Here is a 115343-nt window from a genome sequence, read left to right on the forward strand (position 1 = left end):
GCCGTGGCCCAGGAGCAGCGGCACGGTGGCGATGTTGTCGAGGACCGTGCGGTGCGGGAAGAGCCCCGACTGCTGGATGACGTATCCGATGGAACGGCGCAGTTCGGCGGCGTCCTGCTGGGTGACGTCCTTGCCGCCGACCTTGATGACGCCCGAGGTCGGGTCGATCATCCGGTTGATCATCCGAAGGGTGGTCGTCTTGCCGCAACCGGAGGAACCGACCAGTACGGTGACCCCGCCTTCCGGCATCTCCAGGGTGAGGTCGTGAACTGCTGTCGTGCCGTTGGGGAAGCGCTTGTGGACCGCGTCGAACTGGATCATGAGTTGTCCCTTGCCCGGCTGTATAACGTCATGCAGAGTTCTCGGTGTCTGAATAGTTTGTCAATGTCTCTGCGTTAATCCGAGGTAACGGATGCTCGGCAGGCAAGATCGAGTGTCCTGATTGAGGGGAGTTTGGGGCCTTATGTCGTCTCGGATCGTGGACGCCGCCGATGCGATGGTGTCCGGGAGCTCCGATCTCGTCGTCCTCGACGGGGTCGGCTTCGGGGTCGCCGATGTCGTCCGGCTCGCCGACGGGGACGCCCGGCCGGTCCCCGGCACCGACGCGATGAAGCGCGCGACCGAGTCCTGGGACGCGGCCCGCCAGATCGCCGCGACCGGCCGCGTCTACGGCCGCTCCACCGGCGTCGGCGCCAACCGGAACGAGGACGTGCCGACGGAGGCGGCGGCCGAGCACGGGTTGCGTCTGCTGCGCAGCCACGCCGGCGCGATCGGCGACGAGCTTCCGGCCCGGGAAGTGCGGGCGATGCTCGCCGTCCGCGCCAACCAGCTGCTCGCGGGCGGCGCGGGCCTGCGGCCGACGGTCGTCACCGCGCTGTGCGAGGCGCTGGAGAGCGGGCTGCATCCGGCCGTCAACGAGTTCGGCTCGGTGGGGACCGGGGACATCGCGGCGCTGGCCCAGGTGGGGTTGGCGCTGGTGGGGGAGCGGCCCTGGCGAGGTGCCGAGAACGGTCTTTCCGGTGTTCCCGAACCCCAACCCCTCGACAACAACGACGCGTTGGCCCTCATCAGCAGCAACGCGCTCACCCTGGGCCAATCCGCGCTGGCTCTCCACGAGTTGCGGGGGCTCATCGGAGCCACGCAGGTCGTGGGCGCGCTCTCACTGCTCGCCGTGGACGGGTCGCACGAGCCGTTCGCCGCGCCCGTGCACGCCGCCCGTCCGCACCGGGGGTCGGTCGAAGTCGCGCGCCGGATGCGGGAGTTGATCGGTGCCGCCGACCGGCCCACCCCTCCGCTCGGGCGGATCCAGGACCCGTACGGCTTCCGGTGTCTGCCGCAGATCCACGGGCCCGCGCACGACGCGGCGGACGCGCTGGAGGAGGTCCTCGCGATCGAGATCAACGCGGCCGCCGAGAACCCCTTCATCTCCGCCGAGGACATGACCGCCTACCACCACGGCGGCTTCTACCAGGCCCAACTCGTCCTCGCCCTGGACCACTTCAGGCTCGCGCTCACCCAGGTCGCCCGGCTGTCGACGTCCCGGCTCTCCTCCCTCAACGAGCCCGCGTTCACCCGCCTCAAGCCCTTCCTCGCCGACAACGAACCCGCCTCCTCCGGCGTGATGATCCTGGAGTACGCCGCCGCTGCCGCCCTCGGCGACCTGCGCGCGTTCTCGGCTCCCGCCTCGCTCGGGCACGCTGTACTCTCCCGGGGCGTCGAGGAACAGGCCAGCTTCGCCTCGCTCGCCGCCCGTCAGACACTGCGCGCCTGCCGCGCGTACCGTCTCGTCGTCGGCTGCGAACTCGTCGCCGCCGTACGGGCGTTGCGCCAGCGCGACCTGCGGCCCGACCCGGAACTCCCGGTCGGCCGCGCACTGGAGCTGGCCGAGGCGGTGCTCGACGACGACCCGGCGGACCGGCCGCTCACGGATGATGTGACGGCGGCGGCCGGACTGCTGGACCGGTTCACCGAGATCTGGAGGGGGAACACGTGATGACCGTGGATGGGAGCCTGGAAGAGACGGTGGACGGAAGCCTGGAGGGGACCTTGGACAGGAGTACGGGTGTGACCGACAGCCCGGCCGCACGGCTACAGACGCTCTTCGAGGGGCACCGGCTCACGCCGACCCAGCGGCGCATCGCGCACAGCATGGTGCGGCGCGCCGCCGAGGTGCCGTTCCTGTCCAGCGTGGAACTCGCCGAACTCGCCGGGGTCAGCCAGCCGTCCGTGACCCGCTTCGCGGTCGCCCTCGGCTTCGACGGCTACCCGGCGCTGCGCAAACACCTCCGCGAGGTCGCGCCCGCCGAGTCCGTCACCGACACGGCGTCGTACAACGAGTACCAGCAGGCCGTAGAGGCCGAGATCGAGAACCTCAAGCACCTCGCCGAGATACTGGCCGACCCCCGCCCGGTCGCCAAGGCCGGCCGCCTGCTCGCCAACTCCCGCCCGCTGCCCGTCCTCGGCCTGCGCGCGGCGGCCTCCCAGGCGTACGGCTTCGCGTACTTCGCCGCCAAGGTCCATCCGGACGTACGGCTGCTCAACGAGGGCGGCACGATGATCCACGACCGGATCGACGCGGCCGTCCGGGCCGGAGCCACCGCCCTGCTCTGCTTCGCGCTGCCCCGGCATCCGCGCGAGGTCGTGGACACGCTGGCCTACGCACGGGAGGCGGGCCTGACCGTCGTCACCGTCGCGGACTCGGCGTTCGCGCCCGTCGCCAAGGTGTCCGACCTGCTGATCCCGGCCGCCGTCGGCACCGGCCTCGCCTTCGACACGGCGTGCGCGCCGATGCTGCTGGGCCGGGTGCTCCTTGAGGCGATGTGCGACGACCTGCCGGACGCGCAGGCCCGGCTGGAGGAGTTCGACGCGCGGGCGTCGGCGCGGGGGCTGTTCGTGGAGTGACGGGCCGTCAAGTGCCGTATGGGCGCGGGTGGTTCGGCGTCGGGGCCGCCCGGTTCGTGGTGGCCGGGCGGCCCCTTCCCGTCAGGTGACGCGGCGCAGGATCTTCTGTGCCAACGGCAGCAGCGCCCAGCACAGGGACGCCCAGTGCGTGACCAGCGCGACGGGGATCGAGACGGCGAACGTCACGATCGTCGCGTCCACCCACGCCAGGGTCTCCGCGATCACCTCGCGCGGGGCGTCCGGGCGCAGCAGCCCGGACCTGCGCAGATCCGCGACGGTCAGCCGGAAGGACAGGCTGGTCAGGGCCTGGCCCGCCGCGTACACGATGAACTGGATCCGGAACGCGTCCGCCTCGCTGGTCAGCAGTTTCGTCGTGAACGGTGTGACGACGATCAGCAGCAGCCACAGCAGGTTCCAGCGGATCGCCCCGCCGGACAGACCGCTCACGTACCGGAACACGCGCTGGTGCAGCATCCACTGCATGGCGATGGCGGCGAAGCTGACGAGGAACGCGAAGTACTCCGTCAGGTGCTCGCGCAGGAAGTGCTGCACACCCGCGTCGCCGTGCGCTTCCGCGCCCGGGACCGGCAGTTCGAGGGCCAGCAGGGTGATGGCGATGGCCACCACCGCGTCCGAGAAGTAGATCAGCCGCTCCGGACTCGCCGGTGCGATCCGCTCGGCGGGTTCGGCGGGTTCGGCGGGTTCGGCGGGCTGGGCGGGCTCGGTCGGTTCGGTCGTGGTGTCGTGCGTGCTCATGCGATCGCCTGTCCGGCCGCGGTGGCGGCCTTGGCCTTGGCTCGGGCGGCGTACTGGCCGGAGAGGACGAACGGGACGACGAACGCGAGCACTTGGGCGGTGACCAGTGGCGCGGTCGCGGAGTGGTCGTAGCCGACCACGAGGGCGCAGGCGAGCGCGCCGAGGGTGAACGCGGCTGCCCATATCGACGTCAGGACCATGTTGACCCGGATGAACCGGGGTGAGTGCCAGAACTCCCGCGGCACCTCGGCCCGGGCGAAGGTCAGCGTGAAGGGGCGGCGCACGGCGAGCGAGGTCAGGGCCGTGGCCGCCAGGGTGGCGTTCGCCAGCGCGCAGATCCAGTTCCGCAGCCCCGATGACGGGTCCGCCAGCGCGACGACGGCCATGACCACGAAGAAGGCACAGGTGGCGGTGCCCAGCAGGTCGATGCTCCGGGCGCGGAGCTGCCCGGCGAGTAACCAGAGCGCGGCCAGTGCGGCGGCGCCCGTGCCCAGTCGCCAGTCGACCGGGCTCAGGGCCGCGTAACACAGCCAGGGTGCGAAACCGCGGACGTAGTTCACCGGTGTCTTCCTCCACGAGTCAAAGAGCCAAACCGAGAGTCCAATATTGGACGGTAGGATTATGACCGTCCAACTCTCGACCGTCCAGTCAGGATTGGCTAAATACCGGAAAGGTAGGGTGAGGTCATGAGCCTGCCCCACGCCCTCCTCGGGCTCCTCTCCGAACAGCCCGCCAGCGGCTACGACTTGCTCAAGCGGTTCGACGAGGGGATGTCGGCGGTGTGGCCCGCGCAGAAGAGCCAGGTCTACAGCGAACTGGCCAAGCTCGACGAGAACGGGCTGATCGAGATCACCGGCACCGGCGCCCGCCAGCGCCGCGAGTACGGCATCACCGACGCGGGCCGCGCCGAACTGCGCCGCTGGCTCACCGAACCCGACCTCGACCTCGCCTTCCGCAGCGCGGCCCTGCTCCGCGTCTTCTTCCTGTGGACCCTCAACAGCGGTGAGGGCGCTGCCTACTTGGAGAAGTTCGCCGACCACAACCACGCGCGGCTCACGGCGCTCCAGGCCATCCACGACAACGCGAAGTGGGTGGGCGACCCCGTCCAGGTCTGCGGCTGGCTCATGCTCGAATACGGGCTGCGGGGCTCCGAGACCGCCGAGCAGTGGGCCCGCTGGGCCGCCGGGGAGCTGACCGAGCGCCTGGACACGCCCTCCTGACCCTGGGCGAGGGCCCCTGACCCGGGGAAAGGGCGAAAAAGCCCGTTCTCAGACTCGTCTCACGTTCGCTCACTAGTCTCACGGCCCGACGGAATGTGCCGGGACGACCAGGAGGCAGGACGTGGCACGCGGAGATCGCAGAGTCCAGGGGCTGGCCCGAGTGGCCGTCGTCGTACGGGCCGGAGCCGCCCCGCTGTGGTGGTTCGGGGTGCTCGCGGCGGGTGTCGGAGTGCTGCCGCCCGGCATCACCGGGCGCCGGATCGGGGTGATGGCGGGCGCCGCCCTGTTCATCATCACGGCGGCCGTCGTGACGTACGCGCGCCGCAGGCGCTACACCGCCCTCGCCCGTGGCGCCGCCCGGGCCGGCAAACACGATGTGCTCCAGGACCGCGCGGTGTCCGTACGCAACTGGCGCCGCGCGCACCGCTGGTGGCTCGTCCTCGCCTTCGCGCTCGCACTGGGCAGCGCGTTCGCGGTGCCGGCGGCGGGCGGCATGCTGCTCGCCGGGGCCGGTACGGGCCTGCGGCTGAAGGCCGCCTGGCTGGGGCGCAGGGAACGGGCCGACGACGTCCTGCTGTGGATCCGCGTGGACTGGCTGGACAAGCGGGGCGGCGCCCCCGCCGGCAAGCCGGTCAAGGGCTACCGCTCCACCGGCATCGCCGCGGGCGACGCCACCCCGGGCGGGGCGCGCCGCCGCGGCGACGTGTACGCGTAGCCGGGCCTACCTACACCTCAAGATCGGCCTCGATCCGCTTCAGCTGGTGGCGGGCCATCGCCAGGTTGCTGCGGTTGGCGTCCAGCACCAGGTAGAGGAACAGGCCGTTGCCGCCGCGGCCCTTGATCAGCCGGATCAGGTGGTACTGGCTCGACAGGGTGATCAGGATGTCCTCGATGTCACCCTTCAGGCCGAGGTGCTCCATGGTGCGCATCTTGGCGCGCACCACGTCGGTGTTGCCCGCGGCGGCGACGCCGAGGTCGAAGGTCTTGCTGCCGCCCATCGTGCCGAGCGCCATACCGCTGGTGTAGTCGACGAGCGCGACCCCGGTCGCGCCCTCGATGGAGGTCAGCGCCTCTTTGAGGGAGGTTTCGGTGTTGGCCATGACAGTGCTCCTTTGGGTCCGTTCAACTTTCCGTGGTGGTGCGCGCGTTGGTCGTTGCGGTGGTGCGTGGTGCGCGCGCTGTTCTCGTTCGTGCGGTGGTGGCTTTGGTGGGCGCCTTGACGGGCGCCGCGTCGGTCCGCTCCTCGGCCTCGGCCGTCGCCGCCGCCTCGGCGTCGACCAGTTCCCCGATCCGGGCCCCCGCGCGGCGGCCCTCCAACAGCAGCCGCCCGAGGTTCACCCGGTCCTGGGCGAGCACGGTCAGCACGGCGCCCCGGCCCGCCGCGTAGGTCGCGACATAGCCGTAGACCCCGCGCACGATCAGCTCGCGAAAGTCGCCCTGCCCGGTCGCGTCCGCCATCCGTACGGCCACGCCCAGCGCCGTCACGGTGAGCGCCGCGACCCGCTCCGGCTCGACGCCCGGGGTGTCCTGCGCCAGTACGAGACCGTCGACGCCCGCCGCGAGCGCCCCCGTCAGCTGTGGCACCCGGGCTCTCAACCGCCGCAGCTCGTCCAGGATTTCGGCCTCGGAGGCCATCGGCTCTCTCCTCTCGGCGCGTGCTCGCTGCCACTCAAAGGGCCTCCAGCGCATCCCTGAGCCTCTTCAGCAATGTGATGTCGGGGTCGGTGACGTCGGGCGGGGGCAGGACGGCGGGCGGTGCGGGCGGCCGGGGCGAGACGAGCCCCGCCGACACCAGCCGCCGGACGTCCAGCAACGTGGGGTACGCCCGTCGGCCCAGCAGCCGCGCGATCTCCGGCGCCGTCCGTACCCCGTCCACCCGTGCCAGTACGGCGGCCTGCCGGGCTGTGATCGGCGGGTGCGCGACGGGTTCGGCCCGCAGCAGCGGGGCGCCGTCCGTCGCCGCGTCCGGCCAGACGCGGTGCAGCAGTTCGCGGCGGCGCTGTGTCTCGCGCTCCAGCGCGGCCACCGGAACCGGCCGCACGGAACCCAGCGGATGCGTGACCCCGTACCGGAAACGCCCCGGGGTGCTGCTCGGCGCGAGCACGAAGTACGCCGCGTCGTACAGCGCCCCGAGCTGGCACAGCTCCAGCGCGCCCGGGCCGATCAGGCCGCCGTCGAGCAGCAGCCGGGTGGTGGCGTGCCGGTCGTCGGTCGCGTTGGCGGCCGCCTCCCAGGCCTCGGCGCGCAGGGTGCCGTGCGCGGTGAGGAGCAGGTCGAGACCGGGCGCGGACGGGCTCTCGGCGTGCACCACATGGCCCGCGACCAGGTGCAGACTGCCGCGCTCGCGGACGAGGACACCGGTGGCCTCCTCGGCCGCGAGCCGGGTCAGCATCGGCGACACCCCGCCCCAGGCCCGGTCGACGGCGGCGGCCTTGTCCCGCACCGGCAGCCGCGGCGGCGGGGTGGTCGGCGTGGTCCTGAGCGCGGTCATCCCAGCACCAGCCGTCCCGCCATCTCGCCGAGCCGGATCCGGGCCAGCGCGAGATTGCCCTCCGTGCGGGCCAGCCACAGATGCAGGAACACACTGCTGTCGAACGACGTCCGCACGAACCGCAGCACGTGATAGCTGTCCCGGTTGCTGACGATCAGATCCTCCAGCGGAGGATCGTCGGCCTCCTCCCCCTCCTGCGCGTCGGACGCGAACGCCCGGTGCTCGGCCGCCAGCCGCGCCAGCTCCGCGGCCTCGGCCGCACTGGCCTCCTGGTCACCCCCGGGCGACTCTCCTACGACGCCCAGGGCCAGGCCGCTGGTCCAGTCGACCAGCGCGGCGCCCCGGGCACCGGGCAGTCGCATGGCCTCCAGTAAGCACTCGTCGATTCCGGGCACCGTGGCTCCCCTCCCGCCTGCGGTTCGGCTGAGTGACGACGAAGCTACGCACCGTGTGGCCGGGGGGTGAGGGATCTGGCATTTTCCAGTGGGACATGCCTGGAGTGACTAAGGTGGGTCAACTGACCCCGTTTTCACACCAGTTGCGTGAGCCAGTTGAACCGCGCGCCCACCGGCGTGCGTCAACGGCGCCCGGGTTCGCGCAGGGTGGTGAGCGCGGAGACGTGCGCCCCTCCGGATTCGGCCACGATCTCCGCCACCGTCTGCGGCTTCCGCACGGTCGCGAACGCCACACCCCCCGAACCGTCCGGCACGAAGCCGTAAATGCCGGGCCTGGCAAGGGAGTTGTAGGCGTAGTGCGCCGCGAAGTAGTACGCCCCGGTGTCCAGCGCCGCCGCGTGATCGCCCTGCTCAAGCAACGGCAACGCCTGCCCCTCCGCCAGCAGATCACCCGCGAAACAGGCCGGACCGGCGACGTCCTGCACCACCGCGGGCCCCGACTTGGGCCGCCCCTTCCCGTCGTAGGCGGCGATCCGCAGCGGCCACGACCGCGGCGCGTACACCGTCCGGGTCGCCACCTGCACCCCCGCGTGCGTGACCGCGATCGGCCGCCCGCCGGCACTCTTGGCGTACTCGACCCGGGCCACCACCGTCCCCTGCTTGGCCAGCAGCGACCGCCCGAACTCGGTCACCAGCCCGTACCGCCCGTCGAACAGCCCCGGCACCGCCTCCTTGAGCAGCCGCGCGTACTCCGCGTACGTCGGACTCGTCGCGTCCGAACCGAAGTTGACCCCAAGCCCGCCGCCGATGTCGAGCGTGTCGATCTGCGGTCGCCCGAGCCGCGCGTTGATCTCCTCCGCGAGCGCGTACGTCTCCGCGACGCCCCGCGCCAGCAGTTCCAGCGGGATGCCCTGCGACCCGGTGTGCGCGTGCAGCCGGGTCAGCCACGGCCGCTCGGCGAACGCCCGCACCACCCACTCGCGCGCCCCCTCGTCCCGCAGCGCCACCCCGAACTTCGAGGTCGCCGTGGCGGTCGACAGCGCGGCGATCGACCCGCCGCCGATCTGCGGATTGACCCGCATCCCGAGCGGCGAACGACTCGTCGCCATGGGGGTACCTCCCATGCCTTTCGGGCTATGGGGGAGCATCAGCCCGTCCACCCGCTCCAGCTCCTGCGGGTTGTCGACGTTCACCGCGATCCCCAGCGCCAGCGCCTCCCGCAGCTCCGCCGGCGTCTTCGCGGGCGCGTCGAGCACGGTCCGCTCCGGCCGTACGCCCGCCGCTCGCGCCAGCGCCAGCTCACCGGCGCTGGCCACCTCGGCCCCGACGCCCTCCTCGCGCAGCAGCCGCAGCACCGGCACGAGGGGGCTCGCCTTGACGGCGAACGCGTGCAGCACCGGTGTCCCGGGCGCCGTCACCGCGTCGAACGCCGCCCGCAGCGCCGCCGCCGACTCCCGGATCCCCGTCACGTCCAGCAGCGCGACGATGGGGGAGTCCGGCCCCAGCAGCCCCTGTTCGACGGCGGCCCGCACCGCCTGGTCCCGGCGCACGGTCCGCTCGGCGCCGTCCGTGTGACCCTGGTCTACGTCGTACACCGCGTCCCCCGTCGTGTCGTTGCCCGTGGTCGTTACATCCAGCCAAACACTCAGAGCCTGCCCACAGAGACGCCCCCATGTATTGACTAGTTCTATTCACAAAGCCAGGATGTGAATAGCTACAGTTAAAAATCCGCTGAACGCAGTCCGCTAGGAGGCAGACCATGTCAGGACCCCGCCCCGTACGAGCACCGCGCGGTACGGAACTGAGCGCCCTGGGATGGCAGCAGGAAGCCGCCCTGCGGATGCTGCAGAACAACCTGGACCCCGAGGTCGCCGAACACCCCGACAAGCTCGTCGTCTACGGCGGCACCGGCAAGGCCGCCCGCGACTGGCGCTCCTTCGACGCCATGGTCCGCACCCTGCGCACCCTCAAGCAGGACGAGACGATGCTCGTCCAGTCCGGCCGCCCCGTCGGCGTCATGCAGACCCACGAGTGGGCGCCGCGCGTCCTCATCGCCAACTCCAACCTCGTCGGCGACTGGGCCAACTGGGAGGAGTTCCGCCGCCTTGAGGCGCTCGGCCTCACCATGTACGGCCAGATGACCGCCGGTTCGTGGATCTACATCGGCACCCAGGGCATCCTCCAGGGCACCTACGAGACCTTCGCCGCCGTCGCCGCGAAGAAGTTCAACGGCACCCTCGCCGGGACGATCACGCTGACGGCCGGCCTCGGCGGCATGGGCGGCGCCCAGCCCCTCGCCGTCACCATGAACGACGGCGTCGCGATCTGCATCGACGTCGACCCCCGCGCCATCGAACGCCGCATCGAGCACCGCTACCTGGACGTCCGCGCCGACTCCCTCGCGCACGCCCTCCAGCTCGCCGTCGAGGCCCGCGACGCCCGCCGCCCGCTCTCCATCGGCCTCCTCGGCAACGCCGCCGAACTGCTCCCGCAGATGCTCGCCGAGGGCGCCCCCATCGACATCGTGACCGACCAGACCTCGGCCCACGACCCCCTCGCCTACCTCCCGGTCGGCATCGCCTTCGAGGACATGGCCGACGCCGCCGCGAAGGACCCGGCGGGCTTCACCGTCCGCGCCCGCGAGTCCATGGCCAAGCACGTCGAGGCGATGGTGGGCTTCATGGATGCCGGCGCCGAGGTCTTCGACTACGGCAACTCGATCCGCGGCGAGGCCCAACTCGCCGGGTACGAGCGGGCGTTCGCCTTCCCCGGCTTCGTCCCCGCCTACATCCGCCCCCTCTTCTCCGAGGGCAAGGGCCCCTTCCGCTGGGCCGCCCTGTCCGGCGAGGCCTCCGACATCCACAAGACGGACAAGGCGATCCTCGACCTCTTCCCGGAGAACGAGTCCCTCCACCGCTGGATCAAGCTGGCCGGTGAGCGCGTCCACTTCCAGGGCCTGCCCGCCCGCATCTGCTGGCTCGGCTACGGCGAGCGCGACAAGGCCGGCGAGCGCTTCAACGACATGGTGGCGAGCGGTGAGTTGGCGGCCCCGCTGGCCATCGGCCGCGACCACCTCGACTGCGGCTCCGTCGCCTCCCCGTACCGCGAGACCGAGGCCATGCTCGACGGCTCCGACGCGATCGCCGACTGGCCGCTGCTGAACGCGATGGTCAACGTCGCGTCCGGCGCGTCCTGGGTCTCCATCCACCACGGCGGCGGCGTCGGCATGGGCCGCTCCATCCACGCGGGCCAGGTCTCCGTCGCCGACGGCACGAAGCTCGCCGGCGAGAAGATCCGCCGCGTGCTGACCAACGACCCCGGCATGGGTGTCATCCGGCACGTCGACGCCGGGTACGACATCGCCGAGCGGGTCGCGGACGAGCGGGGCGTGCGGGTGCCGATGCGCGAGGGTGGAGAGGCGTGACCTTCCAGAGCATGTGGGCGGAGTTGCTGCCGATCGGCCGTAACTCCGCCTCCGGCGGCTACCGCCGCTATGCCTGGACAGGCGCCGACGCCGAGTGCCGGGCCTGGTTCGAGCAGCAGGCCAAGGCGCGCGGCCTGACCTACGAACTCGACCGCAACGGCAACCAGTGGGCCTGGCTCGGCGACCCCGCCGCCGGGGACGCCGTCGTCACGGGGTCGCATCTCGACTCGGTGCCCGACGGTGGCGCCTTCGACGGGCCCCTCGGTGTCGTCTCGTCCTTCGCCGCGCTCGACGAACTGCGGGGCAGGGGCGCGGAGTTCACCAGGCCCCTCGCCATCGTCAACTTCGGTGACGAGGAAGGTGCCCGCTTCGGGCTCGCCTGTGTCGGGTCGCGGCTGGCCGCCGGGCAGCTCACCGTCGAACAGGCGCACCGGCTGACCGACGGGGACGGGGTCACGCTGCCGCAGGCCATGGCGGCGGCCGGTTACGACGCCGACGCCATCGGTCCCGACCCCGAACGGCTCGCCCGTGTCGGCGCGTTCGTCGAACTCCACGTCGAGCAGGGCCGCGAGCTGGACCTGTCCGGCGACCGGGTCGGCATCGCCAGCGCCATCTGGCCGCACGGGCGCTGGCGGTTCGACTTCCGGGGCGAGGCCAACCACGCCGGTACCACCAGGCTGGTGGACCGCCGCGACCCCATGCTGTCGTACGCCGAGACCGTGCTCGCCGCCCGCCGCGAGGCCCAACTCGCCGGTGCCGTCGCCACGTTCGGGAAGATCGCCGTCGAGCCGAACGGCGTCAACGCCATCCCCTCCCTGGTGCGCGGCTGGCTCGACTCCCGCGCCGCCGACCAGGACACCCTGGACATGGTGGTCACCGGCGTCGAGAAGGCGGCCCGCGAGTACGCGGAGGCGCACGGCGTCGACCTCGACGTCGTCCGGGAGTCCTTCACCCCGGTCGTCGAGTTCGACCACGCCCTGCGCGACGAACTCGCCCGCGTCCTGGGCAAGGACACCGACCTCAGGGTCCCCGTCCTCGGTACCGGTGCCGGACACGACGCCGGAATCCTCTCCGGGAGCATCCCGACCGCCATGCTGTTCGTGCGCAACCCCACGGGCGTCTCGCACTCCCCGGCCGAGTTCGCGGCCGAGGGCGACTGCGTGGCCGGGGTGACCGCACTCGCCGACGTACTGGAAGGGCTGGCATGCAGGTGACCCACCCCACCACGCACCCCACCGCGCGGACGTACTGGCTGGAACACGCCTGGCTCGACACCAACGTTGAGCCGGGCGTCGCCCTGGAGGTGACGGACGGTCGTATCACCGCCGTCCGCACCGAGGTCGACACCCCGCCCCCCGGCGCCGAGATCCTGCGCGGACTCACCCTCCCCGGGCTCGCCAACGCCCACAGCCACGCCTTCCACCGCGCCCTGCGGTCCACCGTCCAGGTCGGCTCCGGCACCTTCTGGACCTGGCGGGAGTTCATGTACTCCTTCGCCGACCAGCTCACCCCGGACACGTACCACGCGCTGGCCCGCGCGGTGTACGCCGAGATGGCGCTGGCCGGGATCACGGCGGTCGGCGAGTTCCACTATGTGCACCACGCCCACGGCGGCACCCCCTACGCCGACCCCAACGCCATGGGCGAGGCACTCATCGCCGCCGCCTCCGAAGCCGGTATCCGCATCACCCTCCTCGACACCGCCTATCTCTCCTCCGGCTTCGGACAGCCCCCCAACCACCACCAGCTCCGCTTCTCCGACGGAAGCGCGGACGCCTGGGCGGAACGCTGTTCACTTCTCAAGGAACGGGATCACGCGCGGATCGGTGCCGCCATCCACTCCGTACGGGCCGTGCCCGCCGGTGAGTTGGCGACCGTGGCCCGCTGGGCCGAGGAGCGGCGGGCCCCGCTCCATGTGCATCTGTCCGAGCAGACCGCCGAGAACGACGCCTGCCGTGCCGCCCACGACTGCACGCCGACCCAACTCCTCGCCGATAACGGCGTGTTGGGACCGCGCACCACCGGCGTCCACAACACGCACCTCACGGACGAGGACATCGCGCTGCTGGGGCGCTCGGGCACCGGCACCTGCATGTGCCCGACGACCGAACGCGACCTCGCCGACGGCATCGGCCCCGCCGTGGCCCTCCAGCGGGCAGGCTCACCGCTCTCCCTCGGCTCCGACAGCCACGCCGTCATCGACCTGCTCGAAGAGGCCCGCGCGATGGAGCTGAACGAGCGCCTGCGCACCCGCACCCGGGGCCACTGGACCGCGGCGGCCCTCCTCCGCGCGGCCTCCGCCGACGGCCACGCGGCCCTCGGCTGGGACGAGGCGGGCAGCCTCACGGCAGGCGCCCTCGCCGACTTCACGACGATCGCGCTCGACTCGGTCAGGACAGCGGGGCCGGTGCCCAGGCTCGGCGCCGAGACGGCCGTATTCGCGGCGACGGCAGCGGACGTACGGCACACCGTCGTGGGCGGGCGGCACGTCGTACGCGACGGAGCGCACGTGCTCGTACCGGATGTGCCGCAAGCGCTCGCGCAGGCAGTCGAAGCCCTGCGCGCATAGACACGAACGCCGAACTCCGCACCCACGAGGACACGATGAGCAGCAGCACTGTCATCACCAACATCGCCACGCTGGTCACCAACGACCCCTCCCTCGGTGACGGATCTCCCCTCGGTCTGATCCAGGACGCGGCCGTCGTCATCGACGGCGACCGCGTCGCGTGGACCGGTGAGACAAGCAAAGCACCCGCCACTGACAATTGGGTCGACGCCGGTGGGAGGGCGGTCCTGCCGGGCTTCGTGGACTCCCACTCGCACCTCGTCTTCGCGGGCGACCGCACGCAGGAGTTCAACGCCCGCATGTCCGGGCGGGCCTACAGCGCGGGCGGCATCCGTACGACGGTCGCGGCGACGCGCGCCGCGAGCGACGCGGAGCTGGAGGCGAACCTCACCCGCCACCTCGACGAGGCCCTCCGCCAGGGCACCACCACCTTCGAGACGAAGTCCGGCTACGGCCTGACGGTCGCCGACGAGTCCCGCGCCCTGCGCATCGCCGCCGCGCACACCGACGAGGTGACGTACCTCGGCGCGCACATCGTCTCGCCCGACTACGCCGACGACCCCGCCGCATACGTGGCACTCGTCACCGGCGAGATGCTCGACGCCTGTGCCCCGTACGCCCGTTGGATCGACGTGTTCTGCGAGAAGGGCGCCTTCGACGGCGACCAGGCGCGCGCCATCCTGACCGCGGGCAAGGCGAAGGGCCTGCACCCGCGCATCCACGCCAACCAGCTCTCCTACGGCCCCGGCGTCCAACTCGCCGTCGAACTGGACGCGGCCAGCGCCGACCACTGCACTCACCTGACGGACGCGGACGTCGACGCGCTGGCGAGCGGCCGTACCGTCGCGACCCTGCTGCCCGGCGCCGAGTTCTCGACGCGGGCCCAGTGGCCGGACGCGCGCAGGCTCCTGGACGCCGGAGTCACCGTCGCGCTGTCCACCGACTGCAACCCGGGCTCGTCCTTCACGTCCTCCGTGCCCTTCTGCGTCGCGCTCGCGGTGCGGGACATGGGGATGACGCCGGACGAGGCGGTGTGGTCGGCCACGGCGGGCGGGGCCGCGGCCCTGCGCCGGGACGACTTGGGCCGGATCGCACCAGGCGCCCGCGCCGACCTGATCCTGCTCGACGCGCCCAGCCATGTGCATCTGGCCTACCGGCCGGGCGTGCCGCTGGTCAGCGGGGTGTGGCGGCGGGGTACGCGGACGGTCTGACGGCGATCACGGCAGGACTCACCGCTCCGTCGCGTCAAGACGGTGGTGGAGGAACCCGGTGATGACGCCCATCGTGGCGGCGGAGGTCCACGGCAGTCCGGTGTCCGGGTGGCCGAGGAACCCGACGTCTCCGTGGTTGGCGCCCTCCAGGACGTAGCGGGTGCTGTCGCCCCCGGCGGCACGCAGCGCCTGGTGCACATGCTGCGTCTGGGACGGGGAGACGAGCATGTCCTCGCTGCCGTGCAGGAACAGGAACGGCGGCGCCGAGACGGTCGCGTGGGTCGCCGGGTCCGCGGCACGCACCGCGTCGGGGATCTCCGGGAACGGTGCGCCCGGACTGCCGAGGTACGCCGAGAAGTGCGTGGCCCGGAGTCGGTAGTGCAGCTGGGCCGCCTCGTCGAAGGCGTCGGCGATGGCGGAGAGTTCGGAGCTGCCGTAGGCGTCGATCACGGCCCGCACCTGCCCCTGCGGGGCCGGGTCCGAGGCGCCGGAGAACTCGGGCAGACCGTCCGTGACACCCGTCAGCGCGGCCACATGACCACCCGCCGACTCGCCCCACAGGGCGACCGCACCCGCGTCGATGCCGAAGTCGTCGGCGTGCGACCGCAGATGGGCCAGGGCCGCGCGGACATCGCGGACGGAGTCGTGGAAGGTGGCGCCGTCAGGGGCGACGCGGTACTCGACACTGGCGACGACGAAACCGGACTCGGCGACATGCCGGCGCGCCTCGAACGCCATCGCCTTGTTGCAGCGGAGAAACGCGCCCCCGGGGAGGTAGACGACCAGGGGGAGCCGTTCGTCGCCGACTGGCCGCAGGACGTCGAGCTTCAGCTCGCGCCGAGCCCCGCCGGGCAGTTCGACGCTCGCGTAGACGACGTCGCCACGGCTGTCCACGGCGACGGTGCCGAGGGACATCTGCGCGTCCGGGTCGACGTCCAGGAGCGTGCTGTCGGTGAGGTCGGGCGGCGCGATGGTGGTGGCGACGGGGACGGGCAGGGCAAGAGAAGGCTTGGCGGGTGTGGCGGGCATGGTCTCTCCGATCGTCGTGGAACGTGCGGTGAGAGAAAAGTTCCAGCCCGCGCCGACAAGCGGCCGACAACGGACCGGCACCCCCGACAGGCACCCGACATCGCGGCCTGCGACCCTTCCGTTCAGTCGCTGTTGTCGATGCTCCACGCGCGGAACGCGCCCTTGGTGATGCGTCCCAGAAGGGTGTTGAAGTCGGCCTTGACGGCCTCCGGGGTCTTCTCCGGGGGGAACAGGGGCTTGATGGGCTGCCGTTCCTCGGACAGGGCGTCGGCCAGGCGGGACTTGTAGGCGTTGTAGACGGCCGCGATGTCCTGGCGGATCGCCGGGCCCTCGTTGTTGCCCAGGAGGGGCATTCCGCGCATGCGGTTGTCGTTCGTCGCGGCGATGGAGGCCACGTCCATGAGGAAGCAGTCGAGGAGGTCGGTGACGTCCTGTTCCCGGGCGCCCGGCTCCTTGTTGCGCGCGTCCCGCAGCAGCAGGTCCGCCATCTCCAGGGTAACGTCGCGGTAGATCGTGTACCGCGGGCTCCCGGGGATGACGCCGAGCACGTGGTCGGCCTGTTTGGCGGCGTCGGTGTTCATCGACGCGAACCCGTCGGGATGCGGCTTGTCCTCAAGACCGGGCACCGGGAAGGGCACACTCCGGAAGGCCTCTTCCTCGTCGCGCATACGGGGGGCGGCGGCCGCCATCGGATGGATGCCGAACTCATGGCAGAGCATGCCCATGATGTAGCCGACGTCGTAGTTCTCCAGGTAGTAGGCGGCCATCGTCACGAAGACACCGTCTGCCCCCTTGTCGACGACGTCCGCAGGGGTCTGTGTCGTCCGCTTCTCCAGGGTGATCCGACAGGTCCGGCCGTCGAGGAAGGACGTGATCGCGGTGTTGGCGGACAGGAGTTCCAGCACCCGGGTGGCCTTGCCCTGCGATTCGGGGAACTTGAGGGACACGTTGGTGAACGCGATGTTCCCGCTCGACAGCTTGCTCCGCTGGACGACCGGCGCCGACCGCCCACCGAGCATCCGTACGACGTTGGCGTTGCCCGCCCTCGACTGGAGCGACAGCAACTCGTGCGCGGGCCGGGTGGCGGTGTCGGCTGCGGGGCCGCTCAGCGGGGCACGCCGGGCTACGGCGTCGTCCCGCGCGCGGGCTTCGTCTCGGGCGTGCACGTCCTCACCTCTGGCCTGGAGTCGCGATCTTCGTTGTCTACACGTCGGCCGGACGCCCCGACGAGGTACTACGGGGCAACGAATCCGCGCCGGAAAACCCCTCCACCTGCCCACAAGGGCAGGACCGGTGCCGCCGTAGGGTGCTCGGCATGAGCATCATCGGGGTTGGTATCGACGTGGCCGAGATCGACCGGTTCGCGGCGTCGCTGGCGCGTACGCCCGGGATGGCCCGACGCCTCTTCCTGGACAGCGAGTTGCTGCTGCCGAGCGGTGAGCGCCGGGGACCCGCCTCCCTCGCCGCCCGCTTCGCCGCCAAGGAGGCCCTGGCGAAGGCCCTGGGGGCACCGGCAGGGCTGCACTGGACGGACGCCGAGGTCTACGTCGAGGACAGCGGGCAGCCGAGGCTGCGGGTGACGGGCACGGTCGCCGCGCGGGCGGCCGAACTGGGCGTCCGCTCCTGGCACGTGTCGTTGAGCCACGATGCGGGGGTGGCGTCGGCGGTGGTGATCGCGGAGGGGTGACGGGGAGCCCGGTCCGCCCGGGTGCGGTCCGTGCCTCTCCCGGGGCAGACTCGACCGCATGCGTACTGCGTACAGCGTGGAGACGGTAAGAGCGGCCGAACGGCGGCTGATGGCACGGCTTCCCGAGGGCGCGCTGATGCAGCGCGCGGCGGCCGGACTGGCTGTCGCCTGCGCCCAGTTGACGGGCCGGGTCTACGGCAGCCGGGTCGCGCTGCTGGTCGGCAGCGGGGACAACGGCGGCGACGCGCTCTACGCCGGGGCACGGCTGGCGCGGCGCGGCGCGGCCGTCACGGCGGTGCTGCTCGCGCCCGACCGCACCCACCCGCGCGGGCTCACGGCGCTGCTCCGCGCGGGCGGTCGTACCGTGTCGCCGGACGCCGCCGAGGAACCGGTCCTGCGCGCCGACCTCGTCCTCGACGGGATCGTCGGGATCGGCGGCCGGGGCGGGCTGCGGCCGGACGCCGCGCGGCTCGCGGCCCTCGCCGGGGACTCCCGGGGTGTCGTCGTCGCCGTAGACCTGCCGAGCGGTGTCGAGGCGGACACGGGCGAGGTGCTGGGCGCCGCGGTCCGGGCCGACCTCACCGTCACCTTCGGCACCCACAAGCCGGGGCTGCTGATCGACCCCGCGCGCGAGTACGCCGGTTCCGTACGGTTCGTCGACATCGGACTCGGTGCCGAACTGCCCGTCGAACCCGAGCTGGAGGCCCTCCAGCACGCGGACGTGGCGGCCCTGCTGCCCGTGCCGGACGCCGAGAGCGACAAGTACCGGCGCGGGGTCGTGGGCATCGCCGCCGGGTCCGGGCGCTACCCGGGCGCGGCCGTGCTCGCCGTCGCCGGGGCGCTGCGGGGCGGCGCGGGGGCCGTACGGTACGTCGGTCCGGCCGCGGACGCGGTGATCGCGCGGTTCCCGGAGGCCCTGGTGTCGGACCGGGGGCCCGCCAAGGCGGGGCGGGTGCAGGCGTGGGTCGTCGGGCCCGGGGCGGGCGACGACGCGGCGACGGTGGCGGAGGTGGTGACGGCCGACGTGCCGGTGCTCATCGACGCGGACGGCCTGCGGCTCGCCGACCCCGAGGCCGTACGGGCGCGTACGGCCCCGACGCTGATGACCCCCCACGCGGGGGAGGCCGCCGCGCTCCTGGGGGTCCCGCGCGCGGAGGTCGAGGCGGCGCGGCTGGCCTCCGTGCGGCGGTTGGCGCGGCGGTACGGGGCGACCGTGCTCCTCAAGGGCTCGACGACGCTGGTCGCCGACTCCGGGGGCGGTGCGGTGCGGGTCAATCCGACGGGCACCGGCTGGCTGGCCACGGCGGGCAGCGGTGACGTGCTGTCGGGGCTCGCGGGCTCGTTGCTGGCGGCGGGGCTGCCGGCGTTCGACGCGGGCAGCGTGGGGGCGTATCTGCACGGCCTCGCGGGGCGGCTGGCGGCGGACGGCGCGCCGGTGGGGGCGCACGACGTGGCGGAGGCGGTGCGGACGGCGTGGCGGGACGTGCGGGACTGACGCGTTCCCGCACCTGCGGCACCCCCGCTCGTCAATAAGGGTGACCCCTCCGCGCGGCACCCGCTTCCCGTCGGGGTGCCGCGTTTCTCTGATCGCATGATCAGTACACGAATCGCGCACAGAAGCCTCGCGGTGCTGCTCACCGCGGTGATCGCCCTCCCCATCGGGACCGGGACCGCCTGGGCCGACGGACCGGCACCGGCACCCGGGCCCGGTGAGACCGAACTCGTACCGGGCGTGCCCCCGGGGCCGTATCAGCCCTGGCAGATCGACACGCCCGACCAGGCCCTCGTCCCCAAGGTGTACACGCCGACCGCAGAGGAGGACCGGGTCGAGCCGCGGGACGCGGCTGCGGGGACGTACGCGCTCGTCGAGTACGTGCCGATCGGGGACGCCGTGGCGAAGGTCTCGTGCAGCAAGCAGACCGGGCCCTACCAGCGGGGCGTGGAGCGGTGGTTGAAGCTCAAGGCGGACGGTCGGCAGTCGGCCGCCGACTGCAAGGCGATCAAGGCCTTCCAGAAGAAGCAGGGCATCAAGCCCGCGATCGGCTTCGCCGGACCGGTGACCTGGGCGCGTATGCAGCTCCTCGCCGCCAAGAAGAACCCGAACGCGGCCCGGAAGTGCCCCGTCCGCTCGTACCGCGTCGCCTGTGTCGATCTCGACCGGCAGCTCACCTGGGTGCAGAAGGGCAAGAAGGTCGTCTTCGGGCCGGTGCCGATGCGCAGCGGACGCGGCGGACATGTCACGCGGGGCGGCTGGCACAAGATCTACTGGAAGCACAAGAACCACTGGTCGACCCTCTACAACAGCCCTATGCCGTATGCCCAGTTCTTCGACGGCGGCATCGCCTTCCACGCCGTCTACGGCAGCATCTACACCACCACCGGCTCCTGGGGCTGCGTCAACCTGCGCCTGGCCGACGCCCGCAAGCTGTGGACCGTCCTCAAGAAGGGCGACCGCGTTTATGTGTGGGGCCACCGGCCCGGAAACTAGGCGGGCCTGCGGGCTTGTCAGTCCCCTCTGAGAGACTGGGGGCGTCATGAACGAGACAGCAACTGCGCCGACCGCGCCCCTGCGCGCCCGCGCCGAGATCGACCTCGGTGCCCTGCGGGCCAATGTGCGGACCCTGCGCGCCCTCGCGCCGGGCGCCGCCCTCATGGCCGTCGTCAAGTCCGACGCGTACGGCCACGGCGCCCTGCCGTGCGCCCGCGCGGCCGTCGAGGCGGGCGCGACCTGGCTCGGTACGGCCACCCCCGAGGAGGCCCTCGACCTGCGGGCCCGCGCCGGACTGCCTGCCGGGGTGCGGATCATGTGCTGGCTCTGGACCCCCGGCGGTCCGTGGCGCGAGGCCGTCGAGGCCGACCTCGACATGTCGCTCAGCGACATGTGGGCGCTGCGGGAGGTCGTGGCGGCCGCCCGCGAAACAGGTCTCCCCGCGCGCGTGCAGCTCAAGGCCGACACCGGACTCGGGCGCAACGGCTGCCAGCCCGGCGACGACTGGGCCGAGCTGGTCGGCGAGGCCCTGCGCGCGGAGGCCGAAGGCCTGCTCCGCATCACCGGCCTCTGGTCGCACTTCGCCTGCGCCGACGAACCAGGGCACCCCTCCGTGGACGCCCAACTCGCCCTCTTCCGCGAGATGGTCGCCTACGCGGAGGACCAGGGCGTACGGCCCGAGGTCCGCCACATCGCCAACTCGCCCGCCACCCTCACCCGCCCCGACTCCCACTTCGACCTCGTCCGCACGGGCATCGCCGTCTACGGCGTCTCGCCCATCCCCGAGCAGGGCTCCTCGGCCGACTTCGGACTGCGGCCGGTGATGACCCTGAAGGCGTCCGTCGCCCTGGTGAAGCAGGTGCCCGGCGGGCACGGCGTCAGCTACGGCCACCACTACGTCACCCCGGGCACGACCACCCTCGGCCTCATCCCCGTCGGCTACGCGGACGGCATCCCCCGGCACGCCTCGGGCACCGGCCCGGTCCTGGTCGGCGGCAAGTGGCGCACGGTCGCGGGCCGGGTCGCCATGGACCAGTTCGTCGTAGACCTCGGAGGGGACGAGCCGGAGCCCGGGACGGAGGCGATCCTCTTCGGCCCCGGCGACCGCGGCGAGCCCACCGCCGAGGACTGGGCCCAGGCCGCGGGCACCATCGCCTACGAGATCGTGACCCGCATCGGAACACGCGTTCCCCGCGTCTACGTCGATGAGGGCGTCCCCGACGACGACGTCCTCGTGGATGAGGTCCTCCCCGGGTATGAGGTGGACGACGCGGCGCAGGGCCGGGACGGGAAGAGGAGCGGCACGTGAGCGAGAGCAGCGCGGAGGCGATCGCCGAACTCGCCTCCGCCGCCACGGGGGTGGCCGGCAACTGGCGCAAGGTGACCGGAATCGCGGGCGCCGCGATAGGGGTGATCGCCGCCGGTGCCGCGGCCGGTGTCGCCATAGAGCGGATGACGGTCGGGCGCGGCATGCGCGAGCGGGCGCGGCTGGCGCTCGACTCCACGGGACCGTACGGCTCGCTGCGCGGCATCCCCGGCACGGCCGTCGCGGACGACGGCACCGAGCTGTACTACGAGGTCGACGACATCGAGCCCGAGGTCGCCGTCACCCCGAAGCGCCGCAGGCTCTTCGGACGCAAGGCACCGGCCCCGGTCACCGTCGTCTTCAGTCACGGCTACTGCCTCAACCAGGACTCCTGGCACTTCCAGCGGGCGGCCCTGCGCGGGGTCGTACGGACCGTGCACTGGGACCAGCGCAGTCACGGCCGTTCCGCGCGCGGGGTCGCGCAGCTGGAAGACGACATGCCGCTCACCATCGACCAGTTGGGCCGCGACCTGAAGGCCGTGCTCGACGCGGCCGTGCCCGAGGGGCCGATCGTGCTCGTCGGGCACTCCATGGGCGGCATGACGGTGATGGCACTGGCCGATCAGTATCCGGACCTGATCCGCGACCGGGTCGTGGCCACCGCCTTCGTCGGTACGTCCGCCGGGCGGCTCGGCGAGGTCAACTTCGGGCTGCCCGTCGCCGGGGTCAACGCGGTACGGCGGGTGCTGCCCGGCGTCCTGAAGGCGCTCGGTCAGCAGGCCGCGCTGGTGGAGCGGGGGCGGCGGGCCACCGCCGATCTGTTCGCCGGGATCATCAAGCGGTACTCGTTCGCGTCGCGGGACGTCGACCCGGCGGTCGCGCGGTTCGCGGAGCGGATGATCGAGGGCACGCCCATCGACGTCGTCGCCGAGTTCTACCCGGCGTTCACCGACCATGACAAGACGGCGGCCCTCACCCACTTCAAGGACATGCCGGTGCTCGTGCTGGCCGGGATCGGCGATCTCGTCACGCCCAGTGAGCACAGCGAGGCCATCGCCGACCAGCTGCCGGACGCCGAGCTGGTGCTCGTGCCGGACGCCGGGCACCTGGTCATGCTGGAGCACCCGGAGGTCGTCACCGACCGCCTCGCCGACCTGCTCACCCGCGCGGGTGCCGTGCCGGCAGGGGCTACCGTAAGCGGCTATGGAAGCACCAGCAGCACCGCACAACGCGGCTGAGCCCCTGTCCGTCTCGATCACCGTCAACTCCCCCGAGCAGATGGGGGAGTTGGGGCGCCGCCTGGCCAAGCTGCTGCGCGCGGGCGACCTCGTGATGCTCACGGGTGAACTCGGCGCCGGCAAGACGACGCTGACCCGGGGCCTCGGCGAGGGGCTCGGCGTGCGCGGCGCGGTCACCTCGCCGACGTTCGTCATCGCACGCGTGCACCCCTCGCTGGGGGAGGGGCCGCCGCTGGTCCACGTCGACGCGTATCGCCTGAGCGGCGGGCTCGACGACATGGAGGACCTCGACCTCGACGTGTCGCTGCCGGAGTCGGTGATCGTCGTGGAGTGGGGCGAGGGCAAGGTCGAGGAGCTGACCGACGACCGGCTGTCGGTCGTCATCCACCGGGCCGTCGGCGACACCACGGACGAGGTACGGCACGTGACCGTCACCGGGCTCGGTGAGCGGTGGGCCGCGGTCGAGCTGGGTGTGCTCGGCGCGTGACTCCCTGATGCCCGGTTGGGTGGGTTCCGACAAGATGGTTCCGACAAGGTGTCGGCAAGATGTTGCGTTTCGGGTCTCGCGCGTGGTCACATGGTACCCAGTTAGTAGTTAGGTCTACCTAACTACGTCCGCCCCCAGGTCCCAGGAGGCGTCCATGTCGGCTTCGTCGGCTTCAGAGAACCAGGACCGCCCGCAGCCGTATGCGTTCGCCGGGGTGTCCATGCGGGAGTTGTTGGCGGCGGGTGAGGCGGCGAGGGCGGTCTCGACCCCACCGCGTGTACCGGAGCCGGTGGACACACCCGTGACACAGCGCAAAGCCGCCTAGCGGATCACCACCACCGACTGCCCGATCGTCGCGAACTCCCACATCGCCGTGCCGTCCTCGACCGACTCCCGGATGCCGCCGGACTTCGCCGTGGGGTCGGGTTGCTGGGTCGCGCCGTTGAGCGCCGCGCTGAAGCCGATCGCGAGCCCGCCCGTGCTGGTGAAGCGGACGACGTGCTGGATGGGGGTGCCGTCGGTGCCGGTGACCGCGTTCGAGCGGGACGTGACCCAGTAGGAGCCCAGAGCCGGATCCACCGTCCCGGGGGTGACCTTGAACGTCCGGTTGACCTTGTCGTTCTCGGCGACCAGCCACACCCGGTCGTCGTCCAGCGAGTACACGACCCGCTCGCCCTTGCCGGAGCCCGCGGGCAGCGCGGCGGGGTTCCTCTTGTCGCGGGGCGCCTTCGAGGTGGCCACCGCCGGCGGGGCGCTCGCACGGGCCGTACCGCCCATCCCGGCAGGGACGCTCGCCGACGCCTGATAGGCGAGGAAACCGACCGTGGCGAGCGCCGCCACGGTGAGCCCGGCCACGATTCCCGAGCTGCTGCCGGCCATCGGCGCCCACCTCCGTGTCTTGTATGTCCAGTAAGTACGGTGACGGTAGGTGACGGTAGCAGTCGGGCCGGGCGGACCGGGGCGGCCGTGCCCGGGGCGCCGGAGCCGTAGGCTGTTTGCGTGCTCTTGCTCGCTCTGGATACCGCCACCCCCGCAGTCACCGTCGCCCTGCACGACGGCGAGGCCATCATCGCCTCGTCGAGTCAGGTGGACGCGCGCCGCCACGGTGAGCTGCTGCTCCCGGCCGTCGACCGTGTGCTCGCCGACGCGGGGCTCACGCTCGACGCCGTCACGGGAATCGTCGTCGGCATCGGCCCCGGCCCCTACACCGGGCTGCGCGTCGGGCTGATGACCGCCGACACGTTCGGACTCGCGCTCGGCGTGCCCGTGCACGGTGTGTGCACGCTGGACGGCCTCGCCCACGCCGCCGATCTCGACGGCCCCTTCGTCGTGGCCACCGACGCGCGCCGCAAGGAGGTCTACTGGGCCCGCTACGCCGACTCCCGCACCCGGGTCACCGACCCGGCCGTGGACCGGCCCGCCGACATCGCCGACGAGGTGGCGGGGCTGCCCGCCGTCGGCGCGGGCGCCCTGCTCTACCCGGACACCTTCCCGTCCGCCCACGAGCCGCAGCACGTGTCCGCCGCCGCACTCGCCTCCCTGGCCGCCGAGAGACTGGCGGCGGGCGTCGAACTCCCCGCGCCCCGGCCGCTCTACCTGCGCCGCCCCGACGCGCAGGTCCCCAAGAACTACAAGGTGGTCACCCCCAAGTGACCGAATCCACGAGCCCCCGGCTGCGCGAGATGCGCTGGTGGGACATCGACCCCGTGCTGGAACTTGAGAAGGACCTCTTCCCCGAGGACGCCTGGTCCCGGGGCATGTTCTGGTCCGAACTGGCCCACGCGCGGGGCGCCGAGGCGACCCGCCGGTACCTGGTGGCCGAGGCGACCGGCGAACAGTACGAGGGCGGTGTCCGGGTCATCGGCTACGCGGGCCTCGCCACCACCGGCGACCAGGCCGACATCCAGACCATCGCCGTCGCCCGCGACCACTGGGGCACCGGCCTCGGTGGCACCCTGCTCACCGAACTCCTCAGCGCGGCAAGCGAGTTCGAGTGCGCCGAGGTCATGCTCGAATGCCGCGTGGACAACGTCCGCGCGCAGAAACTCTACGAGCGCTTCGGCTTCGCGCCCATCGGCTTCCGGCGCGGCTACTACCAGCCGGGCAACGTCGACGCCCTGGTGATGCGCCTGACCACAGACCCCGACAGCGGCCCCGCCGCCGGGTCGCCTTCCGTACAAGGAACCGAGTTCAATGACTGACGAACCCCTCGTCCTCGGCATCGAGACCTCCTGCGACGAGACCGGCGTCGGCATCGTCCGCGGCCACACCCTGCTCGCCGACGCGATCGCGTCCAGCGTCGACGAACACGCCCGCTTCGGCGGGGTCGTACCCGAGGTGGCGTCCCGCGCCCACCTGGAGGCGATGGTCCCGACGATCCAGCGCGCCCTGAAGGACGCGGGCATCAGCGCGAGCGACCTCGACGGCATCGCGGTCACGGCGGGTCCGGGCCTCGCGGGCGCGCTCCTGGTAGGCGTCTCGGCGGCGAAGGCATACGCCTACGCGCTGGGCAAGCCGCTCTACGGCGTGAACCACCTCGCCTCCCACATCTGCGTCGACCAGCTCGAACACGGCGCACTCCCGGAGCCGACGATGGCCCTGCTGGTCTCCGGCGGCCACTCCTCCCTCCTCCTCTCCTCGGACATCACCTCGGACGTACGACCGCTCGGCGCGACGATCGACGACGCGGCGGGCGAGGCCTTCGACAAGATCGCCCGCGTCCTGAACCTCGGCTTCCCGGGCGGCCCGGTCATCGACCGGTACGCGAAGGAGGGCGACCCTACGGCGATCACGTTCCCGCGCGGACTGACCGGGCCGCGCGACCCGGCGTACGACTTCTCCTTCTCCGGGCTGAAGACGTCCGTGGCCCGCTGGATCGAGGCGAAGCGGGCGGCGGGGGAGGACGTGCCGGTGCGCGATGTGTCGGCGTCCTTCCAGGAGGCGGTCGTCGACGTCCTCACCCGCAAGGCCGTCCGGGCCTGCAAGGACGAGGGCGTCGACCACCTGATGATCGGCGGCGGAGTCGCCGCGAACTCCCGCCTGCGGGTGTTGGCGGCGGAACGCTGCGAGGCGGCCGGCATCCGCCTGCGCGTCCCGCGCCCCAAGCTGTGCACGGACAACGGCGCGATGGTCGCCGCGCTCGGCGCGGAAATGGTCGCCCGCAACCGCACCCCGTCGGACTGGGACCTCTCGGCGGACTCCTCGCTGCCGGTCACGGAAACGCACGTCCCCGGCCACTCCCACGATCACGTGCACGAGGTCGGCAAGGAGAACCTGTACTCGTGACGGTCGCGCTGATGTGGGAGGCGAGGGCGACCGAGGGCCGGGGGGCCGAACTGCTTGCCTGGGCGCGGGCACAACGGTTGTCGGCCGAGCCCCTACGCCGGGAGTTCCTCCGCGCCCCCCAGGACCGCGTCCTCGTCATCACGTGGTGGGACGCGGCCTACGACACCGAGCTGCCCGAACTCCCTGAGCCGGAGGGGGAGTTGGTCACGCGGGCGGTGCATCGGTGGCGGTTCGAGTCGGTGGGGGAGTGACGGCCGAGGCCTGCCGGACTTGACGTGATCAAGGTCTGAACCGAGGGCTGATCGGGGTGTACGCCAGCTGACCGCTGTTCTTGAACGCCCCTCGCCACAGGAGCCGCCCGTGCCTGCGTTCCCACCAGGCAGCTGTCGTAGCTCTGGCCAGCGAGTCCGTCGGCAGGAGTATCACGAACAGCGAGTTCTCCAGCCAGAAGTACGTGAGCACGGCCGGGCACAGAAAGAGAATGACGAGCCCCCCGTCCCACGGCGTACTGCGCGAGACCTGAACATCGCTCGGAAGAGGCACCGCGGTCCTGAAGCGACGCTTGACGCTGACCAGCCTGAGCCCCGAGGCATGAACGAACGTCAAGATCATGAAGCACCCGATCACGAGGGCGGCCGACTGCGCCACGGTGTCACCCCCCACGGGCATGCCCCCGCGCACCACCACCGCGACCGCGCCCCCGATCACGCAGCCGGACAACCAGGCCAGGCCGCCTCCCAGTTCGTGGTGCGCATACCTGACCATCGGCCACCCCCCGTGTCCGCCCGGCCGGAGGTCACCCCACCCCCGACACCCCCGTCCCGCACAGCAGCCGCCGGTCGGTGCCGAGTACCCTCACCGGCCCGGTGAGATTCAGCCGTGCGGTGTGCCGTACGTCCGTGCTCGATGCGGCCAACCGTAGTTCCAGCGCCCCCGGTTCAACCACCCGGCGCCCCGAACGGTCGGTGAACGCCGACAGGTCCGCGTGGAAGTGGAAGGTCACGCGGGACGCCTCGCCGGGTGTCAACTCCAGTCGCTGGTAGGCGATCAGGCGGACGTCCGGGCGGGTCACCGAGGCGACCGGGTCGTGGAGGTAGAGCTGGACGATCTCCGTGCCCGGGCGGGCGCCGGTGTTGCGGACGGTGAGCGTCAGGTCGTAGGAACCGTCCGTGGCGATCTCCAACTCCGCTGATTCCGCTGATTCCGCTGATTCCGCGGGCTCCCACGCGAACGTCGTGTACGAGCGGCCGTGGCCGAAGGGGTACAGCGGGGTCGGGTCGAGGCTGCTGACCTCGTCGGCCAGGCCCAGTGGGGGTTGGAGGTACGTCCACGGCTGGCCGCCGGGCATGTGCGGGACGCTCACCGGGAGGCGGCCGGACGGGTTGACGCGGCCCGACAGCACTCCCGCCACCGCCGGGCCGCCCTCCTCCCCGGGGAAGAACGCCTGGACCACCGCGCCGAGTCGGCCGTGCCAGCGGCCCAGCGCGTAGGGGCGGCCGGTGAGGAGGACCAGTACGACCGGGACGCCCGTCGACACCAGCGCGTCCAGCAAGTCCGCCTGGATTCCTGGTAGTTGGAGGTCCGCGACGTCGCAGCCCTCGCCCGACGTGCCGCGCCCGAACAGACCGGCCCGGTCGCCGAGCACCGCCACGCACACATCCGCCTCGGACGCCCGCGCGACCGCCTCCTCGAAACCGCTCGCGTCCGGGCCGGACACGTCACACCCCTCCGCGAACGTCACCTTGGCGTCCGGGAGTTCGGCCCGCAGCGACTCCAGCACGGTGGGGATGTCGATGCCCATCGGCACCTCGGGGTGCTGGACGCCCACGTGGGACGGGAAGGAGTAGCAGCCGAGCATCGCCAGCGCGTCCGCCGCCCTCGGGCCCACCACCGCGATCCGCGCGTCCGGCGGGAGGGGTAGTACGCCGTCCGGGTTGTCCAGCAACACCACCGATTTCTCGGCCAGTTGGCGGGCCAGCACACGGTTCGCCGCCGAGTCGAGGTCGATCCGGCCGGCCGGCTCCGGCGCCCAGTCCTCGTCCAGCAGCCCCAACTCGCACTTCTGCAACAGCACTCGGCGCGCCGCTCGCTCGACCAGCGACTCCGGTACGTCCCCCGCGCGCACCGCCGCCACCAACGGCTTCCCGTAGCACTTCAGCGTCGGCAGCTCCACGTCGATCCCCGCCGCCAGCGCCGCACGAGCCGCCTCCGCCGGGCTGCCCGCCACCCGGTGCAGCGTCTCCAGGAAACCGATGCCGAAGTAGTCGGCGACGACCGTCCCAGTGAACTCCCACTCCTCCCGCAGGAGTTGGGTCAGCAACACCGGGTCCGCCGACGCCGGTACGCCGTCCGTCTCGTTGTACGCCGCCATCACCGACCGCGCGCCGCCCTCCCGCAACGCCATCTCGAACGGCGGCAGCACCACGTCCGCGAACTCCCGCACTCCGGCCCGCACCGGCGCCAGATTCCGCGCCCCCACCGAGGACGCGTACCCCGCGAAGTGCTTCAACGTCGCGACCACGCCAGCCGATTCGAGCCCCCGCACATAGGCGGCCCCGATGGTCCCCACCAGATACGGGTCCTCCCCGATCGTCTCCTCCACCCGCCCCCAGCGCGGATCCCGTACGACGTCCAGGACCGGGGCGAGACCCTGGTGGACGCCGGCCGCGCGCAGGTCGGCGCCGATGTGCCGGGCCATCTCCTCGACCAGCGCCGGGTCGAAGCTCGCGCCCCAGGCCAGCGGCACCGGGTACGCCGTCGCACCCCACGCGGTGAACCCGGCGAGGCACTCCTCGTGGGCGACGGCCGGGATGCCGAACCGTCCGGCCGCGGCGATCCGGCGCTGCGCGCGGGCCAGCGCCTGCGCGCCCAACTCCGGGTCCACCGGGGCCGTACCGAAGGAACGCGTGAGCTGCCCCAACCCGTGGGTGATCAGCTCGTCCCAGTCGTATTCGGAGGTCATCTCCCGCTGGAGCGGGGCGACTCCGTCGCCGTCCGTGTCGGCGCCCACCCAAACCCCGTACAGCTGGGCGGTCTTCTCCTCCAGGGTCATCCGGGCGAGCACGTCGTCGACGCGGGCGGCGGCGGGCAGTGCGGGGTCGCGCCAGGGGGCGGTGGTCATGAAACTCCTGTCAGAGAAAGGGGGTTACTTTCCGCCTACGCCCATCAGACCGCCGACCAGGGCGCGCCGGGCCACCAGATAGACGGCGAAGATGGGGATGCCGGAGAGGACGACCGAGGCGAGCAGCGCGGGGATGTTCACGCCGAACTGGCTGACGTAGTTGAAGAGTCCGAGGGTGAGGACCCGGGGGCCGTCGGACTGGGTGAAGATCAGCGGGAAGAGGAAGCCGTTCCAGGCCTGGAGCGCGGTGTAGATGACGACGGTGCTGATCCCGCCCTTGGCCAGCGGGACGACCAGCTGGAACAGCATCCGGGTCGCCGACGCGCCGTCGAGCGCCATCGCCTCGTAGAGGTCCTCCGAGATGTCCCGCAGGGTGCCGGTCAGGATCAGCACGGAGACCGGCATCGCGAAGGCCGCGGTGGGGAGGATGACCGCCAACAGGCTGTCGTAGAGGTCGAGTTTGGCGATCATCAGGTACAGGGGGACCACTACTGCCTGGGCCGGGATCGCCACTCCGAGCAGGAACAGGCGGAAGGCCGCGCTCGACCAGACCGTGCGGGTGCGTACGGCGACGTAGGCGAGCGGCACGCACAGCACGAGCACGATGCCTACGACCGCTGCCGCGACCAGTGCCGTGTTGGCGAGGAAGTGGCCGAAGCCGTTGTACAGAACGGTGTTGTAGTTGGCGAAGGTCGGATCGGTGGGCGGCTTCAGGGCGTTGTTGCCGAGGGCCTTGTCCTGGCGGGTGAGCGAGGCCGAGATCATCGCGTAGATCGGGACGATGACGACCGCGAGCCAGATGAGGGAGCCGAGACCGGCCAGCGGGTTGGCGCGGCGGGTCCAGTGGCGGCGCCTTCGGTTGCGCGGGGGTTCCACGGGCTCCTCCGCCGTCTTCACCGGACGCGGCAACGTGTCGTGTGACACTCCGTCACATCCCTTCGCGGGTACTGCGCATGGCGCCGAAACCGGTGAGCCTGACCAGGACGAGAGACAGCGCGGTGGCGGCCACGACCAGGAAGGTCGCGATCGCGCTCGCGTAGCCGAAGTCGTAGCTCTTGAAGCCGGCCTCGTACATCAGGTACGGCAGGATCGCCGTGTCCGTGCCGGGGCCGCCCTGGGTGAGGATCAGGACGGTCTCGAAGTAGGTGAGCGAGCCGACGATCATCAGCACGCTGGAGGTCGTGGCCGTGTTGCGGAGCTGGGGCAGCGTGATCGAGAAGAACTGCCGGTAGCGCCCGGCGCCGTCAATTGCCGCCGCCTGGTAGAGGACTTCGGGTATCTGGCGGGCCCCGCCCTGGTAGATCAGTGTGTGGAAGGGGATGAACTGCCAGCCCCCGACGAACACGATCGCGAGGAACGCGCCACTGGTCGAGCCGAGCGTGTCCTGGCGGATGATCCCGAAGTTCGGGTCGAGCAGGGCGTAGAAGAGCAGCGCGATGGCCGTCGAGGACAGCAGGAACGGTACGAAGAAGATCGCGGACAGGACGGCCCGGTTGCGCTGCCGCCCCGCCGCCCAGACCCCGAGAAGCAGCGACACGACGGTCTGGAACACCCAGCTCGTCACCGTCAACAGGACGGTGACGGTGAGGGATTGGGTGAGCCGGTCGTCGTGCAGCAACTTCTGCCAGTTGGCGAGCCCGACGGGTTTCGGGTCCCCGAGCCCGTTCCAGGTGGTGAAGGAGAGATAGACGGCGAGGAGCATGGGGGCGACGGCGAAGAACACGAAGAACAGCACACCGGGGATGGCCCATATGGCGTGTGGGCGACCGGCTTTCGCCGCCGCGCTCTGGGTCACTTGAGCCCCTTGAGCGCGGACACGAACTCCGCCGGCGAACTCTTCCCCACGAACAGCTTGTTGATCTCCGTGAGCATCGGTGTGGAGACAGCCGGATCCACCGCCTGGTCCCAGCTCAGCGTGAACGCGGGCGCCTGCTGCACCATTTGGTACTGGAACTTGGCGAACTCGGGGTTGGGGGAGGAGTCGAGCAACTTCTCCGCGTTGGAGGTGGTCGGGATGTCGCCGTTGGCGACGAGCGCCTTCGCGTACGCCTCCGACGCGCAGTCCCGCAGAAACGCGATCGCCGCGTCCTTGTTGCCCGTACGGGCGTTCACGGACCAGTAGTTGGTGGGGTTGCCGACCACGTTGCGGATGTCGCCCGCACCGCCCTCGTACTTCGGGAACGCCGACCACCCCAGGTTCGTCTTGGCGAAGTCGGGGAACTTTCCGAGCTGCGTCGAGTACTCCCACGAGCCCATCAGATGCATCGCCGCCTTGCCCTTGGCGAACACCGCGGGCGCGCCGCCGTTGACGTACGACACGGAGCTGAAGCCCTTGCCGAAGGCGCCGTCGTCGATGAGTTCCTTCACCGTCTCGGCGGCCTTGAGGACGGCGGGGTCGCCCCAGCCGGACGCGTCGCCGTTCTTGATGCGGTCGAAGACCTCGGGTCCGCCGATCCGGTCGACCAGATACTCCAGCCACATCAGCTCGGGCCAGATGTCGGCGCCGCCGAGCGCGAACGGCGTGATGTCCGCGGCCTTCAGCTTCTTGTTGATGTCGAGCAACTCGGCCCAGGTGGTGGGCGGTTGGAGCTTCTGCGCGGCGAAGACCGACTTGTTGTAGAAGAGGATCACGGGCTGCATGCCGCGCATCGGTATGCCGTAGTTCTTGCCCTTGAGCGCGCCCGCCGCGAGCACCGAGGGCAGGAAGCCGCCGCTGAGGACCGGGTCGGACTTGATGGTGTCGGTGAGGTCGACCAGCTGGTTGGCCTCCTGGTACGCCTTGATCGAGCCGCCGCCCCAGTTGAAGAAGACGTCCGGCGCGTTCGGCGAGCCCATCGCGGTGCGCAGCTTGGCCGGGTAGTCGGTGCCGGGCACCTGCTCCAGCTTGATCTTCCCCTTGGCCTTCTTGGCCGCCGCCGACGCGTTGAACCGGGCGACGGCCTTGACCTGCACCTTCGCCGCGTCGTCGCCGTAGGTGAAGGCGGTGACCGTGCTGCTGCCGCCGGTGCTGTCGCTGGAGCCGCAGGCCGTGAGTCCGGTGGTGAGCAGGGTGGTGGCACCGGCGCCGAGGAACCAGCGCCTGCTGTAGGACTCCATATGACGGCACCTCTCACGAAAGTTTTTCACGAATGTTTCGGTCAGTGGTACGAATGTTCCGGGAACGTATGGCCGGACGGAAGCTTCGTCAAGAGGTCGCGCAGGGATACGATCGACGGCATGAAACCCTCGAAGGCCGTAGAAACGCAGACCGCGACGCTCGCCGAGATCGCCCGCGAGGCTGGAGTGTCGGCTCCGACTGTTTCGAAGGTCCTCAACGGCCGTGCCGATGTCGCCCCCGCGACCCGCACCCGCGTCGAGGACCTGCTCCGCGTCTACGGCTACCGGCGCCGCCGCGCCGAGGCGACCCGCTCCCCGCTGATCGACCTGGTCTTCCACGAGTTGGAGAGCGCCTGGGCGCTGGAGGTCATCCGGGGCGTGGAGAACGTGGCGCGGGACGCCGGGCTGAGCGTGGTGCTGAGCGAGAGCGCGGGGCGGCTCACCCCCGGCCGGACCTGGGCCGACCAGGTCGCCGCCCGCCGCCCGCACGGTGTGGTCCTCGTGCTGTCCGGGCTCGACGAGTCCCAGCGGGCGCTGCTGACCAGCCGTTCCATCCCGTTCGTGGTGATGGACCCGGCCGGTGACCCGGGCGCCGACGTTCCGTCGATCGGCGCGACCAACTGGCAGGGCGGTCTCGCCGCCACCCGGCACCTGGTCGAACTCGGCCACACCCGGATCGGCGCGATCAGCGGACCCTCCCGCATGATGTGCAGCCGCGCCCGCGTGGACGGCTATCGGGCCGCGCTGGAGACGGCCGGGGTGCCGGTCGACGGCTCGCTGATCGTCACCGGCGACTTCCACCATGAGGCCGGGTACCGGCTGGGCCTCGATCTGCTGCGCCGCCCGGACCGGCCCACCGCCGTCTTCGCCGGCAACGACCTCCAGGCCCTCGGCCTGTACGAGGCCGCGCGCGAGCTGGGGCTGCGCATCCCGGAGGACCTGAGCGTCGTCGGCTTCGACGATCTGCCGGTCGCCCGCTGGGTCGGCCCGCCGCTGACGACCGTACGACAGCCCCTCACCGAGATGGCCGAGGCGGCGGCCAAGCTGGTGCTCGACCTCGCGCGCGAACCGGAGTCCTCGGCGGCCCGGCGGGTGGAGCTGGCGACGAGCCTGGTGGTGCGCAGCAGTACGGCGGCCCCGGCCACCGGGTGACGGCATTGGCCGGAAGATGACGTATTGACGAGTGGGGTGAGCCGCCCCACACTCCTCCGAAGCCAATCGGTTGCACAACCGAAACTTTCGGAGGCACCCGCATGAGATCTCTGAGAACCGGCTTCTCCCTGGCGGCCCTGGTCACCGGCGCCGTCCTGCTCTTCACCGCACCCGCCGCACACGCCGCCGACACCCCGCTGCGCGACCTCGCCGCCGCGAAGGGCAAAGTCGTCGGTACGGCGGTCACCGGCTCCAAACTCACCGGCAGTTACGGCGACATCGCGGGCGCGCAGTTCAGTTCGCTCACCCCCGGCAACGCCATGAAGTGGGAGACCGTAGAGCCGACGCAGGGCAGCTTCAACTGGTCGGAGGCGGACCAGATCGTCGCCTTCGCGCGGGCCCACAACCAGCAGGTGCGCGGCCACACCCTGGTCTGGCACAGCCAGAACCCGAGCTGGCTGACCAACGGGACATGGACGTCAGCCCAGTTGAGCAGTCTGCTCCAGAACCACATCAGCACCGAAGTCGGCCGCTACAAGGGCGAGATCACGGCCTGGGACGTGGTCAACGAGCCCTTCAACGAGGACGGCACCTACCGCTCGACGCTCTGGTACAACGGCCTCGGCGCCAACTACATAGCCCAGGCGCTGACTTGGGCCCACGCGGCCGATCCGGCGGCGAAGCTGTACATCAACGACTACAACGTCGAGGGCGTCAACGCGAAGTCCACCGCTCTCTACAACCTGGTCAAGTCCCTGAAGGCGGCGGGCGTTCCGATCGACGGGGTGGGGTTGCAGGCTCACCTGATCCTCGGTCAGGTCCCGGCCACCCTCCAGCAGAACATCCAGCGCTTCGCCGACCTGGGCGTGGACGTGGCGATCACCGAACTCGACGTACGCATGGCACTTCCGGCCGATGCCACCAAACTCGCCCAGCAGAAGGCCGACTTCAAGACCGTGGTGGCCGCCTGCGCGGCGGTGACCCGCTGCGTGAACATCACCGTCTGGGGCTTCACCGACTCCGACTCCTGGGTGCCGGGCACCTTCCCGGGCTACGGCGCGGCGACGCCGTACGACGAGAACTACGCGCCGAAACCGGCGTACTACGGGATCGCCGAGGCACTCGGCGGCACTCAGTCCACGGTTGGTTGCGCGGCCACGTACAGCGTGGCCAGCCAGTGGAACACCGGATTCACCGGGCAGGTGACCATCGCCTGCACGGGCACCGCGCTCTCGTCCTGGCGAGCGACCTGGACGTACGGCGCGGGGCAGCAGCTCACGCAGGCCTGGAATGCCGTGTGCACCCAGTCGGGCGCGACCGTGAGTTGTGCGAACGCGAGCTACAACGGGACGGTCCCGGACGGCGGTTCGGTGACGTTCGGGTTCAACGCGTCCTGGAGCGGAAGCAACCCGGTACCGGTGGTGACCCTGGGATGAGGGAGGCGGGGGGCGTGAAGCGGGACTGAGAACCGTGAGATTTTCCGCAGAAAACCGTCCCGCGACCGCTCCCCTAACTTTCTCCTAATAATTCGGACTTACGTTCCTCCCCGTGACGGACAACGAGAACGCCGACGCGGACAGACGAGTGGGCCGGCGGTCGAGGGTGCTGAAGATCGCCGGTCTCACTCTGGCGGGCGCCCTCGTCCTGGGCGTCGCCACGGCGGGCTGGGCCTACTGGCACCTCAACAACAACATCAAGAGCGTCGACATCGACAGCGCGCTCGGCACCGACCGCCCCGCGAAGGCGGTGACCACACCCACGGCGTCCGCCTCCGCGTCCGCCACCCCCGTACCGACCGAATCGGTGAACATCCTGGTCCTCGGCTCGGACTCGCGCAGCGGCAAGGAGAACCAGGCGCTCGGCGGCGGCGACAGCTCCGGCGCCCGCTCCGACACGGCGATGGTCGTGCACATCGACGCGGGCCGTAAGAAGGCCACGATCGTCAGCATCCCGCGCGACACCCTCGTCACCCGGCCGTCCTGCCCGCTGAAGTCGGGGGGCTCGACCTCCGTGGCGTACAACGCGATGTTCAACAGCGCGTACTCGGTGGGCGGCCCGGTCTGCGCGGTCAAGACGGTCGAGTCGATCACGGACGTTCGCATGGACCACTACATAGAGATCGACTTCGCGGGCTTCGCGAAGCTGGTCAACGCGCTGGGCGGCGTGACGGTCACCACCACCCAGGACATCGACGACGACGACAGCCACCTGCACCTGAAGAAGGGCACCCACCACCTCACCGGCAAGCAGGCCCTCGCCCTCGCCCGCACCCGGCACGGCATCGGCGACGGCAGCGACCTCGGCCGAATAGGCCTCCAACAGATGCTGGTGAAGGCCCTGTTGACCCAGATCTCCTCCCACGACCTGCTCACCGACCCCACGAAGCTCTACGAGGTCACCGACGCCATCACCGACAGCCTCACCACCGACACCGGCCTCGACTCCCTGAGCGAACTCATCAGCCTCGGCCAGAGCCTGAAGGGCCTGTCGGCCGACGCGGTCAAGACGATCACGATGCCGGTCGTCACGGCCCCGTCCAACCCCAACCGGGTGATCGCGAAGGAACCGGCGGCGAGCGATCTGTGGGAGTCGCTGAAGTGACCGACCGCCGGAACCAGAGCGCGCGCTGAGCGGTCTCGTCCGGTGACTTGTCGCCGTAAGGGGCCCCTGCCAATTCCTTTGTGGGACCGAGCAGGTCGCCCGTACCGTGCACGGACACAGGAACCGCGCGTCACCGGATGAGGAGCAACCGCCGTGGGAACCATGGTCTCGGTCAGGGGCTGGCTGGAGTGCGACGACCGACAGCTGGCCCGGATCAAGGAGATCGTGGAAGCGGACGATCCGGAGCGCACCTACAGCGGTGGCTGGGCCTTCCCCGCCCGGCAGTACAACTACCTTAGCTGGGCCTTCTACGGGGGCGATATCCGCGCGGTGGCCCTCGACTGGTTCGAGGAGAGGCTGCGCCGGATCGCCCGGATCCCGGCCTCCGACCCGGACGACGAGTACGACGAGAGGCCCCGGGGCCTGTTCCTGGTCAGCCACGACGTCGACGGCATGAGCGAGTGGAGGGTCCACAACGGCGATCTGGTGATCGGCCCCCCGGCCGGGGACTACCGCTACCTCGACGCCTAGGACCCGTCCGGCGGATCACGCGGTCGTACGAGAAAAAATCTTCGGGGAATTCCGGCGAGTGTGTCGATCCGGCGGCACCTCGTTCGACGCATGGTTGAAAGGCCGGGAAGGACCCGGCCGACATCCGATCCGAGGAGTCACCATGCCCCGCTACCTCTCCCTCGTGCAGATCGACGAGAAGACCGCCCCCGCCGAGGGCCCCAGCCCCGAACTGATGCAGCGGATGGGCGAGTTGATCGAGGAGATCACCAAGGCCGGAGTGATGCTCGACACCGCCGGCCTCACCCCGACCGCGCAGGGCGCCCGCGTCCACTGGGAGGGCGGCAAGATCTCCGTCACCGACGGGCCCTTCACCGAGTCCAAGGAGGTCGTCGGCGGCTACGCGCTCATGCAGTGCAAGGACATGGCCGAGGCGATCGAGTGGACGAAGCGGTTCCTGAAGGTGCACGAGGAGTTCTGGACGGTGACCTGCGAGGTGCGGGAGATCGCGGAGGGCTGAGCATTCCTTGGCCTGAGGCCGCCGGGGGTGTTGCATGGTGGGTTGTGACTCCGGAATCACAGCCCACCGCGGCCCCGCACGGCAACGCCGCGAACCCGCACGGCAACAGCACGGACCCGCACGGCAACAGCACAGACCCGCACACCACCATCGAGACCGTCTTCCGCATCGAGTCCCCGCGCATCATCGCCGCCGTCGCCCGCACGGTCCGCGACGTCGGCATTGCCGAGGAACTGGCCCAGGACGCCCTGGTCGCCGCCCTTGAGCAGTGGCCGCGGGACGGCGTGCCCGACAACCCGGGCGCCTGGCTCATGGCCACCGCGCGGCACCGCGCCGTCGACCTGGTCCGGCGCCGGGAGAACTACGCCCGCAAGCTCCAGGAGATCGGCCGCACCCTGGAGACCACGGCCCCGCCCGAGGAACCCGCCGCCCCCGACGACATCGACGACGACCTCCTGCGCCTGGTCTTCACCACCTGCCACCCGGTCCTGTCCCCGGAGGCCCGCACCGCCCTCACCCTGCGCCTCCTCGGCGGCCTGACCACCCCCGAGATCGCCCGCGCCTTCCTCGCCCCCGAGCCGACGATCGCTCAGCGCATCGTCCGCGCCAAACGCACCCTGGCGACGAAGAACGTGGCCTTCGAGGTCCCCTACGGCCCCGACCGCGAGGCCCGCCTCGGCTCCGTCCTCGACGTCATCTACCTCATCTTCAACGAGGGCTACGCGGCGACGGCTGGCGACGACTGGCTCCGCCCCGGCCTCTGCGAGGACGCGCTCCGCCTCGCCCGTCTCCTCGCCGGTCTGATGCCGAAGGAACCCGAAGTGCACGCGCTGGCCGCCCTGTTGGAGTTCCAGGCCTCCCGTTCGGCCGCCCGCACCGCCCCGAACGGCGACCCCGTCCTCCTCAGGGACCAGAACCGCCGCCGCTGGAACCGCCTGCTCATTGCCCGCGGCATCACCGCCCTCGGCCGCGCCGACGCCGTGTCCACCGGCGCCCCCGGCCCCTACGCCCTCCAGGCCGCCATCGCCGCCTGCCACGCCCACGCGTACACCTACGACGAGACCGACTGGCCGACGATCGCGACCCTGTACGGCTTCCTCGCCGCCCGATCCCCGTCCCCCGTGGTCGAGTTGAACCGCGCGGTGGCCGTCTCGATGGCGGACGGCCCGGCCCCCGCACTGGAGATCGTCGACACCCTCGCCGCCGAACCCGCCCTGCGCGACTACCACTTGCTGCCCAGCGTCCGCGGCGACCTGCTGTCGCGCCTCGGCCGTACGACGGAGGCGAAGGAGGAGTTCGTACGAGCGGCTTCGTTGGCACGCAACGAACGCGAACGCCAACTCCTGCTGCGCAGGGCCGAAGAGGAAGAGGCGGACTAATGCGGGACTAGTGCGGGACCAGTGCCCCGTCAAGCCGCGACGGTCTTGCCCGCGGCTCCCGGCCGGGCGACGTCGTCGACCGCCACACAGATGCCGAAGACGCGGTCGTGGCCGGTCCAGCCGTTGACGCGGCCACGGTTGTTGCTGATCTGCACCCGCTTCCTGGCCAGGTCCACGGACGACACCAGGTGCAGGTAGACCGTCCCGGCGACACGGGCGAGGACGATGTCTCCGACCGTCACCTTCGACGGGTCGACCGGAGCGACGACCACCCGCTGGCGACTGCGTATCAGCGGGACCATCGAGGAGCCGCTGGGTCGGAACGTCACCGTGGCCCCGCCGGCGACCCTGCCCGCCACTGCGTCCAGTGCACCCATCCGATGAGCGTGGCAGGTTCCCTCGCGTCAACCCACCGATTTATTTCTCCATGACCGGCCGTCCGATCAACATCGCCGGTGCCCCCGCCACCCGAGTCAGGAACACCGTCGCCGAGTTGGGCCCCTGAGGCTTCACCTTCCGGCGCAGTTCCTCCGGTTCGACGGCCGATCCCCGTTTCTTCACGGTGAGTACGCCCACCTCCCGCTCCCGCAGCAGTGCCTTCAACTTCTTGACGCCGAAGGGGAGTTGGTCGGTGATCTCGTAGGCGGAGGCGTGCGGGGTCGGCCGTAGGTCATCGGCGGTGATGTAGGCGATGGTCTCGTCGACGAGTCCGCCCCCGACCTCCTCCGCGACCTCGGCGACGAGGTGGGCGCGGATGACGGCGCCGTCGGGCTCGTACAAGTACCGTCCAACGGAACGGACTTCGGGGTCGGGCAGTCCGCGTCCGTGCAGAACTCGCGGGCCGGGGAGGAGAGTTGCCCGTACGGCACCCGGCCGCACCCCCGCCCCGAACCACAGCACCGCCTCCTTCACATCGCCGCCGTCCGAGATCCACTCCGCCTCGGCCGTCTCCGGGATCGCCTCGTGCGGGACGCCGGGCGCGATCTTCAGCGCGGCGAGCGGGGCCGTCGTAGCGGCGGCGACGGCCCAGGAGAGCGGGGGTGAGTACGCCTCGGGGTCGAAGATGCGGCCCCGGCCGCCGCGTCGCGCGGGGTCGACGAACACGGCGTCGTACGCGGACGTGTCGACGTTCGTGACATCCGCCTCGCGCACCTCGATGAGGTCGGCGAGGCCCAGTGCCGCGGCGTTCGCGCGGGCCACCGCGACCGTCAGGGGATCGCGGTCCACGGCCAGCACGCGCACCCCGGCCCGGGCCAGCGCGATCGCGTCGCCGCCGATTCCGCAGCACAGGTCGGCGACGGAGGTCACGCCCAGTTCGCGCAGTCGCCCGGCGCGGTAGGTGGCGACGGTGGACCGGGTGGACTGTTCGAAGCCGTTCGGGGTGAAGAACATCCTGTCGGCGTCCTCGGGCGTGAACTTCGCCGCCGCCGCCCGTTGCCGCAGCCTGGCCTGGCCGAGGGCCGCCGAGACGAGGTCGGCGGGGTGCTCGCGGCGCAGCCGGGTCGCGACGGCGAGTTCCTTGGCCGGGTCGGTGCCGCGGACCTCGTCGAGGAGGGCGCGGCCCTCGGGGGTGAGCAGGGCGGCGAAGGCGAGTACGGGGTCGTATGCGGGGGCATGGGGGTCGTTCACCGGGACATTGTGGGCCAGTCGGTGGACGGTGCGCCTCCGGTGGCGGTGTGTTGGCGGTGTCGGCACGGGATCGGGGCCGGGGCCTGAAAAGATCCGACCCCATGCGAGTAGTCGTACAAAATGACATCAATCGGACGTGTGAACGCATGGAGGGCCGAGGGAGTCGCCGGGGCAGTCGGGGGCGTCGAGGGTGGAAGCCGGGCGTCCGTGGCGCGCTGGCCGCCCTCGCGCTCGCCGCACTCGCCTCCGGCTGCGGCCAGTCCGGCTCCGGAACGACCGCGCACCCGGCGCACCCGGCGCCTCCCGCGCACGGCGCGCAGCCCCTGCACGCGCCCCCGGCCCGCGCGCTCGACTCCTACGCCACCAGGCTGCGTGCCGCCTACGCCGCCCGGGTCGCCGCCGCGAAGCGCTGGGGGTTGGCGAAGGTGCCGCTCCAGGCCCCGTCGGCCCCCGCGCACAAGCCGGAGATCACCGCGCGCAAGGGCTTCGAGGTGGACGACCAGGAGGAGCTGAACCTCCCGCCGGTCTTCACGACGATCCCCACCAAGCAGAAGATCGTCTTCCTCACGATCGACGACGGCGAGAACAAGGACCCCGCGTTCCTGCGGATGATGGACGAGCTGAAGATCCCGTACACGGCCTTCCTCAGCAACTACCTGGTCAAGGACGACTACGGCTACTTCAGGAAGATGCAGGCCCAGGGCCACACGATCAACAACCACACCCTCACGCACCCCTACCTGCCGGGCCTGTCCTACGCCGAGCAGAAGCGCGAGATCTGCGGCATGCAGGACATCGTGAAGAAGCAGTTCGGCAAGGCCCCGACCGTCTTCCGGCCGCCGTACGGGAACTACAACCACGACACCCTCGTCGCCGCGAAGTCCTGCGGCATCAAGTACGCCCCGATCTGGGACGAGGAGGTCTTCGTCGACCACTGGGAGTACCGCGAGGACGACCAGCAACTGCACCCCGGCGACATCGTGCTGACCCACTTCCGGGGCCGTGCGGACTGGAAGGGCACGATGGTCGACGACATGCGCCGCTTCCTCGGCAAGGTCACGGCCGAGGGCTACGCGGTGGCCCGCCTTGAGGACTACCTGTGAGGGTCCGGGTACCGGTGGCCGTCGCCCTGGCGGCCACCCTCCTCACCGGCTGCGCCCAGTCCGTCGACCCCATCGAACGGCTCGGCAAGAAGGCCGCCCAGCGCGTGCACCCGCACGGCCCGGCCCCCGAACAGCCGTACCGCCACTGGGGTTTGACGGCCCCTCTGACCCCCGCCCCGAAACCGTCCCCCGGACCCCCCGCCCGCTCGGCGGGCCCCGGCCTCCCACCCGTCGTGGACCACGTCCGCACCCACGACAAGGTCGTCTTCCTGACCTACGACCACACCGCGGGCGCCCGCCCGGACCCGAACTTCGCCGACATGGTCCGCGAACTGCGCCTCCCCGTAACGGAGTTCCGCACACCGCCGGGGCCCGCCCGCTTCACTGGCCTGCCCTACGACGCCCAACGCACCGAGATCTGCGGCCACTTGGCCCGCCCCCGGCCCCGGCTGCTCCGGCCCCCCGACGGCACGTACGACACGACGACCCGCCGGGCCGCCGGCGACTGCGGCATCTCCGCACTGGTCCTCTGGCGCGCCTCCACGACCACCGGAACCCTCACCTACGCCCGAGGCGCCCACCGCCTCGCCCCCGGCGACATCGTCCGCATCACCCCGACCGACACGACGGCCCGACTGCTCCGGGGGATCCAGGAGCGGGGCCTGACGGTGGGCCGCCTGGAGGACTACCTCTAGCCTGCGGTGCACGGAAAGGGGCTGCGATGGGTGGCAACGAGTGGACCTCGACGGGGCCGTACCAGAAGGATCTTGAGTCGGCGTTCCGGCAGGCGCAGAAACAGGAACTGGCCAGGTGCGACCACGGGTTCCCGGGGCGGGACATCCTCGAACTGTGCGAGGACGAGGCCTGGGCGGAGTACATCCTGACGGGCGGCACGTCCTCCGTACTCGACTTCTACGACCTCGTCGACGCCGCGTCCGGGGACGAGGTCGCCATGCTGCGCCCCCTGACCGAGGACGAGGTGCGCGACTGGGCACCGGAGGGCAGACCCACCCGTGAGCGCTGGACCGCCGCGCTCCGCAGCGGGGCCGCGACCTTCCCGGGCCGTGGGTCCGGCCGCTGCACGATCCTCTATCGCGACGACGAGCCGACGGAGATCGGCTACTGGGGCTGCACGGCGGACTAGAGCCTCTCGAACGCCGGTCGGCACCATCAGCCCGTCCGGCGTTTGAGGACGAGGCCGTCCAGGCCGAAGGGGGGTCTGGGGGCACAGCCCCCAGGGACGGCAACCACAGCCAACGGTCACCAAAAAATCCGGTCAAGCGCCGCAGGCATTGGCACTCCGCTTGACCGAGTGCTAATCGCGGTCATAGTCTCAGACCTGGCACTCCCCCCTGGAGAGTGCCAATAGCGACGGGCAGGTCCGGCACCCGCGACGACGGATCCACCTGGTCGCCACCTCAGACAGTTAACCCCGTGAGATCTCCGAAGGGGGAGGTCGGATCGTGACGACCACCAGCTCCAAGGTTGCCATCAAGCCGCTTGAGGACCGCATTGTGGTCCAGCCGCTCGACGCCGAGCAGACCACGGCCTCTGGCCTGGTCATCCCGGACACGGCCAAGGAGAAGCCCCAGGAGGGCGTCGTCCTGGCCGTTGGCCCGGGCCGCTTCGAGAACGGCGAGCGCCTGCCGCTCGACGTCAAGACCGGCGACATCGTGCTGTACAGCAAGTACGGCGGCACCGAAGTGAAGTACAGCGGCGAGGAATACCTCGTCCTCTCGGCCCGCGACGTGCTCGCGGTCATCGAGAAGTAATTCGCTTCACCTCAAGCACATTCAGTATGTGAGCTGCGCCCCTGGCCCCCGCGACCTTATGAAGCCGGGTGTCAGGGGCGTGGTTCGTTTCACCCACGTTTTCCGAGAGGGCTGAACCGCTCCCATGGCGAAGATCCTGAAGTTCGACGAGGACGCCCGTCGCGCCCTTGAGCGCGGCGTCAACAAGCTTGCCGACACGGTGAAGGTGACGATCGGCCCCAAGGGCCGCAACGTCGTCATCGACAAGAAGTTCGGCGCCCCCACCATCACCAACGACGGTGTCACCATCGCCCGCGAGGTCGAGCTCGACGACCCGTACGAGAACCTCGGTGCCCAGCTGGTGAAGGAGGTGGCGACCAAGACCAACGACATCGCGGGTGACGGCACCACCACCGCCACCGTGCTCGCCCAGGCGCTCGTCCGCGAGGGCCTGCGCAACGTCGCCGCCGGCGCCTCCCCGGCCTCCCTGAAGAAGGGCATCGACGCCGCCGTCAAGGCCATCTCCGACGAGCTGCTCGCCACCGCGCGGCCCATCGACGACAAGGCCGACATCGCGGCCGTCGCCGGTCTGTCCGCGCAGGACAGCCAGGTCGGCGAGCTCATCGCCGAGGCGATGGACAAGGTCGGCAAGGACGGTGTCATCACCGTCGAGGAGTCCAACACCTTCGGTCTGGAGCTGGACTTCACCGAGGGCATGGCCTTCGACAAGGGCTACCTGTCGCCGTACTTCGTGACGGACCAGGAGCGGATGGAAGCGGTCCTTGAGGACCCGTACATCCTCATCCACCAGGGCAAGATCAGCTCCATCCAGGACCTGCTGCCGCTGCTGGAGAAGGTCATCCAGGCCAACGCCTCCAAGCCGCTGCTGATCATCGCCGAGGACGTCGAGGGCGAGGCCCTGTCGACCCTGGTCGTGAACAAGATCCGCGGCACGTTCAACGCGGTCGCGGTCAAGGCCCCCGGCTTCGGCGACCGCCGCAAGGCGATGCTCGGCGACCTCGCCACCCTCACCGGCGGTCAGGTCATCGCCGAGGAGGTCGGCCTCAAGCTCGACCAGGTCGGCCTGGACGTGCTGGGCTCCGCCCGCCGCGTGACCGTCACCAAGGACGACACGACCGTCGTCGACGGTGCCGGTGACTCCTCCGAGGTCGCGGGCCGCGTCAACCAGATCAAGGCCGAGATCGAGAACACCGACTCCGACTGGGACCGCGAGAAGCTCCAGGAGCGCCTCGCGAAGCTGGCCGGCGGCGTGTGCGTGATCAAGGTCGGCGCCGCCACCGAGGTGGAGCTGAAGGAGAAGAAGCACCGTCTGGAGGACGCCATCTCCGCGACCCGCGCCGCGGTCGAGGAGGGCATCGTCTCCGGTGGTGGCTCCGCTCTGGTCCACGCCTCCAAGGTCCTTGAGGGCAACCTCGGCAAGACCGGCGACGAGGCCACCGGTGTCGCGGTCGTGCGCCGCGCGGTCGTCGAGCCGCTGCGCTGGATCGCCGAGAACGCCGGCCTTGAGGGCTACGTCATCACCTCCAAGGTCGCCGACCTGGAGCCCGGCCAGGGCTTCAACGCCGCGACCGGCGAGTACGGCGACCTGGTCAAGGCCGGTGTCATCGACCCGGTCAAGGTCACCCGCTCCGCCCTGGAGAACGCCGCCTCCATCGCCTCCCTGCTTCTCACGACCGAGACCCTGGTCGTCGAGAAGAAGGAAGAGGAGGAGTCGGCCGCCGGTGGTCACGGCCACGGCCACTCCCACTGACGCAGGTCGGTGAACCCGTAGTACACCGAAGGCCCGGCGCCCCTCTGGGGGAGCCGGGCCTTCGTGTCGCCGTCACCGTCGGCGGGGCGGCTGCCGTCACTGCGGCCCGTACTTCCGCCCGGTCTTCGACGTGATCCCGCCGAGCACCGCCTGCGGAGTGATCTTCACCAGGCCCATCAGCGCCTTGTAGCGCGGGTCGGGGATCGACAGCGACTTGCCGCGCGCCAGATCCGCGAGCGCCGCCGCGACCAGCTTGTCCGCGTCCAGCCACATCCAGTTCGGGATGTTGTCCGTGCCCATCCCGGCCCGCTCGTGGAACTCGGTCCGCACAAAACCGGGCGCCAGCGCCATCAGCCGCACACCGGTACCGGCGAGATCTTTGGCCGCCCCCTGCGTGAACTGCACCACCCACGCCTTCGACGCGCCGTACGTCCCGCGCGGCACGAAGGCCGCCACCGACGCCACGTTGACGACCCCGCCGCGCCCACGCTCCCGCATCGCCTCGGTCGCCGCGCTGGTCAGCCGCAGCACCGCCTCGCAGTGCACCTTGAGCATCCTCAGCTCGTCGGCCATCGGTACGTCGAGGTAGCGGCCCTTGTTGCCGAAGCCCGCGTTGTTGACCAGCAGGTCGACAGGGTTCTTGCGGTCCGCGAGCCGGGCGGCCACCGTCTCGATGCCCTCGTCCGTGGCGAGGTCGGCGGTCAGCACCTCCGCCTCGATGCCGTGCCGGTCGTGCAGTTCGGTGGCCTGCTCGCCGAGCCGCGCGGTGTTGCGCGCCACCAGCACGAGGTTGTGTCCGTCCGCCGCGAGCCGCCGCGCGAACGCGGCACCGATCCCCGCGGTCGATCCCGTAATCAATGCCGTTGTCATGGCGCAAGATTAGTGACCCGCGGCGATCGGGCCGGATCTCTGCACAGGCCCTCCCGATCCGTGACGAACACGTGTCGAACAAGGCGTCGAACAGGCCGTGACGGCAGGTCAGCCCGTGTGCTCCGCGACATACTTCCGGGCCTGCGCCAAGGCCTCCGGATGCAGCGCCTCGCCCGCCGGAAGCAACTGCGGCAACAGCGTCCGCTCGGTCGTCACGGCCCGGAACTGAAGGGCCACCGTCACCTCGTGGTCGGGCCGGTGCACGATCTCGATCGCGTCCCCGGCCCGGATCTCACCGGGCTCGATCACCCGCAGATAGGCCCCCGGCGCCCCCTTCACGGTGAACCGCTTCACCCACCCGCTTTCGCCCAGATGGTCCTGGAACGTACGGCACGGAATCCGCCCGGAGGTGACCTCCAGGACCACCTCGGAACCGATCCGCCACCGCTCCCCGATCCGCGCGCCGGACACGTCGAGCCCCAGGGTCGTCAGGTTCTCCCCGAAGGAGCCGTTGCCGAGCGGGCGCCCCAACTCCCGCTCCCAGTCGTCGAGATCCTCGCGCGCGACCGCGTACACCGCCTGGTCGTCGCCGCCGTGGTGGCGCAGATGACACACCGCGTCCCCGGCGAGACCGCTCCCGGCGACCCCCTTGCGGCCGGGCGCGCTCACCCGGACGGGCCCGTCGGTCGGCCGTTTGTCGATCCCCGTCACGCCGTCCGGCTGGTCCGTGTACGGCACGGCCGTGGCCCGGCCCAGATTCAGCGAGAGAAGCTTCATGAAGCCACGGTAGGCGAGAGCGCCTCAAAGGTGTGCCGCACTATTCACCCATGCCCCCAAGGTCGGCTTATGCTCGGCCGCATGATCGAGGCCCGACATCTCCGTGTGCTGCGCGCCGTCGCCGCCACCGGCTCCTTCTCGGCGGCCGGGCGGGCGCTCGGCTGCACCCAGCCCGCCGTCAGCCAGCAGATGAAGGCCCTGGAGACCTCCGCCGGTACCCGACTCCTCATCCGCACCGGCCGCGAGACGCGCCTGACCCAGGCGGGCGAGGCCCTGGTCAGGCACGCGGCCGGCATCCTCGCCGGACTGACCGCCGCCGAGGAGGAGGTCGCCGCGATCGCGGGCCTGCGGGCCGGCCGGGTCCGCCTGGTCTCCTTCCCGAGCGGCAGTTCGACCCTCGTCCCCACGGCCCTCGCCGCCCTGCGCGCCGCCCACCCCGGCACCCGCGTCTTCCTGGAGGAGGCCGAACCGCCGAACTCCGTCGAACTGCTCCGCGAGGGCGACTGCGACATCGCCCTCGCCTTCCGCTACGAGACCGCGACGGGCGCCGAGGACTGGTCCGACCTGGTGGTGCGACCCCTGCTCCGCGACCGCCTGGTCGCGCTGGTCCCGGAAAAGCACCGCCACGCGCGCGTGCGGTCGGTCGCCATCGGAGATCTCGCCGACGACCCCTGGATCGCCGGCTGCCCCCGCTGCCGGGGCCAGTTGGTCGAGGTCTGCGAGAGAGCGGGCTTCACCCCGCGCATCGACTTCGCGACCGACGACTATCCGGCGGTCGTCGGCCTGGTGAGCGCGGGCCTGGGCGTCGCCGTACTGCCCCAGCTCGCCATCGAGTCCGTACGGCCCCGGGGTGCGCGGACGGTGACGCTGGAACCGGCGGTGCGGCGGGAGATCGTCGCGCTGACCCTGCCCGACCTGGCGCGGGTGCCCGCGGTGGCAGCGACGCTGGACCAGCTGGAGCGGGCGGCCCGCGAAAAGTAGGGGGCACGCGTGCGCGTGCCCGTGGGGAGTGCTGTCGGAGGGTGCCTGTCGGAGGGCGCCTTGGAGAAACGTTCCTTCAGTTGTTCGAAGCCATGTCCCCGGCGGTCGAGGCCGACACCAGGCGGTTACGGGCACGCCCCATGAGTTCTTCGCGCTCGTCCTCGGTGAGGCCGCCCCAGACGCCGTACGGCTCGCGCACCGCCAGCGCGTGTGCCGCGCACTGAGCGCGGACCGGGCACCTCATGCAGACCTCTTTGGCCGAGTTCTCACGAGCGCTTCGTGCCGCACCGCGCTCGCCCTCGGGATGAAAGAAGAGCGAGCTGTCGACCCCTCGGCAGGCAGCCAGGAGCTGCCAGTCCCACAGGTCCGCGTTCGGTCCGGGAAGGCGGGAGAAATCTGCCATTGCGTGACCCCTTGTAGCCGTTATGGGCGGATACGGTGTCCACGACCGTACAACTACGATCTAAGGAGATGAAAATATGACTCATTGCGAATCTAGCCTCAGACACCAGTAAAAGGGAAGAAATAGGGCTGAATGGGGCACCGGTTGTGATGAAAGCTTGAGGGTCGGCCGCGCACGCCTCCACCGTGTCCGCACCCTCACGTAGAGTGCCGAAGACGACACACGGCCCCGTAACTCTTTCGAGTGACCGTCGTTGAGAGTGCGAGGCGGTTGAAAACAACAAGTGCTCGGGCAGGCGTCCGAGTCGGTCGACCGCACAGGTGACGATTTCGTACCAGCCTGGAGGCTCAAGGTGACGCGCATCAGTTGCGGAGGGCGGCCATGACATCCGTCCTCGTCTGTGACGACTCCCCGCTTGCCCGAGAGGCGCTCCGCCGCGCGGTCGCGACCGTGCCCGGTGTCGAGCGCGTGACGACGGCGGCCAACGGCGAGGAAGTCCTCCGCCGCTGGGGTGCCGACCGTTCGGACCTCATCCTGATGGACGTCCGCATGCCCGGACTCGGCGGTGTCGAGACCGTGCGGCGACTCCTCTCCGCCGACCCGGGCGCACGCATCATCATGCTCACCGTCGCCGAAGACCTGGACGGCGTGGCCCTCGCGGTCGCGGCCGGCGCCCGCGGCTATCTGCACAAGGACGCCTCGCGCGCCGAACTGCGGGCCACGGTCACCCAGGCCCTCGCCGACCCGACCTGGCGACTGGCCCCGCGCCGGCTGCGGTCCGCCGAGATGGGCGCCGCGCCGACGCTCACCGCGCGCGAGATCCAGGTCCTCGAAGGCATGAGCCACGGCCGCTCCAACGCGGAGATCGGCCGTGAACTCTTCCTCTCCGAGGACACCGTCAAGACCCACGCCCGACGGCTCTTCAAGAAACTCGGCGCCTCGGACCGGGCGCACGCCGTGGCGCTCGGTTTCCGCTGGGGTCTGGTCCGTTAGGGCCAGGTCAGTGGGTCGTAGCGGGGGTACGGAAATCCCCGCCTGCCTCCGGGCGGGCGGGGACGGTGACGGGGCCCGCCGGGTGCCCGCTGCTCGTTTCGCCGCGGATGCCGCATCCTTGAGGTGTGGAGTTCCTCGGGGACGAGTCGGTCGAGCGGGAGGGGAGGGCGCAGGAGATGAGTTCCGGCGCACCTGCTCATAACGCTTCGGTGCACAACAACGGACGCGGTGCCACGGACCACACGGCCGCAAGGCACCATGGACCGATGCGTGACGACGAGGGGGCCAGTGCCCAAGGGGCGATTGGTGGGCTCGTCCTCCGCGCGGTCGACGGAGACGAGCAGGCGACGCACGATCTGCTCGCCCACGTACACCCACTGGCGCTGCGTTATTGCCGCACCCGTCTGTCCCGACTCCCGGGCGACGCACGGCACTTCGTGGAGGACCTCGCCCAGGAGGTCTGCGTGGCGGTCCTCCTCGCACTGCCCCGCTACAAGGACACCGGCCGCCCCTTCGAGGCCTTCGTCTTCGCCATCGCCGCCCACAAGGTCGCCGACCTCCAGCGGGCCGCGATGCGCCACCCGGGCTCTACGGCGGTCCCCTCCGACGAGATGCCCGAGCGGCCGGACGACTCCCTCGGCCCCGAGGAGCGCGCCCTGCTCAGCAGCGACGCCGAATGGGCCAAGAAACTGATGGCCAACCTCCCGGAGAACCAGCGCGAACTGCTCCTGCTGCGCATCGCCGTAGGCCTCACGGCCGAGGAGACCGGCCAGATGTTGGGAATGTCACCCGGCGCCGTCCGGGTCGCACAGCACCGCGCGCTGAGCCGGTTGCGGGCCCTGGCCGAGCAGTAACACCAGTACGGGCGGCGCCTTTTTTGAACAGCCGGGCGCCCGGATCCGTACGAACATACGAAGCCCGGAGTCGGCCGTAGCCGTCGAATCATGGAATTCGTGACCCCTGCTTCCCGTTAGCATGGACATCCGCACCGATCAAGGCCATTGGGGAAGGTGTCATGACTGCAAACGTCGACGGAGTGCCCGCCAAATTCGCGACACTGGGGCTGACCTACGACGACGTGCTGCTGCTGCCGGGAGCGTCCGAGGTGCTCCCCAACGCGGTCGACACCTCGTCCCGCATCTCGCGCAACGTCCGGGTCAACATCCCGCTGCTCTCCGCGGCGATGGACAAGGTGACCGAGTCCAGGATGGCCATCGCGATGGCCCGCCAGGGCGGCGTCGGCGTCCTGCACCGCAACCTGTCCGTCGAGGACCAGGTCAACCAGGTCGACCTCGTGAAGCGCTCCGAGTCCGGCATGGTCACCGACCCGATCACCGTGCACCCGGACGCCACGCTCGCCGAGGCCGACGCCCTGTGCGCCAAGTTCCGCATCAGCGGCGTCCCGGTGACCGACGGCAACAAGAAGCTGCTCGGCATCGTCACCAACCGCGACATGGCCTTCGAGACCGACCGCTCCCGTCAGGTGCGCGAGGTCATGACCCCGATGCCCCTGGTCACCGGCCAGGTCGGCATCACCGGCGCCGACGCCATGCAGCTGCTGCGCCGCCACAAGATCGAGAAGCTTCCCCTGGTCGACGAGTCGGGCGTCCTCAAGGGTCTCATCACGGTCAAGGACTTCGTCAAGGCCGAGCAGTACCCGCACGCCGCCAAGGACGCCGAGGGCCGCCTCATCGTCGGCGCCGCCGTGGGCGCCAGCCCCGAGGCGCTCGACCGCGCCCAGGCCCTCGCCGAGGCCGGCGTGGACTTCCTGGTCGTCGACACCTCGCACGGCCACAACAGCAACGCCCTCAGCTGGATGTCGAAGATCAAGTCGAGCGTCGGCGTCGACGTGATCGGCGGCAACGTAGCCACTCGCGACGGCGCCCAGGCCCTGGTCGACGCGGGTGTCGACGGCATCAAGGTCGGCGTCGGCCCCGGCTCGATCTGCACCACCCGCGTGGTCGCCGGCATCGGCGTCCCGCAGGTCACCGCCATCTACGAAGCCTCCCTCGCCGCCCGCGCGGCCGGCGTCCCGCTCATCGGCGACGGCGGCCTCCAGTACTCCGGCGACATCGGCAAGGCGCTCGCCGCCGGCGCCGACACGGTGATGCTCGGCAGCCTCCTCGCGGGCTGCGAGGAGTCCCCGGGCGAGCTGCAGTTCATCAACGGCAAGCAGTTCAAGTCGTACCGCGGCATGGGCTCGCTCGGTGCGATGCAGTCCCGTGGCCAGGGCCGGTCGTACTCCAAGGACCGCTACTTCCAGGCCGAGGTCGCCTCCGACGACAAGCTCGTCCCCGAGGGCATCGAGGGCCAGGTGCCCTACCGCGGCCCGCTGGCCAACGTGCTGCACCAGCTCGTCGGCGGGCTGCGCCAGACCATGGGCTACGTCGGCGCGGCCAGCATCGCGGAGATGGAGACCAAGGGCCGCTTCGTCCGGATCACCTCGGCGGGCCTCAAGGAGAGCCACCCGCACGACATCCAGATGACGGTCGAGGCACCGAACTACAGCCGCAGCAAGTAGTCGGCAGGCTTCCTCAAGGGCGGCCCCGGGGACACCGGGGCCGCCCTTGTCGTACCCGTCGGCGATACTGGAAGACGCTGAAACGCAGAGGAAAGGCCACAGACGTGACTGAGATCGAGATCGGGCGCGGCAAGCGCGGCCGCCGGGCGTACGCCTTCGACGACATCGCCGTCGTCCCCAGCCGCCGTACGCGGGACCCGAAGGAGGTCTCGATCGCCTGGCAGATCGACGCCTACCGCTTCGAACTGCCGTTCCTGGCCGCCCCCATGGACTCGGTCGTCTCCCCGGCCACCGCGATCCGCATCGGCGAGCTGGGCGGCCTCGGCGTACTGAACCTCGAAGGCCTCTGGACCCGCTACGAGGACCCGCAGTCCCTCCTCGACGAGATCACCGAGCTGGACGCGGACGCCGCGACCCGCCGCCTCCAGGAGATCTACGCGGCTCCCATCAAGGAGGAGCTGATCGGGCAGCGCATCAAGGAGGTGCGCGACTCGGGCGTGGTCACCGCCGCCGCGCTCTCCCCGCAGCGCACGGCCCAGTTCTCCAAGGCCGTCGTCGACGCGGGCGTGGACATCTTCGTCATCCGCGGTACGACGGTCTCGGCGGAGCACGTGTCGGGCTCGCACGAGCCGCTGAACCTGAAGCAGTTCATCTACGAGCTGGACGTCCCGGTCATCGTCGGCGGCTGCGCCACCTACACCGCGGCCCTGCACCTGATGCGCACGGGCGCGGCCGGTGTCCTGGTCGGCTTCGGCGGCGGCGCGGCGCACACCACGCGCAACGTCCTGGGCATCCAGGTCCCGATGGCGACCGCGGTCGCGGACGTGGCGGCGGCCCGCCGCGACTACATGGACGAGTCCGGCGGCCGCTACGTGCACGTCATCGCCGACGGCGGTGTCGGCTGGTCCGGCGACCTCCCCAAGGCGATCGCCTGTGGCGCCGACGCGGTCATGATGGGCTCCCCGCTGGCCCGCGCCACGGACGGCCCCGGCAAGGGCCACCACTGGGGCATGGAAGCGGTCAACGAGGAACTCCCGCGCGGCAAGAAGGTCGACCTCGGCACGGTCGGCACGATCGAGGAGATCCTCACGGGTCCGTCGCACATCCCGGACGGCTCGATGAACATCTTCGGGGCGCTGCGGCGGGCGATGGCGACCACCGGCTACAGCGAGCTGAAGGAGTTCCAGCGGGTCGAGGTCACTGTCGCGGACTCGCAGCACAAGCGGTAGGTCCTACGACAACTTGAAGGGCCCGGACCTGGGTGGTCCGGGCCCTTTCGCGTGCCCAAGTGGGGCTGGTGGGGCGCGTGTTGGGACTGGGGGGCGCACGGTTGCGTTCGGGGCGAAAATTCGCAGGTGGGGCGTGTCGGGCCGGTAACGTCCGTGATCGGCGCCCCAGTTGTGTGGGGTGCTCCCTTCCACGGAAATCGTTCCGGACCCGGGCTCTCGGGGCCCGGCCCGAATTCCAGTCGAACCGCCTACCGGGCTAATGGGCGGCCTCGTGGAAGGGGGCGCCCATGGGTCGCCACCGCAAGCCCACCCGCTGGGACCGGATCCGTCTTCGGATGGTGAAGCAACGGAGGAGGTGGATCTTGTGGATGCACGGCGGAAAGTGAGCGGCCACCCCCATCACAACTAGGGGTGGACACTCCGTTCACTTTTCAGGAGCCTCCCGCAGTTCCCGCTGCGGTGGGCTCCACCTGTTTCTCACGGTACCGGCGCCGCGAGTCGCACGCCACCAGTCCCCGACGCACACCCCGCCCCAAGCGCCCCCCTGCACAACCCGCACGCCGGTGTCAGAGCGCGGCCTTCTTGGCCCCCGAGAACGCGGCGAACGCGGCGATGGCGAAGAAGATGAAGGTGAGCGGGTCGGCGTCGGCCTTCCAGGCGTCCTGGACGACGTCGAAGTGGTCGAAGAACACCTTGCTGAAGCTCACGCCCAGTTCGTCCGCGCCGATCATCGCCTCGCCGACCAGCTGGCCGAGGTAGACCGCGCCCAGGGCCAGGACCGCGCTGACCACGGGAAGCGTGGGGTTGCGCCCACCGATCTTGCCCGCCGCCAGGCCGATCACGAAGCCGACGCCGACCGCCGCCCAGCCGATCTCGTGCTTGGTGGTGCCGATGACGACGCCGTAGATGCCGGAGGCGACCAGCGCGGCGACGACGGCGGTCACCAGGCCGAGCGCGATGTTGTTCTTCGAGGGAGCGGGCGGCGCGTACGGAGCCGGGGACGGCGGCGGTACCGCGCCGGGCTGCTGGGCGTACGGGTTGCCGTCGACCGGCTGCGGCTGCGTGGGCACCTGCGGCTGGGCCTGCGCCTCGGGCTGAGGCTGTGGCTGCTGAGGTGGCGTGGCTGACTGGCTCATGACAGAAATCCCCCCGGGATACGAAGACAGGAAAGGTGAAGCGGAGATGCGCGCGCACGGATATGCGACAACTGTGCGACGAGTGAGGGGAGATTAGCAGGTTGATGTGACCCTGTGACCAGTCGTTTTCGCGCTCAGAGCCGGTGTGCGGCCCCGGTCGGTGTGGCCCCCCGCGTGTCCAGCAGCAACTGCGCCTTCACGGAGAGGCCTTGGAGGTCGTACGTCCGGTGCTGCTGGAGCAGGATCGTCAGGTCGGCGTCGGCCGCCGCCTCGTAGAGGGAGTCCGCGCGGGGGACCGGTCGGTCCAGGACGCTCCAGGAGGGGATGTGGGGGTCGTGGTAGCTGACGGAGGCGCCGAGTTCCATGAGGCGGATCGCGATCTCCTGGGCGGGGGTGGCCTGTTGGTCGGCGAGGTCGGCCTTGTAGGTGACGCCGAGGAGGAGGACGCGGGCCCCGCGCGCGGACTTGCCGTGCTCGTTGAGGAGCGTGGCGGCGCGCTGGATGACGTAACGCGGCATCTGGTTGTTGACCTGCTGGGCGAGTTCGACCATGCGGAGCGGGCGGCCCCCGTGTGCCGTCAGGTCCTGGGGGACGGCGTGGCCGCCGACGCCGGGGCCGGGGCGGAAGGCCTGGAAGCCGAACGGCTTGGTCTCCGCGCAGCGGATGACGTCCCAGAGGTCGACGCCCAAGTCGTGGCACAGGACGGCCATTTCGTTGACGAGGGCGATGTTGACGTGCCTGAAATTGGTCTCCAGCAGCTGCACGGTTTCCGCTTCGCGCAGGCCACGCGCGCGTACCACCTTGTCGGTGAGCCGGCCGTAGAAGGCGGCGGCCGACTCGGTGCAGGCCGGGGTCAGGCCGCCGATCACCTTAGGGGTGTTGGCGGGGGTGAAGTCGCGGTTGCCGGGGTCGACGCGGCTGGGGGAGTAGGCGAGGTGGAAGTCGCGGCCCGCGCGGAGGCCGGATCCCTCTTCGAGGAGGGGACGCAGGAAGTCCTCGGTGGTGCCGGGGTGCACCGGTGACTCCAGGATCACCGTCGTGTGCGGGCGCAGGTGGGCCGCGAGGGCGCGGGCGGCCGTCTCCACCTGGCTGAGGTCGAGGCCGCCGTCCGCGTCCGGGGGTGTCGGCGCGCAGATCACGGCGGTGCGTACGCGGCCGAGCTCGGCGGGGTCGGTGGCCGGCCGGAAGCCCCCCGAGAGCATCCGGCGCAGTTCGGCGGGGCTGAGGGAGCCGACCTCGGGGCCGGTCTTGAAGCCGACCGTGGCGATACCGGCGGCGACAGCGGCCTGGGCCAGGGGCAGGCCGAGAGGACCGAGTCCGATGACGGCGAGATCTGCGGGCATGGCGTGGGCCGTCCTTCCCAGTAACCGAAGCGGGACAGGTGCGCAAGCCCTGTGGACAGAACGAGCGAGCGCAATGTCAGACTAGGAGTAAATATGACCGTTATGCGGTATTGGACGGCTGTGTTTTTCGGCAGTCCTGTGATTGTTGTCCACAGGCTGGGGGCGAGTGGTGGCTGAAGTCGGGCAACCCGGTCAGAATTTGGGCAGGAGGGATACGAACCGGGCTTCGCCGAACGGGTGCGGCCGGCGCTACCGATAGCGGGAGGCAGCGGTGAGGACAGCGACACTGGGTCCGGCGCAGCGGGCCGAGGCACTGGCGGGAATGGCCGAGCGCGAACTGGACGTGCTCGTCGTGGGCGGGGGCGTGGTCGGCGCGGGCACCGCCCTGGACGCCGTGACACGCGGCCTGTCCACGGGACTGGTCGAGGCGCGCGACTGGGCGTCCGGCACATCGAGCAGGTCGAGCAAGCTCATCCACGGCGGCCTGCGCTACCTGGAGATGCTCGACTTCGCCCTCGTCCGCGAGGCCCTGAAGGAACGCGGACTGCTCCTGGAGCGGCTCGCCCCGCACCTGGTGAAGCCGGTGGCGTTCCTGTACCCGCTCCAGCACAAGGGCTGGGAGCGCCTGTACGCCGGTTCGGGCGTCGCGCTCTACGACGCGATGTCCATGGCCCGCGCGCACGGGCGGGGCCTGCCCACCCACCGCCACCTGAGCCGCCGTCACGCCCTGCGCGTGGCACCGGCACTGAAGAAGGACGCCCTGGTCGGGGCGTTGCAGTACTACGACGCCCAGATGGACGACGCCCGCTATGTGGCCACCCTGGTGCGCACGGCCTCGTCGTACGGCGCGAAAGTCGCCAACCGCGCGCGCGTGACCGGGTTCCTGCGCGAGGGCGAGCGGGTGGTCGGCGCCAAGGTGGAGGACGTCGAGGCGGGCGGCGAGTACGAGATCCGCGCCAAGCAGATCGTGAACGCCACGGGTGTGTGGACCGACGACACCCAGGCCATGGTCGGCGAGCGCGGACAGTTCCACGTGCGTGCCTCCAAGGGCATCCACCTGGTCGTCCCCAAGGACCGCATCAACTCCAGCAGCGGACTGATCCTGCGCACCGAGAAGTCCGTGCTGTTCGTCATCCCCTGGGGTCGGCACTGGATCGTCGGCACCACCGACACCGACTGGGACCTCGACAAGGCGCACCCGGCCGCGTCCAGCGCCGACATCGACTACCTCCTTGAGCATGTGAACTCGGTCCTCGCGGTGCCGCTGACCAGAGACGACGTCCAGGGTGTGTACGCGGGGCTGCGGCCCCTCCTGGCCGGCGAGTCGGACGCCACCAGCAAGCTGTCGCGCGAGCACACCGTGGCGCATCCGGTGCCGGGGCTCGTCGTCGTGGCGGGCGGCAAGTACACGACGTACCGGGTGATGGCCAAGGACGCCGTGGACGAGGCGGTGCACGGGCTCGACATGCGGGTCGCCGAGTGCGTCACCGAGGACGTGCCGCTGCTCGGCGCGGAGGGCTATCGCGCGCTGTGGAACGCGCGAGCGCGGATCGCCGCACAGACCGGCATCCACGTGGTGCGCGTGGAGCACCTGCTGAACCGTTTCGGTTCGATGGCGGAGGAGGTCCTCGACCTCATCGCCAAGGACCCCACCCTCGGCGAACCCCTCCAGGCCGCCGACGACTATCTGCGCGCCGAGGTCGTCTACGCCGCCTCGCACGAGGGCGCACGGCACCTGGACGACGTGCTGACCCGCCGCACCCGCATCTCCATCGAGACCTTCGACCGGGGCACCCGCAGCGCCCGCGAGGCCGCCGAGCTGATGGCGCCGGTGCTCGGCTGGGACAAGGACCAGATCGAGCGCGAGGTCGAGCACTACGAGAAGCGGGTGGAGGCCGAGCGGGAGTCCCAGCTCCAGCCCGACGACCTGACCGCGGACGCGGCGCGGCTGGGGGCACCGGACATCGCGCCGCTGTAGACGGACCGGAACCTCGCGGAGCGTGCCCGTCGGCTTCACTCGAACGAGTGTCGCGAGCCGGGATCTTTGTCCGGAACCCGGCCGTTCTACGAGGTGCGGGGGCAGAACTCGGCAGCGAGCAGGGCCGGTTCGAGACCGGGGTCCGCCATCTCGCTCGTGTTCACCCGGAAGGTGAGGACATGCCGGCCGTCGACGGTGGCTGCGGTGCGCACGTAGCTGCCCGAGATCCGGCCGTTGTGTCCCCACACCGTGGTGCCGCACGGAAGCCTCACCGGAAACAGCCCCATGCCGTACGAGCCGTGTGCGGTACGGGTGTTGAGCATCTCGCGCAACCAGTGCGAGGGCAGTAGTCCGCCGCCGAGCAGGGCCGAGTAGAAGCGGTTCAGATCGGCGAGCGTGGTCACCAGCTCGCCCGCGGCGCCGGCCACCCGCGGGTCGAGATCGGTGACGTCGGAGCCGTCGGTCGCGTAGGCGCGGCCGTGCGGCGTGGGAAGAGTGGTGCGGGAGCCCGGGAAGGAGGTGCCCGTCAGACGCAGCGGAGCGATGATGCGGCGCTCGGCCTCGGTGGCGTACGAGCGGCCGGTGACCTGCCGGATCACCAGGCCGAGCAGCACGTAGTTGGTGTTCGAGTAGGAGAAGCGGCCTCGATCGGCCGGAGGGTGGGTGAGCGCGATACGGACGGCCTCAAGAGGTGACACGGGGACCGTGCCCCCGGTGGTCGCGGTGAAGTCGTACAGGCCGCTGGTGTGGGTGAGCAGGGAACGGAGGGTCAGCGCGCGCCCGTCGTTGCCCGCTCCGCGCACCAGGCCCGGCAGGTGTCGCTCCACCGTGTCGGACAGGGACAGCCGGTGTTCGGCGGCCAGTTGGAGGATCACCGTCGCGATGAAGGTCTTCGTGATGCTGCCGGCGCGGAAGTGGTCGGCGCGGTCGATCCCCGTTCCGGCCTGCGCGTAGTCGGTGGCGGCCGGCGCCGAGCGGGCGCCGGACCGGTAGCTGGCCAGGAGCGCCGCGCCGGGGGCTCTGCCCCGTGCGACCAGTAGCGGGATCAGGGCGTTCGGGGTCGTTGTCGCACCGGCCCGAGAGGCGGCCGGGGACAGACAGAGGAGCGCCAAAGACACCGGAATGACCAGCAGTGTCCGAGGGGTGGGCATCGCGAACCTCCGTTCTCGGCGGTCATCCTGCCCGGCTTGGCTGTGTGACCTGCGCCGGATATCCGACGGGATGTGCGGGGGGCGCGCGACGAGGGGCCCCCTGGGCGTTGGGCACTTGTTCGGTGGGGGACAATGGAGGCTCTGTCAGGGCGGGTTGCATGAGGGGACGCATGTCGGAGGCGGAGCGGGCGGGGACATCCCGTCAGGACACTCGTCAGGACAAGAACGAGCGTCTTCTCGCCGGGCGGTACCGGTTGGGAGAAGTGCTCGGCCGCGGAGGCATGGGCACGGTGTGGCGTGCCGAGGACGAAACCCTGGGCCGGACGGTCGCCGTCAAGGAACTGCGGTTCCCGTCCAGCATCGACGAGGACGAGAAACGGCGGCTGATCACACGGACGTTGCGCGAGGCCAAGGCCATCGCGCGGATCCGCAACACCAGCGCGGTGACGGTCTTCGACGTGGTCGACGAGGACGACCGGCCGTGGATCGTCATGGAGTTGGTCGAGGGCAAGTCGCTCGCCGAGGCCATCCGGGAGGACGGCCTGCTGGAGCCGCGGCGCGCCGCGGAGGTCGGGCTCGCGATACTCGACGTCCTGCGGTCCGCGCACCGCGAGGGCATCCTCCACCGGGACGTGAAGCCGTCGAACGTGCTGATCGCCGAGGACGGCCGGGTCGTGCTCACCGACTTCGGCATCGCACAGGTCGAGGGCGACCCGTCGATCACCTCCACCGGCATGCTCGTCGGCGCGCCCTCGTACATCTCCCCGGAGCGGGCCCGCGGGCACAAGCCGGGCCCTGCGGCCGACATGTGGTCGCTCGGCGGCCTGCTCTACGCGTCGGTCGAGGGCGCACCGCCGTACGACAAGGGTTCCGCCATCGCCACGCTCACCGCGGTGATGACCGAGCCGCTGGAGGAGCCGAAGAACGCCGGGCCGCTGAAGGACGTCATCTACGGCCTGCTCAACAAGGACCCCGCCCAGCGTCTCGACGACGCCGGTGCCCGGGCGATGCTCAACGCGGTGATCCACGCGCCCGAGCCCAAGGCCGAGCCGGAGCCGGTACCTCCGGTGGACGCGACGACGGTGGTGCCGCTGCCCGCGCAGCCGGGACCCGGTGGCAAGAAGAGCGGCGGCGGGAGTTCGGCGGGGGCCGAGCGGTTGCGCGGGGCGTTCCGGTCGATGCGGAAGGCCGCGGGCGGTTCGGCGGCAGCCGGGGCGGCGACTTCGGCGGCCGCGGGGACGAGTGTGGCTGACGCGGGGTCAACTCCCGCTGTCGGCAAGCCGGGTGGCTCGCCCGGCTCAAGTGCGAGTGCCGGTGCGGCTGTTGCCGGTACTTCGGAAGCCGGTGACTCCAGCGGTGCGAAGGACGCGGCTGCTGCTGGTGCGGCTGCCGCGGGGACCGCGGGTTCCGGGGCCGGCGGTTCAGGCGCTGGCGCCGGCGCTGCCGAACCTCGGACCCCCGGTGTGCCTTCGGCTCGGTCCGGGAGCGGGAGCGCTTCCGGTGCGGTGAACCGCGCCGAGACATCAGCCGGTGCGGCGGCGAAGGCCGAGGCGCCGGACGCGGGTACGCGTGACCTGGGTGCCCAGGCGTCGGGTGCCCAGGTGCCGGGGCTGCGGGAGACCGGGCTGCGGGATTCCGGTGCCAAGGATTCCGGTGCCAAGGACCCCGGTGCGACGCATGAGGTGGGTGCGCGGGGGGCCAACTCGGGTTCGGGCGGGCGGAGTTCGGGGTGGCCCGTGATGACGCCGCCGGATCTGCCGCCGCGGACCGTGCCGAGGGCGCCGCTCAGCGATGTGGTGCCGAAGCGCACCCTGGTGATCATCGCGGTGGTCGTCGTGCTCGCGGTGATCGGTGCCGTGCTGGCGCTCACGCTCGGCGGCGGTGACGGCAGCGGCTCGAAGGGGTCGAAGAAGAACGACGGTGGCAAGGCGGTCGCCAGCGCGAGCGCGAGTGCGAGCGGTGGAACCGACACCAAGAAGGACGACAACGACACCGCGAGCACGGGCGGTGCGCAGACCGACTCCTCGTCGACGGCGTCGGCTTCGGGCGGTACGTCGACGTCCACCGGTACGAACGCGTCCGGCGGCAGCGGTGACGAGACCGACGGCTCCTCCGGTGGCGCCGCGGTCGTGAAGACGTACACCGGAGGCCAGGGGTTCTCCATAGGCCTGCCCGCCGGATGGTCGTACCAGTCGACGGACTCCGCCGGAGTCAGGCTGGTCGGCCCCGACGGGCAGAAACTGCTGATCGCCTGGACCAGTACGCCGAAGAGCAATCCGGTGGCGGACTGGGAGAACCAGGAGCAGTACATGACACGCTCCGGGTACACGCGGATCCGGATAGAGAAGGTGGACTACCGGAGCTGGAACACGGCCGACTGGGAGTTCACCTACACGGACGGCGGGACGAAGTACCGGACTATCGACCGCGGATTCGTCGTCAACAGTCATCTCGGTTATGCGCTCATGTACACCGCGAAAGCGGCCAATTGGGACAGCGAGCTGCGTAAGGACACCTGGACGACACTGACGAAGACGTTCGAACCGAAGTCGTGAGGCGGGTGGGTCCGGGTTTGGCGCGCCAGATCCGTCAACCCCTCTTTGTGGGTTGCCTCCGGCACGTATCGTGAGTGGTTGCGGACCGTACGCATCCAGGTATGCAGGCGGAACGGGGCGCAAGGCGAACGGAATTGACCAACCGGGCGGCCGGGGGAGGCAACGTGGACGACTATGCGGGTCGGGTGCTCGCCGACCGCTACCGCCTGCCGCTGCCCCCCTCCGACGAGTACGAACTCACCGAGACCCGGGCCTTCGACACCTACAGCGGGCAGGAAGTCCTGGTACGCCAGGTGCCGTTGCCTGAGGTCGTCGAGGCGGAGGTGCTCGGCGAGGACGGGCTGCCCGACGGGTTCACGGCCCGCGACCGGGGCGCACGACGGCCGACCGCGGCGGCGCGCACCGCCACGCGGCGGCCCACCGATCCGGCGGTACGGCGTGCGGTCGAGGCCGCGCAGGCCGCGGCGCGCATCCCTGATCACCCCCGGCTGGACCAGGTCTTCGACGTGTTCGCCGAGGGCGGTTCGCTGTGGATAGTGAGCGAACTGGTGTCCGCCCAGCCGTTGTCCGCGCTGCTCGTCGAGAAGCCGCTGTCGCCGTACCGGGCGGCCGAGGTCGCCGCCGACGTGCTGATGGCGCTGCGGGTGCTGCACGCGCACGGCTGGGTGCACCGGAACATCACCGCGCGCACGGTACTGGTCTGCGACGACGGCCGCGTGATGCTGACCGGCCTCGCGGTCGGCGCGGCGGAGGAGGCACTGTGCGGCTACGACCCGGTGCCACCGCAGGACGGCGAGCCCGAGGGCGGCGGCGGCCACCCCGGCGACCCCGGCGACCCCGGACAGCACGGACACCCTGGACAGCACGGTGGCGCTATCGCTCCGCCAACTCCCCGAGTTCCTACGGGTTCTACGGCACCCGCCGCTTCCGCGGCCCCTGCGATCCCTGCGATCCCTGGTGAAAGCCGTGCCGTGAGTCCCGCCGGTGTGGACCCCGAGGCCGCTCGGCGGGCGGCCATCGAGGCCAGGGCTGCCGGAGGGCTGCCCGGAGTCGGGGCGGAGAGCGGTGGCGGGAGCGGGACGTCGGCCGCGTTGGCCCGCAGGGAAGTCGACACCGGCGGTGACGTCCGGGCCGCGCGGGCCGGGGCCATCGCCGCGTACCGGGCGGGAGCGCGTGCCGCGGCCCGGGTGCAGGAGGCCCAGCAGCCGGGACGGCCCGCGTTGCCCGGTGCCCGGCCCGCCGCCGAGGGCGAGAACGGCGGGGCGTGGACGGGCGGTTCGGCCGCGCTGCCGTCGGCGCAGCCGCCGTACGCCGGTGGCCATGGGGTGGAGCGTACGGAGCACACGGACCACACGGACCACACGGGCGGCAGTAAGCCGCCGCCGGGGCAGATCGCCGATCCTTACGGCGTCCGCAACACCTCCTCCTGGCACGGCGCCGCGCCGCGCCCCGGCGCGCCGTCACCGGTGGACGCGTTCACCGGTGCGGACACCTCGGTCCATGGCGACCGTACGGGCACCGGTCGGCCCAACACGGGGCCCACGGGCGCCCCTTACCTCCCCGGCCAGCCCCCTGCCGGTACCGGCGGCCCGCACGCCCCCGGCCTCGGCAAGCCCGTCGCCGCTCCCGCCGACTCCCCCCAGCCCCACCCCTACGCACGGCCTCAAACCCCTGCCCGCTGGGACGAGTTGGCCGCCGCAGGTGCTCTCGTCCGGCGCGGGCCCGCGACCGCGTTGGCGGCCGAGCGGGCCCGGCAGGTGCGGATGACCGTGGTGGGGCCCGTCACCGAGCGGTGGGCGCCCGAGCAGGCCGTACCGGTGCACGAGAACTGGCAGTTGGCCGCGCCGATCGGTCCGGCCACCGACCTGTGGGCGCTCGGCGCGCTGCTCTTCCGGGCCGTACAGGGGCACGCGCCCTATCCGGAGGAGGCGACCGCCGAGCTGGTGCAGCTCGTGTGCGCGGAGCCGCCCGCCTTCGCGGAGGAGTGCGGGCCGCTGCGGCCGGTCGTGGAGTCGCTGCTGCGGCAGGACCCGACCGAGCGGCTGGACTTCGAGGAACTGCGGGGCTGGCTACGGTCGTTGGTGCGCTCCGCGCCCGAGCCCGAGGCCGGTGCGCATGTCGTCGCCACTCCGCCGACCGACCCGAGGCGGCTGCCGATCGTGCGGCGGCGCGGCGAGTTGGTGCGCAGGCGGCGGGCCGGGCTGCCCGCGACCAGTCCGCACGGGCGGCACAAGCGGGCCAAGGAGGAGGTCGGCGGGTCGCCGCGCAGACTGGGCCGGACCCTTCTGGTGCTCATCTTCCTGCTGCTGGCCGGCGCGGTCGCCTACGCGATGCTCTTCCTGCCCAAGTCCGGGGAGGACACGGGCGCGGGGCAGGGGGACAGGACGGGAACGGCGGGAGATGCCAGTCCGGCGCCCGGTCAGTCCTCGGCCCAGGCGAGCAGTCAGCCGCAGCCCGACCAGACCTCACCCGAGGCCTCCGCCTCCTCCTCCACTTCCTCCTCGGCTTCCAACACCCCTTCGCAGCCCGCCGGTTCGGACGTCGCCGACGGTTTCGAGCTGCGCACGGACTCCGCGGGGTTCCAGGTCGCCGTCGCCAAGGGCTGGACCCGTACGCCGAAGAACGGCAGCGGCCAAGTGGTCTACTCCCACGGCGACTTCGAGCTGATCGTGGTGGCGGGACGGGACAGCGCGGCGAAGTACGGCAGCGACCCGATGGTCTACCAGCGGGACACGGAGCGCGAGTTGCAGCCCTACCGCGACTCCAGCTGGGCCACCGCGACCGGCCTGCGGACCATCACGGTGGGCGGAAAGACCATGGCCGAGGGGCAGTTCACCTGGACGGACAGCCAGGGCGGTGACCTGTTCGTACGCAACATGGCGTTCCTCATCGACGGCCGCTACCACATCGTGCAGGTGCGCGGCCCGGAGGCCCAACGGGACGAGGTGACACGGCTGTACGAGCAGGCGTCGTCGACCTACCAGTACACCGGCTGACCCGCGGAGGCGGCGCGCCGGAGCCAAATGGTTCCCGTTCGGGCGCAGAAGCGACAACCGTCACAGTGCGGTCTCCTTGGTACCCCGCTGGTTCCATGGCGGAGGCCCGGTCCTTACGCTGAGCCTGTCAAGAGCATTGCGGGGCAACGTGAATCAGATGCAGGGCCTGCTCCTCGCGGGGCGCTATCGGCTGGCCGAATCGATCGGCAGCGGCGGCATGGGCCGGGTGTGGCGTGCGCACGACGAGGTGCTGCACCGGGCCGTCGCCATCAAGGAGTTGACGGCCGCGCTCTACGTGTCCGAGAGCGACCAGCCGAGACTGCTGGCGCGCACCCGCGCCGAGGCGCGCGCCGCCGCGCGCATCAACCACTCCGCCGTCGTCACCGTGCACGACGTCCTCGAACACGACGGTCGCCCGTGGATCGTCATGGAGCTGGTCGAGGGCAACTCGCTCGCCGACGAGGTCAAGGAACAGGGCCGCATCGAGCCGGCCGAGGCCGCGCGCATCGGCATGTGGGTGCTCCGTGCCCTGCGCGCCGCGCACGCCGCCGGTGTCCTGCACCGTGACGTCAAGCCCGGCAACGTACTGCTCGGGCAGGACGGGCGGGTGCTGCTCACCGACTTCGGCATCGCGCAGATCGAGGGCGACAGCACCATCACGCGGACCGGCGAGGTCGTCGGGTCCGTCGACTACCTCGCCCCCGAGCGCGTCCGCGGCGCCGACCCGGGACCGTCCTCCGACCTGTGGGCGCTGGGCGCCACGCTGTACACGGCCGTTGAGGGCAGGTCGCCGTTCCGCCGCACCTCGCCGCTGTCCACCATGCAGGCCGTCGTCGAGGAGGAGGCCGGCGAACTGCGGTACGCCGGTCCGCTCGCGCCCGTCATCGCCGCGCTGCTGAACAAGGACCCCGATCTGCGGCCGGACGCGGACCAGACCGAGCAGATGCTCGCCGAGGCCGCCGAGGGACGACGACCGCGGTCGGCGGAGGAGTGGCTGCCGACGCAGCGGGTCGGCTCGCGGGCGGAGAGTTTCACGGACACGCCCGGCACCGGCGCGACGCCGTACCCCGGCACGGGTCCGACGCCGTATCCCGGCACCGGCGCGCCGTCGTACGCGGGTACGGGCGCGCCGTCGTACGCGTCGGCGACGGGGTCCACGTACCAACAGGCGCCGCCCGTCTCCCTCGTGGGGCTCGGTGCCGCCGCGCCCGCTCCGCCGAAGCGCCGCCGGTTCCGTTCGGTCGTCCTGGTGGTCGTCCTCGCCGCGCTCGTCGGCGGTGGTACGGCGCTGGGGCTACAGAAGTGGCACCAGGACCGGGACCAGGGCGGCACCCCGTCGACGTCGGCCTCGCAGAGCCCCACAGGGGGCGCCTCGACCGCGCCGCAGAACTCGAATCCCGCCAACTGGCAGACCCACACCGACCCCTTGGGCTTCGAGATATCGCTCCCCAAGGGCTGGGTGCGGAAGCCCTATGTCTCCGACAACAAGGGCGGCGAGACCACGGACATCCAGCAGGTCGACTACACGCCCGACGACGGCGAGCACTTCGTCCGTATCGCCATCGACCCCACCCCGGACTTCCCCACCGCGAACGCCCACCAACTGGACCTGGAAATACAGCTCCGGCGGCTGGTCGACTACAACAGGGTGACCCTCCAGGCGAACATCTTCCGCGACCGTCCGGGCTCCGTGTGGGACTACACCTGGACCGCGCAGGCGAAGGACACGCCCTTCCCGGGGCCGCGGCGGGCCATCGAGGAGACGTACACGTCCCGTGACGGGATCGAGTACGCGATCTACATGTCCTCGCCGGCCGCGGACTGGGCGACGACCAGCCAACAGTTCAAGTCGGTCCTACAGAGCTGGAGTCCCAACTCGGGCTGACCGCTTCCGGTTGCGTCATGATGGTGCGCATGGGGACCGAGGGGGACAACGTCCGGGTGATCGCCGGGCGTTACCGACTGGAGAAGCGGCTCGGGCGCGGCGGCATGGGCGTCGTGTGGCGGGCGACCGACCAACTGCTGGGCCGGCAGGTCGCCGTCAAGGAGATCGCCCAGGACGACTCGCTCTCCGAGGAGGAGGCCAGGCAGCACCGAGACCGGACGCTGCGCGAGGCGCGGGCGGTCGCGCAGTTGCGGCATCCGCACATCATCGTCGTGCACGACGTCGTCGAGCAGGACGAACGGCCGTACATCGTCATGGAGTTGATCGACGGCGGCTCGCTCGCCGACCGGATCTCCACGCACGGTCCGGTCGACGCCGCCGAGGCCGCCCGGATCGGCATCGCCCTCCTCGGCGCGCTGCGCACGGCGCACGCGGCGGGCGTCCTGCACCGGGACATCAAACCGGCGAACGTGCTGCTGGACACCACGGCAGACGGGCCGGACCCTGACCGGACCGCCTCCGACGAGGCCGAGGCCGAGGCCGCCCGGGTCGTCCTGACCGACTTCGGCATCGCGCAGGTCGCGGGCGCCACGACGCTCACCGAGAACGGCGCGTTCGTCGGCTCGCCCGAGTACACCGCGCCGGAGCGGATGTCCGGGGCGCGGACCGGTCCCGCGTCCGACCTGTGGTCCCTCGGTGCGCTGCTGTGCACGGTGCTGAGCGGTGAATCGCCGTTCCGGCGCGACTCGTTGGGCGGCATCCTGCACGCCGTCGTCTTCGACGAGATCCGGCCACCCGAGGAGGTCCGGCCGCTGCTGCCCGTCGTACGGGGACTGCTGGAACGCGATCCGGAACGACGGCTGGAGGCGGCGGAGGCCGAGCGGATGCTGCGCGCCTTCCTGAAGACGGGGCGCACTCCGCAGGCGGCGGCCGGGGGTGCCGCGCACTCCACGCCCGGTTATACGCCGACCCAAAGGGACGTTCCGCTGCGGGAGTTGGCGCCACCCGAGCCGTCGACACCGTCGCCCACACCCGCCGTCACGGAGGTGCCGCCCCCTCGGCGTTCCACCCGCGGTGTCCTCGTGGCCGCGTTGCTGGTCGCGGCGATGGCCGGTGCCGGGGTGTCGGCGGCGGCGCTGCTGATGCGCGGGGATGACGACAAGGGGGGTGCCACGCCGGTGAGTTCGGCGCCGTTGACCTCCACGAGTGCCGGTACCTCATCACCTTCCTCTTCCTCTTCCTCGACTCCCTCGACTCCCTCGAAGAGCCCCGACGCCCCCAACACCCCTACCGCGCCCTCCGGTTACCGCGTCGCCCACGACCCCGACGGCTTCGCGCTCGCCGTACCGGAGGACTTCGTGCGCGTCCCGCAGGGCGAGCGGATCTTCTACATGTCGCCGAGGGAGACCTTCCGGCTCGGCATCAGGATGTCCGACCCCGCGACGGGCGGCCCGCTCGCGGTGATGAAGAGCGCGGCGGCCAAGGGGGCGCACACGAACCCCGGTTACCACGACGGCAAGGTCACCGACACCACCCACTACGGACACCCCGCCGCGCTCTGGGAGTTCACCTGGAACGGCTTCAGCACGGCGGAGGGGCCCCGGCACACCTACGACCTGTGCTGGGAGGAGGGCGGTCGGCTGTACGACGTGTGGGTGTCGGCGCCGGTCGGGAAGGTGCGGGAGGCGAAGGAGTACTTCGACGTCGCGCTGGACACGTTCGTACCGGAGCAAAAGGGAGATAGGTGACCGTTCGAGTCACGGGTGTGTGACCGGAATGCGTTCCCTGTGGATACGGGAGCGGTCGCCGCGATATGGATGGACCCATGAGCAGCGACGGGGGATGGGGCGGCGGGTCCGACGACACGACGAGTTTTGTTCTGCAACCACCGAGACCGAAGGTGCCGCAGCCCTCGCGGGACGGTGGCACCGAACGTCTGATCGCCGGGCGCTACCGGCTGCTCGCCAAGCTCGGGCACGGCGGTATGGGCACGGTGTGGCGGGCCCGGGACGAGACGATGGACCGCGAGGTCGCCGTCAAGGAACCCCGCGTCCCGGACAATCTTCCCGAACGCGAACGTGACAACGCGTTCGAACGGATGCGTCGCGAGGCGCGCGCGGCGGCCCGGCTCGACCACCCGGCCGTCGTGACCGTGCACGATGTGGCCGTCGTCGACGGCCGCCCGTGGATCGTGATGGAGCTGGTGACCGGCCGCTCGCTGGGCGAGGTGCTCCAGGAGGGCACCCTCGGCGCGCGCGACGCGGCCCGGATCGGCCTCCAGGTGCTGGGCGCCCTCGAAGCCGCGCACGCGGCGGGTGTCCTGCACCGTGACGTCAAGCCGGACAACGTCCTGCTCGGCCGCCACGACCGGGTCGTGCTGACCGACTTCGGGATAGCCCAGATCGAGGGCGAGACCAACCTGACCGACACCGGCGGCTTCGTCGGCTCGCCCGAATACATCGCGCCGGAACGGGTGTTGGGCCAGCGACCGGGCCCCGCCTCCGACCTGTGGTCGCTCGGCGTGGTCCTGTACGCGGCGACGGAGGGCGTCTCCCCGTTCCGCCGCAGCAACACCCCCGCCACTCTCCAGTCGGTTCTCAACTCCGTGCCCGCGCCGCCGGTTTCGGCGCCGGGCCCGCTCGCCGACCTCATCACCGCGCTGCTCGCCAAGGACCCGTCGAGTCGCCCGAACGCGGTCCGGGTGCGCGCCGTACTAGAATCGGTGGCGAACCCGCCGACTCCGGCGTCGACGCAGGAGGTGCGGCACCAGGAGGTGGGGTACGTCCAACGGCCCGCGGGAAAACGCCGGTTGGGCCGCAAGGCGTGGTTCGGGCTCGGTGCCGTGGTCGTCGCGGCGGCGGTGGCGGGCGGGTATGTGCTGATCGCCGATCCCTTCGCGGGGCCGCTGCCGGACGGCTGGAAGAAGCACCACGAGTCCGATGTGGCCGCGACGCTCGCGGTCCCGGCCGCGTACAAGCGGACCACCCCCGACCGCACTTCGGACAAGAGCCACTGGGTCACGTACACCGACCCGAGCGGCAGCATCTGGGTCTTCCTGAGCCTCGACAAGAAGGCCGAGGACACCAACGGCTACATCAAGGACTCGGCAGCGGCCGAAATGTACTCGGACAACGGCGACTTCAAGACCAACGGCAGTGTCGACCTCGACATGGGGAAGGCCGCGGAGACCGTCCCGAAGCCGACCGGCACCTACCAGGGCGAACCGTCCGCCGAGAACACGGTCGTCTACGACTCCGACGACGCCCAGAACCCGCTCCCCCGCGAGCTGCGGATCCTCTACTACAAGACCTCCGCCGGGGACATGTACCGGCTCACGATCAGCTACCCGGGCAAGGGCGACTTCACGGCCCGTGGCCGCGAGGTGGCCAAGGCGGCGATCGCCAACCTGGACGTCGACAGCCTGTGAGCGGTGCCGCGACGGCGATCAATTCCGTTGTCAGTGGCGGCAGTTAAGGTCATTCTCTCTTTACCGTTTCTTGGGAGGGGATCGACTTGAGGACGTCCGACTGGAGACGCGCCGGGGTGACCTGCGCGACCCTGGCACTGACCACCGCCGCACTGACCGGAGTTGCGACGGCGGCCGACGACACCGAGGCGCCACAGGCACCCGTCGTCTCGTCGGCGGAGTACCCGGACGACGACAACTGGTATGACGGGGTGGGCAGTTACGGCACGTTCGTCATCGACTCGGCGTCCGACGACGTGGTGTCGTACCGCTACGAGTGGATGGGCGAGGCGCCGGAGACCCTCAAGGCGGCCGAGCCCGGAGCTGCGGTCTCCCTGCGCCGGCTGCCGCAGACAAACGGCCCGACGTACCTCTACGCCCAGGCGATCGACGCCGCGGGGAACGTCAGCGCCCGGACGACCTACTTCATCCTGGTCAAGGCGGGCCGGGCCGCGGTCACCCACTGGGACCCGCAGCACGACTCCGGCGCGGACACCGGCACCGGCGTCACCCCCGACGCGCAGGGCCCCACCGGGACGAGCGTCACCTCCGCCGCCCGGTTCGACGGCACGGACGAGGCGTACGCCACGCTCGACTCCCCGGTGGACACGGCGAAGATCTTCTCGGTCGGCGCCTGGGTCCGCCCGGACGCGCTCGACGCCGACATGACCGCCGTCGGCCGGACCGGCTTCTCCCTCGGTACGACGACCAACTCCCCGGGCTCCACGCCCACTTGGTCCTTCGCGCTCCCCACGGCGAGCGGCGGTTCGGTCCACCTCACCGGCGGCTCCCCCGAGCGGGGCGAGTGGGCCCATCTCGTCGGCGTGTACGACGCCGAGCAGCACACGGCCCGCCTCTACGTCGACGGCGACCTCGTCGCGACGGACGGGAACACCGTCGCGGCCGGTGGCACGGGCCCCCTGCGGCTCGGCTCCGCAGGGGAAACCGAGAGCACTGAGAGCACTCAGGGCACGGAGGGCACCGCCCACTGGCACGGTCTGCTCACCGACGTGAACGTCTGGGACCGCGTCTACGTCCCGAAGGAGATCACGGCCGCCGCCACCCGCACCCCGCAACGCCAGGGCTACTGGGACCTGGAGACGGCGTCCGGCGGCAGCAGCCCCGAGTACGCGGGCGGTGAACCGCTCACCCTGGCGGGCGACGCGTCGATCCACACGGCCACCGACGACTGCGACGTGAACCCCGACTGCACCCCGGCGCAGTACCCCCTGGTGGGCTCCGGCGACCTCCTCCTGGACGGCGACGGCGACTACGCCACCACACCGGACGCGGTCCGCCCGACCGACGCGGGCTTCTCCGTGACGACCCACGTCCGCATCGACGGGGACACGGCCACGCACGACATGACGCTGCTGTCCCAACCCGGCGAGCACACCAGCCTGTTCACCCTGCGCTATGTCGCGGCCTCCCGGTCCTGGCAGGCCGTGGTCGCCCACGAGGACAGCGCCGACGCGCCGACCACCACGGTCACCGCACCCGCCTCGCCGTTCGGGTCGGGGGAGGACGAGTTCCTCGCGGTGGTCTACGACGAGAGGACGGACCAACTCCGCCTGTACGTCGACGACATCTACGTCTCCGACTCCGCGAGCGTGACGGGCAGGAACACCTGGACCCCCACCGGCGACCTCCAGATCGGCAGGAGCGTCACCGGGGGCACCGGGACGGACTACCTGACCGGTGAGCTGGACGAGGTCCACACCTACGCCGGCGTGCTGGACCAGACTTGGCTGGCGATGCTGCGTGCGGGCGGCGTGGACGTCTGACCGGGCGCCTGTGGAAGGGGAGTTGGCGGTGGGGACACCGGAGACGGCGAGTCACGAGGACCTGGCGGTCGCGAGCGTCCGCGCGCTCGCCGACCGAGGTCTGCCGCAGGACGTGCTCGCCGTGCACGCGGCCTGCCGCCACTTCTCCGTCATCGAACTCGAACAGCTCGGACTGCGGGACGCGGCCCCGGAGTTCGACCTCTCCGGCCTCCGGGACCGGCTGGAGGGCGTGGTCTGGACGAGCGACGAGGAGTTCGCGGCACACGGCCTCGACGCGCGGGAGACCGCCGAGCTACGGCGGTGGGCCCTGGAGTGGGAGTCCGACCTGGGGCTGCGACTGGCGGAGGAGTACGACGATCCCGACGGCGACTAGAGCCGGGCCGTTCCCGATTCCCGGTACTTCCCCGGCGTCACCCCGAACTCCCTGCTGAACGCGTGCGACAGGGCATACGGGCTCCCATATCCCGCCTCGCGGGCCACAGTTGCCAGCGAGGCGTCCGTGTCCCGCAGGCGGGTCGCCGCCAACGTCAGCCGCCACCACGTCAGATACGCCATCGGTGCCCGCCCCACCAGCGCGGTGAACCGGCGGGCCAGCGTCGCCCGGGACACACCCGCCGCCGCGGCCAGCCGGTCGTTGGTCCAGGGCGCGGCCGGGTCGGAGTGCAGTGCCCGCAGCGCGGCCGTGGTCACCGGATCGCTCAGCACGGACGGCCAACTGCCCGTCTCCGCCTCGGACATCCACGCCCGCACCATGTAGATCAGCAGCAGGTCGAGCAGGCTCGGCAGCGCCAGGCAGGCCCCCGGCCGCCGTTCGTCCAACTCCTGCGCCAACAGGTCAACCGCCGCCCGGAGTTCGGGGTGATGGCCGACCCGGTTCGGCAGATGGACCACCTCGGGCAGCTCCGCCATCAGCGGATGCGTACGGCTCCGGTCCAGCCGGTACTTCCCGCACAACAGCTCCACCTCGGGCCCGTCCCCGACCGGGCGGCGCATCTCCTCGAACGGCACCGCCCGCGCTGCGTCCCCGGACGGGTCCGCCAGCACATGCCCGGCTCCGTGCGGCAGCAGTACGACGTCCCCGGCGCCCAGCGCCACCGGCTCGCCGCCCCCGTCGGGCACCAGCCGACAGCTCCCCGCGAGCACGACATGGAACCCCGCACCCTCGTAGGGTGCCAGCCGAGTGGACCAACTCCCGCCCACCCGAAGCCGGTTGGAGGACGGCTGCCCGGTCCGCACGGCGGAGATCGCGTCGCTCACCACATCCATACGGCCACCCTACGGCAGGGGCGCGCCGGTGAGCCGTATGCGTATCAGGATGAGCGCATCTCGCATTGAGACACTCACCCTTGGCCTCCTAGGCTCATTTCCATGACCGATGACAACGCACAGACCATCATGATCGGGGACGTCGAAGTCGTCCGAGTCGTCGAGTGGGAGAGGCCCTACGTGCCTGTCCGAACCCTCGTCCCGGACCTGCCGCCCGAAGCCTGGCCGGACGACCACGACACGCCCGCGGTCGTGGCACTCCAGACCTGGGTGCTGCGCAGCGCCGGGCGGACCGTGCTCGTGGACACCGGCGTCGGCAACGGCCGTGAGCGGCCCGGCAATCCGCTGTTCCACATGAGCCAGGGCGACCTGCCGGGACGGCTGGCACGGGCCGGCGTACGACCGGAGGACGTCGACGTCGTCGTCAACACCCACATCCACGGCGACCACGTCGGCTGGAACACCCATGACGTGGACGGGAGTTGGGAACCGCTGTTCCCCAACGCGAGCTATCTCCTCCCCGCCGCCGACGACTTCCACTTCGGCCCCGGGAACCACTACGGCGGCGCGGTACGGCCCGACGACCGCCTGACCTACGAGGACAGCGTCGCGCCCGTGCACCGCGCCGGTCTTGCCACCCTGTGGGACGGCACCCACCGCGTCGACGAGCACCTCACGCTGGAGTCGGCGCCCGGACACACCCCCGGTTCCGCCGTCCTGCGGGTCGCCTCCGGCGGTGAACGGGCCGTGTTCGTCGGGGACTTGCTGCACAGCCCGGTCCAGATCGCGCATCCCGAGTGCAGCAGCTGCTTCTGCCTCGATCCCCGGCAGGCCGCCGCGAGCCGCCGACGCGTGCTCGAACGGGCCGCAGACGAAGGGGAGTTGGTGATTCCGGCGCACTTCGGCGGGACCGGGGTCGCGGAGGTGCGGCGGGCGGGCGACACGCTGGTGCTCGGGAAGTAGGACGCGCGTCGACAAGGCCGTATCCGGCACGGTACTGATGGGGCATGAGCGAAGTCGGCGAACAGGTGCGCGACGGACGGCTGGTCGGCGGTCGCTACCGGCTGCTCGAACGGATCGGTTCCGGCGGCATGGGCACCGTATGGCGGGCCTTCGACGAACTCGTGGACCGTGAAGTCGCCGTCAAGCAGCCGCGGTTGCCCGGCGACCCGGAGGACGAGGAGTTCCAGCGCGCCGCCCACCGGCTCTACCGCGAGGCCCGCGCCGCCGCCCGGGTCGACCACCCCTCCGCCGTCGCGATCCACGACGTCGTCATCGAGGACGACCAACTCCCTTGGATCGTCATGGAGTTGGTGCGCGGCGAGTCCCTGCACGAACTGCTCAGACGCGGACGCCTCACCCCCGCCGAGTCCGCGCGCATCGGCCGCGCCGTCCTCGGCGCCCTGAGCGCCGCGCACGCCGTGGGGATCGTGCACCGTGACGTGAAGCCCGCCAACGTCCTGCTCGGTCCCCACGACCGCGTCGTCCTCACCGACTTCGGCATCGCGCACATCCAGGGCGAGGAATCCCTCACCGCCAGCGGGGAGTTCGTCGGCTCACTCGAATTCATCGCCCCCGAGCGCATGTCGGGCACCGGCGCCGGACCGGCCTCCGACCTGTGGTCCCTCGGCGTACTCCTGTACGCGGCCGTCGAGGGCGCGTCCCCCTTCCGCCGTACGACCGTGGAGTCCACGCTCGGCGCGATCCTGGCCGGCGACCCGCCCGAGCCGACCCGGGCGGGTCCTCTCGGACCGCTGCTCGTACGGATGTTGGCCCGGGACCCGGAGGAACGGCCGGGGGCGGAGGAGGTCGGCGCGGTACTGGAAGCGGTGGCCGCGGGGAAGGACGTACCGGAGCCGGCGGTCTCCACGGAGCCCGAAGAGGCGGCCACGGCCCCCGATGCCGTACCGGAACCCGAACCCGAACCCAGCCCAGAAGCCAGGCCCAAGTCCCCTCCTCGGCGCACCTTTCTCATCACCCTCGGGGTACTACTCGTGGCGGGCCTCGTCCTCGGCACGCTCCTGGAGCGAGTCCTCGGCAAGGACTCGGACTCCTGGACCGCCCACCAGCGGGACGGTATGCGGGCGACCCTTTTCCTCCCGCCCCAGTACCAGCTCCTGGAGACACAGGCGGCAGCCGGCAGCCGCACGGTCACCTACGGCACCGGCGCCCTCCGCGTCCGCCTCACCGAATGGGACAAGGCCGCCGAAGCGCCCCTCGCCGAAGCGCACATCCTGGGCCGGGGCACGTCCAACCCGCAGTACACCCGCACCGGCTTCCGCGGGAACAAGGACGCGGTCCTCGCCGACACCACCTACGCGCAGTCGGGCGTCCCCACCCGCGCCATGGCCCTGATCGTCCGCACCGCCGACCAGCGCATGTACGAACTGCGCGTGGACATGCCCAAGGGCACACCGGCGGAGAAGGAGGGCACCGCGCTCTTCAAGGGCGCCCGCGCCCGGCTCACCCTTCCGGGAAACTGACCCGGCGGCGCCCGGCCGGTGATCATCCCCGCACAACGCCCTGATCAGCGCATTCGTTGCCAGTGATCGCTGGCGCGGTGTGAGCGCCCGGTGAATCCCGATTACCGACGGGTACCCAAACCCTCCGTGGCGGCATACCCTGCCGCACATGACGGACTCGCAGGCCCCGGAAAAGACCGGTACGGAAACGACGACCGGCACGAACCCCCTCGCGCCGACCCCCACAGGCGCCCGTACCGCCGCCGATGTGGTCACCCCGGAGCTGGTCGCCCAGCTCACGAAGGGGGTGGCCGGTTCCGGGCGGACCGCCAACCACACGCCGTTCACCGGCGAGAAGCTCGCCGACCTGCCCGAGTCCACCCCCGAGGACGTGGCGAAGGCCTTCGACGCGGCCCGCGCCGCACAGGCCCTGTGGGTGCGGACGCCGGTACGGGAGCGCGCGGCCGTTCTGCTGCGCTTCCACGATCTCGTCCTCGCCCGCCAGGCCGAGGTCCTCGACCTGATCCAGCTGGAGACCGGCAAGGCACGGCTGCACGCGCACGAGGAGGTGCAGGCCGTCGCCGTCGCGGCCCGCCACTACGGCCGCAAGGCCCCCGCCTACCTCCGCCCCAAGCGCCACACCGGCGCCGTCCCGACCCTCACCAAGGTCACCGAACTCCGGCACCCGCGCGGGGTAGTTGGCCAGATCGCCCCCTGGAACTACCCGCTCGAACTCTCCGTAGGCGACGCCCTCCCGGCCTTCGTCGCGGGCAACGCGGTCGTCATGAAGCCGGACACCGAGACCTGCCTGACCGCCCTCTGGGCCCGTGACCTCCTCATCGAGGCCGGTCTGCCCGCCGACGTCTTCCAGGTCGTCCTGGGCGAGGGCCCGGTCGTCGGCCCCGAGGTCGTCAAGCACGCCGACTACGTCTCCTTCACCGGCTCCACCCGCACCGGCCGCGAGGTCGCGCAGGGCGCGGCGGCCCGGCTGGTCGGCGTCTCCCTCGAACTCGGCGGAAAGAACGCCATGTTGGTCCTGGAGGACGCCGACCTCGACAAGGCGGCGGCGGGCGCGGTCCGCGCCTGCTTCTCCTCCGCCGGTCAACTCTGCATCTCCATCGAGCGGTTGTACGTCCACGAGTCGATCGCCGACGCCTTCCTGGAGCGCTTCGCCGCTCGCACCAAGGCCATGCGCCTCGGCACGTCCCTCGCGTACGGCGCCGACATGGGATCCCTGGTGGGGGAGCGCCAGTTGGAGACGGTGACGCGCCATGTGGAGGAGGCCGTGGCCAAGGGCGCGAAGGTCGTCGCGGGCGGAGTCGCCCGCCCGGACATCGGCCCGTACTTCTTCGAACCGACCATCCTCGACGGCGTCGAGGCCCCCATGTCGGTGTGCGGCGAGGAGACCTTCGGCCCGGTCGTCTCCATCTACCGCTTCAAGACCGAGGACGAGGCGGTCGAAGCGGCCAACTCCACGTCCTACGGCCTCAATTCCTCGGTCTGGACGAAGGACGGCCGCCGTGGCCGCGCCGTCGCCGCCCGTCTGCGCACCGGCACGGTCAACGTCAACGAGGGCTACGCCTCCGCCTACGGCAGCGTCCAGTCCCCCATGGGCGGCATGAAGGACTCCGGCCTCGGCCGCCGCCACGGCTCCGAGGGCATCCTCAAGTACACCGAGGCCCAAACGGTCGCGCAGCAAAGGCTGTTGCCGATGGCTCCTTCGCTGGGGATGACCGACGAGGCGTACGCCCAGTTCATGAGCAGGAGCCTCCGGGTGATGAAGGCCCTGCGTCTCAAGTAGCAGTACCCGGTTCTGGTTCTCGACGAGGAGAGCACGTGTCACAGGACACCTACGACTACGACGTCATCGTCGTCGGCTCCGGCTTCGGTGGTTCGGTAACCGCCCTGCGCCTGACGGAGAAGGGCTACCGCGTAGGTGTCCTGGAGGCAGGCCGTCGCTTCACCCGCGACTCCCTCCCCAAGAACTCCTGGGACCTCAAGAACTACCTCTGGGCCCCCAGGCTCAACCTCTACGGCATCCAGCGCATCCACCTGCTCGGCAACGTCATGGTCCTCGCCGGCGCGGGCGTGGGCGGCGGCTCACTGAACTACGCCAACACGCTGTACGTCCCGCCCAAGCCGTTCTTCGAGGACCCCCAGTGGCGTGACATCACGGACTGGCAGGAGGAGTTGGGCCCGTACTACGACCAGGCCCGCCGCATGCTCGGCGTACGCCTCAACCCGACGACGACCCCGTCCGACGTCCATCTGAAGGCCGCGGCCCAGCGGATGGGCGTGGGCGACACCTTCCACATGGCCCCGGTCGGCGTCTTCTTCGGCGACGGCGAGGACGCCGACGGCACCGCGAAGGCCAGGCCCGGCGAGCAGGTCGCGGACCCGTACTTCGGCGGCGCGGGCCCGGACCGCAAGGCCTGCACCGAGTGCGGCGAGTGCATGACGGGCTGCCGCCACGGCGCCAAGAACACCCTCAACGAGAACTACCTCCACCTCGCCGAGAAGGCGGGCGCCGAGGTCCACCCGATGACGACGGTCGTGTCGGTCACGGACGACTCGCAGGGCGGCTACGCGGTGGCGACGCTGCCCACGGACGCGAGGAAGTCGTCGAAGGGCCGCACCTTCAAGGCCCACCGGGTCGTCCTCGCCGCCGGCACCTACGGCACCCAGACCCTCCTGCACCGTATGAAGGCGGGCGGGCAACTGCCGTACCTCTCCGAGAAGTTGGGCGAGCTGACCCGCACCAACTCGGAGGCGCTGGTCGGCGCGCAGACGAGTGACCGCCGCTACCGCAAGGCGACCGGCACCGCGAGGGCCGACTTCACCCGCGGAGTTGCCATCACGTCCTCGGTCCACCCCGACGAGAACACCCACATCGAACCGGTCCGCTATGGCAAGGGCTCCAACTCGATGGGCGGCCTCTCCATCCTCCAAGTCCCTTACGCGGAGGGCTCGTCGAGGGCACTGGCCTGGCTGGCGAACGCGGCCCGCCACCCGCTCCTGGTCCTGCGTTCGCTCTCCAACCACCACTGGTCGGAACGGACCATCATCGGCCTGGTGATGCAGTCGCTGGACAACTCCCTGACGACGTATCTGAAGCAGGACGGCGTGGGGAAGGGGCTGTTGACGGCCCGTCAGGGACACGGCGCTCCCAACCCCAAGCAGATCAGGGCGGCTTCGGAGGCCGCGGTGGCCATCGCCGCCGAGATCAACGGCTTCGCGGGCTCCAACGTCGGCGAACTGATGGGCACCCCGCTCACCGCCCACTTCCTCGGCGGCTGCCCCATCGGCGCCTCCCGCGAGACCGGCGTGATCGACCCGTACCACCGCCTCTACGGCCACCCCGGCATCTCGGTCGTCGACGGCGCGGCCGTCTCGGCGAACCTCGGCGTCAACCCGTCGCTCACCATCACGGCACAGGCCGAGCGCGCGATGTCGTACTGGCCCAACAAGGGTGAGCCGGACCCGCGTCCGCGCCAAGGGGCGTCGTACGAACGGCTGAAGGCGGTGGAGCCGCGTCAACCTGCCGTCCCCGAGGGCGCGTTCGGGGCGCTGCGGCTGCCGTTCCTGGGGATGCCGACGGTGCCGCCAAAGCCGTAGAAGCAATAGAAGCAATAGAAGTCGTAGACGTCGTAGGAGTCGTAGAAAGGCTTCCGCGCAAACAGAAGGACCTGCGCCCCCCTCCGAGCGCAGGTCCTTTGTCGAGCGAGCTACGTGTTACGCGCTCTCTCCGGTCTTGCGGCGGCGCACCATGACCACGGCGGCGGCACCCGCGACGACCGCCGCGCCGCCCACGAGGCCGATCACCGGCAGGGCGGAGCTGGAGCCGGTCTCGGCGAGGTTGCCGGTGGCCTCGTTGACCGCGCCCTGCGGCTTCAGGTCCTCGTCGGTCCCGGTGGGCTTCTGACCGGTCGGCTTCGCCTCGCCCGTGCTGCCCGGCTCGCTGCCGGCGGCGAGCACGGAGAACTCGTAGAAGTCGCCGTTGCCGTAGCAGGAGTCACCGTTGCCCGACGCGTACACCGCCTGGCTCAGCGCGAACGACGAGCCCGCGGGGGCCTTGGGCTTGATCGCCACGCGCAGGTCGAGCGTGGTCGAGGAGTTCTTCGCCAGGGTGGGCAGAACCGCGACGACGCTCCCGGACAGCGTGATCTTGCCGCTGCCGGAGCCCACGGTCTGCTGGTAGGCGTCGGTCCACTTGCCGTCCTGCTTCAGCTGGATATCCGCCAGACCCAGCAGCAGCGACGCGTCGTCGTCCACGTCGTCGCTGTACTCGGTGAGCGCGTTGATCCAGACGTTTTGCAGGTCCTTGTCCGAGGCGTTCTTCACCGCGAACTTGAAGTTGTGCCAGCCGGAACCGGCGACGATCTTGTTCGGCAGCCCGGTGATCGACGCGGAGAGCTTCTCGTCCACGTCGAACGTCTTGCAGTCCGCGTACGGGTCGAAGTCGTCGGACGGCTTGCTCGGCGACGCGGACGGGCTCGGCGACGCGCTCCCGCTCGGGGTGTCCGACGCGGCGGGGCTGCTGGTGCCCGCGGCCGGGGAACTGGTGTCCGAGGCGGGCGTGCTGTCGTCGGCCGCCGGGCTGCTCGTGTCCGACGCGGGCGTGCTGTCGTCGGCCGCGGGGGTGCTCGTGTCCGCCGCCGGGGTGCTGGCGTCGGCCGCCGGGCTGCTGGACGACGTGTCCGGCGAGTCGCCGTCGGCGAACGCGGCCGGCGCCGACAACAGGGCGAGCGGAGCGATGGCGGCCGTCGCGGCGACCGTGGCCATGACACGGCGAAGCTTCATGAAGTCCTCAAGAAGTCCGGAGTGCTGCGGCAGCGCAGCACGCTGGGTCGGAGGGCTCCGCGTGTGGGGCGCGGGTGTGGCCCTTGTTATGCAGGTGTGACCCGGGAAGCCTGTGAATGGTTGTGTCAACCTCACCGGATTCTTATGTGGGCTGTGTCACACCCAAGTTCTCCTTGTGAACACGCTTTCGGGCGCCTACAACTACCTGGTGTCTGACAAACCGTCCGAGGAACCGTCCTCGACCCCGGAGATCCCCGACGACGTCTGGGACAAGTTCGCCCGTGACACGGAGCGTGACATCCGGGCTTCCGCACAGAAGGAACCATCCGCGCGCGCCCGCGAGGTGACCGAACGACTGAAGAGGGCCGAGCAGCCCGAGGGCTGGCGGACCGGTCCTGCCTGGCAGGAGATGAACGGGAGCGCCCGGCGCAGGCGGCGCCTGTGGGCGGTCCTCGGCATCCCGCTCGCCGTGGCCGTCGCCGTGGTCGCGATGCGCCCCTCACTGCTGCCCGGCGACCCCTTCGGCAAGAACCACTCCGACTCGGCCTCCCCGCTCGCGCCGGAGACCGCCGCCCCGACCGCCGCGCCCTCCACCGTGGACCCCCAAATACCCACCCTGGACCGGCCGTTCGCCGGTTCACCCGCCCTGAACTGGGCCGACGGCGCGGCCGGCATCATCCTGCCGAAGGCGACCGCCGTGGGCACCTTCTCGAAGGACCGGGTCGAACTGGCCCTCCAGCAGACGAAGATCCTGCTCGTCGCGTCCAACCTCGACCCGAAGACGATCGCCGGCGCCCGCCCGTCCGCCGCGCTCGCCGTCCTCGACCCGAAGCAGCCCAAGGTGCTCGGCCAGTTGAAGACGTCGCTGACCGCCCCGACCAAGGCCAACGACCCCACGCTGCTCTTCAGCCGCTTCGACCCCAAGGACGTACGGCTCGTCGGCAAGGTGGTGAAGACCCGCGGCCGCATCACCTTCGCGAAGGACTCCAGCGGGGGCGTCACCGTCCACGCCGACTACACCTTCGTCTACCCGCTGGTCCGGACCGACGGCTCCACCGAGGTCGCCCGCACCATCGTGCGCCGGGTGATCGACACCGAGATCCTCGACCCCGCCCGCTACCAGGCCACCCCCGGCCTGCTGACCCTCATCCTCAACAACGCGGACTTCGGCAACTCGGCCTGCGACGTCTACGACGGCTATCTCCACCCGCAGTTCGACTCCGACGCCACGTCGTCCCCCACGGGCGCGACACCCTCGGGCCCGACGACGGACCCGTACGACCGCAGCAAGGACATCAGCAAGGGCCAGGGCACCTGCGGGACGGTGAGCCGGACCTAGGGGCGCGAGAACGTAAGCGAAGGGCCCCGCGGGACGGAGCCGCGGGGCCCTTCTCCGTCAGCACCGACGTCAGGGCGGCGCCGGTGCCTGGGAGCGGCGCCGGGGGGTTGCGCCGCTGGTCTGAAGTTGTCCGAAGCGCCCCGGGTCGGCGCCCCCGCGCACCGGGGGCGCGCGCTTGGTCTCGACCTTTGGCAGTGGGACGGTGCACCGCAATGCGGTTGACTGCTTTGGGACTTGGGGCTTCGAGAGGCGCTCGGGGGAACTCCGGGGGCTTCTACGCATCGTGCTGGATGGAGACGGCCACCGCAACCGTTCGATCCGGCTTTGTGCATTTTTGCAGGTTCCGCCGGGCGGCCCCGGGCGTCCCCGGAGCCGACCGTTCTCTTGGGTGACCGGGCCGCTGTCCCCTGCCGTCCGGTCACGACCCTGGAGCGAGGTCCCACGACGTACGGCACGATCCGTACGTCTCATCGCCCCAGCGAGCCACGCGTGGTTCTTTCGGGCCCGCCCCTGGCTGGCACGGACACCCCCACCAACGAAGCGGTTCGCGAAGCGGTCACGCGCCGTACGGGTGAGTCCGGGCTCGAACTCAGATCCGCCCCCGCGACAGTTCGAGCAGCGTCATCGCGAGCGAGGTGCCGGGCTTTCCGAGCGCGTCCCGGTAACGGCCGAGGATCTCGTTCTCCCGCGACAGATGCACGCGCCGGCCGCCGGAGGCGATCCGCGTCTCCTGCACGACGGCGGACACGGCGACCCGTTCCTGGATCAGCCCGATGATCCGGTCGTCGAGAACGTCGATGCGCTCACGGGCGTCGGCGATGGTCTGTTCAGGGGTGGTCTGCTCGGGGGTGGAGGTGGTCATGAGGAGGCTCCTGGTGGCTTGGAGCGCCTGGACCGACGACCCGGGAAACGACAGGCGCCCCGGGCCTTGTCGGCCCGGGGCGCCTGGGAAGTCGCTTGTCAGTAGCTCAAGCAGCACAACCATGGCAGCCGGCGGACCGGTTGCCATAGGTAAAGAGGAAGGTCGGGTGCGTGAGCATGGGGCGAGTATGCCACAGGGTCTTTAGGACTTTCCCGCGGAGAGGTGTCCCACGCGACCCCCGTTAGAATCGGTACCCAAGACCCCCGCCCCACCGCCGGAAGGCCCCCGTGTCAGCAGCGACCCCCGCCCCCGACACCGTCCTGGTCGTCGACTTCGGCGCGCAGTACGCCCAGCTCATCGCCCGCCGCGTCCGCGAGGCCCGGGTCTACAGCGAGATCGTGCCGAGCACCATGCCGGTCGCCGAGATGCTCGCCAAGAACCCGGCGGCGATCATCCTCTCCGGCGGCCCCTCGTCCGTGTACGCGGAGGGCGCCCCCCGCCTGGACCGCGAACTGTTCGAGGCCGGCGTCCCGGTCTTCGGCATGTGCTACGGCTTCCAGCTGATGGCGACGACCCTCGGCGGCACGGTCGACAACACCGGCGCCCGCGAGTACGGCCGTACGCCCCTGCACGTCTCCCGTTCGTCCTCCACCCTCTTCGAGGGCACCCCCGACGAGCAGTCCGTCTGGATGTCCCACGGCGACGCCTGCTCCGCCGCCCCCGAGGGCTTCACGGTCACCGCGTCCACGGACGTCGTCCCGGTCGCCGCCTTCGAGAACGACGAGAAGAAGCTCTACGGCGTCCAGTACCACCCCGAGGTCATGCACTCCACGCACGGCCAGCAGGTCCTGGAGCACTTCCTGTACCGGGGCGCGGGCCTGACCCCGTCCTGGACCACCGGCAACGTCATCGACGAGCAGGTCGCCCTCATCCGCGAGCAGGTCGGCGACAAGCGCGCCATCTGCGGTCTGTCCGGCGGTGTCGACTCCGCCGTGGCGGCGGCACTCGTCGCCCGCGCCATCGGCGACCAGCTGACCTGCGTCTACGTCGACCACGGTCTGATGCGCAAGGGCGAGACCGAGCAGGTCGAGAAGGACTTCGTGGCCGCGACGGGTGTGAAGCTCGTCGTCGTGGACGCGGAGGAGCGCTTCCTCACCGCGCTCGCCGGGGTCTCCGACCCGGAGCAGAAGCGGAAGATCATCGGCCGCGAGTTCATCCGCGTCTTCGAGCAGGCGCAGGCCGACATCATCGCGGACGAGGGCCCCGAGGTCGCCTTCCTGGTCCAGGGCACCCTGTACCCGGACGTCGTCGAGTCCGGCGGCGGCACCGGCACCGCGAACATCAAGTCCCACCACAACGTCGGCGGCCTCCCCGAAGACCTCGAATTCGAGCTGGTCGAACCGCTGCGCAAGCTGTTCAAGGACGAGGTCCGGATGGTCGGCCAGGAGCTGGGCCTCCCGGACGAGATCGTCCAGCGCCAGCCCTTCCCCGGCCCCGGCCTCGGCATCCGTATCGTCGGCGAGGTCACCAAGGACCGCCTCGACCTGCTCCGCGACGCCGACGCCATCGCCCGCGAGGAACTGACCGCGGCCGGCCTCGACCGCGACATCTGGCAGTGCCCGGTGGTCCTCCTCGCGGACGTCCGCAGCGTCGGCGTCCAGGGCGACGGCCGCACCTACGGCCACCCCATCGTCCTGCGCCCGGTCTCCTCCGAGGACGCCATGACGGCCGACTGGTCCCGCCTGCCGTACGAGGTCCTCGCGAAGATCTCGACGCGCATCACGAACGAGGTCGCCGACGTCAACCGCGTTGTCCTGGACGTCACTTCGAAGCCCCCGGGCACCATCGAGTGGGAGTGAGCCCCTCGGGGTTCAGGTCCGCTTGAGGGTCCGTACCGGCTCTCCGGGCTTCCAGACCTGCACGACGAGGTACTTCTCGTCCTCGACGTAGGTCCGCACGACCTCCGTCAACTCGGTGCGGAAGAGGTGGAACGGCTCCGGCGGTTCCACCTCCTTCATGTACGCCCCCTTCACCCCGGCATCCGTCACCTCCACCGCCCGCCCGCTCACCCGTACGTCCCCGCCGTGGGTGTCCGTCCCCGGCCCCGGGTTCGCCTGCACCGCGAAGCGCGCATCGCGCCGCAGATCCAACGCCTTGAGCGAGTCGGGCATCATCCCGAGCCACAACTCGCCGTCCAGGAACCGCACTTCGAGCCCGGTCGTACGCGGCGACCCGTCCTTGCGCAGGGTCGCGAGGACGTGATGCGTGAAGGCACCGAACCGCTCCTCGACGGTCGCGGCGAGATCCGGTTCGGCGGCGGTGAAGGTGGCCCAGTTCGCTGTCATACGACGAGTGTTCCGCCGATATCCGACAACCTCTGTCCTCTTTGCCGACCCGCACTGCCCTTTTCGACCGACCGGCGGTAACTTCTCGCCCTTACAACAAAACCCAGTGCTGGAGGACCGATGCACGGGCCGACGCCGCCCTCCCCCCTGCCCACCGACCGGCTGCGGTTCGCCATGCCGCCGATGCACGAGTCGGTCGAGGACGAACGCCGGCACCGCAAGGAACGCCTCGCGGGCGCCCTGCGCCTGTTCGGCCGGCTCGGCTTCGAGGACGGGGTCTCGGGCCACATCACCGCCCGCGACCCCGAGTTCACCGACTGCTTCTGGGTCAACCCCTTCGGGATGCCCTTCCGGCACGTCACCGTCAGCGATCTGGTGCTCTCCAACTCCGAGGGCCAGGTCCTCCAGGGCGGCCACCACGTGAACCAGGCCGCCTTCACCGTGCACTCCCAGGTCCACGCCGCCCGCCCGGACGTCGTCGCCGTCGCCCACTGCCACTCCGTGCACGGCCGCGCCCTCTCCGCACTCGGCGACTTCCTCGACCCGATCAGCCAGGAGAGCTGCGCCTTCTACGAGGACCACACGCTCTACGACGCCTACAGCGGGGTCTCCGTCGACGCCGAGGAGGGCAAGCGGATCGCCGCCGCGCTGGGCTCCCGCAAGGCACTCGTGCTGCGCAACCACGGCCTGCTGACCGTCGGCGACTCGGTGGACGCGGCGGCCTGGTGGTTCCTGTCCATGGAACGCTCCTGCCAAGTGCAGCTCCTCGCCAAGGCGGCCGGCCGGCCCCTCCTCATCGACCACAAACTCGCCGTCGCCACCCGCGAACAGACCGGCGGCGACCTCGTGGCGTGGATCAACTACCAGCCCCTGTGGCAGGACATCAGCCGCAGCGAACCCGACCTCCTCAGCTGAAGCCGCGCAGTACGGCCGTCTTGGTCATCCTGAACTCCTCGTCCGTGAGCACCCCTTCCCGGTGCAGCTCGCCCAACTCCCGCAGCCTGCGCAGGAGTACGTCGTGATGGTCGGCCGGAGGCGGAACGGTGGCCGCTCGCGGTGGCCGGTCCGTGAACTCGCCGTTCTCCAGCTCACGGACCGACGGATGCGGCAGCCGCGCGGTCACCGCCGTCGCCACCAGCGCGGTGAGCAGATCACGGCGGGTGCTGCCCCACAGGTCGAGGGCGTACGGGTCCTTCTCCGGCGGCAGCTTGGAGAACACCGTCTCCCGGGTCACGAACCGCATGAACCCGTCCTCGTAACCGGAGTTGGGCAACCACTCCACCTGCTCCAGATCGCCCACGGCGACTATCCGCGGCCCGGTGGCCCGCTTGACGCGCTCCGAGGTGTCAGCCCAGTCGATCCGCACCTGAGCGCCGTCGAAGGACACCGTGCCGTCGGAGGACCTGACCGACACCGGGACCGGCGGGCCCGGCAGCAGATAGGCCTTCGTCGGCTCCTTGGGGATCTGGTCCAGGAGCAGCGCGTGCCGGATCTCCTCCGCCACGTATTCGGCGACCCCGGACCGGTCTATGTCCACGATCAGCCGGTACGGATCCGCCGCGTCCGGCAGCCGCCCACCGGTCGCCTGCAACAGCGGATCGGCACCCTCGCGCAGCCTCAGCCGCAGCCGGCCACGCCTGCGTTCGGGTTCGTAGACGACGCCCGCGACAGCTTCGAGGGGCACCGCGATCTCGCCGTACGTCTGCCGGAACAGGGGCACGGAGCGGTGAAGTCCCGGTGTGATCCTGACCGTTGTGCCGTCGAAGGCCCAGGTCCCGTCGCGCTGGATGATCTCGGCCATACGGAAATTCTCGCAGCCGGGTCAACACGGCGGTGCTCACTTCACCCGCGCTGACCAGACCTGCCGGACGCGAGCCGTGTCCCGTAGGGCACAATCCGCTGTTGTCGTGCGGGAGTTGCAAGGCGGTGGCCAAAGGCTTCGGAGCCGGTCGCCGAACGTGAGGGCCCGGGGTCGAGGGCCGAGGTCCATGAGGGTCGTGGGGAAGGCAGGCGTCGGGCGTGGCGGTGCAGGAGGCGAGACAGGGCGGCGAGCACATCGGTGCCCACGGAGGGGGCTGCACCTGCGGGGACTGCCCGCACGGAGCACGCGAGGGGCATCGGCGCGCGGTCGCCGCGTTCCTGGTCAAGCGGGACGGCTTCGCGGCCGGCGAGGGCCTCCCCGCGGCGGTGGCGCACTCGGCGTCCGCCTCCCGGCAGTGGGTCTCCGACGAACTGACCCAGTCCGCCGACGACGTCGCCCAACGCGGCCGTGCCGAGGGCGGCGCCTGGCTGGCGCGCCTGTGGCACCGCACAGCCTTCGCCGTGTGGAGCGGCTTCGTCGTACTGCTCCTGGTGCAGGCGTTCACCGCGATCGGCGCGGGCTGGACGGCGGCGCGTACGGCCGGACTGCTGGCCGCGCTCGTGGTCGCCGGCGCGCTGAGTGCCGCCTCCTGGTTCCACCGGGCGCGCGGCGGGGCGCTGGCCCCGGTCATCGGTGAGGACAACCGGCTGTCGACCTCCCGCGCGGTGGCCGTGTCATGGGTGCTGTTCGTGGCGTACGCGGTGCTGGTCCTGGCCGGTCGCCTCGCCGCCGCCTCCGACCACGCCGAACGCGACGCCCTCATCTCCGGCCTCGAACTCGCCCGCGGCGCCGGTGTGGTGACCGTCCTCGCCGTGGTCTGCGCGATCGCCGTACTCGTCCGCCGGGTCGTCGGCCTGCGGGTCCTCGGCCAGCGCCTCCAGAAGATCCCCGCCGACCGCCCGCGCGCGGCCGACCTCCTCACCGACGACGCCGGCCGCGGCACCTTCGCCGACATCCAGTACGTCGCGATCAGCGCCGTCGCCCTTGTCTTCGCGGCCGTGAGACTCGCCCGCCGCCCCGACCAACTGCCCGACCTGCCCTGGGGCTTGGCGGTGGTGGTGTTGATCTCCGCCGCGACATACCTGGCCGGCAAGTACGCGGAGGGCGGCCGTCCGGTCATCCTCTCGGTGGTGCGCTCCCGCGAGGCGGGCGACCTCGACGCCCCCATCCGCACCGGCGACGACATCGAGATCCGCGGCGCCGGCTTCGTGCCCCCGGGCGCCCAGACCGCCGACCGCCTCTCCCGCATGGTCGTCCGCATCGGCCCGGTCAACGTCCACGTCCCCCTGGTCCCGGTCACTGGCGGCTTCTCCAACCCGACGGACACCCTCCTGACCGTCCCGGTCCCCGTGGACGTCGAGCCCGGACGCGTGGAAGTACAGGTCGTGACCGCGGCGGGCGTGGAGACGAACGCCTGCGTCGTCGACGTGGCGGACTGAGACGTGGCGGACTGAAACGGCCGATGGACGAGCGAGGCCGTTCTGCGGGTGCCCGGCGGATCCGCGCCCACATCTGAATACCCATAGAACGCCGTCGATCGCCGCCCGAACGGGGCCGAAGTCCGAAAAACTGTCCGAAGCATGGTTGAGCGGGTCCCCCTTTTCGTACGTATGGTCTGTTGAGGGGTCAACGGCGGGCGAGAGGCGGCTAAGGGCGATGACTCACGGCACTCGAATGGATACGCAAACCCCGTACCTCGACGGCGACCGGAGCTGGCGGGACACCGCCACCCGATACGCCCTGCTCCCACTGCGCGTCTTCCTGGGCGTCACCTTCATCTACGCGGGCCTGGACAAACTCACCGACAGCGCCTTCATGAAGGCCTCCGGCGCCGGGTCGGTCGGCGAGACGATGCGCGCGGTCCGTGACTCGTCCGCCATCCCGGCCCTGGTCGACCTGTCCCTGAAGAGCCCCGTCGGCTTCGGGTACGCCATCGCCTTCGGTGAACTCGCCGTCGGCATCGGCACGTTGATCGGCCTGCTGGCCCGCATCGCCGCACTCGGCGGCGCGCTGATCTCCCTCAGCCTGTGGCTGACCATCAGCTGGCAGTCCGACCCGTACTACTACGGCAACGACCTCGCCTACCTGATGGCCTGGCTGCCCCTCGTCCTCGCCGGTGCCTCCGTGTTCTCCCTGGACGCGGCACTACGAGCGAGGCGAAGGCAACGGGCGGGTGGCTACCGCTAGTCGGCCGGGGCCGTCAGCCGGATATCTCAGGACCAGGGTCGGCCGTACTCCTACGGCCGGCCCTGCGTCGTCTGCGGACCGCCCCGTTGATCCCCGCCACCACACCGGCCAGCACCAGGCCGACCACGACCAGGGGGATCACCGCGAACCACTCGGTCACCCACAGCCCGCCCGCGTCCCCCGCGTAGGCAACGCCCGCGGCGACGAGGAAGAGACCGATGACCAGCTTCCCGGGCTGGAACTCATGACGCAGCACGGCTGACCTCCGCCTGTCCGACGTCGACCCGGAGGTCCAGGTCCAGCGTGCCGGTGCTCTTCACGCCCGTCGCCGGGGTCAGAGTGACCCGCTTGTGCTTGCCCGGTTCCACGTCCACGTCCTTCTTGTCGTCACCGGGCAACTGGATGTCCCCGACGCCCACGTCCACACTCAGCTTCACCGTCACGTCCGACGGCACGATCACCTTCAACTGCCCGATGCCCACGGTGGCGTACGTCGTCACCGTCTGCCCCTTGGTCAGCCGCAGCCGGGTCAGGTCGAGGGTGCCCACGCCGTTCCCCAAGTCGTATTTCGGCTGCACCTGGGCCACCGCCGCGGGCTGCCACGTGAGGCGTTCCCAGTGGGTGGTGAGGTCCTTGGGCAGGGCCGCCGAGGCGGCGAGCAGGCCGGCCGTGACGATCGCGAGGAACACCGAGCCCGCCCCCGTACGCCCGGCGAACGCGCTGACCGCGATCCCCACTCCGAAGACGACGAGCGCACAGGCCAGGCCCGTCTGGAGGCTGGTGCCGAGCGCCTGGTCGTCCCATCGCGCGGCGGTGCCGAGGGCACCGGCGAAAAGGGCTAGCAGGAAGACCCAGCCGCCGATCCAACGCGGACCACGCGGCTTCGGGGCGGGTGGACGCGGGGGCCGCAGATCCTGGGGCCAGTGCGGGTAGGAAGGGCCGAGGCTGATGTGGATCGCGTCCGTGATGTCGCGGGTGCGGGAATCCCCGGGGCCCCAGAGATAGCCGGTGCCGCCGACATGGGTGCCGTCCTTGACGATCGGGTCGCGCCACCAGGAGGGATAGGAGGCGGGCACCGGCGGTGCCTGGGCCTCCGGCGGGGCGTCGGCGACGGCCTGCGCGGCCAGCGGGTCGGGGTCGGGGGCGCCCCGCTGCTGCGACCAGTACCCCGCGCCCGCCAGCAGGAGGGAGAGGACGACGGCGAAGGTGAGCACACTTGCGTTGCTCAGCATCGACAGGAACACACCGCAGCCGACCAGCGCGAACAGCACGGCAGCCAGGGCCTGGCCGTCGACCCGGCCCGTGAAGAGCTTGCGGACCTCGTTCTCCTCCTCGTCGTCGTACGGGACGAAGAGCCAGGCGAAGCCGTAGAAGATGAGGCCGATGCCGCCCGTCGCGGACAGCACCGCGAGCGTGATCCGGAAGATCACCGGATCCATGTCGCACTGCCGCCCGAGCCCCGCGCACACCCCCGCGAGCACTTTGAACCGCCGGTCCCGGCGGAACCGGTGCGGAGGTGTGGCCGTGAGGGTGTCGCCGGGCGCGGCACCCGACGAGACGGCACCCGGCGACGACGCGGCACCCGCGGCGGGCACGGCGTCCCGCGGCCCGCCGCCCGCTGCCGGGCCGGGGCCGGAGCCGGGTCCCGGACCCCTCGCGGCGTGCTCGTGATCTGTCATGCGTCCATGCTGCCCGCCGCGAGGCGCCGATGGCAGTCGGGACGACCCTGGCCGAACCCTGAAATCCGCCCTGACACGGACCGGGGGAGTGTTCGACCCCGACCCCGACACCGCGCCCGACACCGCGAAAGGCCCCTGAGCCACGCCGATTCCGAAGATCAGGGGAGTCTCCGGGCCCGACCCTGATGCCCTGGACGGCGACGCGTGTGAACATCGGTGGCATGCCGGAAGCCGCAGCAGTGCCAGTCGAGGACCCGCGGCCGCCGCGCAAGCTCTACCGCAGCAGCGACGGACGCTGGCTCGGCGGAGTGGCGCGGGGGCTCGCCGGGCATCTCGGCCTGCCGGTGATCTGGGTGCGGCTGGTGTTCGTGGGCCTGTTCCTCGCGGACGGACTCGGCGCGTTGTTGTACGCCTCGTTCTGGTTCTTCGTGCCGCTCGGCGTCGGTGGCGTCGCCGGTCAGCGGCCCCCGTCGCTCGTCTCCACCGAGACCTCGCCGGACGGCCGCCGCAGACTCGTCGCCCGCAAGCCGGACAAGGGCCAGATCGTCGCCCTGCTCCTCATGGTCGTCGTGGCACTGGTCTTCGTCGGCAACGTGAATCTGGGCGACGGTGCCAAGGCCTATCTCTTCCCGACCGTCCTCGTCGGCGCGGGCGTCGCCCTCGTCTGGCGCCAGGCGGACAACGCCCGCCGCGCCCGCTGGGCCGAGGTGGGCGGCCGGCGCCGTACGCTCAGCCTGCTGCGCGCGGGCGGCGGCGTCCTGCTGGTCACCGCCGGTGCCACCGCGATCTTCGTGTTGCAGGGCTCCGCCGCCCACCTCGGTTCGGTGCTCCAGGCCGCCCTCGCGGTCCTCGTCGGCATCACCCTGCTCGCCGGCCCGTACCTCGTGCGGATGACCCAGGACCTCTCCGAGGAGCGCCTGATGCGCATCCGCGCCCAGGAGCGCGCCGAGGTCGCCGCCCATGTCCACGACTCCGTGCTGCACACCCTGACCCTGATCCAGCGCAACGCGGAGAGCCCCAACGAAGTGCGCCGCCTGGCCCGCGCCCAGGAGCGCGACCTGCGGGCCTGGCTCTACAAACCGGAGGGCACCGGCAAGGACGAGGCCGACGAACCCGACACCCTCGCCGAGGCGGTGCGGCGCAGCGCGGCCGAGGTCGAGGACAAGCACGGCGTCCCCATCGAGGTCGTCATCGTCGGGGACTGCCCGCTCGACGACGGAATCGGCGCCCAGATGCAGGCCGCGCGCGAGGCGATGGTGAACGCGGCCAAGTACGGTGGCGAGGGCGGCGCCGTGCAGGTCTACGCCGAGGTGGAGGGGAAGAAGGTCTTCGTGTCCGTCCGCGACCGCGGACCGGGCTTCGACCTCGACTCGATACCCGCCGACCGCATGGGCGTCAGAGAATCGATCATCGGCCGTATGGAGCGACACGGCGGCACGGCACGGCTGCGCGCGGTGCCGGACGGCGGTACCGAGGTCGAGCTGGAGATGGAGAGGGCGGAGAAGACGTCATGAGCGACGCGACCGAGACGAACGAGCCTGTGGAGCCGACCGGCGGGAGCGCGGGCGGGCGTCACGTGCGGGTGGTCCTCGTCGACGACCACCGCATGTTCCGTACGGGGGTCCAGGCGGAGATCGGCCGCACCGAGGAGACCGGTGTCGAGGTGGTCGGCGAGGCCGCGGACGTCGACCAGGCGGTCACGGTCATCACCGCGACCCGCCCCGAAGTGGTCCTCCTCGACGTCCACCTCCCGGGCGGGGGCGGGGTCGAAGTCCTGCGCCGCTGCGCCCCGTTGATGAGCGACGCCGAACAGCCCGTCCGCTTCCTCGCGCTGTCCGTGTCGGACGCGGCGGAGGACGTGATCGGAGTGATCCGTGGCGGTGCGCGCGGCTACGTCACCAAGACGATCACCGGTACGGACCTCGTCAACTCCGTCTTCCGGGTCCAGGAGGGCGACGCGGTCTTCTCCCCGCGGCTGGCCGGCTTCGTCCTGGACGCCTTCGCGTCGACCGACGCCCCGCCGGTCGACGAGGACCTCGACCGCCTCACCCAGCGCGAGCGCGAGGTCCTGCGCCTGATCGCCCGCGGCTACGCCTACAAGGAGATCGCCAAGCAGCTGTTCATCTCGGTGAAGACGGTCGAGTCCCATGTCTCGGCGGTGCTGCGCAAGCTCCAGCTGTCGAACCGGCACGAGCTGACGCGGTGGGCGACGGCACGCCGACTGGTGTGACCCGTAAGGGAGTTCACCTGGGGGAGCGTCGGGCGGGGCCGGGATCGGTGGGGCGTCACACCACCCGCGTCGCCCCCGCGAACGGCATCTGGTCGATCGGTGCCAGCCGCACCGGAGCGGTCGGGTTCGGGGCGTGGATCATCTGGCCGTCGCCGACGTAGATGCCGACGTGGCTGATGCCCGAGTAGAAGAACACCAAGTCGCCGGGGCGCAGTTCGTCCCGGGAGACCCGCTGGCCGGCGTTGATCTGGGCGTAGGTCGTGCGGGGCAGCGAGACTCCTGCGGAGTTGTAGGCCGCCTGGACGAGGCCCGAGCAGTCGAAGGCGTTGGGGCCGGTCGCGCCCCACACGTAGGGGCTGCCGAGCTTCTGGTAGGCGTAGGAAACGGCCGCCGCCGCACGGGAGTTGGGGGCGTCGGCCGTGGCGGCGGAGGAGCCGGGCGCGTGCAGCCCGTCCCGTGCCGTGGTCGCCGACCGTGACGCGCGCCCCGAGGTGCCCGCGGTCTGCTCGACCCGGGTCCGCTGCTGCGGCGGCAGTGCGGACAGCAGCCGACGCGCCTGGTCCAGCTTGCCGTTGATGGTCTTCTTCTGCCTGCCCAGTTCCGCCTGCCGCGACTTCAGCGAGGTCAGCTCGATGTGCGCCGCGCCGCGCAACTGCTCGATCTCCCGCAGCTGTTGGCGTACGAGAGCGACGGCCGCCGTCTGCCGGTGGCCCGCACGGTCGGCGAACTCGGCGCCGTCCAGATACTGTTCGGGGTCGTCCGAGAGCATGAGCTGCACCGCGGGGTCGATGCCGCCGCTGCGGTACTGGGCGGCGGCCACGTAACCGAGCGCGTCCCGTGCCGAGTTGAGTTTCTGCGTCTTGCGCGCCGCCTCGTCCCGCAGGGTGTTCAGCCGCTTCTCGGCCGCGTCCGCCTTCTCCTTCGCGCCGTCGTACTTCTCGGTGGCCACCTCCGCCTCCTGGTACAGCTTGTCCACCTTGGCCTTGACCTGCGTCGGTGTCAGCTGTGGTTCGGCGTGCGAGGTCCCGTCGAAGCCGGTCGCCGTCGCCGCGCCTGCGAGGGCGATCGTGGCGGCGGTGCGGGCCGTATGGCCGCTGAGCGAGCGCTGTCGGGGCTTGCGGTGCGCTGCCACCTGGACTGCACGTCCTTTCGTACGACCGCCGGGGGAGCGGGCGGTTTGCGCGTCCGGCGACGGCCCGCACAGGGGGAGCGGGCCGCCGCCGGACCTTCTCGGCGGTGGTGGCCGACGGCCGCCCCTGGTCCGGGCGGCGGTGGGGAGCCGGTCACCTGGTGGAGGACGCTAAACCTGGAGATGACGGCCCGGTAACGCATGTACGGAAATGATGTGAGGTGATCGCATTTTGACGTCAAGTGACTGTGATTCCGGCCCGGGGCCACCGCCTTCACGCGGCGCGCTGACCGATGCGGCGGTTTCGGCGCGGCGGGCGGTGACACGGTGCTACGGGCCGCATATATGCAAGGTCATGTGAGTGGCAGGGCAGCCCGGTGTCGGTCGGCCCCGAGCCCCTGCATAGGCTCCGGGACCATGGACGTACTCATCCATCTCTTCGTCGGCCTGCACATCATCGGCATCGCCGCGCTGCTCGGCGGTTTCCTCACCCAGATGAAGGCGATGGGCCAGGGCACGGCCCGCTTCGTCCCCGGCATGCTGCACGGCGCGCTGACCATGCTGGTCACCGGCGCGATCCTGGTCGGCCTCAACCAGGCCGACGATCAGCACGTCAACAACATCAAGATCGGCATCAAGCTCGCGCTGCTGGTCGTGATCCTCGGGCTCGTCTACGTGAAGCGGGACGAGGAGACGGTCGACAAGAACCAGTTCGCGCTGGTGGGCGGCCTCACCATGGTCAACATCTTCATCGCGGTCCTGTGGACGTGACCCCGGACGTACCGGCGCGAAAGAACCGGACCGTCCCCGCGGCCACCACCAGCCAGGCCACCACCGCGATCCACAGCACCACCTGACCTGGCGTCCTGAGCCACGGGACGTCCACGGCGCTGCCTACGGAGAGCGTGGTCGCCGCGGTCATCCCGAGCGGGAACACCGTGGACCAGCGGCGCACGTCGTAGCGAAGTCTGGGCCAGACGATCTCGGCGGTCAGCAGAACCACGCACCAGGCCACATCGAGCACCAGCAGCGCCACGGTCACGGCCCGCAGGACGCCCCGGTCGTCGGAGTTCCACAGGTACAGGCGGGCGCTGTCGGCGGCGATCAGCTTCGACCCGGCCAGCGCCGAGATGGCCAGCGCACCGCCCACGATCCAGTGGTCACCGGCCCCGATGACCACCTGTCGCCACTCGAAACGGGCCAGCGCGAACCCGTAGAGGACCAGCCCGAACCAGAACAGCACCAGCGCCGTGTGCGCGAGCCAGGCCACCGATTCGGCCGCCGCGATCGTGGCCCCCAGCAGGGCCAGCGACTGCGTGGCCACACAGCCGAGGAACACCGTCCCGGGCATCCGGCCATGCCAGTTCCCCAGGACCCGCACGAGCAGCCCCGGCCACAGCACCGCCGCCAGCGCGAGCAGTGCCTCGGCCACGGTCTGCCAGCCCGCGATGGAGAAACGCGTTCCGAGTACGGCGGTCGCGGCGACGGCGGTCAGCGCACCCGGCGTGCCCGCCTCCGTGAGCCACCTCGGCCGGTCCCGCAGCAGCCGTACGGCGAACTCCGCGGCCAGCCCCAGCCAGAAGGCGCAGGCCAGCGCGAAGGCGATACGGGACAGCACCTCGTACCCGGTGAGATGCAGGCCGACCGAGACGATGCCGGTCGCCATGACGACGGCCCCGGCCGCCGGCGGACGCTGCGCCCACCAGGCGCGGAAGCGGGAGATACCGGTACCGGACATGGTTCCGATGCTAGGGAGCCGCCCCGGTGCCGACAGGGGGCCACGCGCGCGTGGACCTCAAAACACCTGCACGCGCGCGTGGCCGTCATAAACAGCCGCACGCGAACAGCCGCACGCGCGCGTGGCCGTCAAAAACACTCCCGGACTTCGCTCAGGCCGGCCGCACCACGCTGTGGATGCTCGACGCGTCCCCGTAGTGGATCGATTCCTCGCGGACGTAGGCGCCGGGCTGCGGGGCGTGGATCATCATGCCGTCGCCCACGTAGACGCCGACGTGGCTGACGTCGTCGTGGAAGAAGAGCAGATCGCCGGGTTGCGCGTCGTCCAGGGAGACGGTCGGGCCCGCGTTCGCCTGGGAGGTGGTCGCGCGCGGGAGGGCGACTCCGGCGGCCTTCCAGGCGGCCTGGGTGAGGCCCGAGCAGTCGTACGAGCCGGGGCCCGCGGCTCCCACGACGTACGGTTTGCCGACCTGGGCGCGGGCGAAGGCGACGGCCTGTCGCGCGAGGGCCGCTGCCGCCTCTCGGCGCTGCTGCCGCGCGGCCGACCGGGACAACAGCGCGCGTGCGGTGGAGAGCTGCTTCTGGACGGCGGCCTTGGCCGTCCTCGGGTCGCTCCGCGTCTCGTCGGGGGCCTGGCGGCTCACGGCCGCCTCCTGAGGCTTTCCCGTCGTCGTGGACCGCTCCGTGAGGGGTGCGGCGGCCGCGTTCTTCCGGCGGGCGGCCAACCGGCTCATCAACTGGGCCTGGTCGTAGTGGTCGTGCGGGGTGGCGGTGAACGAACTCGGCTTCTCCCGCACGGAGTTGAACTTCTGCGTCCGCTTGGGCGCGCTGCGCCTCTCGGTCGCCGAATCCGCCCGGCGGTAGAGGTCGTCGATCTTCTGCTCGACCTCTCCGGGGCTCCGGTCGCCGCCGTCGTCGGCGGGGGTCCATATGCCTGCGATGCGCGAGCCCGCGGAACGCGGCTTGCGGTGCGACGACGCCAAGGGGGCGACTCCTTCCGAAGTCGGTGGGGCCGGGGAGCTTGATCGCACGCTAACCAACTTGTGTGGCTTGTGTGAAGGTCGATGACTGATATGCCCGATACGTTTGAGTGACCTCGGTCATGTGTGCGTCTGGCCGTCGCTGACCGTTGTCGACCGGTTCTGGACCGTGAATTTCCCCGAGTTCTCGGGGTGGCGGCCGGTTGTCAGTGGGGCGCCCTAAACTCGGAGGGCGATGAGCAGCCTCTTTGACGACAGCTTCCTGGCGGATCTCAAGGCCCCTCGGGCCCACGATGAAGAGCCCCCGCCACCGCCCGAGGACGAGCACGGACCGGAGCCGGTTCCGGACGACCTGTTCGGCGGGAAGTTCGACGTGCCCGCGAGCAGAGACGCCTACTACCGGGACGGCGCCCCGCGCCCGGCGGTGGACCCGGCAGCCCTCCTGGACGGGCTGAACGAGAACCAGCGCGCGGCCGTCGTCCACTCCGGCACCCCGCTGCTCATCGTGGCCGGCGCGGGCTCCGGCAAGACCCGTGTGCTCACCCACCGCATCGCCCATCTCCTCGGCGAGCGCCATGTGCACCCGGGGCAGATCCTCGCGATCACCTTCACCAACAAGGCCGCGGGCGAGATGAAGGAGCGCGTCGAGCAGCTCGTCGGCCCGCGCGCCAACGCGATGTGGGTGATGACCTTCCACAGCGCGTGCGTGCGCATCCTGCGCCGCGAGTCCAAGAAGCTCGGCTTCACCTCCTCCTTCTCGATCTACGACGCCGCCGACTCCAAGCGCCTCATGGCCCTGGTCTGCCGCGACCTGGACCTCGACCCGAAGCGCTACCCGCCCAAGTCGTTCAGCGCCCAGATCTCCAACCTGAAGAACGAACTGGTCGATGAGGAGGACTTCGCCGCCCGCGCCACCGACGGCTTCGAGAAGACCCTCGCCCAGGCCTACGCCATGTACCAGTCGCGGCTGCGCGAGGCCAACGCCCTCGACTTCGACGACCTGATCATGACGACGGTCAACCTGCTCCGCGCCTTCCCGGACGTCGCCGAGCACTACCGCCGCCGCTTCCGGCACGTCATGGTCGACGAGTACCAGGACACCAACCACGCGCAGTACGCGCTCGTACGGGAACTCGTCGGCACCGGTGCGCACGACGAGGACGTACCGCCGGGCGAACACGACCTGCCGCCCGCCGAGTTGTGCGTCGTGGGCGACGCCGACCAGTCGATCTACGCCTTCCGAGGGGCGACGATCCGCAACATCCTCCAGTTCGAGGAGGACTACCCGAACGCGACGACGATCCTCCTGGAGCAGAACTACCGCTCCACACAGACGATCCTCTCCGCCGCCAACGCGGTCATCGAGCGCAACGAGTCCCGCCGCCCCAAGAACCTGTGGACCAACGCCGGTGCGGGCGCGCAGATCACCGGCTATGTCGCCGACACCGAGCACGACGAGGCGCAGTTCGTCGCCGAGGAGATAGACCGTCTCACCGACGCGGGCGACGCCAAGGCGGGCGATGTCGCCGTCTTCTACCGGACGAACGCCCAGTCCCGTGTCTTCGAGGAGATCTTCATCCGCGTCGGCCTGCCCTACAAGGTCGTCGGCGGGGTCCGCTTCTACGAGCGCAAGGAGGTCCGGGACGTCCTGGCCTACCTGCGCGTCCTGGCCAACCCGGAGGACACGGTCCCGCTGCGCCGCATCCTCAACGTCCCCAAGCGCGGCATCGGCGAGCGCGCCGAGGCGATGATCGACGCCCTCTCGCAGCGCGAGAAGATCAGCTTCCCGCAGGCGTTGAAGCGCGTCGACGAGGCCTACGGCATGGCCGCGCGGTCGACGAACGCGGTCAAGAAGTTCAACACGCTGATGGAGGACCTCCGTACGATCGTCGAGTCCGGCGCCGGACCGGCGACGGTCCTGGAGGCCATCCTCGAACGCACCGGCTATCTCGCCGAGTTGCAGGCCTCCACCGACCCGCAGGACGAGACCCGTATCGAGAACCTCCAGGAACTCGCCGCCGTGGCCCTGGAGTTCGAGCAGGAGAACAGTGCGGGGGACGGTGAGAGCGAGACGCCCGTCGGGCTCGCCGCCTTCCTGGAGCGGGTGGCGCTGGTCGCCGACTCGGACCAGATCCCCGACGAGGACGAGGACGGCTCCGGAGTCATCACCCTCATGACCCTGCACACAGCCAAGGGACTTGAGTTCCCGGTCGTCTTCCTCACCGGCATGGAGGACGGCGTCTTCCCGCACATGCGCGCCCTCGGCCAGGCCAAGGAACTGGAGGAGGAACGGCGCCTCGCCTACGTCGGCATCACCCGCGCGCGGGAACGCCTCTACCTCACCCGCTCGTCGCTGCGCAGCGCCTGGGGACAGCCGTCGTACAACCCGCCCTCCCGCTTCCTGGAGGAGATCCCGGCGGCACACGTGGAGTGGAAGCGGACCGGCGCCATGGCGGCTCCGCCGTCCACGGGTCCGGCCTCGGGCATCACGGCCTCGCTGTCCTCGACCCGCTCGCGCTCGTCGGCGTCGGGCGCTTCGGGCTTCGCCACGCGCAGGGCCTCGGAGAAGCCGGTCGTGTCCCTGGCGGTCGGCGACCGGGTCACGCACGACCAGTTCGGCCTCGGCACGGTCGTCGGCGTGAACGGCACGGGGGCGAACGCGGAGGCGACGGTCGACTTCGGAGAGGCCAAGCCGAAGCGCCTGCTGCTGCGGTACGCGCCGGTGGAAAAGCTGTAGGGGGACCGGGAGTTACGTCGGGTCGAGCCCGTGGCTGCGAAGCCACGGGAGCGGGTCGATCGCCGCGCCGCCCGCCGGACGCACCTCGAAGTGCAGGTGCGGGCCGGTCGAGTTGCCGGAGTTCCCGGAGTACGCGATCGGGTCGCCGGCCTTCACCGTCGTACCGGAGGCGACGCGGTAGGTGGAGAGGTGGCAGTACCAGGTCTGCGTGCCGTCCTTCTCCGTGAGGATCAGCATGTTGCCGTAGGCGCTGTTCCACTTCGTGCTGACGACGCCGTCGGTCGCGGCCATCACCGTCGTGCCGTACGAGACGGGGAAGTCGATGCCCGTGTGCACGGACATCCAGTTGACGCCGGCCTGGCCGAAGTAGGCGCTGAGGCCCCGCTGCGTCACCGGCAGCACGTACTTGGGGCGCTGCCGCTCCTTGCGGGCCGCCTCCGCCGCCGCCTTCTTCTTCTCGGCCTCCTGCTGGGCCTTGAGGTCGATGCGGTCCTGCGTACGGCTGGCCCGGTCGGCGAAGTCGTCGGCACCGGCCGAGAGGCTCTTGATCTGCGCGTCGAGCTTGTTGTTCGCGACGGACGGCTTCACCGTGGTCGCGTCGGACGCGGACGCCGTCGTGTCGCTGCCGCCGGTCAGGGTGCCGACGGACGCGGCGGCGATCCCCGCCACCCCCATCACACACGCGGACGGCACGGCGATCGTCATCAGCGCGGACCGCTTCGGAGGCGTACGGCGCCGGGAACGGCTCCCGTTGCGACCCGCGGCCCGCGAGGCGGTCGCCGGAGCCGGAGTGAACTCCTCCTGGTCTTCGAGGAGTTCGGGCAGTGCCTCGGATCCGTCCCGGTCCGGCTCGGCCTCGTCGAGCGCGGGCATCTCACCGGTCGCGGTCAACTCGCCGTCTTCCGGGGCGGGTTCGTCGTACGAGTCCCCGGGTGTCCCGTCGTACGTGCCCTCGTGCGTCATGTCGTACGACGCCTGCTCGAAGGTGGTGGTCGCGTCGGCGGGGCTGCCGTCGGCGTTCCACTGCGTCGCGTCGTAGGCGCCGGTGTCGAAGGCCTGCGTGCCCCATTCCCACTGCTGGGTCCGGTCGGCGGGGGCGGCGGAATGGGCCGACTGGTCCGGCTGGAGCCAGGCGTTGGCATCCCACTGTCCGCTGATGTCGGGGCCGGTGGCCTGCGGCGGGATGGCGGACAGCTGCTGGTAGTCGGCCGACCAGGCGGTGGTCTCGTAGGCGCCCGTGTCGTGGTAGGCGGCGTGGTGCTGGGCCGCGTACGGGTCGTAGTTCAGGGTGTGTTGACCACCCGTGGACCAGGCCGAGGCGTCGTAGGTGCCGGTGGCGGTCGAGCCGGTGTCGTGGCTGTGGCCCGTCATGTCGCCGAAGAGGGGGTCGGTGGCGAAGCTCGCAGTGGCCTGGCCGCTGTCCGCGCCCGGGTGAAAACCCGTGGCGGAGTGGTCGCCGTACGTGGTGAAGTCGCCGTACTGGGCGTCCTGCCCGCCGTACGACGCGTACTGCGCCGAGGTGGCATCGGAAGCCGGAGCCGGGGTGGTCACGATCCCCGACGGGTGACGGTCGTTCACCAACTTCTCTTTCGCCTCGACAACAGGGGCTGGCAGAGCAGTGCGGCGACTGTACCCGGCAGTACGCGGGCCCGACAATCTTCCTCAGGTTTCGCGTCCGCCGGAAACGGGCATTCGGCCGTGTTTCGGGGGACGGCGGGCACGGGTTTGGCCTTGCGTTCGAATGACGTTCGAGGCTGGAGGCTGTTCAGCCGCTGTCGGCGCCCTGTGCGGACGCTTCGAGGAGCACGGCCGGGCGGGGCTCGCTCTCGTGCCGGCCGCGGTGATGGTCGGCCTCGTGGGTCAGGCCACCGTCAGGCCGCCCCGGCGAGTGGCGGCGGGCGCCTGCGTCCGTGGCGTGTCGAGAGCCTGGCGGATGCCCGCCGCGACGGCCGGGTGAACGGGGAGCGCGAGATGGCCGATACCGCTGACCTGCACGTTCTCCGCGATCAGGTCCGGATGGTCGATACGGGCGGTCTCCAGCGGCTCCATCAGGTGGTCGAGGTCGCTCCAGAAACTGACGAAGTGCGTACGGCAGCCGGGGGCGGGCAGGCTCAGTTCCTCGATCACCGCCGAGCCGGGCCGCATCTGGCGGACGATCGGATGGGCGTTGGCCAGCGGGACCACGGCGGTGCCGGAGTGCGGGGTCCCGAGCGTCACCAGCGTGCGGACCCGCAGGTCACCGCCGAGCCGCTGCACGTAATAGCGCGCGATCAGCCCGCCCAGACTGTGCCCGACGATGTCCACCCGCTCACTGCCCGTGCGCTCGCAGATCTCCTCGATGTGCCGGCCGAGCAGCTCGGCCGCGGTACGGATGTCGCAGGTCAGCGGCGAGTAGTTGAGGGATTCGACCGGCCGGCGGCCGTGCTGGGCCAGGGCCCGGCGCAGCAGCACGAACACCGAGCGATTGTCGATGAACCCGTGCAACAGCACCACCGGGGGTTTCGCCTCGGTCGGCAGTGGTGCCGCGTCCTCCGGGGAGGGGGCCGGAGGAAGCGGCAGCCTGCGTTCCTGGGTGATACCGGACGGATAGAGGAGAAGGTGGCCCGCGAGGATCGCGATCTCCAGGGCCGTCGCTTTCAGGAGGGTCATGGAGAGCCCCGCCAGCCTGCTGGGCAGAAGGCGCTGACAGAGGGGGAGAAGGGGCTGCACCGCCCTGGTGACCTTCATGGCCGACCTCCTGTCGGCACACGGATCGACAGCTCCGTCCCCCGTGTGCCCTCGTGGGAGGCCACCGCGAGGACCACCGACGGAGCGCGAGGGGTACGCGTGGGCGGGCGTGGCGCACCTGCCCTGCGTGCCCTTCGTGCCTGCGCCGATGCGCCGCACCACCACGGCGCGCGGCCTGCGGCGCGGTGGTGCGGCGACCTCGTTGCGGCTCCCGTTGCGCTTGTTCCCGCTGGAACGCTGCGCGGTGAACGTGTCCCATCGTGTGATTTCCCCCTCGGTATCCACCGCGAAACTGCCGGTTGCGGGATGCTGGAGATAACGTTCGTTCACTTCCCGCGCCGGAGCGGGTGCCGCGGTACCCGTCGGTAGGGATGAACGCAGTCGCTTCATGGAGGCAGTGATGGGTGTGGCAGCCGGTCCGATCCGCGTGGTGGTGGCCAAGCCGGGGCTCGACGGCCACGACCGCGGGGCCAAGGTGATCGCGCGGGCGCTGCGCGACGCCGGCATGGAGGTCATCTACACCGGTCTCCACCAGACCCCCGAGCAGATCGTCGACACCGCGATCCAGGAGGACGCCGACGCGATCGGCCTCTCCATCCTCTCCGGCGCCCACAACACGCTCTTCGCCGCGGTGATCGACCTGCTGAAGCAGCGCGAGGCGGAGGACATCCTCGTGTTCGGCGGCGGGATCATCCCCGAGGCGGACATCGCCCCCCTCAAGGAGAAGGGCGTCGCCGAGATCTTCACCCCCGGGGCGACCACGCAGTCCATCGTCGACTGGGTCCGGGAGAACGTGCGCCAACCGGCCGGGGCGTAAGGCCGGGGCCTCACTTCGCGCCGCCGGTGATCATCCTGCCTACGGCGCCTCCAACTCCGCCGCCATCGTGCCCCGCAACCGCAACGTCGTCACCAACCGCTGAAACGCCTCCGCCCAGTAGCCCCCCGCTCCCGGTGCCGCGTCCTCCGACTCGTCCGGCACCGCCAGCAACCCGTCGAGCCGCCCCGCCTCGGCCGGATCGAGACACCGCTCGGCCAGCCCCATCACCCCACTGAAACTCCATGGATAACTCCCCGCGTCCCGCGCGATGTTGAGCGCGTCCACCACCGCCCGCCCCAGCGGCGCGGCCCACGGCACCGCACACACCCCGAGCAGCTGAAACGCCTCGGACAGCCCCTGCGCCGCGATGAACCCGGCCACCCACTCGGCCCGTTCGCCCCCGCCCAGCGTGCTCAGCAGCTTCGCCCGCTCGGCCAGCGACACCGCCCCCGGCCCGCCCGCCTCGGGTGCCGACGGCGACCCGAGCAACGCCCGGGACCACTCCGCGTTCCGCTGCCGTACGGCCGCCCGGCACCACGCGGCGTGCAGCTCGCCCCGCCAGTCGTCCGCCACCGCGAGCGCCACGATCTCCCGGGGCGTCCGGCCGCCCAGTCGCCGCTCCCAGGTCCCGAGCGGTGTCGCCTCCACCAACTGGCCCAGCCACCACGACCGTTCACCGCGTCCGGCCGGAGCCTTGGCGATCACACCGTCCCGCTCCATGCCCGGATCGCACTCGTGCGGCGCCTCCACGACCAGGCCGGGTTCCCCGCTCGTCCGGTCGACCGCCACACAGGCCGTGGCCCGGACCGCCATCCGCGCGGCGAGCGCCGACTCCGGGAGCGCCGACAGCAACTCCGCCGCCGTGGCCCGTACATTGCGGCTCCGGTCGGACAACGCCAGCTCCAGGAAGGGTTCGTCCTCGGCCGTGAGCCCCGTCCGCAGCGAGTCGAGGAACATCAGCCGGTCCTCCGCCCGCTCCGTCGCCCATGTGGTGACGAGCAACTCCCGTCCAACCGTGGGCCGTTGTGCGCGTATCGCCGCGAGCAGGGCGACCCGCTCGGCGAACAGCCCCTCCTGCCACAGCTGTTGGACCTGGCCCGGGTCGTCGAGGTCCGGCAGGGCCGTGCCGCCGCCCGGTGTGGCGCGCAGCGCGAACCGCCAGTCCGGGTTCAGCCGGGCCAGCCACAGCGCGCGCGGGCCCGCGAACTCCAGCGCCGTCGGCCGCAGATCCGTACGCCCCCGGGCCGCGTCCAGCAGCGCGGGCAGCACCTGGGCGGGCGCGCCGAAACCACGCGCGTTGGCCGTCGCGAGCCACTGGGGCAGCAATTCCATGAGATCGGGCGAGCTGCCCCGGCGTCCTCCACCGCCCGCACCGGGACGGTCGGTCAGGAGCATCACCAGTCTGCGGGCCGCCGCCACGGGCAGCGCCGGACGCGTGTCGGGCACGGCCGGCTCCGGCCGTTCGGCCGCCCGCGCCGGACGGAGCCCCGCCCGCCGTCGTACGGTCTCCACGGCCGCCGCGTCCAGCAGCGCCACGGTCGCGTCCTGGCCCGGCGCACACCAGGGAGGCGTACGGCGGTCCGTGCCGAGCAGCGCCGTGGTGACGAGTTCCTCCCAGTCGCCCGCGGCGGAGGTGCTGCTGCTGTTCATGCGGTGCCTTTCCGTCGAGTCGGTGGGTGTGCTCAGCACATCGACACCGGCGAGTTGGTGGATGCGGTCAACACAGGGACACCGGCTCTCTCGCTGTCTCCGGCCAGGCCGTCAGCGGGGTGAAGCCCCGGTGGCCCAGCTCGCCGAAGACCTTGACCGGGGCGCCGCCGGAGAGCGCGACGAGCCGCCACAGGCCGGGCCGGGAACGGGCGGTGGAAGTGAGCGGGAGCGCCAACTCCGTGTCGGCGTCCGCCAGTTGCCAGGAGTCGCCGTCCGGGGTCGGTACGACCCGGTCCAGGGTCACCGGGACCGCGTCCAGCCACGGGTCGTCCCGCAACGCCTTCCCATAGCGGACGGCGGCCTGTTCCGTCGTCACACCTCGCGGCCGTGCCGTCGTCGGACCGGGCGGCGCGAACTGCTCGCCCAGGGCCGCCCGGAGCTGCCCGGCACCGGGGAACGCGGACACCTCCGCCTCCAGGGCCAGCCCGACCGGCAGCGCGAGTTCCGGGGTACGGCCCGCCGCGCCGTACGAGAGGAGCAGGCTCGTGCGGTCCGACGCCGTGCCGTGCAGCCATATCCGACGCGTCGTCAGCTTCGCGTCCGCCGTGTCGTACTGGGCCAGGACCAGCCAACTGTCGCGCAACGGCGGGCCGTCCGCCGCTCCAGGCAGGCCGATACGCGAACGGACCGTCGCCGCCAGACCGTCAGGCAGCAACTCGCGGCGCAGCCAGGCCTGGTCGAGGAGATGGAGCAGCGCGCACTCCTCCAGCAGCCGCACCGGCCAGCCGGGTCCCGAGGACGGTATCGCCCCCAACTCCCTTGCCCGCGCGGCCAGTCCGGGGGCCTGCGCGTCGACCATGCGGGCTGCGGTCTCCTCCCACAGCCCGTACCCCGCCTGCTCCGCCGAGGCCAGCCCGGTGCGCAGCAGGTCCGTCAGCCGCTGCTCCAACTCGCCCGCGCCCGCGGTGATCCGCTCGGCCCGGCGCTCCGCCCTGCGCCGCGCCGCCTCCGGATCAGCGGCGGCCGGGGAACCGGACGCGTCCGCCGCCCGTTTCTCCTCCGTCCGCTTCCGCCGCCCAGCCAGCCACTGCTCGGCCCAGTCCGGCGCCTGCCCCGCCGACACCGAGTCGTCCTCGCCCGCCCACAACAGCAGCAGTCCCAGCGCGTGCTTGCACGGGAACTTGCGGCTCGGACAACTGCACTTGTACGCCGGCCCCGCGGCGTCCGCGATGTCGACGACCGTCTGATACGGCTTGCTGCCGCTGCCCTTGCACAGCCCCCACACCGTCCCCTCGTCAGAACTGCCGGTCTCGGACCACGGCCCCGCCGCCCCGAGCTTGCTTCCCGCTTTGCGTGACGCTGCGTCAGGCGCCAGTGCCAGCACCTGATCAGCCGTCCAGCGCACCCCCTGCTGAGTCATGACATCGAAGGTAGATCCCGGCACTGACAATCGGGCCGCGAGCGGTTCGATGGATGGCTCCGCCAGCGTGTTTCCGCAGGTCAGATCGCGTTGTCAGTGGCGTGGTGCACGGTGGACACCAGATCCGAACCGGCCGAGCTGGAGGGGGCCTCAGCCATGACTGTGTCCGCAGAACCCATCAACGCGCAGGCGAGTGAGAAGCAGACGGCCGAGCCGTCGGAGGCACTGCGTCCGCACGCCGAGGACGCCTTCGCCGACGAACTCGCCGCGCTCGCCGCACAGGACGACCGGCCGCGCCCGGTCCGCTGGAAGATGTCGCCGTGGGCGGTCGCCACCTACCTCCTCGGCGGCATCCTGCCGGACGGCACGGTGATCACACCGAAGTACGTCGGCCCGCGCCGCATCGTCGAGGTCGCCGTCACCACACTCGCCACCGACCGCGCCCTGCTCCTGCTCGGCGTGCCCGGCACCGCCAAGACCTGGGTGTCCGAGCATCTGGCCGCCGCTGTCAGCGGCGACTCGACGCTGCTCGTGCAGGGCACGGCGGGCACCCCGGAGGAGGCGATCCGCTACGGCTGGAACTACGCGCAGCTCCTCGCCAACGGCCCGAGCCGTGACGCCCTGGTGCCCAGCCCCGTCATGCGGGCCATGGCGGAGGGGATGACGGCGCGGGTCGAGGAGCTGACCCGGATCCCCGCCGACGTACAGGACTCGCTGATCACGATCCTGTCGGAGAAGACGCTGCCCATACCGGAGTTGGGCGGGGAGGTGCAGGCCGTCCGCGGCTTCAACCTGATCGCCACGGCGAACGACCGCGACCGCGGCGTCAACGACCTCTCCAGCGCCCTGCGCCGCCGTTTCAACACGGTGGTGCTGCCGTTGCCGGAGAGCGCGGACGCCGAGGTCGACATCGTCGCCCGCCGCGTCGACCAGATCGGCCGCTCGCTCGACCTGCCGGCGGTGCCAGAAGGGGTCGACGAGATCCGCCGGGTGGTCACCGTCTTCCGAGAGTTGCGCGACGGGATCACGACGGACGGGCGGACCAAGCTGAAGTCGCCCAGCGGCACGCTGTCGACTGCCGAGGCGATCTCCGTCGTCACCAACGGACTCGCCCTGGCAGCCCACTTCGGCGACGGGCTGCTGCGGCCGAGCGATGTCGCTGCGGGCATCCTCGGCGCCGTCGTCCGCGACCCGGCGGCTGACCGGGTCATCTGGCAGGAGTACCTGGAGGCGGTCGTCCGGGAGCGCGACGGCTGGAAGGACTTCTACCGGGCCTGCCGCGAGGTGAGCGGGTGAGCGCGGCCGGGGGAGCCGTCGACGAGGACTCCGCTTGGAGCAGGAGCAGGAGCAGGAGCAGGAACTGGGGCTGGAGCAGGAAGGGAGGGGGGACGAAGTGACCGGAACTGAGCCGCTGTTGCTCGGGGTGCGGCATCACGGGCCCGGTTCGGCGCGGGCCGTGCGGGCGGCGCTGGCGGCGGCCCGGCCGCGGGTCGTACTGATCGAGGGGCCGCCCGAGGCCGACGCGCTGATTCCGCTGGCCGCCGACGAGGACATGCGACCGCCGGTCGCGCTCCTCGCCCACGCCGTGGACGAGCCCGGCCGTTCGGCCTTCTGGCCGCTGGCCGAGTTCTCCCCGGAATGGGTCGCGATCCGCTGGGCCCTGGAACACGGGGTACCGGCCCGCTTCATCGACCTTCCGGCCGCGCACACGCTGGCGTGGGGGAAGGCCACGGAGGACGAGCCCACGGAGGACGAGCCCACGGGAGAGGAGCGGCAGCCGGACCCGACTGCCTCCGACAGGCACTCCGCCCCCGATACGCCCTCAGCCCCCGACGCACCCGTCGGTCCGGACATTCGCGTCGATCCCCTTGCCGTGCTCGCCGAGACCGCGGGGTACGACGACCCCGAGCGCTGGTGGGAGGACGTAGTGGAGCACCGGGGTGCGGGGGACCGGGACCCGTTCGCGCCGTTCACCGCGCTGGAGGAGGCCATGGGGGCGCTGCGCGAGACGTACGGGGTCGGCGGGCACGACCGGGACCTGGTGCGCGAGGCGTACATGCGGCTCCAAGTGCGCGCGGCGCAGCGGGAGTTCGAGGGCGGCGTGGCCGTGGTGTGCGGGGCCTGGCACGTCCCCGCGCTGCGGCAGCGGACCGCGGTCGCGGCGGACCGCGCACTGCTGAAGGGGCTGCCCAAGGTCAAGGCCGAGCTGACCTGGGTGCCGTGGACACACCGCCGGCTGTCCCGGGCCGGCGGATACGGCGCGGGTATCGACTCGCCGGGCTGGTACGGCCATCTGTTCGCCGCGCCGGACCGGCCCGTCGAGCGGTGGATGACCAAGGTCGCGGGGCTGCTGCGGGAGGAGGACCGCATCGTTTCCCCGGCCCATGTCATCGAGGCGGTACGGCTGGCGGAGACCCTCGCGGTGATGCGGGGCCGTCCGCTGGCGGGGCTCGGCGAGACCACCGACGCGGTGCGCGCGGTGATGTGCGAGGGCTCGGACGTCCCGCTGTCCCTGGTGCGCGACCGGCTCGTCGTCGGGGATGTGCTGGGCGAGGTGCCGCCGGGCGCCCCCGCCGTGCCGTTGCAGCGCGATCTCGACCGGCAGCAGCGCAGGCTGCGGCTCAAACCGGAGGCGCTGGAGCGGGAGTTGGAGCTGGACCTGCGCAAGGAGAACGACGCCGCGCGCAGCAGGCTGTTGCACCGACTGCGCCTGCTGGGTGTCGAGTGGGGCGAGCCGGTCGCCTCGCGGGGCAGCACGGGTACGTTCAGGGAGACGTGGCGGCTGCGCTGGGAACCGGAGTTGGCGGTGCGGGTCGCCGAGGCGGGCGTCTGGGGCACGACGGTGCTCGCTGCGGCGACCGCGAAGGCGGAGGCGGACGCCGTGGGAGCACAGAGCCTCGCCGACGTCACCGCGCTCGCCGAGCACTGCCTGCTGGCCGAACTGCCGGACGCGCTCCCCGTGGTGATGCGGATCCTCGCCGACCGCGCCGCCCTCGACACGGACGTCGGCCACCTCGCCCAGGCGCTGCCCGCCCTGGTCCGTTCGCTGCGCTACGGCGACGTGCGCGGCACCGACACCGGCGCGCTGACGGAGGTCGCCGCGGGACTGGCCGAGCGGATCTTCGTCGGTCTGCCCCCGGCCTGCACGGCCCTCGACACGGACGCGGCGGATGAAATGCGGCGCCATGTGGACGCGGTGCACGGGGCGGTGGGACTGCTGGGGGATGTCGGCGGTGGGGCGACAGGGCGGGGTAAGGCCTCGGAGGCCGGGAGCGGCGACGCCTCCGCGCCGGGGCACGACGAAGCCCCCACCCGCACTCCCACCCTCGCCTCCGCCTCAGCCCCGGGCCACGGCGACCTGCGTCGTCGCTGGCGCGCGGTGCTTCGGACGCTCTCCGCGCGGGACACCGTGCCGGGCGTCATCCGAGGGCGGGCCGTACGACTTCTGCTGGACGGTGGGGAGTTGGGGCCGGACGAGGCGGCCCGGCTGATGGGGCTGGTGCTCTCGCCCGGGACACCGCCGGCAGACGCGGCGGCGTGGATCGAGGGCTTCGTCGGTGGCGGGGGCGGGCTGCTCCTCGTGCACGACGAGCGGCTGCTCGGGCTGGTGGACGCATGGCTCACCGGGGTGCCGGCGGCGGCGTTCACGGATGTACTGCCGTTGCTCCGGCGGACGTTCTCGGCGTACGAGCCGGGCGTGCGCAGAACACTCGGCGAGCTGGTGCGGCGCGGGCCCGGAAAGCAGGCGGGGGCGGTGGCGACGGCGGTCGGGATATCCGGGTTCGGCGCGGAACTGGACGCCGGGCGCGCGGACGCGGTGGTGCCGGTGCTGCGACTGATGCTGGGGCTGGACGACTTGGCGGGGAACAGCGACAACGAGCTTGTGGGGGTGGCGGGATGATGACGGCGAGCAGCGGTAGGCAGGGCACGAGGAGGCCGGGGGAGCGGGCTCAGACGGCGGGTACCGGGCGTCGGAACGCGGCGGGTATCGGGCTTCGGACTGAGGATCGTCCCGCGACCGTCGTGCGGGTCGTCCCGTTGTGGGAAGGGCTGCGGGACGGGGTGCGCGGATGACGGCGACCGGTGCGACGGGGACGACGGCGGGTGAGTCGGCGGGGGCGGGCGGCGCGGCGGCGGCTGCGAATGGGGTGGCTGGGGCGACCGGTGCGATGGCGGTGGCGGCGGACGGGGCGGCTGGGAAGGGCGACGCGGTGACGGCGAACCGGGCAGCTGGAGCGGCCGAAGCGATGACGGTGACGGCGGGCGTGGTAGCTGGGAAGGTCGGCGCGGTGGCGGCGAACGGCGTGGCCGGGGCGGCCGACGCGGTGGCGGTGGCTGCGAACGGGGTGGCCGGGACGGCGAACGCGGTAGCTGGGAAGGTCGGCGCGGTGACCGCGAGCGGCCTGGCCGGAGCAGGCGACGTCGGCGGAGTCGCGGATCCGGGCCCGGATCCCGGGCAGGAGCGGTTGCGGCGGTGGCGGATGGTGCTCGGGGGTGACGCGGCCGATGGGACCGGGTGTGCGTTGTCCGGGCGGGACGTCGCGATGGACGGGGCGCTGGCCGCGCTGTACGGCAGGGGGGACAAGGAGCGGGCGGGGAAGGACCGTTCGGCGGGGCTCGGGGCGTCGGCGCCGTCCGTCGCGCGCTGGCTCGGGGACATCCGGACGTACTTCCCCTCCTCCGTCGTCCAGGTCATGCAGCGCGACGCCATCGACCGGCTCGGGCTGTCCGCGCTGCTGCTCGAACCGGAGATGCTGGAAGCGGTCGAGGCCGACGTGCACCTGGTCGGCACGCTGCTCTCCCTGAACAAGGCGATGCCGGAGACCACGAAGGAGACGGCACGGGCGGTGGTGCGCAAGGTCGTCGAGGACCTGGAGAAGCGGCTCGCCACTCGCACCCGGGCCACCCTCACCGGCGCCCTGGACCGCAGCGCCCGTATCAACCGGCCGCGCCACCACGACATCGACTGGAACCGCACGATCGCGGCCAACCTCAAGCACTACCTGCCCGAGTACCGGACGATCGTGCCCGAGCGGCTGATCGGCTACGGGCGGGCGTCCCAGTCCGTGAAGAAGGAGGTCGTCCTCTGCATCGACCAGTCCGGATCGATGGCCGCGTCCGTCGTCTACGCCTCCGTGTTCGGGGCGGTGCTCGCGTCCATGCGGTCGATCGACACCCGGCTCGTCGTCTTCGACACGGCGGTCGTCGACCTCACCGACCAGCTCGACGACCCGGTGGACGTGCTCTTCGGGACCCAGCTCGGCGGCGGTACGGACATCAACAGGGCGCTCGCGTACTGCCAGTCGCAGATCACCCGGCCCGCGGAGACGGTGGTCGTGCTGATCAGCGACCTCTACGAAGGGGGGATACGGAACGAGATGCTCAAGCGGGTCGCGGCGATGAAGGCGTCGGGGGTGCAGTTCGTGACGCTGCTCGCGCTGTCCGACGAGGGGGCGCCGGCGTACGACCGCGAACACGCCGCCGCGCTGGCCGCGTTGGGGGCGCCGGCCTTCGCCTGTACGCCCGACCTGTTCCCGGAGGTGATGGCGGCGGCGATCGAGAAGCGGCCGTTGCCGATACCGGACACCGCCTGACTAACCGGCATCGGTGGTGATGAACGGGCTTGTGGGACAGGGGGGTTGTACGTCCCCGAGCCGCCCGTGCAAGGATCGTCGCCTCATGATCTGGCCCGCTGCCGCGATACCCGGTGCCGCCCTGTGCGTGACGCGTACAACGGTTGGGCGGCGTGTGCTGCAATTGGCGCTGCTGGTGGGCGGGTTGTTCGCGGTCGGGTTGCTGTGTGGGGGACAGGCGCAGGCGGCGGACGGGGGTCTGGGCACGCCGGTGAGTGTCGGTAGGCCGGGGATTCCGGTGGTGGCTTCGGCGGTGAAGCCGGTTCCGGTTCCAGTGCCGGTCCAGGTTCAGGTGCCTGTTCTTGCTCCGGTACTGGCTCCGGTACTGGCTCCGGTAGTAGATCCGGTACTGGATCCGGTGGTGGCTCCCGTCTCGGACACCGTGGAGCGGGTCGTGCGGCCCGTGAGTGACGTGGTGACGAAGACGGTGACCGCGGTGTTGGCCGAGGCGCATTCGTTGCCGTCGCTGCCCACCTTTCCCACCTTTCCCTCGCCGCCCACCTTGCCCTCGGTCCCCGTGGTGCCGAGTCGACCCGTGCCCCCGGTCCAGGAGCCTCCGGCGCACACCGCGCCGGTGGCGGTGCCGACGCCCGTCCGGTCGGCTCCGCGGCCATCGGGTGATGGGCATAGTTCGGATGTGAGGCCCGCCGAGGCGGCCTTAGGCACCGGCGTGACGTACGGGCCGCGTGTCGCCGGCGACGAGGTGGGCGCCGTAGGGCATGCGGTCGTACGTCATGCGCCGTCCGTCAGGCGCGCTCCGGCGCATCAGGCGCCCAGTGGTGACCCGGACGGCGCCCCGCGTGATCAGCAGGCGGTGGACGGCGGTGGGGCGCGGCACTGTGACGCGCAGGCCGTGACGTTGGGCAACAGGGTGGCCGTGCGGTTCGTGCGCGGTGTCGCCGAGGGTGCGGACGCGGCGGAGACCCGGGACAGGTACCGGGACGTTCCCGTTTTCCCGGGCTAGGCAGGCCCTTTCCGGCAGTTGAGCTGCCCGGAATGTCGCCATGTCCCCTTTCCGTGATGCCTGAGGAACCGACGCACGCATGAGCACCCGTATGAACCAGAACACCGACATCGACATCGACGTCACCCCGGCCGAACTCCGACGACGGCTCGTCGATGCCGTGGTCTCCGTCCCGAGCGGGTCGAGGGTCAGGGCCGCCGCCGCCATTCAGGGCGCGCGGGCCGCACGCACCGTTCGTACCCGGACCGTCCGGCACTGGGAGTAACAGACTCCGTGAGGCAGTGACCCCGGACGGCCGGATGCCGTCGGTCTGTCCGGGGCGCGTCTCGCGGTAGGGGGTCCCGCCGGGCCAGCCCCAACCCGGCGGGACCCCGCTCGAAGGATCCGCCCGATGGATCCGCCCGATGGATCCGCCCGGAACGACCCGCCCGGGCGACCGCCCGTAAGCCTCGTTCGCGGCACTCCGTGTCACGGATTCCGGCATCATGTGACAGGTATCACCGCTCAGGTGTGACCCTCGATTTAGGGGCCCCCTGCAAGCAGCGATAACCTGCGAGACGGACATGCCGCGCGCTCGGTCACCGTGTGCGCCTCCCTTGTGACAGCGGACGTCACGTTGCCCTTCGCGGCACGCCCACGCATCCAACGAACCGCGAGATCACTGAGGACGGAAGCGCGTGGACCTGTTCGAGTATCAGGCGAGGGACCTCTTCGCCAAGCACGATGTACCGGTGCTGGCCGGTGAAGTCATCGACACGCCTGAGGCGGCCCGCGCAGCCACAGAGCGTCTCGGTGGCAAGTCCGTCGTCAAGGCCCAGGTGAAGGTCGGCGGCCGTGGCAAGGCGGGTGGCGTGAAGCTCGCCGCCACCCCGGACGAGGCCGTCGCGCGTGCGACGGACATCCTCGGCATGGACATCAAGGGCCACACGGTCCACAAGGTGATGATCGCCGAGACCGCGCCCGAGATCGTCGAGGAGTACTACGTCTCGTACCTCCTCGACCGCACCAACCGCACCTTCCTCGCCATGGCGTCCGTCCAGGGCGGCGTGGAGATCGAGGTCGTCGCGGAGGAGAACCCCGAGGCGCTCGCGAAGGTCCCGGTCAACGCCAACGAGGGCGTGAGCATCGAGAAGGCCCGCGAGATCGTCGCGCAGGCGAAGTTCCCGGCCGACGTCGCCGAGCAGGTCGCCGAGATCCTGGTGACGCTGTGGGACACCTTCGTCAAGGAGGACGCCCTCCTCGTCGAGGTCAACCCGCTCGCCAAGGTCAAGTCCGGCAAGGTCCTCGCCCTCGACGGCAAGGTCTCGCTGGACGAGAACGCCGAGTTCCGTCAGCCGGAGCACGAGGCGCTGATCGACCACGACTCCGCCAACCCGCTTGAGGCCGCCGCCAAGGCGAAGAACCTCAACTACGTCAAGCTCGACGGCGAGGTCGGCATCATCGGCAACGGCGCGGGTCTCGTCATGAGCACCCTGGACGTCGTCGCGTACGCCGGTGAGAACCACGGCGGCGTGAAGCCGGCCAACTTCCTCGACATCGGCGGCGGCGCGTCCGCGGCCGTGATGGCGAACGGCCTGGAGATCATCCTGGGCGACCCCGACGTCAAGTCGGTCTTCGTCAACGTCTTCGGCGGCATCACCGCGTGCGACGAGGTCGCCAACGGCATCGTGCAGGCGCTTCAGCTGCTCGCGGACAAGGGCGAGGACGTCACCAAGCCCCTCGTCGTCCGCCTCGACGGCAACAACGCCGAGCTGGGTCGCAAGATCCTCTCCGACGCCAACCACCCGCTGGTCCAGCGCGTGGACACCATGGACGGCGCGGCCGACAAGGCCGCCGAGCTCGCGGCTGCGAAGTAAGGGACGAGGGACAAAACAGCCATGGCTATCTTCCTCACCAAGGACAGCAAGGTCATCGTCCAGGGCATGACCGGCTCCACGGGCATGAAGCACACCAAGCTCATGCTGGCGGACGGCACCAACATCGTCGGTGGCGTCAACCCCCGTAAGGCCGGCACGTCCGTCGACGTCGACGGCACCGAGATCCCGGTCTTCGGCACGGTCGCCGAGGCGATCGAGAAGACGGGCGCGAACGTATCCGTTCTCTTCGTGCCGCCGGCCTTCTCTAAGGCCGCCGTCGTCGAGGCGATCGACGCCGAGATCCCGCTCGCGGTCGTCATCACCGAGGGCATCGCCGTCCACGACTCGGCCGCGTTCTACGCGTACGCGGTCGCGAAGGGCAACAAGACCCGGATCATCGGCCCGAACTGCCCCGGTCTCATCACCCCGGGCCAGTCGAACGCCGGCATCATCCCGGGCGACATCACGAAGCCGGGCCGTATCGGCCTGGTCTCGAAGTCCGGCACGCTGACGTACCAGATGATGTACGAGCTGCGTGACATCGGCTTCTCGTCCGCCGTCGGCATCGGTGGCGACCCGGTCATCGGCACCACGCACATCGACGCGCTCGCCGCGTTCGAGGCCGACCCCGACACCGACCTGATCGTGATGATCGGTGAGATCGGCGGCGACGCGGAGGAGCGGGCCGCGGACTTCATCGCGAAGAACGTGACCAAGCCGGTCGTCGGTTACGTCGCGGGCTTCACCGCGCCCGAGGGCAAGACGATGGGCCACGCCGGTGCCATCGTCTCGGGCTCGTCGGGTACGGCTGCCGCCAAGAAGGAGGCCCTTGAGGCCGCGGGCGTCAAGGTCGGCAAGACGCCGACCGAGACGGCCAAGCTGGCGCGCGAGATTCTGGCCGGCTGAATTTCCTAGCTGCACGTCGATGGGCTCGCTCCGTGGGTTGGAGCGGGCCCATCGGTGCGTTGTCGGCTGCGGGTGCGTTGGGGCTGGTCGCGCAGTTCCCCGCGCCCCTAAAAAACTTCTGCCCGCTGTTTCTTTTTGGGGCACCTATCGACTCAACGGACGCAGCCTTTCCGGCCCCACGGTCATCCCGTGCCGCAGACGGTCACGGAGCTGGATCTCCCCCTCCGACAACGCCCCCTGCACCACCCGCGCAGGCACCCCCTCCACCCGCTGTCCCAAAGGAACCGGCGGCTCATAGTGCGTCGGCGCCGTGCGCAACGTGAGCGTCGTCGCGCCGATGATGGTGACGGTGAACGCGATCGCCGCCCGGGTCCAGAACACGGTTCGGCGTTCACCCACGAAACGGACCACCGGCGGCTTGGCCGCGTGCAGCCGCCCCGTGGAGGCCAGTTCGGTCAGGCGTCGGTGCAGTTCGGTCGGGTCGGACAGGTCGGGGAGCCGCGCGGCGATCGCCTCGCGGGCGTGCAGCAGCCGGTTCGCCGCGGCCGGCGTGCTCGCCTCCGTCTCC

The 115343-nt window shown here is 71.1% G+C and carries 103 protein-coding genes (2 of these 103 cut by a window edge); 64 read left to right on the forward strand and 39 right to left on the reverse strand.

Annotation, left to right across the window (positions count from 1 at the left end; all coding sequences use genetic code 11):
• Positions 1–321, reverse strand: the 5' end (the start) of a protein-coding gene (locus ACWIHT_RS05360; protein ID WP_456164672.1) for an ABC transporter ATP-binding protein. Its footprint begins 714 nt before the window's first position; only the first 321 of its 1035 coding nucleotides appear in the window; the start codon lies at positions 319–321; the stop codon falls past the left edge of the window.
• 142 nt (positions 322–463) lie between these two features.
• Between ACWIHT_RS05360 and ACWIHT_RS05365 the strand changes: the two genes are divergently transcribed.
• Together ACWIHT_RS05365 and ACWIHT_RS05370 are read left to right on the forward strand one after the other, a co-directional pair.
• Positions 464–1993, forward strand: coding sequence for an aromatic amino acid ammonia-lyase (locus ACWIHT_RS05365; protein WP_456164674.1), 1530 nt, complete (start codon positions 464–466; stop codon positions 1991–1993).
• Positions 1993–2901, forward strand: coding sequence for a MurR/RpiR family transcriptional regulator (locus tag ACWIHT_RS05370; protein ID WP_456164676.1), 909 nt, complete (start codon positions 1993–1995; stop codon positions 2899–2901). Before ACWIHT_RS05365 ends, ACWIHT_RS05370 begins: the two co-directional genes overlap by 1 nt.
• 81 nt (positions 2902–2982) lie before the next feature.
• Here the strand turns inward: ACWIHT_RS05370 and ACWIHT_RS05375 are convergent, their stop codons facing one another.
• Entirely contained in the window at positions 2983–3657 is a 675-nt protein-coding gene (locus tag ACWIHT_RS05375; RefSeq protein ID WP_456164678.1) for a TMEM175 family protein, read from the reverse strand.
• The gene (locus ACWIHT_RS05380) at positions 3654–4217 is read right to left on the reverse strand and encodes a hypothetical protein (RefSeq protein WP_456164680.1); all 564 of its coding nucleotides are present in this window, start codon (positions 4215–4217) and stop codon (positions 3654–3656) included. The genes ACWIHT_RS05375 and ACWIHT_RS05380 overlap by 4 nt, the downstream gene beginning before the upstream one ends.
• 126 nt (positions 4218–4343) lie before the next feature.
• Here ACWIHT_RS05380 and ACWIHT_RS05385 point away from each other — a divergent pair, with 126 nt between their 5' ends.
• On the forward strand, positions 4344–4877 hold the full coding sequence (locus tag ACWIHT_RS05385; protein ID WP_456164682.1) for a PadR family transcriptional regulator: 534 nt from the start codon (positions 4344–4346) through the stop codon (positions 4875–4877).
• Between the two features lie 121 nt (positions 4878–4998).
• Positions 4999–5592 carry a hypothetical protein gene (locus ACWIHT_RS05390; RefSeq protein WP_456164684.1) on the forward strand — a complete coding sequence of 198 codons (594 nt, stop codon included), beginning with the start codon at positions 4999–5001 and terminating at the stop codon, positions 5590–5592.
• 10 nt (positions 5593–5602) lie between these two features.
• Here ACWIHT_RS05390 and ACWIHT_RS05395 read toward each other — a convergent pair whose 3' ends face one another.
• The 5 genes from ACWIHT_RS05395 to ACWIHT_RS05415 all read right to left on the reverse strand — a co-directional run bounded on the left by ACWIHT_RS05395 (position 5603) and on the right by ACWIHT_RS05415 (position 9358).
• The gene (locus tag ACWIHT_RS05395; protein WP_200713690.1) at positions 5603–5977 is read right to left on the reverse strand and encodes a roadblock/LC7 domain-containing protein; all 375 of its coding nucleotides are present in this window, start codon (positions 5975–5977) and stop codon (positions 5603–5605) included.
• Between the two features lie 22 nt (positions 5978–5999).
• On the reverse strand, positions 6000–6512 hold the full coding sequence (locus ACWIHT_RS05400) for a roadblock/LC7 domain-containing protein (RefSeq protein WP_456164686.1): 513 nt from the start codon (positions 6510–6512) through the stop codon (positions 6000–6002).
• Between the two features lie 34 nt (positions 6513–6546).
• Positions 6547–7368: a transcriptional regulator gene (locus tag ACWIHT_RS05405; protein WP_456164688.1), complete on the reverse strand. Its 822-nt coding sequence runs from the start codon at positions 7366–7368 to the stop codon at positions 6547–6549.
• The gene (locus ACWIHT_RS05410; protein WP_456164690.1) at positions 7365–7763 is read right to left on the reverse strand and encodes a hypothetical protein; all 399 of its coding nucleotides are present in this window, start codon (positions 7761–7763) and stop codon (positions 7365–7367) included. The genes ACWIHT_RS05405 and ACWIHT_RS05410 overlap by 4 nt, the downstream gene beginning before the upstream one ends.
• Before the next feature lie 182 nt (positions 7764–7945).
• The gene (locus ACWIHT_RS05415) at positions 7946–9358 is read right to left on the reverse strand and encodes a diaminopimelate decarboxylase (protein WP_456164692.1); all 1413 of its coding nucleotides are present in this window, start codon (positions 9356–9358) and stop codon (positions 7946–7948) included.
• A gap of 164 nt (positions 9359–9522) precedes the next feature.
• Between ACWIHT_RS05415 and hutU the strand changes: the two genes are divergently transcribed.
• From hutU to hutI, 4 genes are read left to right on the forward strand one after another with little or no spacing between them, the layout of a single operon-like run.
• Entirely contained in the window at positions 9523–11187 is a 1665-nt protein-coding gene (gene hutU / locus ACWIHT_RS05420; RefSeq protein WP_456164694.1) for a urocanate hydratase, read from the forward strand.
• Positions 11184–12401, forward strand: coding sequence for an allantoate amidohydrolase (locus ACWIHT_RS05425; protein ID WP_456164696.1), 1218 nt, complete (start codon positions 11184–11186; stop codon positions 12399–12401). Before hutU ends, ACWIHT_RS05425 begins: the two co-directional genes overlap by 4 nt.
• Entirely contained in the window at positions 12392–13756 is a 1365-nt protein-coding gene (locus ACWIHT_RS05430) for a formimidoylglutamate deiminase (protein WP_456164698.1), read from the forward strand. Before ACWIHT_RS05425 ends, ACWIHT_RS05430 begins: the two co-directional genes overlap by 10 nt.
• 35 nt (positions 13757–13791) lie before the next feature.
• Entirely contained in the window at positions 13792–14967 is a 1176-nt protein-coding gene (gene hutI / locus ACWIHT_RS05435) for an imidazolonepropionase (protein WP_456164700.1), read from the forward strand.
• An 18-nt stretch (positions 14968–14985) separates the two neighbouring features.
• On the opposite strand, the gene ACWIHT_RS05440 is transcribed toward hutI, so the two are convergent.
• Positions 14986–15996, reverse strand: coding sequence for an alpha/beta hydrolase fold domain-containing protein (locus tag ACWIHT_RS05440; protein WP_456164702.1), 1011 nt, complete (start codon positions 15994–15996; stop codon positions 14986–14988).
• A 122-nt stretch (positions 15997–16118) separates the two neighbouring features.
• The gene (locus tag ACWIHT_RS05445; protein WP_456164704.1) at positions 16119–17162 is read right to left on the reverse strand and encodes a hypothetical protein; all 1044 of its coding nucleotides are present in this window, start codon (positions 17160–17162) and stop codon (positions 16119–16121) included.
• Between the two features lie 149 nt (positions 17163–17311).
• On the opposite strand from ACWIHT_RS05445, the gene ACWIHT_RS05450 reads away from it, so the two are divergent.
• The 7 genes from ACWIHT_RS05450 to ACWIHT_RS05480 all read left to right on the forward strand — a co-directional run bounded on the left by ACWIHT_RS05450 (position 17312) and on the right by ACWIHT_RS05480 (position 23527).
• Entirely contained in the window at positions 17312–17683 is a 372-nt protein-coding gene (locus ACWIHT_RS05450; RefSeq protein ID WP_456164706.1) for a holo-ACP synthase, read from the forward strand.
• A gap of 58 nt (positions 17684–17741) precedes the next feature.
• Entirely contained in the window at positions 17742–19178 is a 1437-nt protein-coding gene (locus ACWIHT_RS05455) for an NAD(P)H-hydrate dehydratase (protein ID WP_456164708.1), read from the forward strand.
• 96 nt (positions 19179–19274) lie between these two features.
• Entirely contained in the window at positions 19275–20171 is an 897-nt protein-coding gene (locus tag ACWIHT_RS05460) for a L,D-transpeptidase family protein (RefSeq protein ID WP_456164710.1), read from the forward strand.
• 46 nt (positions 20172–20217) lie between these two features.
• Positions 20218–21480: an alanine racemase gene (alr, locus tag ACWIHT_RS05465; protein ID WP_456164712.1), complete on the forward strand. Its 1263-nt coding sequence runs from the start codon at positions 20218–20220 to the stop codon at positions 21478–21480.
• Positions 21477–22715, forward strand: a complete 1239-nt coding sequence (locus ACWIHT_RS05470; RefSeq protein ID WP_456164714.1) for an alpha/beta fold hydrolase — start codon at positions 21477–21479, stop codon at positions 22713–22715. The genes alr and ACWIHT_RS05470 overlap by 4 nt, the downstream gene beginning before the upstream one ends.
• Entirely contained in the window at positions 22681–23202 is a 522-nt protein-coding gene (tsaE, locus tag ACWIHT_RS05475; protein WP_456164716.1) for a tRNA (adenosine(37)-N6)-threonylcarbamoyltransferase complex ATPase subunit type 1 TsaE, read from the forward strand. The genes ACWIHT_RS05470 and tsaE overlap by 35 nt, the downstream gene beginning before the upstream one ends.
• 154 nt (positions 23203–23356) lie before the next feature.
• Entirely contained in the window at positions 23357–23527 is a 171-nt protein-coding gene (locus tag ACWIHT_RS05480) for a hypothetical protein (protein WP_456164718.1), read from the forward strand.
• Here the strand turns inward: ACWIHT_RS05480 and ACWIHT_RS05485 are convergent.
• Positions 23524–24081: a hypothetical protein gene (locus ACWIHT_RS05485; protein WP_456164720.1), complete on the reverse strand. Its 558-nt coding sequence runs from the start codon at positions 24079–24081 to the stop codon at positions 23524–23526. The two genes, ACWIHT_RS05480 and ACWIHT_RS05485, sit on opposite strands and share 4 nt — an antisense overlap.
• 120 nt (positions 24082–24201) lie before the next feature.
• Between ACWIHT_RS05485 and tsaB the strand changes: the two genes are divergently transcribed.
• Genes tsaB through ACWIHT_RS05505 form a run of 4 tightly spaced genes read left to right on the forward strand, consistent with a single transcriptional unit; the run spans position 24202 to position 26738 of the window.
• Complete coding sequence (tsaB, locus tag ACWIHT_RS05490) at positions 24202–24855, forward strand: tRNA (adenosine(37)-N6)-threonylcarbamoyltransferase complex dimerization subunit type 1 TsaB (protein WP_456164722.1); 654 nt, start codon at positions 24202–24204, stop codon at positions 24853–24855.
• Positions 24856–24884: 29 nt separating this feature from the next.
• The gene (gene rimI / locus ACWIHT_RS05495) at positions 24885–25403 is read left to right on the forward strand and encodes a ribosomal protein S18-alanine N-acetyltransferase (RefSeq protein ID WP_456165960.1); all 519 of its coding nucleotides are present in this window, start codon (positions 24885–24887) and stop codon (positions 25401–25403) included.
• Positions 25396–26487: a tRNA (adenosine(37)-N6)-threonylcarbamoyltransferase complex transferase subunit TsaD gene (gene tsaD / locus ACWIHT_RS05500; protein WP_456164724.1), complete on the forward strand. Its 1092-nt coding sequence runs from the start codon at positions 25396–25398 to the stop codon at positions 26485–26487. Before rimI ends, tsaD begins: the two co-directional genes overlap by 8 nt.
• Positions 26484–26738 (forward strand): hypothetical protein, encoded by a 255-nt coding sequence (locus ACWIHT_RS05505; protein ID WP_456164726.1) that lies wholly within the window; start codon positions 26484–26486, stop codon positions 26736–26738. The genes tsaD and ACWIHT_RS05505 overlap by 4 nt, the downstream gene beginning before the upstream one ends.
• A 28-nt stretch (positions 26739–26766) precedes the next feature.
• Here ACWIHT_RS05505 and ACWIHT_RS05510 read toward each other — a convergent pair whose 3' ends face one another.
• The 5 genes from ACWIHT_RS05510 to ACWIHT_RS05530 form a co-directional block, all read right to left on the reverse strand.
• Entirely contained in the window at positions 26767–27135 is a 369-nt protein-coding gene (locus tag ACWIHT_RS05510; RefSeq protein ID WP_456164728.1) for a hypothetical protein, read from the reverse strand.
• A 148-nt stretch (positions 27136–27283) separates the two neighbouring features.
• Positions 27284–29608, reverse strand: a complete 2325-nt coding sequence (locus tag ACWIHT_RS05515) for a beta-xylosidase/alpha-l-arabinosidase (protein ID WP_456164730.1) — start codon at positions 29606–29608, stop codon at positions 27284–27286.
• A 24-nt stretch (positions 29609–29632) separates the two neighbouring features.
• A complete protein-coding gene (locus ACWIHT_RS05520) occupies positions 29633–30532 on the reverse strand; it encodes a carbohydrate ABC transporter permease (RefSeq protein ID WP_456164732.1) in 900 nt (299 codons plus the stop codon).
• 4 nt (positions 30533–30536) lie between these two features.
• Positions 30537–31403, reverse strand: coding sequence for a carbohydrate ABC transporter permease (locus tag ACWIHT_RS05525; protein ID WP_456164734.1), 867 nt, complete (start codon positions 31401–31403; stop codon positions 30537–30539).
• The gene (locus ACWIHT_RS05530) at positions 31400–32704 is read right to left on the reverse strand and encodes an ABC transporter substrate-binding protein (protein WP_456164736.1); all 1305 of its coding nucleotides are present in this window, start codon (positions 32702–32704) and stop codon (positions 31400–31402) included. The genes ACWIHT_RS05525 and ACWIHT_RS05530 overlap by 4 nt, the downstream gene beginning before the upstream one ends.
• A 120-nt stretch (positions 32705–32824) precedes the next feature.
• On the opposite strand from ACWIHT_RS05530, the gene ACWIHT_RS05535 reads away from it, so the two are divergent.
• The 6 genes from ACWIHT_RS05535 (at position 32825) to ACWIHT_RS05560 (ending at position 38866) form a co-directional block, all read left to right on the forward strand.
• Positions 32825–33856: a LacI family DNA-binding transcriptional regulator gene (locus ACWIHT_RS05535; RefSeq protein ID WP_456164738.1), complete on the forward strand. Its 1032-nt coding sequence runs from the start codon at positions 32825–32827 to the stop codon at positions 33854–33856.
• 101 nt (positions 33857–33957) lie between these two features.
• Entirely contained in the window at positions 33958–35292 is a 1335-nt protein-coding gene (locus tag ACWIHT_RS05540; RefSeq protein WP_456164740.1) for an endo-1,4-beta-xylanase, read from the forward strand.
• Between the two features lie 112 nt (positions 35293–35404).
• Positions 35405–36457: an LCP family protein gene (locus tag ACWIHT_RS05545; protein ID WP_456164742.1), complete on the forward strand. Its 1053-nt coding sequence runs from the start codon at positions 35405–35407 to the stop codon at positions 36455–36457.
• 162 nt (positions 36458–36619) lie between these two features.
• The gene (locus ACWIHT_RS05550) at positions 36620–36988 is read left to right on the forward strand and encodes a hypothetical protein (RefSeq protein ID WP_456165962.1); all 369 of its coding nucleotides are present in this window, start codon (positions 36620–36622) and stop codon (positions 36986–36988) included.
• Between the two features lie 142 nt (positions 36989–37130).
• Positions 37131–37487, forward strand: coding sequence for a YciI family protein (locus tag ACWIHT_RS05555; RefSeq protein ID WP_043676922.1), 357 nt, complete (start codon positions 37131–37133; stop codon positions 37485–37487).
• A gap of 44 nt (positions 37488–37531) precedes the next feature.
• Positions 37532–38866 carry an RNA polymerase sigma factor gene (locus ACWIHT_RS05560; RefSeq protein WP_456164744.1) on the forward strand — a complete coding sequence of 445 codons (1335 nt, stop codon included), beginning with the start codon at positions 37532–37534 and terminating at the stop codon, positions 38864–38866.
• A gap of 29 nt (positions 38867–38895) precedes the next feature.
• Here ACWIHT_RS05560 and ACWIHT_RS05565 read toward each other — a convergent pair whose 3' ends face one another.
• Together ACWIHT_RS05565 and ACWIHT_RS05570 are read right to left on the reverse strand one after the other, a co-directional pair.
• On the reverse strand, positions 38896–39243 hold the full coding sequence (locus ACWIHT_RS05565) for a S26 family signal peptidase (protein WP_456164746.1): 348 nt from the start codon (positions 39241–39243) through the stop codon (positions 38896–38898).
• A gap of 40 nt (positions 39244–39283) precedes the next feature.
• The gene (locus tag ACWIHT_RS05570; RefSeq protein ID WP_456164748.1) at positions 39284–40495 is read right to left on the reverse strand and encodes a class I SAM-dependent methyltransferase; all 1212 of its coding nucleotides are present in this window, start codon (positions 40493–40495) and stop codon (positions 39284–39286) included.
• 146 nt (positions 40496–40641) lie between these two features.
• On the opposite strand from ACWIHT_RS05570, the gene ACWIHT_RS05575 reads away from it, so the two are divergent.
• The 5 genes from ACWIHT_RS05575 (at position 40642) to groL (ending at position 45120) form a co-directional block, all read left to right on the forward strand.
• Entirely contained in the window at positions 40642–41598 is a 957-nt protein-coding gene (locus ACWIHT_RS05575) for a polysaccharide deacetylase family protein (protein ID WP_456164750.1), read from the forward strand.
• Positions 41595–42293: a hypothetical protein gene (locus ACWIHT_RS05580; protein WP_456164752.1), complete on the forward strand. Its 699-nt coding sequence runs from the start codon at positions 41595–41597 to the stop codon at positions 42291–42293. The genes ACWIHT_RS05575 and ACWIHT_RS05580 overlap by 4 nt, the downstream gene beginning before the upstream one ends.
• 26 nt (positions 42294–42319) lie before the next feature.
• Entirely contained in the window at positions 42320–42742 is a 423-nt protein-coding gene (locus tag ACWIHT_RS05585) for a hypothetical protein (protein ID WP_456164754.1), read from the forward strand.
• A 319-nt stretch (positions 42743–43061) separates the two neighbouring features.
• Positions 43062–43370, forward strand: a complete 309-nt coding sequence (groES, locus tag ACWIHT_RS05590; RefSeq protein WP_401935594.1) for a co-chaperone GroES — start codon at positions 43062–43064, stop codon at positions 43368–43370.
• Between the two features lie 124 nt (positions 43371–43494).
• Positions 43495–45120: a chaperonin GroEL gene (gene groL / locus ACWIHT_RS05595; RefSeq protein WP_456164757.1), complete on the forward strand. Its 1626-nt coding sequence runs from the start codon at positions 43495–43497 to the stop codon at positions 45118–45120.
• A gap of 96 nt (positions 45121–45216) precedes the next feature.
• Here groL and ACWIHT_RS05600 read toward each other — a convergent pair whose 3' ends face one another.
• Positions 45217–45990 (reverse strand): SDR family NAD(P)-dependent oxidoreductase, encoded by a 774-nt coding sequence (locus tag ACWIHT_RS05600; protein ID WP_456164759.1) that lies wholly within the window; start codon positions 45988–45990, stop codon positions 45217–45219.
• 108 nt (positions 45991–46098) lie between these two features.
• The gene (locus tag ACWIHT_RS05605; protein ID WP_456164761.1) at positions 46099–46767 is read right to left on the reverse strand and encodes an MOSC domain-containing protein; all 669 of its coding nucleotides are present in this window, start codon (positions 46765–46767) and stop codon (positions 46099–46101) included.
• 81 nt (positions 46768–46848) lie between these two features.
• Here ACWIHT_RS05605 and ACWIHT_RS05610 point away from each other — a divergent pair, with 81 nt between their 5' ends.
• Positions 46849–47748 (forward strand): LysR family transcriptional regulator, encoded by a 900-nt coding sequence (locus ACWIHT_RS05610; protein ID WP_456164763.1) that lies wholly within the window; start codon positions 46849–46851, stop codon positions 47746–47748.
• Positions 47749–47824: 76 nt separating this feature from the next.
• Here ACWIHT_RS05610 and ACWIHT_RS05615 read toward each other — a convergent pair whose 3' ends face one another.
• Entirely contained in the window at positions 47825–48151 is a 327-nt protein-coding gene (locus ACWIHT_RS05615; RefSeq protein ID WP_019066760.1) for a WhiB family transcriptional regulator, read from the reverse strand.
• Positions 48152–48532: 381 nt separating this feature from the next.
• On the opposite strand from ACWIHT_RS05615, the gene ACWIHT_RS05620 reads away from it, so the two are divergent.
• The 4 genes from ACWIHT_RS05620 to ACWIHT_RS05635 all read left to right on the forward strand — a co-directional run bounded on the left by ACWIHT_RS05620 (position 48533) and on the right by ACWIHT_RS05635 (position 52894).
• Positions 48533–49144, forward strand: a complete 612-nt coding sequence (locus tag ACWIHT_RS05620) for a response regulator transcription factor (protein ID WP_003948568.1) — start codon at positions 48533–48535, stop codon at positions 49142–49144.
• Positions 49145–49410: 266 nt separating this feature from the next.
• The gene (locus ACWIHT_RS05625) at positions 49411–49998 is read left to right on the forward strand and encodes a sigma-70 family RNA polymerase sigma factor (protein ID WP_200715865.1); all 588 of its coding nucleotides are present in this window, start codon (positions 49411–49413) and stop codon (positions 49996–49998) included.
• Between the two features lie 161 nt (positions 49999–50159).
• Complete coding sequence (gene guaB / locus ACWIHT_RS05630; RefSeq protein ID WP_456164767.1) at positions 50160–51665, forward strand: IMP dehydrogenase; 1506 nt, start codon at positions 50160–50162, stop codon at positions 51663–51665.
• Between the two features lie 104 nt (positions 51666–51769).
• Entirely contained in the window at positions 51770–52894 is a 1125-nt protein-coding gene (locus ACWIHT_RS05635) for a GuaB3 family IMP dehydrogenase-related protein (RefSeq protein WP_019066763.1), read from the forward strand.
• Positions 52895–53460: 566 nt separating this feature from the next.
• Here the strand turns inward: ACWIHT_RS05635 and ACWIHT_RS05640 are convergent.
• Both ACWIHT_RS05640 and ACWIHT_RS05645 read right to left on the reverse strand, forming a co-directional pair.
• Entirely contained in the window at positions 53461–54030 is a 570-nt protein-coding gene (locus ACWIHT_RS05640) for a hypothetical protein (protein WP_456164769.1), read from the reverse strand.
• Between the two features lie 134 nt (positions 54031–54164).
• The gene (locus ACWIHT_RS05645) at positions 54165–55373 is read right to left on the reverse strand and encodes a nucleotide sugar dehydrogenase (RefSeq protein ID WP_456164771.1); all 1209 of its coding nucleotides are present in this window, start codon (positions 55371–55373) and stop codon (positions 54165–54167) included.
• Between the two features lie 271 nt (positions 55374–55644).
• Between ACWIHT_RS05645 and ACWIHT_RS05650 the strand changes: the two genes are divergently transcribed.
• Entirely contained in the window at positions 55645–57351 is a 1707-nt protein-coding gene (locus ACWIHT_RS05650) for a glycerol-3-phosphate dehydrogenase/oxidase (RefSeq protein ID WP_456164773.1), read from the forward strand.
• Positions 57352–57437: 86 nt separating this feature from the next.
• On the opposite strand, the gene ACWIHT_RS05655 is transcribed toward ACWIHT_RS05650, so the two are convergent.
• The gene (locus tag ACWIHT_RS05655) at positions 57438–58502 is read right to left on the reverse strand and encodes a serine hydrolase domain-containing protein (protein WP_456164775.1); all 1065 of its coding nucleotides are present in this window, start codon (positions 58500–58502) and stop codon (positions 57438–57440) included.
• Positions 58503–58672: 170 nt separating this feature from the next.
• Between ACWIHT_RS05655 and ACWIHT_RS05660 the strand changes: the two genes are divergently transcribed.
• The 7 genes from ACWIHT_RS05660 (at position 58673) to ACWIHT_RS05690 (ending at position 71561) form a co-directional block, all read left to right on the forward strand.
• Positions 58673–61057 (forward strand): serine/threonine-protein kinase, encoded by a 2385-nt coding sequence (locus tag ACWIHT_RS05660; protein WP_456165964.1) that lies wholly within the window; start codon positions 58673–58675, stop codon positions 61055–61057.
• A 164-nt stretch (positions 61058–61221) separates the two neighbouring features.
• Positions 61222–64053: a protein kinase gene (locus ACWIHT_RS05665; RefSeq protein WP_456164777.1), complete on the forward strand. Its 2832-nt coding sequence runs from the start codon at positions 61222–61224 to the stop codon at positions 64051–64053.
• Positions 64054–64210: 157 nt separating this feature from the next.
• Positions 64211–65938: a serine/threonine-protein kinase gene (locus ACWIHT_RS05670; RefSeq protein WP_456164779.1), complete on the forward strand. Its 1728-nt coding sequence runs from the start codon at positions 64211–64213 to the stop codon at positions 65936–65938.
• Positions 65939–65967: 29 nt separating this feature from the next.
• Positions 65968–67686 (forward strand): serine/threonine-protein kinase, encoded by a 1719-nt coding sequence (locus tag ACWIHT_RS05675; RefSeq protein ID WP_456164781.1) that lies wholly within the window; start codon positions 65968–65970, stop codon positions 67684–67686.
• 77 nt (positions 67687–67763) lie between these two features.
• Positions 67764–69365 (forward strand): serine/threonine-protein kinase, encoded by a 1602-nt coding sequence (locus tag ACWIHT_RS05680; RefSeq protein ID WP_456164783.1) that lies wholly within the window; start codon positions 67764–67766, stop codon positions 69363–69365.
• Between the two features lie 86 nt (positions 69366–69451).
• Complete coding sequence (locus tag ACWIHT_RS05685) at positions 69452–71188, forward strand: LamG-like jellyroll fold domain-containing protein (protein ID WP_456164785.1); 1737 nt, start codon at positions 69452–69454, stop codon at positions 71186–71188.
• Between the two features lie 28 nt (positions 71189–71216).
• Positions 71217–71561, forward strand: coding sequence for a hypothetical protein (locus ACWIHT_RS05690; RefSeq protein ID WP_456164787.1), 345 nt, complete (start codon positions 71217–71219; stop codon positions 71559–71561).
• On the opposite strand, the gene ACWIHT_RS05695 is transcribed toward ACWIHT_RS05690, so the two are convergent.
• Positions 71558–72454, reverse strand: a complete 897-nt coding sequence (locus ACWIHT_RS05695; protein ID WP_456164789.1) for an AraC family transcriptional regulator — start codon at positions 72452–72454, stop codon at positions 71558–71560. The two genes, ACWIHT_RS05690 and ACWIHT_RS05695, sit on opposite strands and share 4 nt — an antisense overlap.
• Before the next feature lie 102 nt (positions 72455–72556).
• Here ACWIHT_RS05695 and ACWIHT_RS05700 point away from each other — a divergent pair, with 102 nt between their 5' ends.
• The 4 genes from ACWIHT_RS05700 (at position 72557) to ACWIHT_RS05715 (ending at position 78531) form a co-directional block, all read left to right on the forward strand.
• Positions 72557–73417, forward strand: coding sequence for an MBL fold metallo-hydrolase (locus ACWIHT_RS05700; RefSeq protein ID WP_456164791.1), 861 nt, complete (start codon positions 72557–72559; stop codon positions 73415–73417).
• Between the two features lie 44 nt (positions 73418–73461).
• A complete protein-coding gene (locus tag ACWIHT_RS05705; RefSeq protein WP_456164793.1) occupies positions 73462–74937 on the forward strand; it encodes a serine/threonine-protein kinase in 1476 nt (491 codons plus the stop codon).
• A 148-nt stretch (positions 74938–75085) separates the two neighbouring features.
• A complete protein-coding gene (locus ACWIHT_RS05710) occupies positions 75086–76717 on the forward strand; it encodes a succinic semialdehyde dehydrogenase (protein WP_456164795.1) in 1632 nt (543 codons plus the stop codon).
• A 35-nt stretch (positions 76718–76752) separates the two neighbouring features.
• Complete coding sequence (locus tag ACWIHT_RS05715; protein ID WP_456164797.1) at positions 76753–78531, forward strand: GMC family oxidoreductase N-terminal domain-containing protein; 1779 nt, start codon at positions 76753–76755, stop codon at positions 78529–78531.
• Positions 78532–78648: 117 nt separating this feature from the next.
• On the opposite strand, the gene ACWIHT_RS05720 is transcribed toward ACWIHT_RS05715, so the two are convergent.
• Positions 78649–79716, reverse strand: coding sequence for an LAETG motif-containing sortase-dependent surface protein (locus ACWIHT_RS05720; RefSeq protein WP_456164799.1), 1068 nt, complete (start codon positions 79714–79716; stop codon positions 78649–78651).
• 208 nt (positions 79717–79924) lie between these two features.
• Between ACWIHT_RS05720 and ACWIHT_RS05725 the strand changes: the two genes are divergently transcribed.
• Positions 79925–81055 (forward strand): hypothetical protein, encoded by a 1131-nt coding sequence (locus ACWIHT_RS05725; protein ID WP_456164801.1) that lies wholly within the window; start codon positions 79925–79927, stop codon positions 81053–81055.
• A gap of 589 nt (positions 81056–81644) precedes the next feature.
• On the opposite strand, the gene ACWIHT_RS05730 is transcribed toward ACWIHT_RS05725, so the two are convergent.
• On the reverse strand, positions 81645–81917 hold the full coding sequence (locus tag ACWIHT_RS05730) for a chorismate mutase (RefSeq protein WP_456164803.1): 273 nt from the start codon (positions 81915–81917) through the stop codon (positions 81645–81647).
• A 287-nt stretch (positions 81918–82204) separates the two neighbouring features.
• Between ACWIHT_RS05730 and guaA the strand changes: the two genes are divergently transcribed.
• Complete coding sequence (guaA, locus tag ACWIHT_RS05735; protein ID WP_456164805.1) at positions 82205–83776, forward strand: glutamine-hydrolyzing GMP synthase; 1572 nt, start codon at positions 82205–82207, stop codon at positions 83774–83776.
• A gap of 12 nt (positions 83777–83788) precedes the next feature.
• Here guaA and ACWIHT_RS05740 read toward each other — a convergent pair whose 3' ends face one another.
• A complete protein-coding gene (locus ACWIHT_RS05740; protein WP_456164807.1) occupies positions 83789–84262 on the reverse strand; it encodes a pyridoxamine 5'-phosphate oxidase family protein in 474 nt (157 codons plus the stop codon).
• 120 nt (positions 84263–84382) lie between these two features.
• Between ACWIHT_RS05740 and ACWIHT_RS05745 the strand changes: the two genes are divergently transcribed.
• The gene (locus ACWIHT_RS05745) at positions 84383–85177 is read left to right on the forward strand and encodes a class II aldolase/adducin family protein (RefSeq protein WP_456164809.1); all 795 of its coding nucleotides are present in this window, start codon (positions 84383–84385) and stop codon (positions 85175–85177) included.
• Here the strand turns inward: ACWIHT_RS05745 and ACWIHT_RS05750 are convergent.
• A complete protein-coding gene (locus ACWIHT_RS05750; RefSeq protein ID WP_456164811.1) occupies positions 85170–86063 on the reverse strand; it encodes a DUF4429 domain-containing protein in 894 nt (297 codons plus the stop codon). The genes ACWIHT_RS05745 and ACWIHT_RS05750 overlap by 8 nt on opposite strands.
• 218 nt (positions 86064–86281) lie before the next feature.
• Between ACWIHT_RS05750 and ACWIHT_RS05755 the strand changes: the two genes are divergently transcribed.
• Together ACWIHT_RS05755 and ACWIHT_RS05760 are read left to right on the forward strand one after the other, a co-directional pair.
• A complete protein-coding gene (locus ACWIHT_RS05755) occupies positions 86282–87562 on the forward strand; it encodes a hypothetical protein (RefSeq protein WP_456164813.1) in 1281 nt (426 codons plus the stop codon).
• 217 nt (positions 87563–87779) lie between these two features.
• Positions 87780–88310: a DoxX family protein gene (locus tag ACWIHT_RS05760; protein WP_200714171.1), complete on the forward strand. Its 531-nt coding sequence runs from the start codon at positions 87780–87782 to the stop codon at positions 88308–88310.
• 13 nt (positions 88311–88323) lie between these two features.
• On the opposite strand, the gene ACWIHT_RS05765 is transcribed toward ACWIHT_RS05760, so the two are convergent.
• Positions 88324–88566: a hypothetical protein gene (locus ACWIHT_RS05765; RefSeq protein ID WP_456164815.1), complete on the reverse strand. Its 243-nt coding sequence runs from the start codon at positions 88564–88566 to the stop codon at positions 88324–88326.
• The gene (locus tag ACWIHT_RS05770; protein WP_456164817.1) at positions 88553–89989 is read right to left on the reverse strand and encodes a PspC domain-containing protein; all 1437 of its coding nucleotides are present in this window, start codon (positions 89987–89989) and stop codon (positions 88553–88555) included. The genes ACWIHT_RS05765 and ACWIHT_RS05770 overlap by 14 nt, the downstream gene beginning before the upstream one ends.
• A 221-nt stretch (positions 89990–90210) precedes the next feature.
• Here ACWIHT_RS05770 and ACWIHT_RS05775 point away from each other — a divergent pair, with 221 nt between their 5' ends.
• Both ACWIHT_RS05775 and ACWIHT_RS05780 read left to right on the forward strand, forming a co-directional pair.
• Entirely contained in the window at positions 90211–91503 is a 1293-nt protein-coding gene (locus tag ACWIHT_RS05775) for an ATP-binding protein (RefSeq protein WP_456164819.1), read from the forward strand.
• Positions 91500–92219 carry a LuxR C-terminal-related transcriptional regulator gene (locus ACWIHT_RS05780; protein ID WP_201052794.1) on the forward strand — a complete coding sequence of 240 codons (720 nt, stop codon included), beginning with the start codon at positions 91500–91502 and terminating at the stop codon, positions 92217–92219. The genes ACWIHT_RS05775 and ACWIHT_RS05780 overlap by 4 nt, the downstream gene beginning before the upstream one ends.
• 55 nt (positions 92220–92274) lie before the next feature.
• Here the strand turns inward: ACWIHT_RS05780 and ACWIHT_RS05785 are convergent, their stop codons facing one another.
• Entirely contained in the window at positions 92275–93351 is a 1077-nt protein-coding gene (locus tag ACWIHT_RS05785) for an NlpC/P60 family protein (RefSeq protein WP_456164821.1), read from the reverse strand.
• 414 nt (positions 93352–93765) lie between these two features.
• Between ACWIHT_RS05785 and ACWIHT_RS05790 the strand changes: the two genes are divergently transcribed.
• Positions 93766–94119, forward strand: coding sequence for a hypothetical protein (locus ACWIHT_RS05790; RefSeq protein WP_019066795.1), 354 nt, complete (start codon positions 93766–93768; stop codon positions 94117–94119).
• Here ACWIHT_RS05790 and ACWIHT_RS05795 read toward each other — a convergent pair.
• Positions 94097–95086: a tellurite resistance/C4-dicarboxylate transporter family protein gene (locus ACWIHT_RS05795; protein WP_456164823.1), complete on the reverse strand. Its 990-nt coding sequence runs from the start codon at positions 95084–95086 to the stop codon at positions 94097–94099. The two genes, ACWIHT_RS05790 and ACWIHT_RS05795, sit on opposite strands and share 23 nt — an antisense overlap.
• 151 nt (positions 95087–95237) lie before the next feature.
• A complete protein-coding gene (locus ACWIHT_RS05800) occupies positions 95238–96068 on the reverse strand; it encodes a C40 family peptidase (protein ID WP_456164825.1) in 831 nt (276 codons plus the stop codon).
• A gap of 232 nt (positions 96069–96300) precedes the next feature.
• Here ACWIHT_RS05800 and pcrA point away from each other — a divergent pair, with 232 nt between their 5' ends.
• Positions 96301–98802 (forward strand): DNA helicase PcrA, encoded by a 2502-nt coding sequence (gene pcrA, locus ACWIHT_RS05805; RefSeq protein WP_456164827.1) that lies wholly within the window; start codon positions 96301–96303, stop codon positions 98800–98802.
• Positions 98803–98814: 12 nt separating this feature from the next.
• On the opposite strand, the gene ACWIHT_RS05810 is transcribed toward pcrA, so the two are convergent.
• Both ACWIHT_RS05810 and ACWIHT_RS05815 read right to left on the reverse strand, forming a co-directional pair.
• Positions 98815–100380, reverse strand: a complete 1566-nt coding sequence (locus tag ACWIHT_RS05810) for a peptidoglycan DD-metalloendopeptidase family protein (RefSeq protein WP_456164829.1) — start codon at positions 100378–100380, stop codon at positions 98815–98817.
• A gap of 282 nt (positions 100381–100662) precedes the next feature.
• Positions 100663–101529, reverse strand: a complete 867-nt coding sequence (locus ACWIHT_RS05815) for an esterase/lipase family protein (protein WP_456164831.1) — start codon at positions 101527–101529, stop codon at positions 100663–100665.
• A gap of 400 nt (positions 101530–101929) precedes the next feature.
• On the opposite strand from ACWIHT_RS05815, the gene ACWIHT_RS05820 reads away from it, so the two are divergent.
• Positions 101930–102346, forward strand: coding sequence for a cobalamin B12-binding domain-containing protein (locus ACWIHT_RS05820; RefSeq protein WP_019066802.1), 417 nt, complete (start codon positions 101930–101932; stop codon positions 102344–102346).
• A gap of 39 nt (positions 102347–102385) precedes the next feature.
• Here ACWIHT_RS05820 and ACWIHT_RS05825 read toward each other — a convergent pair whose 3' ends face one another.
• Positions 102386–103996 carry a DUF5691 domain-containing protein gene (locus ACWIHT_RS05825; protein WP_456164834.1) on the reverse strand — a complete coding sequence of 537 codons (1611 nt, stop codon included), beginning with the start codon at positions 103994–103996 and terminating at the stop codon, positions 102386–102388.
• Between the two features lie 67 nt (positions 103997–104063).
• A complete protein-coding gene (locus tag ACWIHT_RS05830) occupies positions 104064–105416 on the reverse strand; it encodes an SWIM zinc finger family protein (RefSeq protein ID WP_456164836.1) in 1353 nt (450 codons plus the stop codon).
• A gap of 156 nt (positions 105417–105572) precedes the next feature.
• On the opposite strand from ACWIHT_RS05830, the gene ACWIHT_RS05835 reads away from it, so the two are divergent.
• From ACWIHT_RS05835 to sucD, 7 genes are all read left to right on the forward strand, one after another.
• Entirely contained in the window at positions 105573–106712 is a 1140-nt protein-coding gene (locus ACWIHT_RS05835) for an ATP-binding protein (RefSeq protein WP_456164838.1), read from the forward strand.
• 97 nt (positions 106713–106809) lie between these two features.
• Positions 106810–109317: a DUF5682 family protein gene (locus ACWIHT_RS05840; protein ID WP_456165966.1), complete on the forward strand. Its 2508-nt coding sequence runs from the start codon at positions 106810–106812 to the stop codon at positions 109315–109317.
• 580 nt (positions 109318–109897) lie between these two features.
• A complete protein-coding gene (locus ACWIHT_RS05845; RefSeq protein ID WP_456165968.1) occupies positions 109898–111010 on the forward strand; it encodes a VWA domain-containing protein in 1113 nt (370 codons plus the stop codon).
• 85 nt (positions 111011–111095) lie between these two features.
• Positions 111096–112013: a hypothetical protein gene (locus ACWIHT_RS05850; RefSeq protein ID WP_456164840.1), complete on the forward strand. Its 918-nt coding sequence runs from the start codon at positions 111096–111098 to the stop codon at positions 112011–112013.
• Positions 112014–112092: 79 nt separating this feature from the next.
• Positions 112093–112278, forward strand: coding sequence for a hypothetical protein (locus ACWIHT_RS05855; RefSeq protein ID WP_456164842.1), 186 nt, complete (start codon positions 112093–112095; stop codon positions 112276–112278).
• A gap of 412 nt (positions 112279–112690) precedes the next feature.
• Complete coding sequence (sucC, locus tag ACWIHT_RS05860) at positions 112691–113869, forward strand: ADP-forming succinate--CoA ligase subunit beta (RefSeq protein ID WP_456164844.1); 1179 nt, start codon at positions 112691–112693, stop codon at positions 113867–113869.
• Positions 113870–113890: 21 nt separating this feature from the next.
• Positions 113891–114775 (forward strand): succinate--CoA ligase subunit alpha, encoded by an 885-nt coding sequence (sucD, locus tag ACWIHT_RS05865; protein WP_019066811.1) that lies wholly within the window; start codon positions 113891–113893, stop codon positions 114773–114775.
• 144 nt (positions 114776–114919) lie between these two features.
• Here sucD and ACWIHT_RS05870 read toward each other — a convergent pair whose 3' ends face one another.
• Positions 114920–115343, reverse strand: partial view of a helix-turn-helix domain-containing protein gene (locus ACWIHT_RS05870; protein WP_456164846.1) — the 3' end only. 740 nt of this gene lie beyond the right edge of the window; 424 of the gene's 1164 nt are visible here — the last part of the coding sequence; the start codon falls outside the window, past its right edge — the gene reads right to left on this strand; it ends in the stop codon at positions 114920–114922.

It is taken from the genome of Streptomyces sp. NPDC002276, from assembly GCF_053891435.1.

Coding starts and splice junctions, on each gene's coding strand:
- ACWIHT_RS05365 (WP_456164674.1), top strand. CDS start 464: ATGTCGTCTCGGATCGTGGACGCCGCCGATGCGATGGTGTCCGGGAGC.
- ACWIHT_RS05370 (WP_456164676.1), top strand. CDS start 1,993: ATGACCGTGGATGGGAGCCTGGAAGAGACGGTGGACGGAAGCCTGGAG.
- ACWIHT_RS05375 (WP_456164678.1), bottom strand. CDS start 3,657: ATGAGCACGCACGACACCACGACCGAACCGACCGAGCCCGCCCAGCCC.
- ACWIHT_RS05385 (WP_456164682.1), top strand. CDS start 4,344: ATGAGCCTGCCCCACGCCCTCCTCGGGCTCCTCTCCGAACAGCCCGCC.
- ACWIHT_RS05395 (WP_200713690.1), bottom strand. CDS start 5,977: ATGGCCAACACCGAAACCTCCCTCAAAGAGGCGCTGACCTCCATCGAG.
- ACWIHT_RS05400 (WP_456164686.1), bottom strand. CDS start 6,512: ATGGCCTCCGAGGCCGAAATCCTGGACGAGCTGCGGCGGTTGAGAGCC.
- ACWIHT_RS05405 (WP_456164688.1), bottom strand. CDS start 7,368: ATGACCGCGCTCAGGACCACGCCGACCACCCCGCCGCCGCGGCTGCCG.
- hutU (WP_456164694.1), top strand. CDS start 9,523: ATGTCAGGACCCCGCCCCGTACGAGCACCGCGCGGTACGGAACTGAGC.
- ACWIHT_RS05430 (WP_456164698.1), top strand. CDS start 12,392: ATGCAGGTGACCCACCCCACCACGCACCCCACCGCGCGGACGTACTGG.
- hutI (WP_456164700.1), top strand. CDS start 13,792: ATGAGCAGCAGCACTGTCATCACCAACATCGCCACGCTGGTCACCAAC.
- ACWIHT_RS05440 (WP_456164702.1), bottom strand. CDS start 15,996: ATGCCCGCCACACCCGCCAAGCCTTCTCTTGCCCTGCCCGTCCCCGTC.
- ACWIHT_RS05450 (WP_456164706.1), top strand. CDS start 17,312: ATGAGCATCATCGGGGTTGGTATCGACGTGGCCGAGATCGACCGGTTC.
- ACWIHT_RS05455 (WP_456164708.1), top strand. CDS start 17,742: ATGCGTACTGCGTACAGCGTGGAGACGGTAAGAGCGGCCGAACGGCGG.
- ACWIHT_RS05460 (WP_456164710.1), top strand. CDS start 19,275: ATGATCAGTACACGAATCGCGCACAGAAGCCTCGCGGTGCTGCTCACC.
- alr (WP_456164712.1), top strand. CDS start 20,218: ATGAACGAGACAGCAACTGCGCCGACCGCGCCCCTGCGCGCCCGCGCC.
- tsaE (WP_456164716.1), top strand. CDS start 22,681: ATGGAAGCACCAGCAGCACCGCACAACGCGGCTGAGCCCCTGTCCGTC.
- ACWIHT_RS05480 (WP_456164718.1), top strand. CDS start 23,357: ATGTCGGCTTCGTCGGCTTCAGAGAACCAGGACCGCCCGCAGCCGTAT.
- ACWIHT_RS05485 (WP_456164720.1), bottom strand. CDS start 24,081: ATGGCCGGCAGCAGCTCGGGAATCGTGGCCGGGCTCACCGTGGCGGCG.
- rimI (WP_456165960.1), top strand. CDS start 24,885: ATGCGCTGGTGGGACATCGACCCCGTGCTGGAACTTGAGAAGGACCTC.
- tsaD (WP_456164724.1), top strand. CDS start 25,396: ATGACTGACGAACCCCTCGTCCTCGGCATCGAGACCTCCTGCGACGAG.
- ACWIHT_RS05515 (WP_456164730.1), bottom strand. CDS start 29,608: ATGACCACCGCCCCCTGGCGCGACCCCGCACTGCCCGCCGCCGCCCGC.
- ACWIHT_RS05530 (WP_456164736.1), bottom strand. CDS start 32,704: ATGGAGTCCTACAGCAGGCGCTGGTTCCTCGGCGCCGGTGCCACCACC.
- ACWIHT_RS05535 (WP_456164738.1), top strand. CDS start 32,825: ATGAAACCCTCGAAGGCCGTAGAAACGCAGACCGCGACGCTCGCCGAG.
- ACWIHT_RS05540 (WP_456164740.1), top strand. CDS start 33,958: ATGAGATCTCTGAGAACCGGCTTCTCCCTGGCGGCCCTGGTCACCGGC.
- ACWIHT_RS05550 (WP_456165962.1), top strand. CDS start 36,620: ATGGTCTCGGTCAGGGGCTGGCTGGAGTGCGACGACCGACAGCTGGCC.
- ACWIHT_RS05555 (WP_043676922.1), top strand. CDS start 37,131: ATGCCCCGCTACCTCTCCCTCGTGCAGATCGACGAGAAGACCGCCCCC.
- ACWIHT_RS05565 (WP_456164746.1), bottom strand. CDS start 39,243: ATGGGTGCACTGGACGCAGTGGCGGGCAGGGTCGCCGGCGGGGCCACG.
- ACWIHT_RS05575 (WP_456164750.1), top strand. CDS start 40,642: ATGGAGGGCCGAGGGAGTCGCCGGGGCAGTCGGGGGCGTCGAGGGTGG.
- ACWIHT_RS05585 (WP_456164754.1), top strand. CDS start 42,320: ATGGGTGGCAACGAGTGGACCTCGACGGGGCCGTACCAGAAGGATCTT.
- groL (WP_456164757.1), top strand. CDS start 43,495: ATGGCGAAGATCCTGAAGTTCGACGAGGACGCCCGTCGCGCCCTTGAG.
- ACWIHT_RS05600 (WP_456164759.1), bottom strand. CDS start 45,990: ATGACAACGGCATTGATTACGGGATCGACCGCGGGGATCGGTGCCGCG.
- ACWIHT_RS05605 (WP_456164761.1), bottom strand. CDS start 46,767: ATGAAGCTTCTCTCGCTGAATCTGGGCCGGGCCACGGCCGTGCCGTAC.
- ACWIHT_RS05610 (WP_456164763.1), top strand. CDS start 46,849: ATGATCGAGGCCCGACATCTCCGTGTGCTGCGCGCCGTCGCCGCCACC.
- ACWIHT_RS05615 (WP_019066760.1), bottom strand. CDS start 48,151: ATGGCAGATTTCTCCCGCCTTCCCGGACCGAACGCGGACCTGTGGGAC.
- ACWIHT_RS05620 (WP_003948568.1), top strand. CDS start 48,533: ATGACATCCGTCCTCGTCTGTGACGACTCCCCGCTTGCCCGAGAGGCG.
- ACWIHT_RS05625 (WP_200715865.1), top strand. CDS start 49,411: ATGCGTGACGACGAGGGGGCCAGTGCCCAAGGGGCGATTGGTGGGCTC.
- guaB (WP_456164767.1), top strand. CDS start 50,160: ATGACTGCAAACGTCGACGGAGTGCCCGCCAAATTCGCGACACTGGGG.
- ACWIHT_RS05640 (WP_456164769.1), bottom strand. CDS start 54,030: ATGAGCCAGTCAGCCACGCCACCTCAGCAGCCACAGCCTCAGCCCGAG.
- ACWIHT_RS05645 (WP_456164771.1), bottom strand. CDS start 55,373: ATGCCCGCAGATCTCGCCGTCATCGGACTCGGTCCTCTCGGCCTGCCC.
- ACWIHT_RS05655 (WP_456164775.1), bottom strand. CDS start 58,502: ATGCCCACCCCTCGGACACTGCTGGTCATTCCGGTGTCTTTGGCGCTC.
- ACWIHT_RS05660 (WP_456165964.1), top strand. CDS start 58,673: ATGTCGGAGGCGGAGCGGGCGGGGACATCCCGTCAGGACACTCGTCAG.
- ACWIHT_RS05670 (WP_456164779.1), top strand. CDS start 64,211: ATGCAGGGCCTGCTCCTCGCGGGGCGCTATCGGCTGGCCGAATCGATC.
- ACWIHT_RS05675 (WP_456164781.1), top strand. CDS start 65,968: ATGGGGACCGAGGGGGACAACGTCCGGGTGATCGCCGGGCGTTACCGA.
- ACWIHT_RS05680 (WP_456164783.1), top strand. CDS start 67,764: ATGAGCAGCGACGGGGGATGGGGCGGCGGGTCCGACGACACGACGAGT.
- ACWIHT_RS05695 (WP_456164789.1), bottom strand. CDS start 72,454: ATGGATGTGGTGAGCGACGCGATCTCCGCCGTGCGGACCGGGCAGCCG.
- ACWIHT_RS05700 (WP_456164791.1), top strand. CDS start 72,557: ATGACCGATGACAACGCACAGACCATCATGATCGGGGACGTCGAAGTC.
- ACWIHT_RS05705 (WP_456164793.1), top strand. CDS start 73,462: ATGAGCGAAGTCGGCGAACAGGTGCGCGACGGACGGCTGGTCGGCGGT.
- ACWIHT_RS05710 (WP_456164795.1), top strand. CDS start 75,086: ATGACGGACTCGCAGGCCCCGGAAAAGACCGGTACGGAAACGACGACC.
- ACWIHT_RS05720 (WP_456164799.1), bottom strand. CDS start 79,716: ATGAAGCTTCGCCGTGTCATGGCCACGGTCGCCGCGACGGCCGCCATC.
- ACWIHT_RS05730 (WP_456164803.1), bottom strand. CDS start 81,917: ATGACCACCTCCACCCCCGAGCAGACCACCCCTGAACAGACCATCGCC.
- ACWIHT_RS05740 (WP_456164807.1), bottom strand. CDS start 84,262: ATGACAGCGAACTGGGCCACCTTCACCGCCGCCGAACCGGATCTCGCC.
- ACWIHT_RS05745 (WP_456164809.1), top strand. CDS start 84,383: ATGCACGGGCCGACGCCGCCCTCCCCCCTGCCCACCGACCGGCTGCGG.
- ACWIHT_RS05750 (WP_456164811.1), bottom strand. CDS start 86,063: ATGGCCGAGATCATCCAGCGCGACGGGACCTGGGCCTTCGACGGCACA.
- ACWIHT_RS05760 (WP_200714171.1), top strand. CDS start 87,780: ATGACTCACGGCACTCGAATGGATACGCAAACCCCGTACCTCGACGGC.
- ACWIHT_RS05770 (WP_456164817.1), bottom strand. CDS start 89,989: ATGACAGATCACGAGCACGCCGCGAGGGGTCCGGGACCCGGCTCCGGC.
- ACWIHT_RS05775 (WP_456164819.1), top strand. CDS start 90,211: ATGCCGGAAGCCGCAGCAGTGCCAGTCGAGGACCCGCGGCCGCCGCGC.
- ACWIHT_RS05780 (WP_201052794.1), top strand. CDS start 91,500: ATGAGCGACGCGACCGAGACGAACGAGCCTGTGGAGCCGACCGGCGGG.
- ACWIHT_RS05790 (WP_019066795.1), top strand. CDS start 93,766: ATGGACGTACTCATCCATCTCTTCGTCGGCCTGCACATCATCGGCATC.
- ACWIHT_RS05795 (WP_456164823.1), bottom strand. CDS start 95,086: ATGTCCGGTACCGGTATCTCCCGCTTCCGCGCCTGGTGGGCGCAGCGT.
- pcrA (WP_456164827.1), top strand. CDS start 96,301: ATGAGCAGCCTCTTTGACGACAGCTTCCTGGCGGATCTCAAGGCCCCT.
- ACWIHT_RS05815 (WP_456164831.1), bottom strand. CDS start 101,529: ATGAAGGTCACCAGGGCGGTGCAGCCCCTTCTCCCCCTCTGTCAGCGC.
- ACWIHT_RS05820 (WP_019066802.1), top strand. CDS start 101,930: ATGGGTGTGGCAGCCGGTCCGATCCGCGTGGTGGTGGCCAAGCCGGGG.
- ACWIHT_RS05825 (WP_456164834.1), bottom strand. CDS start 103,996: ATGAACAGCAGCAGCACCTCCGCCGCGGGCGACTGGGAGGAACTCGTC.
- ACWIHT_RS05830 (WP_456164836.1), bottom strand. CDS start 105,416: ATGACTCAGCAGGGGGTGCGCTGGACGGCTGATCAGGTGCTGGCACTG.
- ACWIHT_RS05835 (WP_456164838.1), top strand. CDS start 105,573: ATGACTGTGTCCGCAGAACCCATCAACGCGCAGGCGAGTGAGAAGCAG.
- ACWIHT_RS05845 (WP_456165968.1), top strand. CDS start 109,898: ATGGTGCTCGGGGGTGACGCGGCCGATGGGACCGGGTGTGCGTTGTCC.
- ACWIHT_RS05850 (WP_456164840.1), top strand. CDS start 111,096: ATGATCTGGCCCGCTGCCGCGATACCCGGTGCCGCCCTGTGCGTGACG.
- ACWIHT_RS05855 (WP_456164842.1), top strand. CDS start 112,093: ATGAGCACCCGTATGAACCAGAACACCGACATCGACATCGACGTCACC.
- sucD (WP_019066811.1), top strand. CDS start 113,891: ATGGCTATCTTCCTCACCAAGGACAGCAAGGTCATCGTCCAGGGCATG.